This is a genomic window from Burkholderia sp. LA-2-3-30-S1-D2, assembly GCF_001523915.2.
In the GTDB taxonomy this organism is placed as follows: domain Bacteria; phylum Pseudomonadota; class Gammaproteobacteria; order Burkholderiales; family Burkholderiaceae; genus Burkholderia; species Burkholderia diffusa.
This window is the reverse complement of record NZ_CP013383.1, coordinates 1,147,639-1,259,517: the sequence shown is the minus strand read 5'-3', so window position 1 is coordinate 1,259,517 and position 111,879 is coordinate 1,147,639. Positions and strand designations below refer to the sequence as shown.

The window sequence follows — 111,879 nt, the reverse complement described above, 5'->3', positions numbered from 1 at the left end:
CGTTGTCGGTCGCCCGTTCGTCGCGCTGCACGTCGAGCGTGTAGTCGCCCGCGTTCCAGCAGCCTTCCAGATTGCGTGCCAGCGCAACGCGGGTCGCGCCGGGCAGCGCATGCGCGGCGTCGCGTAATGCACGCTCGACCGCGCCGGCATCGTCGGTCGCCGAAACGAATATCTGCGCCGTGTCATGCCGCATGGTCGACCTCCGTCAGTGCAGGCAACGGTGCATCGGCGTCCGTCATCACATGGCGGCGGCGGGCGTCGCACAGCGCATCGATGGCCATCCAGAACGCAACGACGTCACTGTCGGTCAGCGCGCGCATCCGGTAGTACGCCGGCGCATCGGCAACCTGCCACGTCAGCCACAGCGTGCTCGGCTGCCCCGGCACCGCGACGGGCGGCGACACCCAGCGGCCGGCCGCCGTCAGTCCGCGCGCCGCGTGACCCGGCAAATAACGGTCGCGCAGCAGCGCCAGCACGTCGGGAATGCGTTCGGGTGCGAGGGTGATTTCGTCTACGATCTGGATCATTCGCGGGTCGTCTCGGTTCGTTCGTGGCGCAATGCGATGCCGGCCGCCTACGCCGTTCCGGCGAGGCCGGAAGCGGCCGGCGTGGATAACATTCTTGCGTGGCGACGGCCGGCGAACCCCTACCGGCCCGCTCACCCGCCCCTGTCGCAACGCTCAGATCGGCAGAGATATGAAACAACGCGCATTGCCGGCACGCGATCGCATGCTGCCGGGCCTCGGCGACCGCCTGCGGGACGAGTTGACGCGCAGCGGCGCACCGCCAGTGGAACGACCGGCGACATCGGCCGCTGACGTCGCGTCGACGACGCCAGGCGGCTTCGTCGCGCTGTACCGCGACGCCATCGAGCGGCTCGAGGCGCAGGTCGCGCGCGGCAACGGCCACCCGCCGATGCGCAAGCAGGAAGTCGACCTGATGTGCCGCTGCCTGCTCAGTTGCACGACGCTCGCCGACGCGATCCGCTGCGCGGCCGAGTTCTGCGAGATGCTGACGCCGCGCGCCGGTGCGCTGTCGCTCGCGGTGCGTGACGCTCGCGCGACGTTCCGGATGGATTCGCTGCGCCGCACGCGCAGCCCGGCCGCGTGCCTCGTCGACCTGACGGGCCTGTTCTGCTATCTGCAACTGTTCGGCTGGCTCATCGGGCAGCCGCTGCGGCCGGACGAAGTCTGGCTCGGCCATCAGCGCCGCGACGACTCGATGCCGCTGCTCGGGCTGTTCAATGCGCCGGTCGACGTCGGCCGCAAAACCTATGGCTTCGCCTTCGACGCCGCGCGGCTCGATGCCCGCGTGATCCGCCAGCCGGGCGAACTGGCCACGTTCCTCGTCGATTTTCCGTTTCGTCTGATCGATGCGGCGCCGGCCGTCGTGTCATGGGCGCAGCAGGTACGCGGCTTTCTCGACGCGGCGCTCGCGCGCGAGCAGGCGCCACCCACGCTCGCCGAACTGGCGAGATGGCTCGGCGTCAGCGAGGCGACGTTGCGACGGCGGCTGGCTGCCGAAGGCACCGGCTATCACGCGCTGCACGAGCAGTGTCTCGCCGACGTCGCACGGCGCTGCCTGCGCGAGTCGGACTGGCCGGTCGCGCGAGTCGCCGCGCATCTCGGGTTCTGCGGCGAGGAAGCATTCCGGCGGGCGTTCGTGCGATGGACGGGTGTCGCGCCGAGCCGGTTCCGGCGCGATTGCCGCGCGGCCAGCGCCCCATTTCATCAGATGTAAAGTGGCCGGCGTGTCTCGCAAGAATGGATTTGGAAAAAATCCGGCGATCACTGACGTTTTTTCGCATCCCTGCGCGCTTCGCCAATTGACGCGCCGGAGCGCTCGCCATTACGCTTGCGCGCTGATGGTTCCCGGAGACGGGATGAAAAGGGAACGCAGAAGAGGCAGCGCCTCGAATCTGCGGCTGCCCCCGCAACTGTGAGCGGCGAATCCGCACTACCCCACGCCACTGGGAAACCGGGAAGGCCGGTGCGAATAGCGACCCGCGAGCCAGGAGACCTGCCATCGACCCGAGGTCCAAGCAGCCGCGCCGGGCGGGGTGTCCCGGAGCGCCAGGCGCCACCTTTGGCGGTCGCCCCGTTGCATGGACGGCCCGACCTCAGGACCCTTCAGATGTCCAGTCTTTCCGCCTCCGCTTCCTCGCCGGAAGCGTCGTGCCGTCGCGCCAGCCAGCCATGGGCGCGGCGTGTGCGCACGCGTGCGCCGTGCCGTGTCGTCCGAACCTCGCGACGACCGCCCACGCTCCCCGGTCTCGCGATAGACCAACACGAACCCGGGCGGTGCGCACCGCCACCCGCTTACGCTCGCCGTACCTGCAACACGATCACGTTCATTGCCTCATGAATCTTCGCCACCTTCTCGCCACGTCCGCCGCCACGGCGCTGTTCGCCCCGATCGCCCATGCCGCAGGCGACGCGGCGCTCCCGCAGCCGCCCCGACCCGCCGAAGCCGCCGACCTGCCGACGATCAGCGTGACCGACACACGGCACCTGCCCGAATCGTTCGACCAGCGCTATGCGACGACGCAGGTGCTCACGCGCGCCGATCTCGATCGGCTGTCGCCGAGCGACCCGAGCATCACGCAGGCGCTCGCGACGCTGCCGGGCGTGACCGTCTCGCAAAACGGCGGCCCCGGCTCGTCCACGTCCGTGAGCATCCGCGGCTCGTCCGCCAACCAGGTCGCGGTGTTCATCGACGGCATCCGGATCGGCTCGCCGACGACCGGCATCGCGCCGTGGGCCGACCTGCCGACCGACGCGTTCGAACGCGTCGAGGTGATCTCGGGGCCGGCCGCCGCATCGTTCGGCGCGAATGCGATGGGCGGCGTCGTGCAACTGTTCACGCGCCGCGCCGCCGGCCAGCCGAACCAGACGACCGTGTCGTTCGGCGGCGGCTCGAACAAGACCTTCGACACGCAGTTGCGCACGTCGGGCACCGTGCCGTCGACGGGGCCGCTCGCCGCGCTCGGCGGCCTCACCTACACGCTCGGCCTGCACGACTACAACACGGCCGGCATCGACGCGACGCGACCGTTCGCATACGGCCACGAGGCCGGCCGCAATCCGTATCATGCGCAGGACCTCGATGCGCGACTCGGCTACGCGCGCGACAACTGGTCGATCTCGACCTTCGCGCTGTATCACCGCTCCGACCTGTCCTATGACAACGCCGGCTTTGCGAATCGCGAGCTCGATCATCAGCTGACGACCGGCATCGCGTTCCATCTCGACATCACACCCGACACCCAGTTCGACCAGTCGTTCGGTTATGCGAACGACCGCCAGTTCCTGTATGCGAGCGACCCGACGATCCCGACCGACCAGATCAACTCGCAGCGCATCAGTTCGTCGACGTCGCTGACCCACCAGGAGCATGGCTTCCGACTGTTCGGCCTGCCGCTGTCGGGCGAGACGAAGGTCGCGTACGACTTCACGCGCGAACAGGCATTCCTGCCGGTCGACGTGCCCGACGGCGTGCCCACGCGCAACGACTCCGCGTTCTCGCTGCATCAGTCGGCGACGCTCGGCAGCGTGACGATGTTCGTCGCGGGGCGACACGAGATCATCGCCGGGAAGGCCGTCAACACCGGCAATGCCGCGCTGTCGTGGGCCATCACGCCGGTCTATACGGCCCGCGTGTCCTACGGCAACGCGTTCCGCCTTCCCTCGTTCAACGACCTGTACTACCCGGGCTACGGCAATCCGGACCTGAACCCGGAACGCAGCGATTCGGTCGAGGCCGCGCTCGACGCGAACACGGCGTACGGCACGTTCAGCGCCGCGATCTACGACACGCGCATCAACGACCTGATCGCGTACAACCCCGCGACGCGCTCGCCGATGAATATCGGTCGCTCGCATATCCGCGGCATCGACCTGTCGTACAAGGGCACGATCGGCCGCCATACGCCAGTGAGCATCGCGATCGGTTTCCTGAATCCCCAGGACGAAACCAACGACAGCTGGCTCAACCGCCGGCCGCGCCAGACGGTCAGCGTCAACGTCGACCACACGTGGGACGAATTCCACCTGCATGCACTGAGCACGGGCGCGTCGCTGAACTACGGCGGCACGACGTTCGACGACCCGGCCAACACGACGTATCTGCCGTCGTACCTGACCGTAAACCTGCGCGCGTCGTACAGGATCAATTCGCACCTGACGGTGTCGGCGACGCTGTCGAACCTGTTCGACCGTCAGTACATGACCGCGTACGGCTACAACACGCTCGGCCGCACCGCGTTCGGCAAGGTCAGCTACACGTTCTGACCGCGCGCGCGGTGTGTCGATGCCGCGATTCGCGTCATGACCAGACGACGCCGTGCATGCCCGCGATCAACTGGATCGCGCCGAACACCGCGATCACGGCTGCGGATACGCGCGACAGCCCGCGCATGAACGTCAGCGGCATCTTCGTGCGCAACGCGGCGGTCGCGCTGCTCAGGCACAGCCACCACGTCGCGGATCCGAGGAACACGCCCGCGACCATCAAGGTCACGGGCGGCCCCATCGCGCCTTCTTGCGTGCCCGCCAGCGGGCCGAGCGCCGCGACGATCCCGACGAACGACAGGATCGTCATCGGGTTCGACAGCGTGAGGCCGAAGGTCGTCAGGAAATCGCGAAGCAAGGTCGCGCGCGGCACGTCGCGCACCGCAGACGCGGCCGGCGCCTGCCGCGCGATGGACCAGGCCAGCCACACGAGGAACGCGCCGCCGACGATTTTCAGCGTGACGGTCAGCATCGGAAACGCAGTGACGATGCCGGCGACGCCCAGCGCCCCGAGCAGCCCGTAGATCGCGTCGGCGCACGCGGCGCCAATGCCCGTCGCGAACCCCGCGTGAAAGCCGCGGCTCAGACTGCGCTGAATGCAGAGCATGCCGATCGGGCCGACCGGCACCGCGATCGACAACCCCATCACGACGGACTTGATGAACAGCATGGCCGGCTCCTCGCGACATGCAATGATATGAACCGCATCGTAGGGAAAGTCCGGTCGCCGCTGAAGGCGGTTTTTAAGGAAAAATGAGCCTTTCACCTTAAAAACTCCGCCGCGATGGATGAACTCGACTGGAAGATACTCGCGCTGCTGCAGGCCAACGGCCGCATCAGCTACACGGAACTGGCGCGCCAGGTTCACCTGTCGGTGCCGGCGGTCACCGAACGCGTGAAGCGCCTCGAGTCGGCGGGCGTGATCGACGGCTACACGGCGCGGGTCACTCCGGCCGCGGCCGGCTACCCGGTGAGCGCGCTGATCGGCATCACGGTGCAGCAGCCGGCGAAGGCGAAATTCCTGAAGCTGCTGGAGACGATTCCCGAAGTGGTCGAGTGCCATCACGTGACCGGCGCGGATTCCTACGTGATGCGCTTCGTCGCCGTCAGCATGGCGCATCTCGAGCAACTGATCGAGCGCATCAACCTCTACGGCGAAACGCGCACGTCGATCGTGATGTCGACGCCACTGCCGGCGCGCGGGCTCGCGCGCCCGGCAGCGGCGGTCAAAGGCATTCGGGGGTGACACGACACCCCGCGTTGCGCGATGCTGTGCGGTGCGCACCTTGCTCGAACCGGACAACCTGCCATGTCAGTCATCGGACTCAATCATTACAACCTGCGCGCGGATCGTGCCACGCTCGATACGCTGCGCGATTTCTATGTGAACGTCGTGGGCCTCCAGCCAGGCTACCGACCGCCGTTCCAGAGCAACGGCCACTGGCTCTACGCGGGGACGCAGGCGATCCTCCACCTGTCGGAAGCGCGGCCCGGCGAGGTCCGGCCGCCGCACGTCGTCAACACGTTCGACCATATGGCGTTTTCATGCGAGAACGCCGCCGACATGGAACGGCGCCTGGCCGACGCGCAGGTCAGGTACTCACGCACGTACGTGCCGCTCACGCGCCAGCTGCAGTTGTTTTTCACCGACCCGGCCGGCAATGGCATCGAGTTGAATTTTGCCGAAGCCGGCGGCGATTCCGGTGACGGACCGGGTTAGCGCCGGCGACCGGCCCGTGACGGTCGCCAGGCAAGCGGTCGCTTGCGCGACCGTTACTGCCGTTGCACGAGCTTCACGATCGTCAGCGTGCCCCCCACGCGCTCGACCCGGACCTTGATCTTGTCGCCCACGTGCAGCGACTCGATCATCGCCGGGTCGCCGGCCTTGAACGCCATCGTCATCGGCGCCATCCCGACGTTCTCGAGGGCGCCGTGCTTCAGTGTCACCATGCCGTGCGCGGCATCGATCCGTTTCACTTCGGCATCGGTCAACGCCGAATCCGGCGCCGACATCTTCATGTCGCCCATGTTCATGTCGGGCATGCTCCCGCCCGCGCGCACCGGCGTCGCAACGACGGCCATCGCGCCGAGGACGGCGATGGCGAGGTATCGGATTTTCATCGGGACACTCCGTTGTTCCGCCATGACGAACGCGCCCGCTACACCAGCAACGTCGCAACCGCCCACGCGATCAGCACGACGCCCAGTGCGCGGCCAACGCGCTCGCCACCCGGCAGCACCTTTTCGACGAGCACGAACAGCGACAATGCGACGATCCACACGACGTTCATCACGCCGCCGACGAACAGCAGCGCCATCAGCAGCCAGCAGCAGCCCACGCAATACGCGCCGTGCCGCACGCCGAGCAGGAAGCTGCCCGTGAGTCCCGGGCGCCCGTACGTCGTGAGAAACCGGACCGGCGACCGACATTGCCGCAGGCACGCCTGTTTCAGCGGCGAGAATTGATAGGCGCCGGCCAGCGCGAGGACGATCGCGGACAATACGGCGCTCTTCGACCACAGCATCATTCCGGAGATCAGGCCGGCGGGCTGCAGCAGCGTCTGCAGCACGGCCGCGGCGACCGAAAACGCGAACCACGCGGCCAGATAGCCCGCCAGCAGGAACGCCGACGTCAAAGCCGCCCCGGCTCCTTGCGCACCGTGATGCCGCAGCACCCGCCGGTACAACAGTACGAGCGGCGCCGCGCTGGGCGTCATCATCGCGATCATCATCACCCACCACATCAGGACCACGGTCGCAAGCGACGGATCCATGGTCCCCATATCGTCGGCCAGCCGATGCGGGAACAACGCCACCGCCGTCATGTCCAGCGCCGACATGCCGGTACCCGCGCCCGTCCACAGGTAGACCCAGCACGCGCCGACGAGCGCGGTCATGCCGAGCAGCGTGACGACGCGCTCGCGCCCGAGAAAATCGCCGACGGGGATCATGCCGCGACGCGATGCCGGATCAGCCCGTGGTTGTTCAGGTGCAGCCGCGCGAACTGCGCGTAGCTCCGCTCGAGATTCAGCTCGATGTGGCCATGCGACCGGCCGGTGCCCGAACCGATCTCGGCCAGCTCGTATTCGAAGCCGTGCGGCAGGTCGATCCGCGCGCGATGCTCCGCGCCCGTCACCGGATTGCGGATCGGTTCGCCGACGATGTCGAACACGCCCTCGACACCGATCCGGCCGCGCCGCGCATCGACATCGACGTCGAAATCGATCTTCGCGAAGATCGGATCGTATGCGTGCTCGAGCGTCGACGCGAACACGGAGAACATCGTCGCGAACGGATCGGTATCCTGACCGGTCATGATCTTCAGCACGGCCTCGCGCTGCGCGGGACTCGCGCTCTCGTCGACGATCGGCTGGCACCGTCCGCGGCCTTCGTGAATCGGCCCCGGCCACTGGAACACGACCGCGATCCGGACGCCATCGAGCACGACGTCGCCGTAGTGGCCGCTGTCGATCGAAATCGCACCCATCGCTTCACAGTTGCCGTGCGTCGGCAACGAATTGAACTGGCAGGGGCAACCGTATGAACAATTGCAGTTCATCAGTTCGGTTCCCTGAATTTCCCATGGCGTCATGGCTTCACCTCGCGCGTTCGATGGCAAGTAATGCTTCGAATCTAGTGCAGCGCACAGGGGAAAGCAAAGGCCGCGCGAGACGCGAAAACGAGCGAAGAAAACACCGTGAGCGGAGGCGTGCAACGACGCTGATCCGACGAATTCAGCGTCATCGTGCGGCCCCTGCGACGCGGGCCGCACCGCACGAAACGGCACGTCCGGCGCACCATGTTCAAGCCATGTCCGGCATAACCGACGGCACGATCACGTCATCGCAAATGCGGGCATCCCGCATCGGTCCTGGTCCATACTGTCTCGCAATCGACGATTTCCTGACCGTCTCTGCCGCCCCGGATGGCTGTCATGCGCGTTCAAACTGCGTTGCTATTTCTCGTCGGCACCCTGCTCACCGCGGGCGGTTACGGCGCAACCTTCCTGCTATCGATGCGCTTTCGCGCGATTGGCGGCAGCGATCTCGATACCGGAGCCGCACTGGCCGCCGCGACCGTCGGCACCTTCGCCGGTCTGGCGGTGGTCGGCTGGTTCTCGCGGCAGATCGGCGCCGCGCGAATCGCCGCGCTGTCGTCGCTGTGCATCGGCGCCGGCATCGTCGGCTTCGCACTCGTCGGGCGCGCGCCGGCGGCCGATTTGCCGTCCGGCTTCCTGGTCGGCTTCGGCTGGGGCGCGTTTCATCTGGCCGCGCCGATGTCGCTTGCCGAGCGCACGAGCGGCGCCACCCGAAACGTGTGGTTCTTCCGTTCGGCGACCTTCCAGATGACGGGGATCGGCATGTCCCCCGCGTTCTCGGCGTATGCGATGCGCCTGCTCCACTGGTCGATCGACGACACGCTTTATGCGGTCGGCGCGCTGTGCGCGATCGCGTCGCTGATGTTCGAGGCGTTCGGTCGCCTGTGTCCGCACCCGCCCGCCGCTGCGTCCGGGGGCCGCTGGGTGCGCGAACTCCGGGCCATCTCGCGCACGCGCGCGGCCGCGCCGATCGCGATGATCGCACTCGGCACCTGCGTGTTTTCCGGCCTGATGACGTTCCAGATGACGCTCACGCAAGGCACGCAGGCGCGTGCCGGCACATTCTTCAGCCTTTACACGATGACGGTGCTGAGTGCGCGCTGGCTGCTCGGGAAATGGGTTAGGATGGCGCGCCCCGAAACCGCGACCAAGGGGTTGCTCATGATGATGATGCTCGGTGCGCTCGCCATGTTCGGCGCCGCCGAGCATGCATCGCTACAGTCCGTCGTGGCCGTGCTGCTCGGCGCCGGCTACGGGCTCATGTATCCGGTCATCCAGGCGCAGGCGCTCCACGATTGCGCGGATACGCAACGGCACGGCGTGCTGACGTGGTTCGTCGCGTCGTATTTCATCGGCACGTTCGGCTTTCCGTCGGTCGGCGGCTGGGTGATGGTGCACGCCGGCAAGGGCGCGTTGCTGATGCTCATCGCGAGCTGCGGTCTCGCGGCGCTGTCGCTCGCGTTCCTGCACGACCGGCCCGCGCCGGTGCGCACTCGATAGGCGGCTGCGGGACGCCCGCTCGGTCAGCCAGGCTTCCTCGGCGCACGTGCGATGGCGAACCACCCCATCATCGCGCCCGCGACCCACGCGCAGGTCAGCAGCAGGTCGAGGTCCATCATTCCTTCGAAATTGGCACTGTTCTCGAAGCTGCAATGCCGGCTGCCGAGGAACGCGATGCAACCGCTCGCGACCCACTGGACGTGCATGAATACGTGATAGACGGCGAAAGCCGAAGCGATGATGGCGACGCGCAGGCGTAAGGTCGTTTTCATTCGGCGCCGGAGGCGGTGGGATGGTCTGACGCCGATCTTAAGACAACGACGCCGCATCAGGCAATCGATCCCGCGCGAACGTCACGACCGGCATGCACGACGGCCAATCGCCATCCGCACAAACCCCGAGAAAATCGATGGCACCATGCTGTCGGCACGGCGGCGTTCGGTGCTCGACGCACGCGGGTTTGCAGCATTCACGCCGCCCGACGACGGCTTTCTCGCCGGCAATCATCGCCGCCGGATCGATGACGCGCATCGCTTACGCGCCGTCGACCTGCCTGAGCGTCGCCAGGCAATCCACCGCGAGCCGCTGATAGACACGCGTGCCATTCGCCTTCGCGTCGATCTCCGCGGCGCTCAGCCGCCGCACCACGCGCCCCGGCACGCCAGCGAGCAGCACGCCGCGCGGCACGTCGTAGCCGGCCTTCACGAACGCGCAGGCCGCAACGATCGTCGTCGCGCCGATCGTCGCGCCGTCCATCACGACCGCGTTCATCCCGACCATCGTGTCCGGTTCGAGCGTCGCGCCGTGCACGATCGCGCCATGCCCGATGTGGCTGTTCACGCCGAGCCGGCACGTCTCGCCGATGCCGACGTGCAGCACGCAGCCGTCCTGCACGTTGCTGCCTGCCTCGACGACGATCGCGCCGAAGTCGCCGCGCAGGCTCGCATGCGGGCCGATATAGCAGCCCGCGCCGATCGTCACGTCGCCGATCACGACCGCGCTCGGATGAACGTACGCAGTCGGATCGACGCGGGGCCGCATGCCGTTGAATTCGAACAGCGGCATCGCTCAGAGCACCGCGGCCGCTTCGGGAACGAGCGTGAACAGGTCGCCGACGAGGCCGTAATCGGCCACGCTGAAGATCGGCGCTTCCGGATCCTTGTTGATCGCGACGATCACCTTCGAATCCTTCATGCCGGCCAGGTGCTGGATCGCACCCGAGATGCCGACCGCGATGTACAGTTGCGGCGCGACGATCTTGCCGGTCTGGCCGACCTGGTAGTCGTTCGGCACGTAGCCGGCGTCGACTGCCGCGCGCGATGCGCCGAGTGCGGCGTTCAGCTTGTCGGCCAGCGGCTCCAGCACCGTGGTGTAGTTTTCACCGCTGCCCAGACCACGGCCGCCCGACACGATGATGCTCGCCGACGTCAGCTCCGGACGATCCAGCTTCGTCACTTCACGCCTCACGAACTGCGATTTGCCTGCATCGGCCGCCGCTTCGATCTTCTCGATCGCTGCGCTGCCGCCAACGGCTGCAACCGGATCGAAACCCGTCGCACGCACCGTGACCACCGTGATCGGATCGCTCGACTGCACCGTCGCGATCGCGTTGCCTGCGTAGATCGGACGCTCGAACGTGTCGGCCGAAACGACCGCCGTGATGTCCGAGATCTGCGCGACGTCCAGCTTCGCGGCGATGCGCGGTGCGACGTTCTTGCCGTAGGCGGTTGCCGGCGCGAGGATGTGCGAGTAGTGCTCCGCGATGGTCAGCACGGTCGCTTCGATGTTCTCTGCGAGCCCGTCCGCAAGCTGCGGCGCGTCGGCCAGCAACACCTTCGACACGCCTGCGATCTTCGCCGCCGCGTCTGCCGCTGCTTGCGCGGCGTGTCCCGCGACCAGCACGTGAACGTCGCCGCCGACGAATTTGCCAACCTCGGCAGCCGCCGCCACCGCATTCAACGTCGCGGCCTTGATCGGCGAAGCCCCGCCTGGCGATACCGCGTCGTGCTCGGCAATTACCAGAATCGTCATGTTCGTCCGCTCCCTCTTACAGCACCTTGGCTTCGGTCTTCAGCTTCTCGACCAGCGTCTTCACGTCCGGCACCTTCACGCCGGCCGCGCGCTTCGGCGGCTCGACCACCTTCAGCGTCTTCAGACGCGGCGTGACGTCCACGCCCAGGTCTTCCGGCTTCACCGTTTCCAGCGGCTTCTTCTTCGCCTTCATGATGTTCGGCAGCGTCACGTAGCGCGGCTCGTTCAGGCGCAGGTCGGTCGTGATGACTGCCGGCAGTTGAAGCGACAGCGTTTCCGCGCCGCCGTCGACTTCGCGCGCAACCGTGGCGCGGCCATCGGCGATCGTCACCTTCGACGCGAACGTCGCTTGCGGCAGGCCCGCCAGCGCGGCCAGCATCTGACCCGTCTGGTTCGAATCGTCGTCGATCGCCTGTTTGCCGAGGATCACGAGTTGCGGCTGTTCCTTGTCGACCAGCGCCTTCAGGATCTTCGCCACCGCCAGCGGCTCGACGCCGTCGTTCGACTCGACGAGGATCGCGCGATCCGCGCCGATCGCCAGCGCCGTGCGCAGCGTTTCCTGTGCCTGGGCGACACCGACCGACACCGCCAGCACCTCCGTCACGACGCCGGCCTCCTTCAATCGCACGGCCTCTTCCACCGCGATTTCGTCGAACGGGTTCATCGACATCTTCACGTTCGCGATGTCGACGCCGGTGCGGTCGGACTTCACGCCGACCTTCACGTTCGCGTCGACCACGCGCTTCACTGCCACGAGCGCTTTCAACTGCCTGTCTCCTGTTTCGTTTCGACCGCCGCGACGCGTCAGCGCGCGGTGTATCCGCCGTCGATCACCAGCTCCGCACCCGTCACGTAGCGGCCCGCCGGCGACACGAGATACAGGATGCCGGCCGCGATGTCGCGCGGGCTGCCGATCTTCGCCATCGGCACGTGCGTCTGCAGATAACCAAACACGTCGTCGGGGTTCTGCCCCATCTGGCGGAACGCCTCCTCGAGCATCGGCGTGCGGATATAGCCGGGGTGCACCGAGTTCGCGCGGATGTTCTTCGCCGCATACAGCATCGCATCGACCTTCGCCATCATCCGCACCGCCGCCTTCGACGCGTGATACGCCGGCACGTCGGGGCCGCCGACGATCCCGTACATCGACGACAGGTTCACGATCGAGCCGCCGCCGGCCGCCTCGATGTGCGGAATCGCGGCACGCGTGCACAGGAACACGCCGTTGACGTTCACGTCCAGCACGCGCTGCCATTGTGCGAGCGTGAGCTCGTGCGTCGGCACGTTGTGCCCTTCGATGCCCGCGTTGTTCACGAGCACGTCGAGGCGCCCGAAGCGCGCGACGATCTCGCCGAACACGCGCGCCACGTCGGCCTCGTGCGTCACGTCGAGCGACCAGAACGCGGCCTGGCCACCCTGCGCGCGGATCTCCTCGACCAGCGCTTCCGCCGGTTGCGACAGCACGTCGAGGATCGCGACGCTCGCACCGGCCGCGGCCAGCGTGCGTGCCGTTTCCGCGCCGATGCCGCGCGCGCCGCCGGTGATCGCGGCCACCTTGCCGCGCAGGTCGAACAGGTCTTCGATGAGTTTCATTGTGTCTCCGTGTAGTCAGGCGAACCGGCCTCGAACGAGCCGGTCATCAAGGGCATCCGGCATTATCGCGCCGCGGCCGCGCCAGGCGCCGCCAGGAAATCGAGGCATTCGCGGTTGAAATACGCCGCGTGCTCGACCATGACCCAGTGGCCGCAGCGGTTCATCAGCACGAAGCGCGCGTCGCGGCAGCGTTCGAGGAACGTCAGCGCGCCGCCGACCGGATTGAAGCGATCGTCCGTGCCCCAGAAGCCGAGCACCGGGCAGCGCAGGTCGCCGAGCGCACCCGTCAGGTTCGGCACGCTCATCGTCGACAGCACTTCGGTCGGCTGTTCGACGCACACCTTCATCCGCTCGGCGACGAGCCCGTCGGTGACGATCGCCGGGTCGTGCACCAGCAGCGTCAGCAGCTCGCGCATGGTGTCGTCATTCATCTGGCGATTGGTGAACAGCTTCACCATCCGCTGGATTCCTTCCATCCGGAAATAGGTGTCGCGATCCTCGACGCCGCCCGGTGCCATCATGATCAGCCCGTCGACTTCGTCGGGATAATCGAGCGCGTATTTCAGCGCGATCGCACCGCCCAGCGAGTTACCGAGCAGCACGGCCGGCCCGATGCCGAGCGCGGACAGCTGCGCCTGCAGCGCACCGACGAAGAAATCGAGCGTGTAGGCGACGTCGGACGGCTTCGACGACTGCCCGTAGCCCGGCAAGTCGACGACGATCGCGCGATGGCCGGCATCCGCGAACGCGGGGTAGTTGTGCTTGAAGTTGCTGAAACCGCTGGCGCCCGGGCCGCTGCCGTGGATGAACACCACCGGGCGGCCTTCGCCCGCCTCGAAATGATGCAGGCGCAGGCCGCCCGGTACGTCGGTGAAGATGCCGGTCGGCGGCGTCGTGGGGGTCGTCATCGCGGGTTGTCTCCTTCGTCGATCGATGGATGCCTGCCACGATGATTGCGCCGCCGGCGCCGGCCGGCATCATCCTTTCAGACTACGAAACCGCGCGCGCTTGTTCCTATCATCGGGCCACCGAAACGGAGGCAGACGATGAACGGATTCGACTACAGCGGCAAGACGGTGCTCGTGACGGGCGGCACCAAAGGCATCGGGCGGCGCATCGCCGAGCGGTTTCTCGCGGCGGACGCGCGCGTGTTCGTATGCGGGCGCAGCGCACCCGACACGCCGCCTTCGTCCGGCGGCCGCACGGCCACGTTCGTCGCGGCGGACCTGCGCGACCTCGAGCAGGTCGACGCGCTGCTCGCGACGATCCGCGACGCCACCGGCTGCCTCGACGTGCTGGTCAACAACGCGGGCGGCTCGCCGTTCGTGCTCGCGGCCGATGCATCGCCGCGCTTCACCGAATCGATCGTGCGGCTGAACCTGATCGCGCCGCTGCAGCTCGCGCAACGCGTGAACGCAATCATGCAGCCGCAGCCGCACGGCGGCGTGATGCTGTTCATCGCGAGCGTCAGCGCATCGCGGCCCTCGCCCGGCACCGCCGCCTACGGTGCCGCGAAGGCGGGCCTCGTCAACGCGGTCACGTCGCTCGCGGTCGAATGGGCGCCGCGCGTGCGCGTGTGCGCGATCAGCCCGAGCCTCGTGCAGACGGAATCCGCGACCGAAGGCCATTACGGCGACGATTCCGCGCTCGACGCGATCCGCGCGACGATTCCCGCCGGACGGCTCGCGACGCCCGACGACGTCGCGTCGGCGTGCCTGTTCCTCGCGTCGCCCGATGCGTCGTACACGTCCGGCACGAACCTGCGGCTCGACGGCGGCGGCGAACGGCCCGCGTTCCTGGCGGCGGCACAAACGGAACCACGCTGACACGCGCGACGCGACCGGCGCGCCCCGATCGTTTCCAGTCCTAGGGAAGTCATCTAGTTCATTTCGACGATTCCCTGCTACCGCGATCTCCCTACTCTGCCTCTCACGACAACCACAGTCGACCGTCGTCGATACCCCAGAGGAGACACCATGCATCAACGGATTTCGCGCCGTACCGACAAGCGGGCCACCGCCACGCTGTCGACGCTGGCCGCCGCGCTGCTCACGTGCGCCGTTCCCAACGCGCACGCAGGCAGCACGATCGACCTTGGCGCCGACACGACGCTGGACTACACGTTCACGCTGAGTTACGGCCTCGGCATGCGCACGCGTGCGCCGAGCGGCAATCTGCTGACGCCCGCGAACATCAATGGCGACGACGGCGATCGCAACTTCGCGAAGAACAAGCTGATCGAGAATCAGGTCAGCCTGCTCGGCGAAGTGAACCTGAAGCACGACGACTGGGGTGTGTTCGTCCGCGCGAGTACGTTCTACGATCAGGCCTATCACCGCCCGAACTACAACGACGCTCCGGGTACCGTGAACCAGTCGGGCCAGTACAACAACTTCACGAGCGATGCCCGCTACTGGTCGGGCGGCCACACGACACTGCTCGCCGCCTACGCGTACAACACCTTCAAGATCGGCACGACGAGCCTGAACGTCAAGGTCGGCGACCAGGTGGTCGCCTGGGGCGAAAGCCTGTTCTTCCCGAACATCGCAGGCGCGCAAGGCCCGGCCGACGCCACCAGGTCCTATGTCGCCGGCGCTCAGGTGAAGGACATCCTGCTGCCCGTGCCGCAGATCTCGACGCAGTGGCAGATCACGCCGAACTTCAGCCTGCTCGGCTACTACCAGTTCTCGTTCCAGCAGAACCGCCTGACCGCGCCCGGCACCTACTGGAGCTATTCCGACGTGGTCGGCCCGGGCGCGCAGTTCATCATCGGCCCGGGCGGGATGATCATTCCGCGCGGGGCCGACGAAAAACCGAGCGCCCGCAACCAGTGGGGTATCGGCGCACGCTTGCGCGTGTTCGGCGATACCGAGCTCGGCGTGTATCACCTGCATTACAACGACATGAACCCGAGCGTCGTCACGTCGTTCTACCCCGTGCTTCAGTACCGGCAGACCTATTTCAACAACATCAAGCTGACCGGCGCGAGCTTCTCGACGCAGGTCGGTCCGGTCAACGTCGCGGGCGAAGCGTCATACCGCCAGGGCGCGGCCGTGCTCGTCAACACGCCGACCGGCGCGCAGGCGACGCGCGCGAACGTCACGCAGCTCAACCTGTCCGGCATCTACTCGATCGGGCCGAGCTTCCTCGCGAATTCGCAGTCGCTGGTCGGTGAAATCACATACGTGCACGCCGGCGGCATCTCGGCCGTCGACGGCTCGACGACCCTCGCGAACTCGCGCAACGCGCTCGCCCTCGAGCTGGCCTGGACGCTCAGCTACAAGAACGTGTTCAACGGCTGGGATCTCGACGTGCCGCTCACGTACACGCATGACCTGGCGGGTACCTCGCCGCTGGCCGGCGCGCTCGGCTCGCTGACGGGCCAGGGCGACCACCGCGTGACCGCCGGCGTCACGTTCACGCGCCTGAGCAACCTGTCGCTTGCGCTCGTCTACGCGAAGTTCCTCGGTTCGCCGAACCCCGTCACGCGTCCGCTTGCCGATCGGGACTACGTGCTGGCCACGGCGACCTACCACTTCTGAGCGGCCCGGCCGCTCGTCACTCAGCAAGAAGAGGATTTGTCATGAAACGAACTCGTCTCCCCCTCCTGCGCGCGTCGGTGATGGCCGCGTGCGCGTTCGTCGCGACGGCGTCGTTCCCGAAGGTCACGCCGGACGACCTGAAGGCGCTCGACGGCCCACTCACGCCGATGGGCGCGGTGCGCGCCGCGAGCAAGGACAGCAGCGTGCCGGAGTGGTCGGGCAAGTGGCTCGGCACGCCGCCCGACGTGCAGTACAAGCGCGGCAGCCGCTACCCCGATCCGTTCGCGAGCGAGAAGCCGGTCGCGACGATCACCGCGGAGAACATGGCGCAGTACGCGGAGCACCTGACCGACGGCCAGAAGGCGATGTTCAAGCGCTACCCGGCCACGTTCAAGATCAACGTGTACCCGAGCCATCGCGACTTCCGCTACGCGGATTCCGTCTACAAGGACATCCGCACGTACGCGCCGGATTCGACGATGACATCCGACGCAAACGGCCTCACGAACGCGCCGCCGACGGTGCCCTACCCGATCCCGAAGACGGCCGCCGAGCTGCTGTGGAACCAGCGCTTCTCGTCGGCGATCGGCGCCGAGCAAGCGACCTACGACCAGGCGGTCGTGTACTCGGACGGCAACATCGCGTGGGGCAAGGTGCGCTACGACATCTACTCGCCGCGCAACTCCGGCAAGTTCGACGTGAAGAGCGACCTGAACAACCGCACGTACTACCGCAATGCGACGGAGCTGCCGTTGTCCGACCGCGGCTCGCTGATCGTCGGCTTCACGAACTGGGACAAGGCCGGCGCCGACAACTCGTCGCGCACGTGGATGTACAACCCCGGCACGCGCCGCGTGCGCCAGGCGCCCGAATACGGCTATGACCAGCCGCAGGGCCCGGGCGGCTTCCGCACCGTCGACGACGACCGCCTGTACAACGGCCCCGGCGACCGCTACGACTGGAAGATCGTCGGCAAGCGCGAGATCTACGTGCCGTACGACAACTACAAGGCGATGGACAGCTCGGTGAAGTATGCAGACCTGCTGACCAAGGGCCACGAGAATCCGGCCTACATCCGCTACGAGCTGCATCGCGTGTGGGTGCTGCAGGCGACGCTGAAGAGCAACTACCGTCACCAGTATGCGAAGCGCGTGCTGTACATCGACGAGGACTCGTGGATGACGCTGCTCGCCGACAACTACGACGCGCGCGGCCAGCTGTGGCGCACCAACGTCGCGACGACGCTGTATGCGTATGACGCGAAGGTGTTCTACCCGGGCGTCGTGTTCTACCACGACCTGATCTCCGGCGCGTACATGGCCGACCGCCTGACGAACGAAGGCCCGATGCCGAAGCTCGACAACAGCCCGCAGTTCAACGAGGCGTATTTCTCGCCGGACGCGATCCGCAGTTCGGGTAACTAAGCAACCTGCTGACGCGGCACGCCCGCGACCCACGCGCCGGAGCCCCGCTCCGGCGCCCGACGCCGCCCGCGACGGCGGCCTTTTTCCATTCGAGATTCGAGGGCCCTTTCATGTCTTCCCGCCTGCATACGACGCTCGGCGACGAGCTGTACGCCGCGTGGCACGCACGCGCACCGGTCGCGCCGCTGTCGAGCCGCCCGCGCCGGCTGTCGCTCGACGACGCCTACCGCATCCAGCAGCGCTTCATCGAACGCCGCGTCGAGCGCGGCGAAGCGGTGGTCGGCAAGAAGATCGGCGTGACGAGCCAGGCCGTGCAGGACATGCTGAACGTGCGCCAGCCCGATTTCGGCATCCTGCTGTCCGGCATGCACTACGCGGCCGGCGAGGCGATTGCCACCGAATCGCTGATCGCGCCGCGCGCCGAAGGCGAGATCGCGTTCATCCTCGCGCGTGACCTGCGCGGCCCCGGCATCGACCGCACCGACGTGATCGCCGCGACCGCCGCCGTCGCGCCGTGCTTCGAGATCGTCGATTCGCGCATCCGCGACTGGGCAATCCGCATCGAGGACACCGTCGCCGACAACGCGTCGTGCGGCGTGTACGTGCTCGGCGAAGCACGCGTCGACCCACGCACGCTCGACCTCGCCGCGTGCGACATGACGATCGAGAAGAACGGCGAGCGCGTCGCGCAAGGCCGCGGCGACGCGGCGCTCGGCCATCCCGCCGACGCCGTCGCGTGGCTCGCGAACACCCTCGCCGAATACGACGTGCCGCTGCTTGCCGGCGAGATCGTGCTGTCCGGCTCGCTCGCGAAACTGATTCCGGTCACAGCCGGCGACGCGCTGTCGATGCACATTTCCGGCATCGGCAGCTGCGACGTCCGCTTTATCTAAAGGAACGAACCTGATGAAGAAAATCAAATGCGCACTGATCGGGCCCGGCAACATCGGCACCGACCTGCTGTACAAGCTGCGCCGCTCGACCGTGCTCGAACCCGTGTGGATGGTCGGCGTCGACCCGGCATCCGACGGCCTCGCGCGCGCCCGCGAATTCGGCCTGAAGACCACCGACCAGGGCGTCGACGGGCTGCTGCCGCACGTCGCCGCCGACGACATCCGCATCGCGTTCGACGCGACCTCCGCCTACGTGCACCGCGACAACTCCGACAAGCTCACCGCACTCGGCGTGAAGATGATCGACCTGACGCCCGCCGCGATCGGGCCGTATTGCGTGCCGCCGGTGAACCTCGACGCGCACCTCGACAGCGCGCAGATGAACGTGAACATGGTGACCTGCGGCGGCCAGGCGACGATCCCGATGGTGTACGCGGTGTCGCGCGTGCAGCCGGTCGCGTACGGCGAGATCGTCGCCACGGTATCGTCGCGCTCGGTCGGCCCCGGCACGCGCAAGAACATCGACGAATTCACGCGCACGACGTCCGGTGCGATCGAACAGGTCGGCGGCGCGCGCAAGGGCAAGGCGATCATCGTGATCAACCCGGCCGAGCCGCCGCTGATCATGCGCGACACGATCCACTGCCTGACCGACGGGCCGCCCGACGTCGACGCGATCACAGCCTCCGTGCATGCGATGGTCAAGGAAGTGCAGCGCTACGTGCCCGGCTACACGCTGAAGAACGGCCCGGTGTTCGACGGCAATCGCGTGTCGGTCTTCATGGAAGTCGAGGGGCTCGGCGACTACCTGCCGAAATACGCGGGCAACCTCGACATCATGACCGCCGCCGCGGTCGCCACGGCCGAGCGTTTCGCCGAACAGATGCTGGCCGCTGCGGCCGCCACCGCTTGAGTCGAGGAGTCACACGATGTCACTTGCAGGAAAGAAGATCACCGTCCACGACATGTCGCTGCGCGACGGGATGCACCCGAAGCGCCACCAGATCACGCTCGACCAGATGCGCAACATCGCGCGCGGGCTCGATGCGGCCGGCGTGCCGCTGATCGAGGTCACGCACGGCGACGGGCTCGGCGGCGCGTCGGTCAATTACGGTTTCCCCGCGCATACCGACGAGGCATACCTGAGCGCCGTCATTCCGGAGTTGAAACAGGCGAAGGTATCGGCGTTGCTGCTGCCCGGCATCGGCACCGTCGAGCATCTGCGCATGGCGCACGAACTCGGCGTCGGCACGATCCGCGTCGCGACGCACTGCACCGAGGCGGACGTGTCGGAGCAGCACATCGGCCTCGCGCGCACACTCGGGCTCGATACGGTCGGCTTTCTGATGATGGCGCACATGTCGTCGCCGGAGCAGCTCGTCGTGCAGGCGAAGCTGATGGAGTCGTATGGCGCGAACTGCATCTACATCACCGATTCGGCCGGCCACATGCTGCCCGACGACGTGACCGCGCGGATCGGCCAGGTGCGCGATGCGCTGAAGCCGGACACGGAACTCGGCTTCCACGGCCATCACAACCTCGCGATGGGCGTCGCGAACTCGGTCGCGGCCGTTGCCGCGGGCGCAAACCGGATCGATGCGGCCGCAGCTGGCCTCGGCGCCGGCGCGGGCAACACGCCGATGGAAGTGTTCGTCGCGGTGTGCGACCGGATGGGGATCGAGACGGGTGTCGACGTGTTCGCGATTTCCGACGTGGCCGAGGATCTCGTCGTGCCGATCATGGACGCACCGATCCGCCTCGACCGCGATGCGCTGACGCTCGGCTATGCGGGCGTCTACTCGTCGTTCCTGCTGTTCGCGAAGCGTGCGGAAGCGAAATACGGGATTCCGGCGCGCGACATTCTCGTCGAACTGGGCCGCCAGCGGCTCGTCGGCGGGCAGGAGGACATGATCGAGGATGCGGCGCTGACGATGGTGCGGGCGCGGGAAGTCGCGGCCTGAGCGAACGTTGTAGCTATTCGTCCGGAAGCAACGGGAAACGGGGCGCAAGCCCCGTTTTCATTTCGGGTGTCGGGATCGATCCGCCCCGGCCACGCATCGTCAACGATGCTTCCCGCCGTGCCGCTTGCGCCGATGCGCCGCGCGCGCCTGCAGCAGCGTCGGCATCAGCTCCTCGATGTACTGCCGCGCCTGCCCGCGCGTGACGATCTCGCTGAAGCGCCGATGGGCCTTGTCATGGCCGACCAGCGCCGCATGCGCTTTCTTCAGGATGTGCAGATACGCGACCAGGCTCGTGCCGTCGCGCACGGGCAGCGCATCGCGCGGGTCGGGGGCCGGTGTCGTACTCATGATCCGATCCTTTGCGGGCAGTCGGTGCGGCAGGTCGTGGTGACGAGCGCCAGCAGGTCGTTCGCGAGACGGTCGCGGTCCGTCAGCGGCGCGAGGCCGAACAGCCGCTCGAGCGTCGCGGCGACCGACGCATGGTCGTACGGCGTATGGTCGACCTGCCCGGCCGCGACCCACGGCGAAATCACGATCGCCGGCACCCGCACGCCGTACACGTCGAACCCGAAGCCGCTCGCGTTCAACGTCGCCGCCGCGCCATCGTTCGGCGGCGGCGCGGCGCCCGGCCTGACCGAATCGTAGAAGCCGCCATGCTCGTCGTAGCAGATCACGAGCAGGCTGCTCTCCCACACCGGCGAATTGCGGATCGCGTCGTACACGCGCGCGGCGAGCTGGTCGCCACCGGCCAGGCCATCCATCGGGTGCTGCGAACTGCCGTTCCGGTAGGTGCCGTGCACGATGTCGCCGTAGCCGGGCTCGATGAACGTATAGCGCGCCGTATAGCCGGCCGCGAGATCGGCTTCGAAATGCGCGAGGTCGTCGATGTCGAAGAAGCTCACGCCCTTCAGCGATGCCACCTGCGGCACGTGGCCGAGCGGGTCGCCCGACTGGTCCTGGTAGATGCGCCAGTTGTCGTCGCCGAGCGCGGCGAAGATCGAACCTTTCGGATAGGGGAAGCCGTCGAACGCGTCCCATCCGGCCATTTCCTCCCTGGTCGGCGAATGGTCGAGGCCGGCCGACGACGCGCCGTGCAGGAAGAAGCGGTTCGGCCAGGTCGGCCCCGGCATCGACGCGTGCCACGCGTCGCACAGCACGAATGCGTTCGCCAGCGCGTAAAGCGACGGCGCCTGCGTCGCGATATTGACGCCCTGCATGATCTTGCCCGCATTGGCTGGCTGCGGCGGCGTGCCTTCGGAATGCGACGTCGCGTAGTTCGACACGAATCCCGAATTGTTGATGCTCGGATAAGGTCGCCCTTTGACGAACGGCACGCCCGCGCCGCACAACTGTTCGAGCACGTCGGTGAATTCGTGGCACGGATCGGTCGGCATCCGGTCGGGTGCGCCGCCGCCGAACGGGTAGACCGCATCGCCATACGCGTTGCTGTTACCCGGTGACGCGGCAACGATGTCGGGATAGCCCGACAGCGCGAACAGATGGTCGAACGAGCGGTTCTCGAGCATCAGCACGAACACGTGCCGGATGCGGTCCTGAACCGACGGAACTGCGGGACCTGAAGGAGCTGCGGGGGCTGCGTCTGCACTCATGGCGCCTCCTGGCGTCGCGCGACGAAAGTCCTGCTGGCACGATCGCGGCGGCACTGAAAGCAACTGAAAGGAAAGGCGCTGCAGCGTGCGCGGGCCGCGAATTGCCGACGAGTGTACGGCTACGCCGGCCTGCGCGTAAAGCCGGGCACGGCGCGCGGCAAGACACGGGCATTCAGCCGACGACCGGCGTGGGTGGGGAAAGCGATGCACGGCGAATCGACGCGTGCGGGGAAAACGAGCCGAATCGGGCGATTCGACCGGAGAGAATGCGGCCTCGGGCGCCGCGGTACTGCCCCGCCGGCGGGGACCGCCGAACGGCGCGAACCGCGCCGTCCATCCGGTGTGCCCGGCCACATGAACGGGCCGGACGGGTTTCGATCGGTGCGGCGTTGCGCTGGCCGATCGCTACTGCTTTAGCGACGCGGTTGCCCGGGGCGCTGCGGACGAGTCGAATTCGCGTCCTTGTGGCGGAAGTTGATGCGGCCCTTGGTCAGGTCGTACATCGACAGTTCCAGCGTCACGCGATCGCCCGCGAGAATGCGAATGTGGTTCTTGCGCATGCGGCCCGACGCATACGCGCCGACCACGACGCCGTTTTCCAGCGTGACACGGTATTTGCTGTCCGGCAGCACTTCGTCGACGATTCCGTCCAGTTCCAGCAGTTCTTCTTTTGCCAAACCAATTCCTCCAGACAAGGTGATGACCGCGGCCGCGGCGAGCTCACCGGCGCCGTGCCCCGCAACGGGACGGCGGCCGGCGGGATGCCGGGGATCAATTCGTTCAGACGGACGACGCGCCCGTCTTGCAATCGGAGCCCGGCGCAATGCGGCGGTCGGGCGGTCGGTGGCGGCGGTGCAATCGGCACCGCGCAAAGTCGGGACCGCGCCGTGTGCGGCATGGCGACGGTCTACTCGGGTTGCAGCATGGGCCGCTGGCGACGCGGCGAGCGCTTCGCGAGGGCGTTGGATCGCACGTCGTACGGACCTGCGATGGATGAGAGAAGCACACGACCGATGCATCGTGAATTCCGCGATGCATCGGTCGTGTGCGTCGAAACGCGCAGGACGCCGGCTCGGGCCGGCATCCGCGCGAAATTCGTCCGGCAGCGGCCGCCATTCGACGGCCGGTGCCGACGCGGCTTACTGCGGCGTGATGTTCGACGCTTGCAGACCCTTCGGGCCACGCTTCACTTCGAAGCTGACCTTCTGGCCTTCGGCCAGGGTCTTGAAGCCCGTGCCGCGAATTTCCGAGAAATGGGCGAACAGATCGTCGCCGCCGTTGTCCGGGGAGATGAAACCAAAGCCCTTGGTTTCGTTGAACCACTTGACGGTACCGGTATCCACAAATACTTCCTTAATACGATTGATACGAACGATGAACATGCGCCCGTGACAGGCACAGAAAGAATCAAAAGAGGGAGAGACCAACGACTGCCGCACCGCGTGCGGCCAATGATGAGCAATCGAACTTCTTGAAGACTTCGGTCTCGGACACTACGCGGTGCGGACCGATCCGTCAAGCTCTTTCGATACGATGCAGGCGCGCGGCAGCGCGCGCGCCTTGCCTGGCGGGGGTGCGCGGCGATCTGGAGGCGAAGCGATGCAACCCCTATTTTCGCCGCGTTCGCCCCCCGTTCACCCCGTTACTGCCCGTCACCGCGGTTCGAACACGTGATGCAGCGCCGGCGGCGTCGCACCGTCGCGGATGTTCATCTCGAACGTCTTGCGCGCGACGCTCGACGGCCGCACGTCGGCCGCGTCCAGGTAGAACTGCGAATACCAGTCGCGCATCTGGTACAGCGGCCCGTCGCCTTCGCACAGCAGCGGGTTGTCGATGCGCGTCTTGCTGTGCCAGATGTCGACGTCCTCGTAGAACGCGCGCTGCGCTTCCTTCACGTATGCGTTCGCGATCTCCATGTTCTGCGCGTCGCTCAGGCCGGCCACCTTCTTCACGATCACGCCGTAGCGCAGCTCGAAGCTGTTCATGTCGATCGGCACGTGGCAGTTCAGCAGCACCGAATGGATCGGCTGCCCGGCGCTTTGCCCCGTCATCTGCGTGATGTGCACGGCCGGCCCGAAATACGTCGACAACGCCGTCAGGCTGTCGCCGCCGAGCTTCTCGCTGCGGCCGACCATCAGCTGCGTCGCCTTGTGATCCTCGAACAGGTTCGCGAAATAGTCGATCGGTGCGCGGTGCACGGTCGCGAAGTGCGCGACGTCCGAGATGTTGTCGACCAGTTCGCGGCAATTCGCCTGGATCACCATCTTGTCGACGACCCAGTCCGACCATTCGTCGGAGAAGCACACGTCGAGGCGCGGAATCGCGACTTCCGGCGGCGGCGCGTTGCCTTCCGGGTCGTTCCACACGAACAGCAGGTTGTTTTCCTCGCAGGTCGGCCACGCGCCGATGCGCGCCTTCGGCGGAATCCGCTTGCAGTACGGGATCGACGCGCACTGCCCTTCGCCGTTCCAGGCCCAGCCGTGGAACGGGCACACGAGGTTGTCGCCTTCGACCTTGCCGAGGCTCAGGTCGGCGCCCATGTGCGGGCAATACGCGTCGACGACGTTGATCTTGCCGGTCGAATCGGCGAACGCGGCGAGCTTGCGGCCGAAGACGTTCAGCGTGTGCGGCTTGCCGTCCTTGTAGTCGCGGGCGAGCCCGAGGCAGTGCCAGCCGCGCGCATAGCGCTGCGCGAGCGGCTGGGCTTCGATCTTGTAAGGGCGTGCGGACATGTGGGTTGACTCCTCTTGGTGGGACGCGCGGCGGCCCGCCGCGCACCGGGTAACGGGGGGTGCGTCGCTCAGCGCACCGGATTGCCGGGTTCGAGCGTGCGTGTCGGCTTGAGCGCGGGTGTCGGCGCGGCCTGCGGCGATGCCGGCTGCGGCTCGTGCGACACGCGGCGCTCGGCGCGCTCGACGCCGAGCCATGCGGCCAGCGCGGGCAGCAGGAACACCGCGCCGAACAGGTTCACGAGGAACATGAACGCGAGCAGCACGCCCATGTCGACCTGGAATTTCAGCGCGGAGAATGCCCAGGTGCCGACGCCGATGAACATCGTGACGGCCGTGAACAGCGCCGCGGTGCCGCGCTGGCGCATCGCGTCGGCGAATGCGTCCGGCAGCGTCGCGCCGTGGCGGAGGTCGTGCTGCAGGCGTTCGTACAGGTAGATCCCGTAGTCGACGCCGACCCCGACGCCGAGCGTGATCACCGGCAGCGTCGCGACCTTCAGCCCGATGCCGAGCCGCGCCATCACCGCGTTGCACAGGATCGACACCAGCGTGAGCGGCACGATGATGCACAGCACCGCGCGCCACGAGCGGAACGTGACGGCGCACAGCAGCGCGATCGCGCCGAAGATCGACAGCAGCATCGCGATCTCCGCGTCGCCGACCGCCTCGTTGGTCGCCGCCATCACGCCGACGTTGCCGCCCGCGAGCCGGAACGCGACGTTCGGCGTGGGGTTCTCGGCCGCGAAGCGCTTGATCTCGTCGACGATGTGCGCGATGGTCGTGCCTTCGTGGTTCTGCGTGTAGATCAGCACCTGGATCGCCTTGCAGTTCGCGGTGTTCATCCCGTTGTCGGGATCGAACGCATTGGCGCCCTGCGTGAGCCCGTCGCTGGAGCGCGGCAGCGCGGCCCAGCGCGGGTTGCCTTCGTTGAACGCGGCGATGAACACCTTGCCCTGCGACGACACGCTCGTGACCGACTGCACGCCGGCCACACCGCGCATGTTCATCTCGAACTTCTCGATCGCGCTCATCACCGGGTAGTGCAGGCACGCGTCGTCGAAACCGGTCGTCTCGACGATCACCGACAGCACGTCGACACCGATGTTGTACTGGTGCGTGATGGCGGCGTTGTCGATGTTGTAGCGCGAGTTCGCGCGCAGCTCCGGCGCACCGGTGCCGATGTCGCCGATCTCCAGCTTGCGCGACTCGAGCGTGCCGTATGCGAGCAGCGCGAGCGCCACGGCGAACACGCCGAGCGCCGGCGCCGGCCGCGCGAACACCGCGAAGCGCGACCACTTCCCGCTGCCGCCCGCGGCGGCCGTGCGCTGGGCGCGCGCGAGCGTGCCGCGCTCGAGGCGCGTGTACGACAGCAGGATCGGCAGGAACACCTTGTTGGTGACGATCATGAGCAGCACGCCGAGGCACGCGGTGATGCCGAGCTCGCGCACGATGTCGATCCGGATCCGCATGATCACCATGAAGCCGAGCGCGTTGGTCAGCAGCGCGACCGTGCCCGGCACGAACAGCTTGCGGAACGCGTCGCGCGCGGCTTCGACCGACGACGCGCCGCGCACCAGCGCCTGCTTCCACGCGTTGGTCATCTGCACCGCGTGCGACACGCCGATCGAGAAGATCAGGAACGGCACGAGGATCGACATCGGATCGATGCCGAGGCCGAGCAGCGGCAGCGCGCCGAGCAGCCAGACGACCGGCAGCAGCGCGACGACGAGCGCGAGCACGGTGGTCTTCAGCGAGCGCGTATAGGCGAACAGCAGCGCGGCCGTCACGAGGAACGCCAGCGCGAAGAACGCCATCACGCCGGCGATCCCGGCCTCGACGTCGCCCACCAGCTTCGCGAAGCCGATGATGTTGACGTCGATGCCCTGCTTCGCGTAGCGCGCACGGATTTCCTCGAGCTGGCGCGCGACCGCGCTGTAGTCGAGCCGCTTGCCGGTGGCCGGATCGGTCTCGCGCAGCTCCGCGCGGATCAGCGCCGACTTCAGGTCGTTGCCGACCAGCCGGCCGATCTGCCCGGAGCGCGCGACGTTGCGGCGCACCTTCGCGAGATCGTCCGGGTTCGCACTCGAGAACTGGCCGGGCACGACCACGTCGCCGCGAAAGCCGGCTTCGGTCACTTCCGTGTAGTGGACGTTCGGCGTGAACAGCGAGAACACGCGCGAGCGGTTCACGCCGGGGATGAAGAACACGTCGTCGGTCGCGTGGCGCAGCGCGTCCATGAACGTCTGGTTGTAGATGTCGCCGTCGCCCTTCCAGCGCAGGCTGACGAGGATCGTGTTCGCGCCGGGGAACGCGCCCGCGTAGCGCTCGAACACCTGCATGTACGGGTGCTGCATCGGGATCATCTTGTTGAAGCCCGGATCGAGCTTCAGGCGCGTCGCGGACAAGCCGAGCGCGAGCGTCACCGCGACGCACAGCAGCATCAGCAACCGGCGCTGCCGGATGATCGTGTCGGCGCAGCGCTCGACGAACGCGGCGAGGCGCGATGCGGGAACGGCTTCGGTGGGGCGTGACAGGTCGTTCATGGATTTCTCGGGTCGGAACGGACGGGACGGACGATGCGGGCGAAACGGGTCGGCTCGGCGAGGCGAACGGATGCGGGCGACGGCAAGCGCCGCCGCGCATCAGGACGGCGACGCGGCGAGCGGCGCGACGCCGGCCTCGCCGCCGAGCAGCAGCGCGCCGGAGCCCATGTCGAGCACGGCCGCGAGGCTCTGCACGCCGCCGAGCTTGCGCACGTCGAAGGTCAGGCCGCCGTCGCGCGACGCGACGATCGCGCCGCCCTGGCCGACCAGCACGAGTTCGCCGTCGGCAAGCTGGGTCGCGCCGAAGTACGACACCGGCACGCGGCTGTCGACGTGCGTCCAGGTCGCGCCGCGATCGGTGCTGCGCAGCACGTTGCCGCGCATGCCGTACGCGACCCAGTCGCCGTTCGCGAGCATCAGCGCGCCGAACAGCGAGCCTGCGTACGGCGACGGGAGTGTGTCCCAGGTTGCGCCGTTGTCGGTCGAGCGCAGCAGCGTGCCGCTCTCGCCCGCGATCAGCAGGTTGCCGTGGCTGTCGCCGACGATCGCGTTCAGGTGGCGGTCGCCCGCCGGCGTCTTCAGCGGCTGCCACGTGAGTCCGGCATCGTCCGAGCGCAGCAGCTGGCCGAAACTGCCGGCCGCGAACAGCGGGCCGTTCGCGCTACCCCAGACGGACAACAGCGGATCGGAACGCGCGTGATCGCTGTGGACCTCGCGCCAGTGCACGCCCGCGTCGTCGCTGCGCACGATCCGGCCGTCGTGGCCGACCGCGATGCCGAGCGTCGGCGTAATGAAGCTCACCTGCGTGAGCGTCGAGCCCTGATCGGGCGTGACCGAGGCCGGCCGCCAGCGACGGCCCGCATCGTCGCTCAGCAGAATCACGCCGCGCTCGCCGACCGCGACGATGCGTGTGCCGGCGCGGGCGAGCCCGTTGATCTGCAGGCGGTCCGCATGGATCGCGGTGACCGGGAACGCCGGCAGCGGTCGCGGCGAGAACGCGAACAGCGCGGCGCCGAGCACGAGCGCCGACATCGTGAGTCCTGGCAAGGTACGTTTCATCGGTTGTCTCCTGTCCTGGCAAGCGGCCCGGGCCCGCGCCGACGCGCTCGGCCTGCCGCTGCAAGTCTCCGGGCCGTCGGTCGTTGCCGCGGCCTCGCATGGTTCCGAATGGATGGCAGCCGTTCCGGGTTGCCGGTCCGGCAGCCGGTGCGGCTGCGTCGAATGCCGTTACGCGCCGACCTCGAACAGCGCGGCGGCACCCATCCCGCCGCCGATGCACATCGTCACGACCGCATGCCGCACGCCGCGGCGCGCGCCTTCGAGCAGCGCGTGCATCGTCATCCGCGTGCCCGACATCCCGAACGGGTGGCCGAGCGCGATCGCGCCGCCGTCGACGTTCAGCCGCTCGTCGGGAATGCCGAGCGTGTCGCGGCAATACAGCGCCTGGCACGCGAACGCCTCGTTCAGCTCCCACAGCCCGACGTCGCGCACGGTCATCCCGAAGCGCGCCAGCAGCTTCGGGATCGCGAACACCGGGCCGATGCCCATCTCGTCCGGCTCGCAGCCGGCCACGGCCAGCCCGCGGAAGGTGCCGAGCGGCGCGAGCCCGCGACGCGCGGCTTCGGCGCGCGACATCACGACCACCGCCGCCGCGCCGTCCGACAGCTGCGACGCGTTGCCGGCCGTCACGAACTCGCCCTGCTCGACGACCTTGCCGCCGCTCCACGACGGCTTGAGCCCCGCGAGCCGCTCGGCCGTCGTATCGGCGCGCACGCCTTCGTCGCGCGCCGCGCGCACGGCCTCGTGACCGGTCAGGTTGCCTTCCTTGTCGAACTGCGCGCGCGTCACGTCGAGCGGCGCGATTTCCGCGTCGAAGCGGCCGGCCGCCTGCGCGTCAGCGGTGCGCTGATGGCTCTGCAGGGCGAATTCGTCCTGCGCCGCACGCGAGATCCCGTAGCGGCGCGACACGATCTCGGCGGTTTCCATCATCGCCATGTACGCGGCCGGCTGGTGGTCGAGCACGGCCTGCGAACGCGCGCGGTAGCCGTTCTTGTGCTTGTTCTGCGTGAGCGAGATCGATTCGACGCCGCCTGCGACGACGATCCGCGCGTCGCCCGCGCCGATGCTGCGCGCGGCGCTCGCGATCGACATCAGGCCCGACGAACACATCCGGTCGATCGCCATGCCGGGCACCGACGCCGGCAGCCCCGCCGCCGCGGCCGACAGGCGGCCGATGTTGTAGCCCTGCGTACCCTGCTGCGCGGCGCAGCCGATCAGCACGTCGTCGACGTCGGCCGGCGCGACGCCCGCGCGTTCGAGCGCGGTGCGCACGACGTGGCCGCCCAGCGCGGGCGCCTCGGTGTCGTTGAACATGCCGCGAAACGCCTTGCCGATCGGCGTGCGTGCGACGGAAACGATGACTGCGTCTTCCATGAGCTGGCTCTCTGAATCTGGAACTAGAAGGTGTAACGGCTGATCGTGTCGGCAACGCAGCCGGGCTTGCCTTCGCCTTCGATCTCGACGGTCACGCGGATCCACGCCTGCACGCCGCCGTCGAGCGGCTCGACGCGCAGCAGCTCGCCGACGCCCCGCACGCGCGCGCCGACCTTCACCGGCGCCGGGAAACGGATCCTGTCGCAGCCGTAGTTGACGCCGAGCCGCGCGCCGTCGATGCGCACGATCTGCGGCAGGAAATGGTTGACGAGCGACAGCGTCAGGTAGCCGTGCGCGATGCACGCGCCGAACGGGCCGTCCTTCGCACGCACCGGGTCGACGTGCACCCACTGGTGGTCGCCCGTCGCGTCGGCGAAGCCGTCGATGCGGATCTGGTCGATCGCGAGCCACGCGCTCGCGCCGAGCGTGCAGCCGACGGCCGCCGCGAGTTCATCGGGATGCGCGAACACGCGGGGCGTCGCGCGCACGGGATCGAGGGTCGTCTCCATCATGCGTGCTGGCTGCTGACCGACAGCACTTCGCCCGTCATGTACGACGCGTAATCGCTTGCAAGGAATACCATCACGTTCGCGACCTCCCAGACTTCGGCGGCGCGCCCGAAGGCTTCGCGCGACGCCAGTTGATTCAGCAAGTCGGCCGGGGCCGACTTCTTCAGAAAATCGTGCATCGCGATGCTCGGCGCGACCGCGTTGATTCGCACCCCGTAAGGCGACGCCTCGAGCGCCGCGCAGCGCGTGAGCGCCATCACGCCCGCCTTCGCCGCCGCGTAGTGCGCCTGTTCCGCCTGCGCACGCCAGCCGAGCACCGATGCGTTGTTGACGATCGCGCCGCGGCCGCGGGCCTGCATGTGCGGCAGCATCGCGCGCGTCATCCGGAACGTCCCGGTAAGGCTAATGTCGATCACCCGCGACCATTCGGCATCGTCCATTTCGACGATGCGTTTGGCGCCGCCGAGCCCGGCGTTGTTGATCAGTACGTCGACGCCGTCGAGCTTGTCCTGTGCATCCGCCACGAGGGCCTGCACGTCGTCCTCGACCGCGACGTTGCACAGACGGCCGTAGACCTGCCGCAGCCCCGTTTCGGCGCGCAGCGTCTCCACTGCCTGTTCGAGGCGCTTCTCGTGGATGTCGGAGATGAACAGCGCGCGGCAGCCTTCCTCCGCGCAGCGGCGCGCGGCCGCGAAGCCGATGCCGGCACCGGCGGCGGCCGTGATCAGCACCGATTTGCCGGCGAGCAGCTGGTGGCCCGGCACGTAGGCCGGCGCTTTCTGGATCTGGGGTTCGGTCATGCTGTGCCTCGTGGTTCTCTGGGCATGCCGAGCCCGCGCTCGGCCATGATGTTGAGCTGGATTTCGTTGGTGCCGGCGTAGATCGTGTCCGCACGGGAGAACAGGAACACGCGCTGCAGATGGGTGAGCTTCTCGTCGGCCGGATCGATCACGTTCGCGCGCGGCCCGAGCGCGTCCATCGCGAGCTGGCCGAGGTCGCGGTGCCAGTTCGACCAGAAGTACTTGTAGATCAGCGCCTCGCGGCGCAGCGGTGCGGTGGCGCCGCCGTTCGCGTCGTCCGCGCCGGACAGCATCCGCAGCGCGTTGTAGCGCATCACGCGCAGCCCGGCCCACGCGCGGCCGATCCGCTGGCGCAGCACCGGGTCGCGATCGGCGCCCGATTCCCGCGCGGCGTCGATCACCCATGCGAGCTCGCGGACGAACTGCATCTGCTGGCCGAGCGTCGACATCCCGCGCTCGAAGCCGAGCAGCGTCATGGCGATCCGCCAGCCGTCGCCCGGCGCGCCGACCAGGTCGCGTGCTTGCGCGCGCGCACCGTCGAAAAACACTTCGTTGAATTCGGCGCCGCCGTTGAGCTGCCTGATCGGTCGGATCTCGATACCCGGCTGGTCGAGCGGCATCAGCAGGAACGACAGCCCCCTGTTGCCCTTCGATGCCGGATCGGTGCGCGCGAGCACGAAGATCCAGTCGGAATCGTGCGCGAGCGACGTCCACACCTTCTGGCCGTACACGCGCCAGGTGCCGTCGGTGTCCTGCTCGGCACGCGTGCGCACATTCGCGAGATCGGAGCCCGCGCCCGGCTCCGAGTAGCCTTGGCACCAGAACTGCGTGCCGGCGAGAATGCCGGGCAGAAAGCGCGCGCGCTGGTCGTCGGTGCCGCACGCGACGAGCGTCGGCCCGAGCAGCCCTTCGCCGATATGGCCCATCCGGCCCGGGCCGCCGGCGCGCGCATATTCCTCGTGGAAGATCACCTGCTCGGCGACCGTGAAGCCACGGCCGCCCGCATCGGTCGGCCAGCCGAGGCCGGTCCAGCCACCGTGCGCCAGTTCCCGTTCCCACGCCTTGCGCAGCGCCGGAAACGCTTCCTCGTCGCCGGGGCCGCCGCGAAATTTCAGGCACGCGAATTCGCCGGTCAGGTGCGACTGCACCCAGTCGGCGACTTCGTGCCGCAATTGCTGTTCGCGCGTTTCGCTGTTCATTGGAGTGCTCCCGTGCGCGCGGCGGACGCACGCGTGACCATCGACGCCTGTGCCGATGTCGGTGCCGCCTCGCGCCGCGACGTGTCGCCGTCGATCGCGTGGCGTGCGAGCCATTCGAGCAGTTGCGGCGTGCTGCCGAACTGCGCGAGCGACGCCTGCGCGCGCTTGAAGTAGAGATGCGGGTCGTATTCCCACGTGAAGCCGACACCGCCGTGCAACTGGATCGCTTCCTGCGCGCAGAACGCATACGCGTCGTTCGCGGCGGCTTTCGCGGCCGCGACGTCGCCGCGCAACGTCGCGCCCGGCACCGCCCCGCCCGCTTCCGCATCCCATGCGTGCGCCGCGCCGAGCACGGCCGAGCGTGCGGATTCAATCAGCACCATCATCTGCGCGCAGCGATGCTTGACGGCCTGGAACGACGCGATCGCGCGGCCGAACTGCACGCGCTGGCCCGTGTAGTCGAGCGTCAGGTCGAGGCATTGCTGTGCGCCGCCGAGCTGCTCGGCGGCCAGCGCGAGCGCCGCGAACCAACCTGCGCGCTCGAGCACCTGCGAGGCAACGGCGCCGCCGGCGAACAACGCGTCGCGGTTCACACGGATTTCGTCGAGGACGATGCGCGCGATCGGCCGCGTCGCGTCGAGCGTGTCGAGCGGCGTGATGCGCAGGCCGGGCGCCGTCGCGACGTCGATCGCGAACAGGCCGATCGACTGCCCTTCGTTCGCGATCCGCGCGGGAATCAGCAGCAGATCGGCGCGCGCGCCGTCGATCACCTGTTCGATCGTGCCGGACAGCGCATAGCCGCCCGCTGCTTCTTCCGCGACGACCGGCAACTGCCCGGCACCGGCCGGAAGCTCGAACGGCAATGCCAGCGTCGCGCTGCATTCACCTTCGGCGATCTTCGCGAGCCAGCCGGTCGCGTGCGGCGAGTCGGGGCAGCTCGCCAGCGCGGTCGCAGCCAGGCACGCGGTCGAAAAATACGGCACGCACGCGACGCGCCGGCCGAGCTGTTCCATCAACAGGGTCTGTTCGACCGCGCCGAGCCCCATCCCGCCTGCCGCCTCCGGCAGCGACAGCGCGTTCCAGCCGAGCTCGCCTGCGAGCGCGGCCCACAGCGTGTCGTCGCGGCCGGCCGATTGCTCGAGCGCGCGGCGCACGTCGGCTGACGCGCTGCGTTCGGCGAGCACGTCGGCCGCCGCGTCGCGGATCATCGCCTGTTCGTCGGTGAGCGCCAGATCCATGCCTCAGCTCCCGTACACACGCTGCGCGGGACGCGCGTCGGCGAGCAGCCGCGCGACCGCCGGGCCGACCTCGGCCGGCGCCCAGCGCGCGCCACGGTCGACGCTCGGGCCGGTGCGCCAGCCTTCGGCGACCGCGATCATCCCGCCTGCGACCTCGAACACCTGGCCCGTCACGTCGGCCGACAGCGGGCTGCCGAGCCACACGACGAGCGGCGCGACGTTGGCCGGATCGAAGTAGTCGAAGCCGCCGTCCTCGGGCTTCTTCATCATGTCGGCGAACACGCCTTCGGTCATCGACGTGCGCGCGGCCGGCGCGAGCGCGTTCACGCGCACGCCGTACCGCTGCAGCTCGGCCGCCTGCATCAGCGTGAGCGCCGCGATGCCGGCCTTCGCCGCGCCATAGTTCGACTGACCGATCGACCCTTGCAGCCCGGCGCCGGAACTCGTGTTGACGATGCGCGCGTCGACCTGATTGCCGGCCTTCGCGGCGTCGCGCCACACGCGCGCCAGCACGCTCGACAGGCAGAAGTGGCCGCGCAGATGCACGCGCATCACGTCATCCCAGTCGGTTTCGGTCATGCTGGTGAACATCTTGTCGCGGCAGATGCCCGCGTTGTTGACCAGCACGTGCACGTCGCCGAACGCTTCGCGCGCGGCATCGACGATCTGCTGCGCGGTATCCATCCTGGTGATGTCGTCGGCATTCGCGAGCGCGCGGCCGCCGCGTCGTGCGATCTCGTCGCACACGGCTTGCGCGGCCTCGTGGCGGATGTCGTTGACGACGACCGCCGCGCCTTCGGCCGCGAACGCGAGCGCGTATTCGCGCCCGAGCCCGCCGCCGGCGCCGGTGATGACGGCGGTGCGTCCGTTACAGATTCCCATGCTTGTGCCTCCTGGATCGAGAGATCGTGAAAGTGCCGCGCTCACAGGCGCTCGATGATCGTGACGTTCGCGAGGCCACCGCCTTCGCACATCGTCTGCAATCCGTAACGGCCGCCGACACGTTCCAGTTCGTGCAGCAGTGTCGTCATCAGCCGTGCGCCGGTCGCGCCGAGCGGGTGACCGAGCGCGATGCCGCCGCCGTTCGGGTTGGTCTTCTCGTGCGGGAAGCGCGTGTCGGCGAGCCACGCCTGCGCGACCGACGCGAACGCCTCGTTCATTTCGACAACGTCGATCCGCGACCAGTCGAGCCCGCTCTTCTTCAACGCGGCCTTGGTCGCCGGAATCGGTGCGGTGAGCATCCACAGCGGATCGTCGCCGAGCACGCTCAGGTGGTGAATGCGCGCGCGCGGCGTGAGCCCGTAGCGCTTCAGCGCGTCCTCCGACACGATCAGCAACGCGGCGGCCGCATCGCAGGTCTGGCTCGCGACGGCGGCCGTCAGCGAGCCGCCCGGCATCAGCGGTTCGAGCGTCGCCATCTTTTCCAGCGACGTGTCGGGTCGCGGCGTTTCGTCGTGCATCACGCCTTCGAGCGGCACGATTTCCCGCTTGAAATGGCCGGCCTCGATGGCCGCCACCGCGCGGCGGTGGCTTTCCAGCGCGTAACGCTCCATCGCGTCGCGCGACAAGTTCCAGTGATCGGCGATCCGCTGTGCCGCGACGAACTGCGACACCGGCGCGTCGCCGAAGCGCGCGCGCCAGCCGGTGCTGCCCGAGAACGGGTCGTTGAAGCCGAGTGGCGCCGCGCTCGTCATCGCGGACGAGATCGGGATCTGCGTCATCGTCTGCACGCCGCCCGCGACCACCACGTCCTGCACGCCGCTCATCACGGCCTGCGCGGCAAAATGAACGGCCTGTTGCGACGAGCCGCACTGGCGGTCGACCGTCACGCCCGGCACCTGCAGCGGCAGCCCGGCCGCGAGCCAGCAGGTGCGCGCGATGTTGCCGGCGAGCGGGCCGATCGTGTCGACGCAGCCGAATACCACGTCGTCGTATTCGTCGGCCGGAATCGCGTTGCGTTCGACGAGCGTCTTCAGCACGAAGCCGCCGAGGTCCGCCGCATGCACGTGCGCGAGCCCGCCCTTGCGGCGGCCGGTCGGCGTGCGCAGCGCGTCGACGATATAGGCTTGTTTCATCAGTGGGTTTCCTCGAAGTCGAAGGTCTGCGCGGGGCCGATCGGCAATGCGCGGCCGACGATCGCGTCGGCCACGCGGGCCTTGTGGAATGCGTTGTCGCCCCAGCTGCCGGAGAGCGCCCAGATCCGCTTCATGAAGATCTGCAGGTCGAGCTCCCACGTGTAGCCGATCGCGCCGTGCACCTGCATCGTGTGGCGCGCGGCCAGTTGCGCGGCGGCGGTCGCCGCGAGCTTCGCGTGCGACACCAGCACCGCGCGCTGCGGATGATCGTCGGCGATCGCCTGGGCCGCCCGCGCCACCACCGGCCGCGCGAACTCATAGCGAATCGCGACGTCGGCGAGCAGATGCTTGAGCGCCTGGTACGAGCCGATCGCCTTGCCGAACTGCTTGCGCTGCGCGCTGTAGTCGATCGCGACGTCGAGCACGCGCTGCGTGAGGCCGAGCAGCTGCGCCGCGACCGCGAACGCGCCGTGGTCGAGCGCGCGATCGAGCAGCGGCGCGGCTTCGTCGGCGCTCGCGATGCGCGTGGCCGCCGACGGCTCCCAGTCGAGCGTGAACAGGCGCCGCGACGGGTCGACGCTGTCGACCGGGCGCCACGCGCACTGCGCGGGATCCACGCGGTGCAGCTCGCCGCGGTGCTCGCACAGCAGCGCTTGCGCGACGTGCACGTCGGCCGCATACGGGTTCACCGGATGCACGAGCGCGACACGCGCGCGCCCTTCGGCGATGTCGCGCAGCAGCGCGTCGCGCCAGTCCGCGGCGGGCAGTCGCGCGAGCACGCCGGCCGACACGAGCGCCGTGTCGAGCAGCGGCTCCGGGCTGCCGAAATAACCGTAGGCCTGCGCGAGCAGCGCCCATTCCACTTCGGTCAGGCCGAGGCCGCCGTGCGCCTCGGGCACCGACACGGCGGTCAGCCCCTGCGACGCGAACAGCGACCACAGCGCGTCGGAGCGGCCCGTCGGCGTGGCCCACAGCTCGCGGATCAGCTCCGGGGTCATCTCGGTCATCAGCAGGCGCTTCACGCTGTCCGCGAGCGCTTCCTGGTCTTCATCGAATACGAAATCCATACGATGTCCGTTCAGTGAGGGTGGCGCCTGCGCGCTTACGCGCGCGGCATGCCGAGCATCCGTTCGGCGACGATGTTGCGCTGGATCTCGTTGGTGCCCGCATAGATCGGGCCGGCCTGCGCGAACAGGAAGCCGTCGAGCCAGTGACCGAGCGTCGCGTGCTGCGCGGCCGACTGCGGGACGACCTCGCCGTGCGCGCCGAGGATGTCGAGCGCGGTCTGGTGCATCCGCAGGTCGAGCTCCGACCAGAAAACCTTGTTGGTGCTCGACTCCGCGCCGATATGGCCGCCCTTCAGCAGCCGGCTCGCGGTCGCGTAGGTCGACAGCGCGTACGCCTGCGCATCCATCCACGCGCACACCACGCGTTCGCGCAGCGTCGGGTCGCGATCCGCGCCGTCGCGGTGCGCGAGATACAGGTCGCGCAGCGCCTGCGCGGTGCGCTGGAAACGGGCGGGCGAACGCAGCATCAACCCGCGTTCGAAGCCGGCCGTCGCCATCGCGACCTGCCAGCCCGCGCCTTCGGCCGCGAGGCGGTTCTCGACCGGCACGCGCACGTCGTCGAAGAAGATTTCCGCGAAGCCCGTCTGCCCGTTCAACTGGCGGATCGGCCGCACCGTGATGCCCGGCGTCGACAGCGGCACCATCAGGAACGTGAGCCCGTGGTGACGCGACGATTCGGGATCACTGCGGAACAGCCCGAACAGCCAGTCGGCCCACACCGCGCGTGTCGACCAGATCTTCTGGCCGTTGAGCACGTATTCGTCGCCGATGCGGATCGCCGTCGTGCGGATCGCGGCCATGTCCGAGCCCGCGTTCGGCTCCGACCAGCCCTGCGCCCACACGTGCTCGCCCGCCGCCATCGCCGGCAGGAAGCGCGCCTTCTGCGCCGCCGTGCCGAAATCCATCAGCGTCGGGCCGAGCAGGAAGATGCCGTTCTGGTTCACACGCATCGGCGCGTCGGCGCGCCAGTACTCTTCCTCGAAGATCAGCCACTCGATCAGGTCGCAACCGCGCCCGCCCAGCTCGCGCGGCCACGTGACCATGCTCCAGCGCCCCGAATGCAGCGTGCGTTCCCATTCGCGGTGCGCGATGAAGCCTTCCTCGGTGTCGAAGCTCGGCAGCCGCTCGCGCGGCACGTGCGCGGCGAGCCATTCGCGGATTTCCGCGCGGAACGCCTGCTGTTGCGGCGTATAGGTCAGGTTCATGCGCGTGCCTCCTCGGCTTGCGCGTCGAACCGCGCGTCGCGCTTCTCGACGAACGCGGCACGCGCCTCCGTCGAGTCGTTGGTCATGTACGCCTGCAGCGTGAAGCCCTGCTCCCAGCGGTACTTGTCCTCGAGATCGCCGTCCTCGACGCCGTTCAGCGCCTCCTTCGCGAGCCGCACCATCGCCGGGCTCTTGTCCGCGATCTTGCGGGCGATCGAGCGCGCCGCGTCGCGCAGCGCATCGCGCGCGACGACCTGCTCGACCGCGCCGAGCCGATATGCTTCGGCCGCGTCGATCATCTCGCCGGTGAAGTACATCGTGCGGACCTTCTGCACGCCGAACAGTCGTTGCAGATGCGCGCCGCCGCCCATCGCGCCACGGTCGATCTCCGGCACGCCGAAGCGCGCGCAATCGGCCGCGACGACGATATCCGCCGCGCCGCAGATGCCGATCCCGCCCCCGAGCACGAAGCCGTGAACAGCCGCGATCACCGGCTTCGGGTTGCGGTGCACCGCGCGGAACGTCTCGTAGTTGCCCGCGTTGACCGACACGATCCGTTCCGGATGCGCGGCCAGCTCCTTGATGTCGACGCCCGCGCAGAAGCCGCGGCCTTCGCCGCGCACGACGATCACGCGCACGTCGTCGTCCTCGCCGAGCGCATCGAGCGCCCGCGCGAGCGCATGCCAGCCCTGCGCATCGAGCGCGTTCACGGGCGGATGGGCGATCACCAGTTCGGCGATGCCGTCGGCGCGCTCGATCCGGAACGGCATCGCGCCGCCCGGTTGTTTGGATGTAGTCATCTCCTCTGCCTCCCTGTGATGTCTTTCAAGCCGCGTGGGTCGCGGTCGCGCCGCGCAACGCGGCCAGCGCGTCGAGCCGCTCGCCGGCTTCCGCGACGATCCGCGCGATCAGCGCGTCGCACGATTCGATCGCGCCGATCATCGCGGCCGCCTGGCCGCTCGGCAGCACGCCCTCGTCCGGCCGCCCCTCGACGATCGCGCGCTGAATCAGGAACGGCGCGTTCGCGGCCATCAGCGTCTGGCTCGCCGTGTAGTCGTGCGAGCGCAGCGCCTTGATCGCGAGGCCCAGCATGTCGGTCGTGCGCAGCCCGTTCTGACGGCGCCAGGCTTCGGCCGTCTTCAGCGCGAACAGCGTGCGGCGCAGCGGGCCGAAGCGCTCGAGCTTCAGCAGATACGGGTTGTCGATCATGCGTTGCGGCAGCCCGTCGAGCGCGTCCGACACGCGGATCCGCGCCGGGTCGCCGACCGCGACGTACCGGTCGAGCGTCGCGCGCGGCACCGGCGATTCGGCGCTCATCAGGAAGCGCGTGCCCATCGCGATGCCGGCCGCGCCGTACGCGAGCGCGGCAGCCAGCCCGCGCCCGTCGAAGAACCCGCCGGCCGCGACCACCGGCACGCGCACCGCGTCGAGCACCTTCGGCAGCAGCAGCGTGGTCGGCACCGAGCCCGTGTGGCCGCCGCCTTCCGCACCCTGCACGGTGACGACGTCCGCGCCGAGCTCGACCGCCTTCGCCGCGTGCTTCGGCGCGCCGACGGTCGGCATGCAGACGATGCCGGCGTCCTTGAAGCGGCGGATCGTCTTCGCGTCCGGCCCGCGGCCGTAGCTGATCGCGCGCAGCCGATGCTTGATCGCGAGATCGACCACCTGCGCAGCGTTCTTCTGGAACATGTGGAAGTTGATGCCGAACGGCTTGTCGGTCAGTGACTTCACCTTCAGGATCTCGGCCTCGACCTGCTCCGGTTCCAGCGTCGCGCCGGCCAGGAAGCCGAAGCCGCCGGCGTTGGCGGTCGCCGCGACGAGCCGTGCATCTGCCACCCAGCCCATCGCGGTCTGCACGATCGGGTAGCGGCAGCCGAGCAGGTCGCACAACGGGGTATGCAGCGTCGTGCTCATGCCGCGGCTCCGTTGACGGCGGCCGGTGCCGCATCGGTGCGTCCTTCGCCGTCCGTCTCCGCCGGCCTGCGCTGCGAGCTGGCCATCTTGCGCGCGTCGTAGCCGCCGAGGCGGTCGCCGCTGACGAGCTCGTTGTGCGCATGCGCGAAGTGATGCCATGCGAAGGCCGCATCCATCGCCGCGCGCTTGCCCTGCAATTCCTCGACGTGGTTCAGCGCCTGCTTGGTCAGCGCGAGGCCGAGCCGCGGCATCGTCGCGATCTTCGCGGCGATCGCGTAGGTCGCGTCGCGCAGCCGCTCGCGCGGCACCACGCGGTTGACCATGCCCATCTGGTACGCACGCTCGGCCGGCATCCGCTCGCCGAGGAACAGGAATTCCTTCGCGATGCGCGGGTTCAGTTCGTACGCGTGTGCGAAATACTCGACGCCCGGAATGCCCATCCGCACGACCGGATCCGCGAAGAACGCGTCCTCCGACGCGACGATCAGGTCGCATACCCACGCGAGCATCAGCCCGCCCGCGATGCACGCGCCGTGCACCATCGCAATGGTCGGCTTCGGCAGGTCGCGCCAGCGCCGGCACATCCCGAGGTACACCTCCTGTTCGCGCGCATAGAGGAATTCGCCGCCCTCCTTGTCGACGTGGTCGTACCACAGCGACGCGCGGTCGAACGACTCGTGAATGTCGCGGCCCGGCGTGCCGATGTCGTGGCCCGCCGAGAAATGCTTTCCGGCGCCCGCGAGCACGATCGCCTTCACGGCGTCGTCATGCGACGCGCGCCGGAACGCCGCGTCGAGCGCATACGTCATCTTCGAGTTCTGCGCGTTGTGATACTCGGGACGGTTCATCGTGATCGTCGCGATGCCGTCCTCGACCGCATAGTTGACGACACCTTCGCCGAACGTCATCTGGGTCGCTTCCATGTGGGACCTCATCCGCGGCGCGGCGCCGGATTGTTGCGCACGATCGTCGCGCGCAGGTTGTGAGGGTCGAGCGCACGCACGATGCGCAGGTCTTCCGCGCTCGGCGCGGCCGTCGTGCCGAGTTCCGGTGCGGCGACCAGCGGGAAACCGGTCGCATCCTGCACCTCGTCGAAACTCACGCCCGGATGCAGCGAACGCACGCGGATCGCGTGATCGGGGCCGCCGAAATCCATCACGCACAGGTCGGTGACGATGCTGCGCAGGTCGACGAAGGTCTTCATGCCGGGCAGCCGGCGCGCCGGGTTGTAGCCGACCGTGCAGACCATGTCGACTTCGCCTTCGACGAACGTGCGCTTGCCGTGGCCGCTGACGAAGAATGAATTCGCGTGATTCGTCGAGTTGCCGGGGAAGCCGCGCGCGCCGAGCAGCTGCGTCTTCGGACGCGCGTAGTCGTCGCCGAGCCACGAGATGTTCGCCTGGCCGAAGCGGTCGATCTGCGTCGGCATCACCAGCGCGTGGCGGCGGCCGTGCCACAGGCAGTCGAATACGCGTTCGTAGGTCATCCAGCCGCTCGCCTTCACGCGATGGCCGTCGGGGCGCGGGCCGAGCGGGACCGGCTCCTCGACGAGATACGCCTCGCCGTCGGTCAGCATCAGACCGTTGTTGTAGGCGAGCCGCGCGAGGCCGGCCGCGAGCCGCGGACCCGTACCGATGCCGGTCGCCAGCACTTCGCCGTCGTCGCGCCAGAGTCGCGCGGACGCGACGATCATCAGTTCCGCGAGGGAATGGTCGAGAGATTCGCTCACAGGCGCTCCTTTACAGAATCGGCAACGGCAGCGTCGTCACATGCGGCAGGCCGCCGACGCCTTCGAGATACTGGCGCTCGTCCTGGCCGACCACGTCGCGCAGGTACGCCGCCGCCTTCGCATCGTCTTCCGCGCTCGCGCAGTACGCGCGCAGGTGCGGCAGGTCCCAGCCGTAGGCCGGCCCGCACGACGTCGGGTGCGCGCCGCCCGGCGCATGCACGACGCCGGTGACGAGCGAGCGCTCGAACGGGTTGCGTTTCGCGGCATCGAGGTCTTCGGTCGCGAGCGACGCGTCGACCGTTTCCGCCGACACGTAGCAGCGCTGCGCGGCGCGCGCCATCCACGCGTCGAAGAACGGATCGGGGCCGTCGATGCGCGTGTTGCCCATCCGGTCGGCCGCGTTCACGTGCAGCAGCGCGACGTCGAGTTCGAGTGCCGGCATCGCGAGCAGCGTCTCGCCGTCGTCGTACGGCGACTTGACCGTGCGCAGTTGCGGCGCGTGATCGAGCAGCGCGGTGCCGAGCCCGGCGCGGGTCGGCAGGAACGGCAGGCGCGCCGCTGCCGCGCGCAGGCCGAGCTGCAGCATCCCTTCGTCGAGTTCGAGCACGTCGATACGGCCGTGTTCGCGGGCACGGCGAAAATGCGGTTCGAGCGGGATCACGTCGAGCGACACGAAGCCGAACACCACCTTGCGCACCTTGCCCGCCGCGCACAGCAGCCCGACGTCGGCGCCGCCGTAGGCGACGACCGTCAGGTCCTTCAGGTTCGAGCGCGCGATCTCGCGCACCAGCGCCATCGGCTTGCGCCGCGGCCCCCATCCGCCGATGCCGATGGTCATGCCGTCGGCGAGTTGCGCGACCACGTCGCGCGCGGACATCGTCTTGTCGAGAGGTTTCATCGTCATCGTGCTGGCTTACCGGTATCCGATGCTGAAATCGTGGCCCCACTGGCTCACCTTGGTGGCCTCGAACACCGCGTGCTTCGACCAGTCGACCGTGAGGCCGCCGAAGCCGTATTCGAGATCGAAGCCGCCGGGGGTCTTCATGTAGAACGAGATCATCTGGTCGTTGCAGTGCCGGCCGAGCGTCGCCGACATCTTCACGTCGTGCGCGGCGACCCGATCGAGCGCGCGGCCGACTTCGTCCATCGAGTCGACTTCGGCCATCACGTGCACGCAGCCCGACGGCACCGCCATCTCGAACAGCGCGAGGCTGTGATGGCGCGCGTTGCGGCAGTGCATGAAGTGAATGCGCTTCTCGGGTTCGGCGGGGTCCGGCGTGAACTTCACGCGGTAGATGTCGGACAGCTCGAAGCCAAGCACGCCGCGCACGAATGCGTCGGTCGCGTCGAACTGCGGCGCGGGCAGTACCGCGTGGCCGAGCCCCATGTCGCCGGTGACGAAGCGGGCGACGCCGAGCGGCGACACGAAGCGGCGGAAGTCGCAGCGCGCGCCCCAGTACAGCTCGTGGCGGTTGCCGGACGGGTCGGTGCACCACGCCATGGCCTGCACTCGGCGCAGCGCGGCCTCGTCGCGCGTGGCGCGCACGGCTTCGACGCCCGCGCGCTGCAACGCAGCGAGCGCGGTGTCGAACGCGACGCCGTCGGCCAGCTCCCAGCCCGACGCGAAATAGCGGTCGGTTGTGCCGGGGACGATCACGTAGCGGAAATCGCGCTCGTCCATCTTCAGGTACAGCGCGCCGTCGGGCGCGTCGAGCGCCTGCATGCCCAGCACGTCTTCCGCGTAGCGGCGCCACGCATCGACGCGGGTCGCCTCGACCACGACGTAGCCGAGCGCACGGACATCGATCATGTCGGCCTCCTCCAGGTTCAGATTCCGTTGTTCGTGAATGGATTCTGGCCGGTCGGGGATGGCGTCACATCGTCTGTTGGGACGAGAGCCTGCGGGGAGAGAGAGCGTGGCGCGGCGGGTGCGCGCAGCGAAACGATGCCGCGTTGCCGCGGCGCCGCAAACGACATTGCAGTCATGACGCCCGCTTCGTCAGGTGACGCAACGGGTGTCCAGCTCGCCAATCCGGGCATCTACAACGGCGGAACACCGATCACGTTCGGCGGGCAGGCGGTCGCGCTGAATGGCGCATGGAACGGCACGCCGCAGCAGACGCTTGCCGTCGCGAAACAGCAGGTGACCGTGAGGGTCGCGCCGGTGAGCGCCGCGCTGATTCGCATCCGGTAGCATGTCCGGCTCAGAATCGGTACGAGATCCCGATCTGCAGGACCGGATACCACCGATACCGCGACATCGTCCGGTTCAGTTCGTCGAGGCCGCTGGAGGTCAGGATCTGGCTCTTCTGCGGTCCGGCCGCGGCGGCGAGTTCCGGCGACAGCGTGTACGAGCAGCGCGGGATCCCGTATGCGACACCCAGATCGGCGACGAAGCCGAGCCCTTTCGACGCCGGCCGATGCCCGTAGCCGATCCCGACATACGGCATCACGGTCGGATAGCGCGCCTCCGCGACCGCATACATCCCGGGCAGCGCCGGGTAGCGCTTGCCGGCGAAGACGTAGGTGCCGTTGGTGGGCACCGACACGCCGCGGATTTCGTCGTCGGTGAAGCGCAATCCGATCGTCGCGCGAAAGCCGCTGCCGCGCCATGGAAAGATGTCCGCATACAGGCCGCCTTGCCGCAGCTTGATGTCGTCCTGATAGCGATTGCCGGCCACGGTGAAGTCGTGCGTCAGATTGATCGCATTGAAATCCGCGTGTGCGCCCAGCACGGAGTTGAAGCTCACGGCCGCGCCGATGCCGACGCCTTGCGTGCCGCCCTGCAGGTAGATTTCCTGCGCGTGCGCGCTAGCCGTGAACACCATCGCCAGCGCAGCCCATTGGTTCATTGTCATTTTCACGGGCGTCTCCCCGACATGTGCCGGGCGCGCCGACCCGCCGCGTGCAGCGCATGCCGCCACGCGCAGCGGGCCCCCCGGCACGACATCTCGCAAGCAAGCTTGCTATTTGACGGATCACGCGTGCGGTGTCCGTTCGTGTCGCCGATACACGCATTGCGCGTCCGACACGACCGGCCACCATCCTGCGGCGCGATCCGATCCCCGATATTTCGATGTCATTGCGTGCCGCTCCCGCGATTCGTCGTTGCCATCGGTCGCGGTTGTGTCGAGCGGCCCCGGCCTAACCGCAAGGCGTGTGCCATGCGGCGCGGACCGGCGCGGGACAAGCGTCGCGGCCTGACGTCCGGGGTTGCGCGGGAGGGAATCGACGAAAATGTTTCAGAAGCGCATCTGTTTTCGGCGCGTCAGCGCCGTGCCCGATGCCGGGAAGCAGCGAATCGGGCGTCGCGACGCACGCCGGGAAAGCGTGCGCGGCCGTCGGCGCACGCGAAGTCGCAACGGCCGGCAAGCGCGTGTGACGCCACGCACGGAAGAAAATGTTTCATCAACGTGACCTCGCGCGAACCGCTCGTGGTCCGAGAGGCGAGATCGCGCGATACGGGTCAGGGTGAATACCGAGGACGATGCGTGCGCAACCAGTCGCTGGTGGGATGGCCGTTCATACGCATCGATGCATGCAATGTGGGCCGACGATCCCGTTCGCCGGCGGTATGCAGATCCGGCGCCGGGAGCAACTGACGCGTTCGTCTGCCGAGCCGCTCGTCCGAGCGGGCCCAGCGCATCCGCTACAGCCCGTACCCGCCTGACACGTTCAACTGCTGCCCCGTGATGTAGTTCGCACGGTCCGACGCGAGAAACACCGCCGCGCGCCCGATATCGTGCGCCTTGCCCCAGCGCTTGAGCGCGAGCATTTTCTGCGTCTCGTCGATCCATGCCTGGTCGAACTGCCCTTGTTCGAGCAGCACCGGAAACATCCCCGCCTCGATCACGCCGACCAGGATCGAATTCGCGCGAATCTCGTGACGGCCCTCCTCGCGCGCGAGCCCTCTCACGAGCGCCTCGTTCGCCGCCTTCGGCGCGACCGACAATCCATCGCGATCCGGCCAGCGCAGATGCCCGGCCGAGCCGAGCGTCACGAACGACCCGCCGCCCGACGCGCGGAAATGCGGCAACACGGCCTTCGCCGCGTTGAAGAAGCCGACGGTCTCGACCTCGATCGCGCGCCGCCAGTCGTCGTGCGTCATGTCGCCGATTCGGCGCTGGTTCACGAACGGGCCGGCCGCCCACACGATCGTGTGCACGCGGCCGTGCGCGTCGATCGCTGCCGCGAGCGCCGCATCGATCTGCGCGGGATCGGTCACGTCCACGCAATGCGTGGTGGCCGCGACACCCGTGCCGCGCAGGTCGCGCGCGACCCGCTCTGCCACGTCGGCCTTGCTGCGATAACCGAGCGCGATCGGCACGCCGGCGCGCGCGAATTCGAGCGCGACGCCCTGCCCGATCCCGCCGCTGCCGCCGAACATGAGCACCGCGCCCTGTGGAAATCCCGTTTCGTTCATGCGTTCATCCCGTTGGTGACATATCGCGCGCCGGCAGTCAGGCCGCCGCTTCGGTGCCCGCGCGCAGCCGGTACTTCAGCACCTTGCCGGCCGCGCTCGTCGGTAGCTGCTCGACGAATGTGAAGTGCCGCGGCACCTTGTAGTTCGCCATGTTGCTGCGCGCCCAGTCGTTCAGCGCGGCGGCGTCTGTGTGCGCGCCGGGGCGCAGCACGACGTACGCATGCCCGACTTCGCCGAGCCGCGTATCGGGCACGCCGACCAGCGCAACCTGCGCGATCGCCGGGTGCGCGGCCAGCAGCCGCTCGATCTCGGCCGGATAGCAGTTGAAGCCGCCGACGATGAACATGTCCTTGATCCGGTCGGTGATCTTCAGGTTGCCGTTCGCGTCGACGCAGCCGAGGTCGCCGGTATGCAGCCAGCCGTCCGCGTCGACGGTTTCGCGCGTCGCGTCCGGCTGGTTGAAGTAGCCGCGCATCACGTTGTAGCCGCGCACCCAGATCTCGCCGGTCTCGTCTGGCCCGAGCGCCGCGCCGTCCTGCCCCGCGATACGCAACTCGACGCCCGGCATCGGTCGGCCCGACGTGCAGGCGACCGTCTGCGCGTCGTCGCCATGACGGCACAGCGTCGCGAACCCGCACGATTCGGTCAGCCCGTAGCCGGTCAGCACGGTCTCGAAGCCGAGCTCCGCGCGCATCCGCTCGATCAGGCTCGGCGCGATCGCGGCCGCGCCCGTCACCGCGATCCGCAGCGACGACAGGTCGCGCGTCGCGCGATCGGGCGCATCGAGCAGCGCGTAGTACAGCGTCGGCGGGCCGGGCAGCACCGACACGCGTTCGTCGGCGATGCGCCGCAAGACGTCGGCGGGCTGGAACACGAGATGCGGCAGCACGGTCGCACCGCTCGACAGCGCGGCGAGCCAGCCCGCCTTGTAGCCGAACGTATGGAAAAACGGATTGACGATCAGGTAGCGGTCGTCCTGGCGCACGCCGGCAATCGTGGCCCACGCCTGCGCGGCCCGCAGGTTCTGTCCGTGCGCCGTCATCACACCCTTCGGGCGGCCCGTCGTGCCGGACGTGAACATCAGGTCCATCACGGTATCCGGTGTCACCTGCGCCTCGCGCTCGCGCACGGCGGCGAGCGGTACCGCCGCGCCGCGCGCGAGGAACGCGTTCCAGGTTTCGTCGCGCGAGCCGGACGGCGGGTCGCCGTCGAACACGACGACGCGTTCGAGCGTCGCGGGCCGGTGCGGCGCGAGCATCGCCGGATAGGATTCGCCGAGGAAGGTGCCGCAGCAGAACAGCAGCCGCGCGCCGCCGTCGTGCAGGATGCCGCCCACCTCCATGCCCTTCATCCGCGTGTTGACCGGCACGAGAATCGCGCCGACGGTGTGGATCGCCAGCGCCGCGACGATCCATTGCGGCAGGTTCGGCGCCCATACGGCGATCCGGTCGCCTGCGTCGATGCCGCTCGCGAGCAGCGCGCGCGCCGCTTCGAGACGCGCCGCATCGAGTTCCGCATAGGTCAGCCGGCCGTGTTCCGACTCGATCGCCGGATGCGCGCCGTGGCGCGCGGCAGCCCGCGCGATCAGCGCGGGCGTGGTGAGGATTTCGTTGTCCATCGTCATAGGCATCGCAACAGGGTTGCCGCGCGCGCCGCCGGCGCGCCACGGCTCAATCGGGGAACACCACGCGCAGCGCGTCGCTCGCGGGCCGCGCGCGGCAGGCGAGCGTCCAGCCGGCCGCGATCTCGTCGTCGTCGAGCACGTGGTTGCCGTCAAGCGCCACCTCCCCGCGTTCGACCCGGCACATGCATGCGCCGCACTGCCCCATCCGGCAGGAATTCGGCGCGGGCAGCCCGGCGCGCAGCATTGCGTCAAGCAGTGTTTCGCCGGGCGCGCTGTCGAACGCGAACGCCTCGCCGTCGAGCACGGTCTCGATCGCCGCGCCATCGCCGGAGTCGGCCGCGGAGGTCGCTGCGGACGATGCCGCCGGATCGGCCTGCGCCGGCGCATCGGGCAGCGACGCGAAGCGCTCGACATGCACGCGCGCACGCGGCAGCCCGAGGCCGAGCATCGCGGAGAGCGCATTCTCCATGAACATCGCCGGCCCGCAGATGAACGTTTCCTGCTGGCTGAACGGCCGCGCGAGTTCCTCGAGATGCCGCTGCTGCGGCACGCCCTGCACGCTGTCGAGCCAGTGGATCACGCGCAGGCGCCCCGGATGGCGGTGCGCGAGCTGCTGCAGTTCGTCGCGGAAGATCACCGAGCGCTCGTCGCGGTTCGCATAGATCAGCGTCAGCGTCCCGCGGCCGTGCACGAGCGCCGATTTCAGGATCGACAGCACCGGCGTGATGCCGCTGCCACCGGCGAACAGCAGCAGGTCGCCGTCGAGCGTGCGCGGCGTGAAGACGCCGGCCGGCGGCAGCACGTCGAGCGCATCACCCGCACGGATGTGGTCGCACAGCCAGTTCGACGCGCGACCGTCGCGCACGCGCTTGACGGTGATCTTCGGTGCCGCATCGATGCCCGGCGCGCTCGACAGCGAATAGCAGCGTGCGACGGTCGCGTCGGCACACGGCACGTGCAGCGTCAGGAACTGGCCGGGCCGGTATGCGAACGCATCGCGCAACGCGGCGGGCACGTCGAACACGAACGAGCATGCGTCGTCGCTTTCGGCAATGACGTCGGCAACGGTCAGCCGGTGAAAACGGGAATCGCTCATCGCCGGCTCCTCATGCCGCACCGGCCTCATGCCGGCCGGTTTCGCGTGTGCGGCCCCGCGCCGGGTTCGACGCGAGCGCCGGTGCGATGCATGCGAACGCATTGAGCACCTGCGTTGCCGCAGCACCGATCAACAGCACAAGCGCTCGCATGATCGTTGTGTCCGCACCGTTCGCGATATTGCGGTTCAGTCTGCGTGTCATGAGTCGTCTCTTTCCGATACGGTCAGGCGTGCGGCCGTCACGCGGCCGCGCGGTTCGCGGGCGCGCCGGGCGTCGTATACGCCCCGTCGAGATAGACGAGCGGATCGACGTCGCCGCTCATCAGCACTTCGCGGATTCGCCCGATGAACACCGTATGCGTGCCGTATTCGAAACGCCCGTCCTGCTCGCACACGAGGCTCGCCTGCGAATCGTGCAGATACGGGACGCCGAGCGGCGACGTGCGCCACTCGCCCGTCGTGAAGCGCGCCTCGCCCTTCAGGCGGCCGCTGCAGTCGATCGCGATGCCTTCGTGGCGTGCCGACAGCACGTTCACGCAGAACGGCGCGCCCGCGTCGAGCGGCGGATACAGCGACGCATTGCGGTTGATGCAGATCAGCAGCGACGGCGGATCGGTCGACAGCGAATCGACCGCCGTCGCGGACATCGAGTAGCGCCGGCCGTCGTGCGCACTGCTGATGACCGTGACGGAGCGCGCGAGGCGGCGCATCGCCAGCAGCATGTCGGTGCGCAGCGGATGGGTAGTGAGATCGCTCATCATTGGACTCCGTCAAGTTCAGTCGTGGACGGCCGATCTGACCGTCCGCCGGCGTCGGCCGCCTGCGCGGCCAGGTGGTCGGCGGCGATGAACCCGAAGGTCATCGCCGGACCGAGCGTCGAGCCCGCGCCGGGGTAGCTCGCGCCCATTACCGATGCACTGGTGTTGCCGATCGCGTACAGGCCGTCGACCGGCGCGCCGTCGGCGCGCAGCACGCGCGCGTGCCCGTCGGTGACGAGCCCGCCCTTCGTGCCGATGTCGCCCGCGTCGATCCGCACCGCATAGAACGGCGCCTCGTCGACCGGGCCGAGACACGGATTCGGCTGGTTCCTCGGATCGCCGTAGTACGTGTCGAACAGGTTGTCGCCCTTGCCGAACGCTTCGTCGATACCGGTTGCCGCGTAACGCGCCATGTCGCGCAGCGTGTCGCTCAGCCCGGCCGCATCGACGCCGATCCGCTCGGCGAGCGCATCGATCGTGTCGGCCTTCACGAGCACGTCGCGAAACGCGTCCGGAATACGCGAATCGGGCATCATCGGGGCCGGCATGATCGGACCGCACGGATACTTGCGGCGAAAGCGCGCGTCGAACACCATCCACGCCGGCACGCACGCGCCGGTGCGCGCATGGTCGCGATACATCGCCGGCACGAATTCGGAATACGGCGCGGCCTCGTTGACGAAGCGCTTGCCGAGGCCGTTGACGATCACGCAGCCCGGCAGGTTGCGTTCGACGAACAGCGCACGCTGCTTCTCCTCGCCCGCGACGCCGACCGTCGGCGCGCCCCATACGTGTTCCATCAGCGCGAGTGCGCCGCCGAGCCGGTGGCCTTCGGCGATCGCGTCGCCGGTGTTGGCCGGCGGCGTCGCGCTCCATTGCATCTGCGTCGGTTGCGGCAGGTAGCGTTCGCGCATCGGCTGGTTGCGCTCGAAACCGCCCGCGCCGAGGATCACGCCGCGCCGCGCGACGATCGTTACGGGCTGCCCGAAGCGCTGCACGCGCACGCCCGTCACGCGGCCGTCGACGTCGAGCAGGTCGCGCATCGGCGAGTCGAGCCACACGGGCACGTTGCGGTCGAGCAGCGCGCGGCGCAGCCCGCCGATCAATGCATTGCCCAGTGTCAGGCGCCGGTCGCGCCGCGTCCGGCGGCGCACGCCGAAATCGAGCCAGTACCGGCCGAATTGCGCGATCGCGAGCTTCATGAAGCCCGGCCCGCGCGAGAACAGCGTGTGCGCCTCCTTCGACGTCACGGCCACGCGGCCGCCGATCAGCGTGCCGGGTGAAGGCGGACGCAGCCGGTCGAGTTCGTCGCCGAGCAGCGCGCCGTCGAACGGCAGCGGATCGAGCGCGCGATAGCCCGGCATCGCGCCCGGCAGCCTCTGGAAATAGTCCGCGTACTTCGGCAGCGCCTGGTAGCGCACCGGCGTCTTGGTTTCGAGGTAACGCAACATCTCGGGCGCCTGGTCGAGATACGCGTCGAGCCGCTCGCGCGACGACGCGCCGGCCGTGCACGCATCGAGATAGCGGCGCGCGGCCTCGCGCGTATCGGTCGCGCCGAGTTCCGCGATATGGTGGTTGCACGGGATCCAGATGCCGCCGCCGGAGATCGCCGACGTGCCGCCGTACAGCGCCGTCTTCTCGATCACGACGGCGGACAGGCCGCGGTCGGCCGCGCGGCATGCCGCGAGCAGCGCGCCCGCGCCGGAGCCGACGACCACGACGTCGAACACGTATTGCTGCGCTTGCGTGTCGTTCATCGCGACCTCGTCAGATGAAGTAGTCCGTGTTCTCGCGGCCGAGCATCACGGCGCCGAGGTTCTGGCCGAAGCGGTCCACGTTGTTCGCGTAGTGCGCGCGGGCCGCGTGCAGGTCGAGGAAGCGGCGCACCAGCGGATTGCGGTGATAGATGCCGTTGCCGCCCGCATAGCGCAGCAGCGCGTTCGCGGCCTGCGCGCAGCGCTCGGCGACCTGCGCGGACTGGTAGCGGAAATGCACGCGACGCTCGATCGACACGGCCGGGCCGCCCGTCACCGATGCCATCAGTTCTGCGAAATTTCTCTTGAGCAGCACCTTCATCTCGTCGATCGCGACGGCCGCGTTCGCGCACGCGTTCTGCGCACCCGGATCGTCGGTCGTCTTCGCGCCGCTGTTGGCCGACACGCGCGTGGCCGCATAGCCGGTGAAATCGTCGAGCGCGCCCTGCAGCGCGCCGATGCACGACGTGCATACCGCACGCACGAATATCTGCGCGAACGGCAGCTTGAACAACGGCGCGTCGTTGACGGCCAGGCCCGGGCTCGTGCCCATCATCCCGTCGAGCGCCTTGTGCGTGCGGTAAGCGGGCACGAACGCGTCGTCGACGACGATGTCATGGCTGCCGGTCGCGCGCAGGCCGAGCACGTCCCAGTCCTGCTGGATCCGGTAATCGGATTTCGGCAGCAGGAACGTGCGGTATTCCGGCGGCTGGCCGGCTTCGGCCGGCGGCACCAGCGCGCCGAGGAACACCCATTCGCACAGTTCGCTGCCGCTCGAGAACTTCCAGTGGCCGGACAGTCGGAAGCCGCCTTCGACCGGCGTCACGCGGCCGACCGGCATGTAGGTCGACGCGATCAGCGTCGCGGGATCCTTGCCCCACACGTCCTGCTGCGCGCGTTCGTCGAACAGCGCGAGCTGCCAGTTGTGCACGCCGACGACGCCGTATACCCATGCCGTCGACATGCACCCGCGCGCGAGCGCCATCTGGATGTCGAAGAAGGCTTGCGGATCGAGCTCGTAGCCGCCGTAGCGCTTCGGCTGCAGCACCTTGAAGAAGCCGGCGGCCTGCATGTCGGCGATCGTCTCGGCCGGGATGCGGCCCTGCGCTTCCGCCTGCGCGGCGCGGCCGGCCAGCGTCGGCGCCAGGGCCTCGGCCCGGGCGATCAGCGTGGTGGCCAGTGCGTTCGAATCGTTGTCGCGGTGCACGAATGTCTCCTGTGATACGGGGCGCGCGCGGCGGCGCTCATCCCGGTCTCTCTCTAAGTGGTTCGTCGCGGCCGGCGCCGCGAGCCAGGGCTCCTGCCGACGATGGTCGGGCTCGCGCGGCCGCGCCGCATCGTCCGAAGGGACGACGGGCGCGGCCCGCCCCGCCTTACGCGCAGGCGCGCTCCTTCTCCTTGTTGAAGAACGGGATCACGTGCTCGCCGATGTTGCGGATCGTCTCCATCTGCGCTTCGTGCGGCACCGTGCCCATCTGGCACAGGAACAGCACCTCGTCGACGCCGGCTTCCTGCAGGCGGCCGACGTAGCCGATGCAGTCGTCCACCGTGCCGTATGCGTGGTTCGGGTTCATCATCGCGAGCGCCGGGTCGGCGAAGTTCACGACGACTTCCTCCGACGCGAAGCGCGAGCGGATCACCATCTCCCCGGTGTCGGCCTGCACGAGGTCGTCGCCCCACTTCGCCGGGTCCGGACGCTCGCCGCCCGTGTACCAGTACGCGAGCGACTCCATGAAGTAACGCTGGCCGCGGATGCCGATCTTGCGGGCGGCCTGGCCATCGGCCATCACGACCGTCGGGCACAGCGCCGCGAGGTGCTGGGTCGGGCGGAAGCCGACCTGGTCTTCCGGCTTGCGGTTCGCCCACGCTTCGCGGTACACCGCGTTCTTCTTCGCGACTTCGTCGGGGCCGCCGAACCCGAGCACCAGCGCGCCCATCCCGCGCTGGCCGGCGCGCAGCAGCGCGTCGGTATTCGTGCACGCGAGGTACATCGGCGGGTGCGGATCCTGGAACGGCTTCGGGTGGATCGGGCGCTTCGGGATCTTGATGTACGTGCCGTCGTGCTCGATCTCGTCCTGCACGAACATCTTCGGCACCAGGTACATCGACTCGTCGATCATCGGCTGCAGTTCGTTGAGGTCGTAGCCGAACGCACCGGCTTCCTGCTGGCTGCCGCCCTTGCCGACGCCGAAGTGCACGCGGCCGCCCGACAGGATGTCGAGCAACGCGACGCGCTCCGCGACCTTGATCGGATGGTTCATCGCCGGCGGCAGGCACACGACGCCGTGGCCGAGGCCGATGCGCGTCGTGCGGCCGGCCAGGTACGCAAGGAAGGTTTCCGGCGCGCTCATGTGCGCATAGTTGGTCAGCGACGTGTGCTCCACGCACCAGATCGTGTCGAAGCCGACCTGCTCGGCGAGCAGCGCCTGTTCGACCGTCTCCTTGAATACCCGGTGGTCGCCCTCGCGCGATGCGTCGGTGGTCTGGGCTTCGTAGATGAGGGAAAACTTCATTGCGTGCGTCTCCATGTATGTTGGACGAGTCGGGGTCGTGCGGCCCGCCCGCACGATACGGACGAATAGCGACGGTCCACGGATGGGAGTGTCGGCGCGCGGGCCCGCACGGGCATCGTCTGTTTGGAGTAACGGCATGCATGCGGGGACAGAGGGGTTTCACCGTCATCCGAACAGACTGCGTCGCGGCCGGCACCGCGCGCTAGCATCGAATGACGGCCCGGTGCGGACCGTACACATCAAGACGAGGGAGAGAGGGAATGAAGGTATCGATGCTGCTGTATCCGGTCGACGACATCGACACGGCCTTGCCGCTGTTCGTCGACGGGCTGGGCCTGAACGTGAAGTTTCGAGACGGCGACCGCTATTGCGCACTCGACGGCGGCCCGCTGACGATCGCGCTGGTGGCCGGCGACGAGCAGATCGTCGAACGCGCGGCGCTCACGCTGCGCGTGGACGAGGACGACGACCTTTACGCGGCAATGGCGCGGGTCGTGAAGGCAGGCGCGTCGGTGCGCGTGCCGGTGCAGGCGGGGCCGCACGAATACCGCGCGGTGCTGGAGGACAGGAACGGCGCGCTGCTGGTGATTTCTCAGAAACGCGCCGCGTGAGCGGCCACGTGTGGCGCGCATGCCACGCGATCCGGCCGGCGGAAACCCGGCCGGATGCCGCGGGATCGATCGGTGTCGGGTAATGCGCCGGGCGGGATCGAGCGTCCCGCCTCTTCATCGGCGATGTCGATGACGGTCAGTGCCATAACGCGGCTTCCCGATGGCCACCGGAATCGGTACCATCGGACGTTTGTAGGCCGGCCGTGCGCCGGCGCGAGCCTGCCGGGCCGCGTCGCCCGTCACGTCGCCACCGCGCCGGTCGCCGCACTTCCCGTTTCGTCATGTCCCGCGAACCCTCACACTCCGCGCTGCTGTGGATCGTCGCCGCCGCGTTCTTCATGCAGTCGCTCGACACGACGATCGTCAACACCGCGCTGCCGTCGATCGCGCAAAGCCTGCATGCGTCGCCGCTCGCGATGCAGCCGGTCGTGGTCGTCTACACGCTGACGATGGCGATGCTCACGCCGGCGTCCGGCTGGCTCGCCGACCGGTTCGGCACGCGCCGCGTGTTCTCGCTCGCCATTTTGGTGTTCTCGCTCGCGTCGATCGGCTGCGCGGCGTCGCACACGCTCGGCCAGCTCGTCGTCGCGCGCGCCGTGCAGGGCATCGGCGGCTCGATGCTGCTGCCGATCGGTCGGCTCGCGGTGTTGCGCCGCGTGCCGGGCGAACGGTACGTCGCGGCGATCGCGTTCGTGTCGATCGCCGGACAACTCGGCCCGATCGTCGGGCCGACGCTCGGCGGCTGGCTCACGCAGGCGATTTCCTGGCACTGGGTGTTCATCGTCAACGTGCCGGTCGGCGTGGTGGGCTTCATCGCGGTGCAGCGCTTCCTGCCGCACGATCAGGCGATGCAGCCGCCGCCGTTCGACTTCGTCGGCTGTGCGCTGCTGTCGGTCGCGATGATCGCGCTGTCGCTCGCGATCGATCCGCCAATGCCCGCGCACCGCACCGGCTGGGCGATCGGGCTCGCCGTGCTGGGCATGGCGAGCGCGCTCGCGTACCTGCCCCACGCGCGGCGCCGCGCGCAGCCGCTGTTCCGGCTCGCGTTGTTCCGCGAACCGAACTTCGGCTCGGGGCTGCTCGGCAACCTGCTGTGCCGGATCGGCACGAGCGCCGTGCCGTTCATGCTGCCGCTGCTGATGCAGGTGCAGCTCGGCTATACGCCGCTCCAGTCGGGGATGATGATGCTGCCGGCCGCGATCGCCGGCGTGATCGCGAAGCGCTGGATCGCGCCGCTCGCGACACGCTTCGGCTATGCGACGTTCCTGGTCGTGAACACGGGGATCGTCGGCTGCGCGATCGCGGGGTTCGCGCTGGTCTCGGCACGGCCCGCGCCGGCGCTGGAGATTGCGTTGCTGATCGTGTTCGGCGCCGCGAACTCGATGCAGTTCGCCGCGATGAACGCCGTGACGCTGAAGGGCCTGTCGCATGCCGACGCCGGCAGCGGCAACAGCCTGTTTACGATGATGCAGATGCTGGCGATGGGGCTCGGCGTATCGATCGGCGGCGGGCTCGTGAACCTGTTCGCCGCGCATTGGGGCTCGATGGCGAACGGGTTCATCCTGTCGTTCGTCTGCATGGGCTCGGTCACGCTGCTGTCGTCCGTCGTGTTCCGGCGCATCGATACCGCCGCGCCGCCGAGGCCAGTCGCGCCGCGGCAGTCCGCGTAAGCGGCGCCACGGGCGGGCACGACCGGCCGTCAGTTCACCTGGCGGCGCTCGACGACCCGCTTGAGCACCCAGCGGATCGACGAGCCGTCGGCCGGCGGCTGCGCGACGCGGTATTCGTCGACTTCCAGCACGTATCGATAGCCCGGCTGGTACGCAAAACCCTCGATACCCGCATACCACAGGCTCCACGGCTCCGCCGGGCTGCTGCGCACCTGCAGGCAGTCCATCGGCGCGACGCCCGTGCAGCGCGCCGCCTGCGGCGCGACATAAACGGTCCTGGTCACGGGCCGGCCGTCGGCCGGGCGAGCCGCGCGCGCGTCCGTCGCGGCCGCTCCGGTCTGGCATCCGGCGAGCAGCATGCTGCCGGCGATCACGGCCGCGCCGAGCAGCGTTCTGGTCTTGCGAATCATCGGGTGTTCCTCAGGAAGCATTGGCGGGCCGATTAGACGAACGCTGCTTCGGGAAAGTTCACGAATGGCTTACAACGGCATGCCGCCACCCTCATTCGTGCGATGTCGTGCGTGCGCCGGCGCGCTACCGTATTCCGGTGCAGGCCGCCGCGCGCCGCCGTCGGCGGTCCGGATACGCCCGTGCACGCACCCGCACGCCCGGCGCACCGCGACCCGGCGCTGCAACAGGAGACAACCCCGATGACCACGGCGCCCCCGGCCCTTCCCCCGAGCCTTGCCCGATCGAGCCTGACGCTCGAGCAGTTCGACGCGCTGCTCGCGACAATCTACGAAGGCCCGCTGGAAGACGTGCCATGGGGCGGCGCCCTCGAACGGATCCGCGTGCATCTGGACGCGAACTACGTGACGATGATCCTGCGCTGGCCCGCCGGCGGTCACGCGGGGCTGATGATCAATGCGTCCGGGCACGGCGCGCCGCTGCCGGGCGTCGCGTCGTACAACAACTACTATTACGCGCTCGATCCGTTCGTGAACCTGCCGAGCGATCGTGTCGTCACCGTCGACGAGTTGCCCGGCGTCGGCGTGTGGCGCGGCAGCGCGATGTATCGCGAATTTCTCGAGCCGTTCGACGTCGGCTACCTGATGGGCGCGGACCTGCGCACGCCCGACGGGATCGAATGCCGGTTCCGCGTGTGCCGCTCGCATCACGGCCACGCGTTCTCCGTGACCGACAAGGCCGTCTGCAACGCGTTGCTGCCGCACCTGAAGCGCGCGGTGCGACTGCATGCGAAGTTCGGGATGGTCGAATCGGAGCGCATGCTGTACGCGAGCACGATCGACCGCATGCTCGTCGCGACCGCGATCCTCGACGAGCGCGGCACGATCATGAAGACCAACTCCGTCGCGGACGAGATCTTCGCCGAATGCGACGGCCTGCGCGTGCGCGGCGGCGCGCTCGAGGCCTCGTATCCGCTGGAGGACCGCAAGCTGCAGAAGCTGATCCGGCAGGTGGTCGCGGAGCGCGCGGGCGGCGCGCCGACGGTCGCGCAGGCGATCGCCGTGTCGCGCCCGTCCGGCAAGCCGCCGCTCGGCGTGCTGATCCGCACGGTCCCGCTCAGCGAATGGTCGGAGGACAATCCGCGCCGGCCGGCGTGCGCCATCTTCATCCGCGATGCCGAACGCAAGTCGCAGGCGTCGCACGACATCGTGCGCAAGCTGTTCGACCTCACGCCGGCCGAGACCGCCCTGGCGCTCGCGCTCGTCAACGGGTCGACGCTCGAGGAGGCAGCCGACGAGCTCGACATCAGCAAGAACACCGCGCGCTCGCACCTGCGCGCGATCTTTTCGAAGACGGGCGTCACGCGGCAGGCGACGCTCGTGCGGACGTTGCTGAACAGCGTGTTGTCGCTGGGGTGACGTGGCCGTGCTCGTCCGCCACGCGCTTCGTCACCGGCCGGACACGCGCGATCGACGGCGGCTTCACCGCATGGCGATCGTGTATTACCATCGGCGCTTCCTCGTACGCTTCGTCGCGCCGCGTGCGCCCGCCCGCTCACCGGCGAGCCGCGCCACCTCTTCGCATGACCTCACCCGTTCCGTCCGGCGTCGCGCTGCGGCCGCAGCCGATCGATACGCTGACCGTGCCGGCCGCGCTCGACGGACGCGCGGGCACCAATCGCTCGACCAGCGCGCATCCTCAGATCGCCGCGACGCATGATCTCGACGCCGTGCGCGCGTGGCTCGCACGCTTCGTCGATACGCCCACCACGTTCCAGAACTACCGCAAGGAAGCCGAACGCCTGCTGCTGTGGGCCGTCATCGCGTGCGGCAAGCCGCTGTCGTCGCTCACGCACGAGGATCTCGTCGGCTACCGGCAGTTCCTGCTCGCGCCCGTGCCGGCCGACCTGTGGTGCGCGAACGGCGGCCGCAAGCATCCGCGCGGCGACCCGCGCTGGCGGCCGTTCTACGGGCCGCTGTCGGCGGCCAGCGAGCGGCAGGCGATGGTCATCCTGAACGTGATGTTCTCGTGGCTCGTGCAGGCCGGCTACCTGGCCGGCAATCCGCTCGCGCTGTCCCGGCAGCGGCAACGACGGCCCGCGCCGCGCGTCACGCGCCATCTCGGGCCGCCGCTGTGGCAGGCGGTCAAGGATGCGATCGCCGCGATGCCGCGCGACGACGCGCGCGCCGCCGTCCATGCCGATCGCGCGCGCTGGGTATTCACGCTGCTGTATCTCGGCGGGCTGCGCATCACCGAAGCAGCCGACACCACGATGGGACAATTCTTTGCGCGACGCGATGCGAACGGGCGCGACCGCTGGTGGCTCGACGTGACCGGCAAAGGCGGCCGGCAGCGGCTCGTGCCGGCCACCGCCGAGATGATGGTCGAGCTCGCGCGCTACCGGCGCGCGCATGGCCTGCCCGCGCTGCCGGCCGACGGCGAACCCACGCCGCTCGTGCTGCCGGTCGGTCGCACGCGCAAGCCGCTCACACGCGCGGCGCTGCACCGGATCGTGAAGCAGGTGTTCCGGTTCGCGGCCGAGCGGTTGCGTGCGCAGGGAAATGCAGGCGAAGAACAGGCGCGCGTGCTCGAACAGGCGTCCGCGCACTGGCTGCGCCACAGCGCCGGCTCGCACATGGCCGATGGCCGCGTCGATCTGCGGCTCGTGCGCGACAACCTCGGGCACGTGTCGCTGACGACGACGAGCCAGTATCTGCATGCGGACGACGACTGGCGGCACAGCGAAACCGAGGAGAAGCACCGCATCGGGTGGTGAGCGGCGCGCCGTTCACGGGCTTCAATACACGGCCACCCAATGTCCGGGCACCCACGCCCAGTGATTGCCGGCCCAGCGGTAATGGCCCTTCGCCCAGCGATAACCTGGCGCCGGCGGCGGGGGCGCGACCTCGACGACCGGCGCGGGCTGCGGCGGCCGCGCCGGTTCCACCACGCACGCGGACATCAGCACGGCACTCGTCGTCGCCAACACGGCAAGCGATACGGATCGGATCTTCATCGTCGATTCTCCCTGTTGTGTCATATGTAATCGGCTGGCGGATGCGAGCGCGCGCATGCCGCGCGTCATGCGGTTCCGCGAACGAGGCCCGTCATCGGCCGCGTCGCGCCGCTTTGCGCGAACAGCGCGGCCGCGGTATGGCCGGGATCGAGCCGCAGGCTTTCGGCGGCCGCGCCCGCGATCAGCGCATCGAGCGACGCGGTCGGCTTCAGGTCGCGTCCTTCGTACAGGTCGCCCGGCCGCAAGCCTGGCCACTCGGCGATCACGCGCCCGCCCGCGACCGCCCCGCCCGCCAGCATCGCGACCGACGCCTGCCCGTGATCGGTGCCGCCCGTGCCGTTCGCGGCGGCCGTGCGGCCGAACTCGGTCGCGACGAGCACCGTGGTCTGCTGCCACACCGGCCCGAGTCCGTCGCGCAATGCGGCGAGCATCGTGTCGAGTGCCTTCAACTGATTCGCGAGCCGCGCGTTCTGCGCGCTGTGCGTGTCCCAGCCGCCCGTCTCGATCATCGCGATCCGCGGGCCGTCGCTGCGCGCGAGAAACGTCGCCGCAAGCTTGCCGACGCCCGCCGGATCCTGGCGCGCATGCGCATCGCCGGCGAGGCCCCGCGCGGCCATCGCCGACTGCCACAGCGGCCCGAGCTGCGCGTCGGCCTCGTAAAGCGCCGATACGCGCGCGAGCAGGTCGTCCGGCGCGGCCGGCAGACCGGACGCCGCATACGACGCGGCCTGCACGCTGCCGCGCAACGCGAGCGGCACCGTCGGCGCGAACGCGATCGCGCGGTCGCGCGTCGCCGGCAACACCGCGGCGAGCCGGTTGAGCCAGCCGTCCCTCACCTGGTACGGCGCGCGCCCGCCCGTCTCCAGCACGTTCTGGCCGTCGAAATGCGAGCGGTCGCGATACGGCGACGCAATCGCGTGGACGAACAGCGCCTGCTTGTCCCGAAACATCTGCGCGGTCTGCACGAGCGACGGATGGAGCGCGAACATGCCGTCGATGCGTGTCGCCGCCGCAGCGTCGATCGCCAGCGGGCCGCGCAGCGACGCATACGCCGGTTCCGCATACGGGACGACGATGTTCAGCCCGTCGGCGGCGCCGCGCTGGATCACGAACACGAAGCGCCGGTCGGTTTCGACGTTCGCGAACACGATGCGCGGCGCGACGAGGATCGCGCCCGCGCCGGCCGCGGCGACGCTCAGGAAATGTCGACGAGTCAAGGATCGGGCCATGTTCATCTCCGTTGGAAATCGGGCGACACGAGCAGCAGCGCGAGCGACGTGGTCGCGCTTTCGGCACGCGACAGCGCGGTCGCCGTCGACGCGCTCAGCGAGCCGGCCAGCAGCGTATTGCCGAGCGTGCGCGGGTCGAGCCGGTCGCCCGTGCGTGCAGCCAGCCGCTGCGCGATCTCGACGCGGCGCACCAGCGCGTCGGGCGCGGCCCAGCTCGCGGCGACGTCGTCGTAGCCGGCCGGCGATCCGGGCCGCCATACCGGCTGGCCGAGTTGCGCGAGCAGCGGCGCGACCTTCAGGTCGCCCGCGTCGCGCCAGCCGAGCCCGCGCAGCGACGACACGGCCCACTCCCACGGCGTCTTGAACTTGCGATTGACCGGCGCCCAGGCGTCGGGCGCATCGACCAGCGCGCGATAGACGGTCGGCAAATCGCCGCCGCTCGTCTCGAATGCGCGGGCGAGCCGGTCGGTGAGCGCAGGCGGCGGATTGTCGGCGACGAAATGGCGGGCGAGCTGGAACGCGATATGCCGGCCCGTCGCGGGCGAACGTGCCAGGTCGGCCAGGATCGCGCGTGCCTGCGCTTCGCCCGGCTGGTCGTAGGTGCGTCCCATCACCGTGCGTGCGCCCGGTTCGTGCAGCTTCGGACGGAACACGAACGCACCCGGCGCCGCGCCGCCGGGCTGCGGCCCGCGTCCGCCCGCGATGCTCCAGCCGGTCAGCGCGCGCGCGAATTCCGTCACGTCCGCTTGTGTGTAGCCGGTCCGCACGCCGAGCGTATGCAGTTCCATGATTTCGCGCGCGAGGTTCTCGTTGAGGCCGCGTCGCGCCGCCGGATTGCGGGCTTCGGCGCGCAGCGCGGCCGGGCTGTCGGGGCCGACCGAGCGCGCCTGGTCGAGGAACAGTTGCATTGCGGGATGCCGCTCGACGGCGACGAGCATGTCCTCGAAGCGGCCGAGCACGTGCGGGCGGATCGCATCGCGCTCGAATGCGCCCGCATACGCGGCCACCTGCCCCTTGTCGACCGACACCGCGAAATGGTTCGCCCAGAAATGCACCAGACGCTCGACGAACGGCGCGGGCGTGACGAGCGCGCCGTTCAGTCGTGCGGCGACCGCGCTGCGATATGCGTCGTAGCCGTCGCGGCGGATCGACTGCTCGGTTGCACGTCTGGCCGCCGCGTCGTCGCTCGTCATCGCGTTGCGGGCCGTCGCGAAGCGCGTGGCGAGCGTGATCGCGTCGGGTTCGCCAGCCCATGCGGCCGGCCGTGCGTCGTAACGGTCGAACTGGGCGACCAGCGCGGCCTTCGGATCGACAGGCGGCGCTTCGTCGGGCCGCGCGCCGAGGCCGAAACGGTTCAGCGCGATGGCGGCCGTTGAGATGTCGTTCGGATGGTCCATGACGGGGGCTCTCGCGATGCGTACCCGTGTTGAACGGTGGCTGGCGGGAAATCCGTCGCTGCATGGACGAAATATTTCCGGTTCAGCTCGTAGACGTCGAATCTGCCGCTTCTTGCACGCGGCTTTCAACTGGCGTCGAGCATTTGCTTGCGCCGGCAGGTAGGCAAACGGAGAACCGGCTGAAGAACCTCACGGAACTGGATATCACCGGCGGGTCCGGAAAGTTCCGCGGCATCCACGGCATCGTGCGCGCGGAAACAGTGTCCGACGCCAAGGCGTTCAACCAGAACCACACCGAGTTCGAATACTGGTTCGAGAAGTAGCCAGGAGACGGCGTCACGTCGGCAGACGCATGGGAAAATCCGGCGTCCGTTCCGGGCCGGCCATGCTCGCGACGATCACCCGAGCTCGAAAGACGTCACCCCGAACACGCGGTCGATCGCAATCGCGGGCGCTTCCTTCGTATACATCCGCGCGGTCTCGAACACGCTCGACATGCCGTGACGTTCCGCCAGCGCGACGGCTGCGGGGTTCGTTTCCGGCACGTCGAGCACGATCACCTCGCCGGGCATGCGCGACGCCAGCGCACGAAACAGCCCCGTCGCGACATCGGCGTCATCGGCAAAGAGCGGGCCGATCTTGCAGCCCGCGTGGCAGCGGCGCACGACACCGTATCCGGCAACACGGCCCGCGTCGATGGTCGCGAGCGCCACGGCATCCGGCTGCGCGATCCAGACGGAGACGAAACGCTCGCGCGCCGCCGGAAAACACCGGCGATCGTAGGCGAGCAACTGCTCGAACGGTACGTCGGCCGCTGCCGCAACCTGCGCGCACCCGATGCCGCCCACGCGCCCCTGATAGCGGATGTTGCGATACGCGAGCCGGAACCCCGACTTCCTGTAATTCGCCTGCTGGGCAACGACACCGTCCAGGCCGATGTTTCGTTCTCCAAGGTAACGCATGCCGTGCTGCCAGATGCGCAGGCCGAGGCCTTTGCCGCGAAACGCCGGTTTCACGATGTAGAGACCGATGAAGCCGAAGTGTTCGTCATAAGCCACCGCCGCGAGGCAAGCGGCCGGCTCGCCGCGCCAGATGCCGACGAAGAAACCGGCCGGGTCCGCTTCCCTGAAACAACGCGCGTCGTGCCGGCCAGGGTTCCATCCTTCCGCGGCCGCCCATTCGACCGACATGGCCACTTCACTGGCCGACATGGTGCGCACGATAAAGTCTTCGCTTCGATCCATGGCTCGTCCTTGCCGCGGCTCTCGAGATTGCCGCCACGTGTTGCGGTGCGTTCATCGGGAATGTGCTGCCGATCGGGCCATCATAATCCCGGGACAGGTATCGGCGTGAACGGTCATTCCGTGCCGTCACTGGACGACGTGTGGCTTACTCGTTTCCCGCCGCCCCCTGCTGCTTCTGCAATCTCGCCGGCATCCGCCAGTTCCCGCTACGCCGCAACCCGTCGACGAACTTCGCGCGCTCGTCCGGCGTGAGCGTCGCCGCGAAATCGACGACACTGCGCTCGACTTGCCCTCGCAACGCACTATCGGCCGCTCGCGTCCGGTCGAGCGCCGCATCGATCGCCGGACGATCGAGCTGCGGCGCGGCCAGCAGATCGAGCACCGTGATCCGCCCATCGCGCCCTTCCCGCGCGAAATCCCGAGCGTCCTTGCGCGCCGCCTTCAGCGCCGCCGCGAACGCCTGCTGACGCGCATCGGACAATCCGTCCGCGGCGAACCGCAATGCCGTGCGCTGTCCGGGCATCCCCGTTCCATGCAGGCCACGATGCGTCGAGAACCACTGATACGCGCCGCCGCCAATCGCGCCGAGCATGAACACGTTCAGCACGACCGACCCGACGAGCAACAATTTCCAGCCGCGTTCGCTCATTCGTCGCCTCCGTCGATGCTCGGGCCGCCGAACGTCGTCGTCAGGTAGCCCGGTTCGTGTTGCGCGATCGGCGCGCTGCCGAGCATCAGCATCGACACGGCCACCGCGCCGGCCAACGCCCCGGCCAGCCCGACACCCGCGAACGCCGCGCCCGACCACCACACCCTGCCCCGGCGCCGCGCACGTTGTGGCACCGGCGCCGACGCGACGATGCGTTCGACGAGCGCCGGCGCCGGCGGCGCGACCGTGTCCTGCATGAGCCAGGCATCGAGCTCGGCGGCATCGTCGAGCGCCTCCAGCGCGTCGCGCGGATGCGCTTGCGCCCACGCTTCGGCCGCCGCGCGTTCGTCTTGCGGCCAGCGCCGCGCATCCGAGCCGTACGCGGCGACGATGGTACGGAATCTTTCGGGTGTCATCGCTTGTCCTCGCTAGGTGGGTCGCCGGCCAGTTGCGCGCGCAGGTTGCGCCGTGCGCGCGCGAGCAGGCTTTCCAGCGCATCGACGGTGATGCCCATCAGGTTCGCCGCTTCGACGTTCGACATGTCCTGATAGTACTGGAGCACGAGCGCTTCCCGCTGCCTTGGCGGCAACGCGGCGAGCGCCTCGCGCACGCGCGCGTCGCGCGAGCGCAACTCCGCGTGCGCGGCCGGCTCGGGTTGCGGGTCGGGCATGTCGGGCAATGCGTCGACCGGCTCCTCGCGCCGCCCGCGCAAGCGGTCGTAGCACAGGTTCAGCACGACGCGATGCAGCCACGTGTCGAAGCGCGCTTCGCCATCCCGCCAGCGCGGCGCATGATTCCAGATCCGCAGGAAGGTTTCCTGCGCAACGTCTTCGGCTTCGGTCCGGTCGCCGAGCATGCGTGTCGCGAGCGCGAGCAAGCGCGGCAGTTTGCGTGCGACGAGCGCACGCACGGCCGACGCGTCGCGCGCGCCAACCCGCGCGACGAGTTCCGCGTCCGGATCGGCGTCGCTCAACGCAGGCCGCTCCGCGATGCGCGGTGCGAACGCCGCATGCTGCCGGCGGTTGCGCCCGTTGTCCGGCTGAAGCTCATCGTCGTGCTCTCCTTGCATGCGTCGGACCGGCGCTTCTTCGACACTTGGTGCGCCGCGCCCGGGATCGGCCCGGTCGATTTCGTCGAGATCCGGTTCGAACGGCATATCGATCCTGTCGATCGCCCGCCGGCCGGCGCGATCAATATACGACGACCGGCGCGGGCCGGTAATACACCGGGCGCGCCGGCACCACGACGCAGCCGGCCAGCACGATGGCCGCGGCTGTCAGGATCACGATGGTTCGAAAAGGCATGGCTCGACCGATGAGATTGTGTGGAAGTCCCGCCGCGCGGACGCTGCACGCCGCGCGGCGCCCTGCGCGTCACGCCCAGTGGCCCGGCACCCAGCGCCAGTTCGGGCCGCGCGCGGCCCAGTGTCCCGGCACCCAGTGATAGCCGGCACGTACCACTTGCCAGTGACCTGGAATCCACACGTAGCGGCCGTGGCGCCAATGCCAGTGGCCCTGATCCCATACGTAGCCCGCGCGCGGCGCCGGCATCACTTCGACGCGCGGCGGCGGCGGTGCGACCGGTGCGACGATGACGGCCTGCGCGAATGCGGCGGACGTCGCCAGCGCGGCCACGCATCCCGCGGCAAACCGTAATGAAATGGAAAGTTTCATGCAAGACTCCGAAGCATCGTTTCCCGGCCGGAAGTGGCCGTTCGTTCGTTAAACGACGCATGCGAAAAAATCCGTCGCGACACACGCAAAAAAATTTCCGCCGTGACGGCAACGCCGCGCGCGCCATCGACGCATCGGGCCCGCGCATCGATTACCGTCTGTCACAACCCGGCAAAACTGAACTTCGACAATGCGTGTCACCGGGATCCCGCTCGTTTCCGGCCCACGCCCCCGACGCGCTCGCGCACGGCCGGGCAGTTCCGCATCTCGCGTGTCATCCAACGAAAATACGATCATGTCGAACCAGGAAAACCTCCCCGCCGAGTCGAACGAGCCGGCCGCTTCCGTATCGCGTCGCGGCTTCCTGAAACTGGCCGGCGTCTCCGGCCTCGCCACCGCCGCGGGCGGGCTCGCGGCCGCCCGCGCCGCCGGGTCGAATCCGGACGGCACGCCCGAGCAGGTGCACCTGACATGGGGCAGCGACCCAACATCGGAAGTCGCGATCTCGTGGGCGTCGCTCGCACCGGCCGTCAATCCGCGCGCGCGGATCGTCGCCGACGGCGAACCGGCACGCACCGTGCACGGCGTGCAGCGCATCTACACCGACGGCCTGAACGGCGAAACCGTGTTCACGTACCACGCACGGGTGCACGGCCTGAAGCCGAACACGCGCTACCGCTATGAACTGACGGCCGACAACGACAGCAACGCCGCGCAGCCGTTTGCCGCGACCTTCACGACCGCGCCGCGCGGGCGCGCGCCGTTCCGCTTCACGAGCTACGGCGACCTCGCGACGCCGAATGGCGCGTGGGTGCTGTCGTCGCCGCAAAGCCGCTTCGCGGTGCAGGCCGTCGAGCAGTTCCAGCCGCTGTTCCACCTGCTGAACGGCGACCTCTGCTACGCGAACCTGAACCCCGCGCATCAGCCGGAGGTGTGGCGCGACTTCGGCAACAACAACCAGACGTCCGCTGCGAACCGCCCGTGGATGCCATGCCCGGGCAATCACGAGATCGAATTCAACAACGGCCCGCAGGGGCTCGACTCGTATCTCGCGCGCTACATGCTCCCGGAGAACGGCACGCGCTTTCCGGGCCGCTGGTACAGCTTCCGCGTGAGCTCGGTGCTGTTCATCTCGCTCGACGCCGACGACGTCGTGTACCAGGATGCGGCCGCATTCGTCGGCGGCCCGAATCCGCTCGTGCCGGCCGCGAGCACCGGCCGCGCGCCGATCGACCCGGGCACGTCGTTCTACGTACGCGGCTACAGCAACGGCGAGCAGACGCGCTGGCTCGAGCACACGCTGCGTCACGCGTCCCACGATGACGACATCGACTGGATCGTCGTGCAAATGCACCAGGACGCGCTGAGCTCGTCGAAGACGGGCAACGGCTCCGACAAGGGCATTCGCGAGGCATGGCTGCCGCTGTTCGATCGCTATGGTGTTGACCTCGTGCTGTGCGGTCACGACCACGACTACGAGCGCAGCTACCCGGTGCGAGGCTGCAATCACCGCGCGGGCGTCGATGCCTCGACCGGCGAAGTCGTCGAGACGCTGCAGCCGCGTCCGGTCGGGTCGACCGACCCGAACAGCACGACGTTCGACACGAGCCACGGCACGATTCACCTGATTCTCGGCGGCGGCGGCACCAGTGCGCCGCTCGACGTGTACGGCGAAAACCCGGCGACCGGCTTTGCGCAGGCCAAGGTCTTCACGAAGCCGAACCGGCCGGTGCCGGGCGCCGCACCGAACACGTTCGTGCGCAAGCCGGCCGATGCGCTCGAGGATGCGATCTGGTCCGCGCGCCGCGATACGGGCACGGGCTACGGGATCGCCGTGTTCGACCACGATCCGGGCAAGCCGGGCGGCCACACGACGATCACGATGCGTTATTACCACGCGCCGGGCGCGGATCAGCACCCGACCGCGCAGTACGAGCTGTTCGAGACGATCGAGCTGAGCAAGAAGCGCGGCGAGCGCTGACGCGGCGGCCGCCCGCGGCGCGCGATCGCGCGGCGGGCGGCCGGGGCCGGCTCGTGCGGGACATCGTGCGCAACGCGCACCGTCCACTTACCGGCACGGCGAATGCGCGACGGCCTGCTTCACGCGGATCGGCTGCGCCCGTTCGTCCGCCGAACGTTGCATTCGCATCGGTACGTCGATTGCCTCCGCTAGCCGTTTCACCGGCTAGCTTCGCGATTCCAGCGCGATACGCACGGCCAGTCCGGCCAGCACGGTCCCCATCAACCAGCGCTGCCCCCGTGCCCAGGCCGGCCGACCGGCAAGGAACCCCGCGATCGAGCCGGCCATGCTCGCGATCAGCGCGTTGACGCTGACGCTGACCGCGATCTGCACGCAACCCAGCGCCAGCGATTGCGCGAGCACGCTGCCGTGCCCCGGCGAAATGAACTGCGGCAGCAGCGACAGGTACATCACCGCGATCTTCGGGTTCGCGAGGTTGGTGACGAAGCCCATCGTGAAGAGTCGCACGCCGCTCTCGTGCGGCAGCTGCCGCACCTGAAACGCGGAGCGGCCGCCCGGCTTGAGCGCCTGCCACGCGAGATATGCCAGGTACAGCGCGCCGGCGAAACGCAGCACGTCATACGCGTATGGCACGGTCAGCACCAGCGCGGTAAGGCCGAATGCGGCGCAGAACATGTAGAACACGAACCCCAGCGCGACGCCGCCGAGCGACACCAGCCCAGCGCGGCGGCCCTGGCAGATCGAGCGGGAGATCAGGTAGATCATGTTCGGGCCGGGCGTCAGGACCATGCCGAGCGACACGAGTCCGAAAGCAATCAGGGTGGGCAAGGCCGGCACGGCGGTCTCCTTCGAGGCAGTGAAGTCAGGGCGATGGACCCACAATGTATTGCATGTCGACGGTTATCGACATGAATAAACTGCAAGTCGCCCATGAACGCGCTTCATCCCCTCGTCGCGCTGCCGACGCGTTACTTTCCCTTTCTCGCTCGCACCTGAATCGCCTTTCCCGCCTTCGCGCGCTGGGCGTCCACCAGCTTGACGAATGCGTCTGCGACCGCATTGCCGGTCGCGTTCCACGACAGCCGCACTGAACGGCGCAGCCTGGGCGACAGCTCCAGCACCCGGCCGCCGAACCGGGTGTAGGTGAGCGTGATGCGCGGGACGATCGACACGCCCATTCCCGCCTCCGCCATCGACAGGATGGTCCGCATCTCGACCACGTTGAACGCGGCGCGAAGCGACGCACCGTTGCGCGCGAAGTAATCCGCGATGACCGGCCCGCACCCCGCCTTCGAGAAAACGAACGGCATCGCGGACAACAGCTTCGCGGACACGCTCTTGCGGCCGTCGAACATGCCGTCCGCTGCCACCGCGACGAAATCCTCGTCGAGCAGCGGCAGATTGTTCGCGAAGGTCTTCGTGCCGGCGACCACGCCGACGTCGGCGGTGCCGTCGTCGAGCCATCCTTCGACCTCCGCGTCCGTGCCTTCGAGCAGTACCGCCGTCACGCCGTTGTGCGCCGCCTTCAACGCCTCGAGCGCGGGTACGACGAATGCGAGCGAAACGCTCGGCAGCGACGCGACCACCAGCCGCCCTTCGAGCTTGCCGCGCGACAGGCCGAACTGCTGGCGCAGCGTCTGTGCCTCGCGAACCACGTTCTGCACGTACGGCCACAGGCGTTCGCCGGCAGCAGTCAGGACGACCGGCTGGCGGTCGCGCAACAGCAGCTTGACCTCGGTGATGTCCTCCAGTTCGGTCAACGCATGACTGATCGCGGATTGACTGCGACTGAGCCGCTCGGCCGCGGCCGTCAGCGAGCCGAGTTCGACCACGGCCGCCAGGGCCTGCAACTGCGCAAGCGTCATCTCGCCTCCTTGTTTCTGTCCATGTATTTTCCACATGATAGAGCCACGCATCATGAAGCGTATTGAAGCGCTCCAACGATATGGGCGCGACCCCACGACCGCGCCCGATGCCCCGCGTCGCGCTCGGGTAAGATTCAGCCTCGAACCGTGTCGAACGCCGGCGCCGTGGCACGCGCGGGCTTGCGCCAACGCGCCGAAGCCTCCCTGTCGAATGCCGACGGCGGACGATGCAACGGGCGACCGGTTCGACGCAAAACCAAACAACGGCGTGCGCCATCGCACGCACCCGCAACGGGTGCCGTCGACCGCCCCGCCGCCGCTCATGTCTCGACCTGCTCCCGATGACTCATCTCGATCTGACTGAAGGTGTATTGGTGTCCAGCCTGCACGGGCTCGCGCTGCTCGACCTGATCGGCATCGCCGTCGCACTGCTGCTCGGCGGGATGGTCAAGGGGATCACTGGCATCGGCGTTCCGCTGGTGGCGATGCCGATCCTGAACCAGTTCCTGCCGATCCGGCATGCGGTGCTGCTGCTGTCGATGCCGATCATCCTCGGCAACATCCCGCAGGCGCTGGAAGGCGGCGAGGTCCTGGCGACCGCACGCAAGATCGCCGCACCGATCGCGGGCACCGTGCTCGGCAACGTCGTCGGCGTCGCGATTCTCCTGTCGCTGAACGCGGGCCACGCACAGGCCGCGTCGGGTGCGCTGCTGATCGTCGCCGCGGCGCTGATGCTGAGCGCGCCGAAGCTGAACCTGCCGGAGGCATGGCAAAAGCCGGTCGGGTTCGCGCTCGGGTTCGGCGCGGCGCTGATGGAGAGCATCGCGTCGGTGCCGGGGCCGCTGCTCGCCACCTACCTGATTTCATCCGGCGCGACCGGCCGCGCGTTCACGAAGCAAATCGCGATCATCCTCGTGGTGTCGATCGTCACACTGATCACGACGTTCAGCGGCGCCGCACACGCGAGCGCCGCCGACCTCGCGATTTCGGCCGCGGCCAGCCTGCCCGCCATCGCCGGCATGTGGCTCGTTCGCCCGCTGCGGGACAAAATGTCACCGCGCGTATTCCGGATGGTCGTCCTGCTGTTCGTGCTCGTCGCCGCGTCCCAGATGATCTGGAAGTCGGGCGTCTTCCGGCACGCGGCATCGCCCGTCGCGCAGGTCGACAGCCCGCATGCAAACGCGAAATGACGTCGGCCGCCCGCCGGCCCCGTCACGGTCCGTTCCCCCTTCAGCCCCGATCCCCAGGACGCGTTAGACTGTCTCGATGGAACAATGCCGTTATTGCCAGAGAATCCGCGATGAATGGGATTGCCACGGGGACGAATGCCGCCGGGCAATCGCGAAGGCACTGCGCCGGCAGCGCGCGGGCCTGCCGATGGTGCCCGATCGCATCCGCAACGAGCTGCCGTCCGGCGCGCCCACCCAGCAGGTGATCGCGGTCCTGTCGCGCCAGCGCCTGCGGGCGCGCCGCGGCAACGAAGAACGCCGCGAGCGCAAGGAGATCGACGACGCCGACGGCGTCTGATCCGGCAACGCCCCCGTCCCGTCCCACCTGCCGGCGCCCGCCGCCGGGTGTTCGCCCATGCGCGGCGCCTTGCCGCTCCCGCCCGCCACCGGTCTGCAATTCCCGCGGCACGGAACAGGGACGGATCGGATTTCCGCTGGGATTATTATCCCGTTTGCAACGATCTTTAGTCGGAATTCACGTTTACCCTGAATCGGCCGACGCCTACGATGTAATCAATCGCTTACGACATGGTGTCGCCGGCGAACTCAATAGAACATCGGAGGTCATCATGAAATCGCTCGTTTCCGCAGTCGTTGCCGCTGTTGCCCTGTCCGCTTCGTTCGGCGCCTTCGCCCAAAGCACCGTAACCCGCGCGCAAGTGCGCAACGAACTCGTCCAGCTCGAAAACGCCGGCTACAAGCCGAGCCAGTCGAGCCCGCACTACCCGGCCGACATCCAGGCCGCGCAAGCGCGCGTGCAGGCCGCCGACGCCAGCGGCTACGGCGCGCAACCGGCCCCGGTCGTCCAGGGCGGCGCACCGGCAGTCAAGGTGCACAACGCGCGCGACTCGGTCTACTTCGGCCACTAAGCCCGCCGCCGCGCGCATCGCGCGCAGTCCACCCGGATCCGGCGAGCCCGTCCCGTGACGGGCTCGTCGCATTTGCGCGGCACGCTGGACCGGCCCGCCGTCAGCGGCCGCCGCCCGCCGCTATGCGGGCGCCCGCATCCGCGCCGCCGCCGCCCAGCAGTTCCTGGTAACGCACGCACGCGCACTGCGCGGACGCCTTGGCCGCGTACATCGCCGCGTCGGCCTTGACCAGCAGTTCCTCCGCCGACGCGCCATCGACCGGATATTCGCTGACACCGATGCTCGCGCCCACGGCCAGGTGACGGTCGCCGAACTCCAGCTCCTCGGCCATCACGATCTGGATACGCGACGCGATATCGCCGATCACCGCCGGCGATCGCACCTCCGAAATCAGCACGATGAATTCGTCACCGCCGAGCCGCGCGGCCATGTCACCGCTGCGCAGCACGAGGCTCAGCCGTTTCGCGACCGCGACGAGCGTGCGATCGCCGGCCGCGTGTCCGTGCTGGTCGTTGATCTGCTTGAAGCGGTCGAGATCGACGAACATCACCGCCAACCCCTCGCGCTCCGCGGCCGCATGCCGGATCGCGGCGTCGAGATGCTCCATGAACAGCAGGCGGTTCGGCAGGCCGGTCAGCGGATCGTGACCGGCGAGGTGTGTGAGCTCCAGTTGCTTCGCGCGCAGCATCGCGACCTGCGTGCGGATCTCGACGCGCATGCAGTCGAAACAGCGCGCCAGCACGCCGATTTCGTCGGCCCGCGCAACGGGCAACCGTTCGGCGGCCGGATCGTCGAACACGTGGGTCGCCGCGCGCGCGAGCATCTGCAACGGACGCGTGATCGCACGCGCGAACAGGATCGCGAGAATCACCGCTGCCAGGCTCATCAGGAACACCATCCGGATGATCCGTTCGCCGAGCATCCCGGCCGGCGCCAGCACGTCCGTGAGCGGACGCGCCATGCCGAGCACGACGAAGCGGTTGCCCTCGTTCTTGCCGAACGGCGTGCGCACGAACGCGAGCATCTCGCCCGGTACTTCGTCGGGCTGCGCGAGAGCGTTGAGCGTCACGTTCGTGCGCGTCCCGGCGAACAGCAGCCGCGTGTCGGGAAAGCTGTCCTGCATCAGCACGCGCCGCCCGCGATCGAAGCCGAAGATCTGCGACGGATCGGGGTGCACGAGGAAGTCGCCCCACTCGTTCGCGAGGAACACCACGTAGTCTTGCGGCAGGTCGCGCTCGAGCCGATCGAACATGCGCGACAACTCGACGTCGACGACCAGCGCGCCGACGACCACGCCGGCCTGATCGACGACCGGCGTGCCCACGCGCAGGATCGGCAGCCCTTCGGCCGCATGCGAGCCGGTCTCGTGATTGATCACGATCGGCGACAGGTAGATATGACCGGGCGCCGTCGCAAGCGTGTCGAATACGTAGGAAAACTGCCCTTTCTCCTGGAATGCACTCTCCGGCAGCACGACGATGCCGTGCGCGTCGCGATCGACGCGGATGCGCTCGAGCCCGAAATCGCCGCGCGCGATCAGCCTAACCTGCAGGTACTCGGGGTGGTTCTTCATGAAGCTGAAATACACCTGCTCGAGCCGCGAGCGCGGCGCGCGATCGGTGCCGCCGCCGCCCGCGACGAGCGCCGCCGACGGCAATTGCGCGAGCACGAGCGCATCGTCAGCCACGTCGGACAGCGCGGTCGTGAAGCGCTGTCCGAGCAATTGCGTCGACATCAGCAGGCTGTGCTGTGCTTCCTGCACGAGCATCGTCCGGTTCGCGCGGTAGGTGTAGTAGCCGGTCGTGCCGGACGCGATCACGCCGATGCATGCGAACAGCACCGACAGCTTCGACGTCAGCCCGAGCCTGATCATTTGTCGAACCGCTCCGGCCGATCGCCCGATACGATGCGGCTCCACAGCGACTCGCGCCGCGCGATGTCCTCGACCGGCTGGATCCAAACGAGGTGCTGGTGGCCGGCCTCGAGACCGGGTGGCGGCTCGAGCGTATTCGCGAGCCCCTGGCGTTCGGTCAGCAGCGCGCCGATCGCCGGTTCGAGCATGTAGTTGATCCATGCGAACGCGAGCTCGCGATGCTCCGCGCCACGCGTGACGCCCCAGCAGTCGAGCCACGCGAGCGCGCCTTCGTTCGGAATCACGTAGCCGACATCCGCACCGGCGCGACGCAGTTGTTCGACCTGCTGCGTGCCGTAGTTGCCGAACATCAGCGCTGCGCGATGCTGGACGAACAGCGCGGTCGCCTCTTCCGGAAACGTGTAATACGTGAGCAGGTTGCGTCGCAGGTCGACCAGCTTGTGCGCGACGGCAAGAGTTTGCGCGGGCGACAGGTGAAACGGGTCGGGATAGCCGAGCGCAAGCGCGGTGAACGAAAAATTATGCTGCGCGCTGTTGAAGTCGAGCACCTTGCCACGGTAACGCGGATTCCAGAGTTCCAGCATCGAACGTGGCGCGACCGGCACCTGCTTGCGATCGTAGATCAGTCCCATCGACGAATACGTGAATGGAATCGCATAGGTCGCGCCGTTGTGCACGAGCCCGCCGATCGTCGCGAGCTGCCGGAAATTCGGCAGTTGCCGTCGACGGTTGGGGATCTGGGACAGATCGATGGGTGTGAGCAGGTCGCCGCGCGCATAGCGCTGGATCTCGGCCGTGTTGGCCGCGAGCACGTCATACGGCGGTGGCGACGCGCTGTGCATTCGCGTCCACAACGCTTCGTCGGAATCGACGAACGTCACTTCGACGCGCACATGGAATTGCGTCTCAAATGCATTGACGACATCGTTGTCCGCATAGCCGGGCCATGCAAGGACGCGCAGTACGTTGTCGTTGACGGTCTCGGGAGAAGCGGCGAACGCGTGCACGCATGACACGCCCAACGCCAACAGGACGAACAATCGACGGACGGCACGAAGCCCACGCTCGCGCGCGCCTATTCCCCTGATCAAAGGGACCCCGTATGAATGGCCCGACTGCATCCGCCGTCCTTTTTCGAGTCGACGCGTGATCGTGCAACAAGACCATAAAAAATATCGCGGCGCAATTGGAGCAAGCCGCACGCGAATCGTGTCCGCCTCATGCGGAGGACGACATGCGTGCACCCGTTCGATCGCGTGTCGTCGCGCGCAGACGAATGCGTATGCGAGAACAACGAATGATCAGGAGAAAGTCGTTACGCGTCGTTGGCGCTGGACGCTTCCAGGCGAAAGGGACGGTGCTAACGGCCGCAACGCGGAGCAGAACGCGGCCTGATGCGGTGCAAGCATCGGCACTGGCATCGCCCCGAAAGCGCGGCCGGCCGCCGCGGCCGTCGCGCTTTCCTTTTCGGGCCGCTCGTCAGACAATAACCCGCCCCGCCGGCGTGGCGCCGCACCGGCCCGCGCGTGGCGCAAGCATGCACCACCCGCACCGATGAAACGCTACGAAACCCTCGCCCACACGATCGCCGACGAAATCCGCCACGGCAACCTCGCGGTCGGCACGCGCCTGCCGTCGCTGCGGCAGATCATCGCGCAACATGGCGTGAGCCAGTCGACGGTGTTCCGCGCGTATTACCTGCTCGAACAGTGGGGGCTGATCCGCGCACGCGAACGCTCCGGCTATTACGTCGCGCCGGGTGCGGTCCCGGCGGCGAACCCGCCCGCGAAACGCCGCGCGAGCCGCGCCGGCGCGACGCGCAAGGTCGACATCAGCAATCTCGTGTTCTCGGTGCTCGACGCCGCGACGCAACCCGGCATCGTGCCGCTCGGTTCCGCCTTCCCGTCGCCGCAACTGTTTCCGCTGCCGCGCCTCGCGAAGTCGCTCGCGCAGGCGACGCGGCTCGTCAGCCCGTGGAGCACGGTCGTCGATCTGCCGCCCGGCAACGAGGCGCTGCGCCAGCAGATCGCGCGCCGCTATCTGGCGACCGGCGTCGCACAGCCCGTCGACGAGATCGTCGTCACGAACGGCGCGCTCGAAGCGCTGAATCTGTGCCTGATGGCAGTCACGCGGCCCGGCGACGTCGTCGCGGTCGAATCGCCCGGCTTCTATGCGGCGCTGCAGGCGATCGAGCGACTCGACCTGCGCGCGGTCGAGATTCCCGTCGATCCGCGCACGGGCCTCGATCTCGATGCGCTCGCGAGCGCGCTCGACCGGCACGACATTCGCGCGTGCTGGTTCATGACCAATTTCCAGAATCCGACCGGTGTCACGTTGTCGCTCGACAAGAAGCGCGCGCTCGTCGAGATGCTTGCCGCGCGCGACGTGCCGCTGATCGAGGACGACGTGTACGGCGAGCTGCACTTCGGCCCCGACTACCCGCTGCCCGCGCGCGCTTTCGACCGGCACGGCCTCGTGATGCATTGCAGTTCGTTCTCGAAGACGCTCGCGCCCGGCTACCGGATCGGCTGGGCCGCCGCCGGCCGTTTCGCGGAAAAGGTGCAGCGGCTCAAGCTGATGACCACGCTGTCGGCGAGCATTCCCGCGCAGGCCGGCATCGCGAACTATCTGGAGCACGGCGGCTACGATCGTCACCTGCGAAAGCTGCGCGGCGCACTGCAGGCGCAGCTCGCCCGCATGGACGACGCGCTGCGGCGCTGGCTGCCGGACGGCGTCGAGTGGGTGCGGCCGGACGGCGGGTATTTCCTGTGGCTGTCGTTTCCCGATGCGATCGATGCGATGGAACTGCACCGCCAGGCGATCGCGCGCGGCATCAGCTTCGCGCCGGGGCCGCTGTTCTCGGCCGCGCACGGCTTCGAGCGCTGCGTGCGCGTGAACTTCGGCCATCCGTGGAACCGTGACATCGAACGCGCGATCCGCGTGCTCGGCGAACTGGTCGCCGAGCCGGCCGTACGCAAGGCCGGTTGAGCCCGCACGCAGGCCGCCGCCGCCGTGCAGCCGACGCACGCACGGGTTACAGTGCACCTCTTTTCGCCCCCTCGCCCCATCCCATGAGCGCATTGCCGTACCTCGATCACGCCGCGCTGCTGAGGCTCGCCGCCGAAGCCGCTGGCGTCACGCAGCCGTGCACCTGCACGAAGACCCCGCTTGCCGGCTGGACGAGCCTGCCGCTGTCGCTACGGGATACGCAGCTCGTCGAAGTGGCGACGCTCATGCCGCCCGACGACCCCGAGCCGACCTACGACGAATACCATCCGGACCGCACGCGTTACGGGTCCGACGACGCACCGATCGCGCCACGCCACTTTCCGTACAACCGCTGCAACGTCAGCCGCTGCGTGTCGTGCGGCCGGCTGTATCTGCGCTACCAGGAAGGCGGCGGCTACTTCATCGACCAGCGCATCCGCGCGCTCGATCCGGCGTTGATCGTCGACGCGCAGGCGTGAACCCGGCGCGGGCATGCACAACGCATGCCCGGCGCCCCGCGAATCTGCTGTGCCCTTTTCGTCCCGATCTGCTTCTTTTCCCGCCGCCCCACGTTCCCTACGCTGTCTCCGGTTGCCCGACACCCGTCGCAACGTCCCCTCCCGAGCGGCGCGCGCCCCTGCGCCGCCGCTCCTCTCGCGTATCACGTCATGTACCGATATACCGATTTCGACCGGGCGCTCGTGCTGAGCCGCGCCGCCCAGTTCCGCGACCAGCTCGAACGCTGGCAGCACGGCACGCTGAGCGAGGACGCGTTCCGGCCGTTGCGCCTGCAGAACGGCTGGTACGTGCAGCGCCACGCGCCGATGCTGCGCGTGGCCGTGCCGTACGGCGAACTGTCGAGCGCGCAGCTTCGCGTGCTCGCCCGGATCGCACGCGACTACGACGTGCCCGACGACGCCACCTATCGCGCCGCCTGCGACGCGCAGGCGCTGCTCGGCACGCTGCGCCTGCCGACCCGCAACGCGCACTTCACGACCCGCACCAACGTGCAGTTCAACTGGATTCCGCTCGCGAAGGCGGCCGACGTGATGGACCTGCTCGCGACCGTCGACATGCACGGGATCCAGACGAGCGGTAATTGCATCCGCAACATTTCGTGCGACGAGCGCGCGGGCGTCGCGCCCGACGAGATCGCCGATCCGCGGCCGTTCGCGGAGGTGATGCGCCAGTGGACGACGCTGCATCCGGAATTCGCGTTCCTGCCGCGCAAGTTCAAGATCGCGATCACCGGCGCGGCCGAGGACCGCGCAGCGACCGACTGGCACGACGTCGGGCTGAAGCTCGTGCGCAACGACGCGGGCGAGCTCGGTTTTCGCGTGAGCGCCGGCGGCGGCATGGGCCGCACACCGCTGATCGCGACACTGCTGCGCGCGTTCCTGCCGTGGCAGCACGTGATGAACTACATCGAGGCGATCGTCCGCGTCTACAACCGCCACGGACGCCGCGACAACAAGTACAAGGCACGCATCAAGATTCTCGTGAAGAGCGAGGGGCAGCGTTACATCGACGACGTCGAGGAAGAGTTCCGCCAGATCGTCGAGCACGACGGCGGCCCGCACACGATCCCGCAGACCGAGTTCGACCGCATCGCCGCATCGTTCGTGCCGCCGCGGCTGAAGCCGCGCACGCTCGACCTCGACGCTGCCGAAGCACGCATGGCCGCCCACGCCAATCGCCATCCGGCCTTCGCGCGCTGGCTCGCGCGCAACGTCGCCGCACACCGCGACCCGGCGCTGCGCATCGTCACGCTGTCGTTCAAGCGCCGCCTGCAGGCGCCCGGCGACGCGTCGCCCGAGCAGCTCGACGCGCTGGCCGAACTCGCCGAGCGCTTCTCGGCCGGCGAGGCGCGCGTGACGCACACGCAGAACGTGGTGCTGCCGTGGGTGCATGTCGACGACCTGTTCCTGCTGTGGGAGCACGCTCGCGCGATCGGTCTTGCCAGTGCGAACGTCGGACTCCTGACCGACATGATCGCGTGCCCCGGCGGCGACTTCTGCGCGCTCGCGAACGCGCGCTCGATCCCGATCGCCGACGCGATCGCCGAGCGGTTCCAGGATCTCGACATGCAGCACGACGTTGGCGACATCGACCTGCACATCAGCGGCTGCATCAACTCGTGCGGCCACCATCACAGCGGGCACATCGGCATCCTCGGCGTCGACAAGGACGGCGCGGAGTGGTACCAGGTGACGATCGGCGGCTCGGACGGTTCGAGCGCGAGCGGCCCCGCGCGGCCGGGCAAGGTGATCGGCCCGTCGTTCTCGGCGGACGAGATCGTCGATGTCGTGGACGCGCTCGTCGACGTGTATCTCGACGCGCGTCTCGATGCCGACGGCCGCAGCGAACGATTCATCGACACGGTGCGCCGCATCGGCACCGAGCCTTTCAAGGCCGCGGCGAACGACGCACGTCACCACGCGGAGCACGCATGAACCCGATCGACGAAACAGTGAACGCGAGCGCGAACGCACGCATCCGGCTGCTGACGCCGGCCGAACACGCCGACGATACGAACGCGCCCGACACGGCGACGCACACGACCCTGACGATCGGCAACGACGAGGAACTGCCGCCGCTCGCTGAACGAATCGCGCAGGCCGCGCGCATCGACCTGCATTTCCCGTCCTTCACCGACGGCCGCGCGTACAGCCAGGCCTATCTGCTGCGCAAACGCTTCGGCTTCGCCGGCGACTTGCGTGCGACGGGCGACGTGCTGATCGACCAGTTGCTGCTGATGGAGCGCACCGGGTTTTCGAGCGCGGTGCTCGGCGTCGATGCCGATCTGGCCGCCGCGCGCCGGCAGCTCGACCGGTTCCCGGGCTTCTATCAGCGCGATGCGAGAACGGCAGCGCCGCAGCAGGACGCGGCGACGCAGACGGAGCAATGAAAACGGGCGGCCCGCAGGCCGCCCGTCCGATGAACCGCAAGCGCCGCACCCGCCGCGAAGCGGGCGCCGGCGTTCAGCGCGCCGCCACCGGCTTGCCGAACGCGCCGAGGATCTTCCTCTCGAGCGCGATGTAGTCGTGGCCGAAGTGGTGGTCGCCCCCCGTCTTGATCACGTCGGCGCCGGTATTCGCGAGCGCCGGACACATCGTGTCCTTCTCTTCCGCGCCGTAGAAGCACTGCACGAGCTGCGGCGGCACCTTCGCGATTTCCGGCGCGACCTTCATCGCCTTGTCGCTCGCCGGCATGCCGAGCCAGCCCGTCACGCGGATCTGGAAATCCGCCGCCGGCGCGAAGCCGAGCAGCGACATCACCGCGACCTTGTCGCGCAGGTCGCCCGGCAGCCGGTTGTACGCGAACGGCATCACGTCCGCGCCGAACGAGTAGCCAACCAGCGCCACACGGTTCGCATGCCAGCGCGCCATGTACGTACGCATCACGCGCGCGAGGTCGCGGCTCACCTGTGCGGGCGGCTTCTCGCTCCAGAAGTAGCGCAGGCTGTCGATGCCGACCACGGACACGCCGTCGCGCTGCAGCGCCTCGGCGATCGTCTTGTCGAGATCGCGCCAACCGCCGTCGCCCGAGATCACGATCGCGAGGCGGTCGCTGCCGCCCTTGGCCGGCAGCTCGACAAGCGGCAGGTCCGACACGTCGAGCTCGTCGCTGCTGCTGGTGTCGTGCAGGTGCGACGTGACGAGCGACACGAGCTTCGTGGTGTCGCCGGCCGCGGCCGTTTCGACGAAGCCCGGCATCGCGCGGCGCACGATCGTCGGATCGGGCGGGCACGGCTTGAAGCGCGCATCGAGCTTCGCCGCCGGCGCGACCGACACGACGCCGGCGATGGTGTTCTCCGGCGCCATCGACAGGATCTGCTTCGCGATCGCGCCGCCCTGGCCCACGCCCGCGACGATCGGCGTGTAGTAACGCGCCGATTGCGCGAGGCGTTCGAGCTGGTGGCTGACCGCCTCGGCGTCGCCGTCGAGGTGGTGACAGGTTTCCTGCTTCGCGGCAAGGTTCGCCGCGTAGCGCTCCGAATCCACGCCGACCGTCATCGCCCCCGCTTTCGCGAGTGCGTCGGCTGCTTGCTGATCGGCGGCGCCCCAGCCGCGCGCACGCGAGAACAGCACGACGAAGCCGCGCAGCGGGCCGCTCGGCTTCGTCACGGTCACGGGGCCGTAACGGCCGCCCGACACGGTTTCCGGTTTCGTCGCAGCCGGTTGCGCCGCGAGCGCGGCGCCGGCCAGCATCATTCCCGCACAGGCGCCTGCCGCCCGCGCGATACCCTTCTTGAACATCATGAACGCCGACCTCCAGCCAGCAGGGACAGATCCGCGAGCGTGACGAACACGCCGACCGAGCCCGAGGCCGCGAGATAGCGCGGCTCCCAGTGCGGCTCGAACTTGCTCTTGAATGCACGCAAGCCACGGAAGTTGTAGAAGCGGCCGCCGAAGCGCCAGACCATCAGCCCGAACCGGTGCCACGGCGACGGCATCTTCGCCGCCCCCATCCCCGAGAACGGCGCGATGCCCAGGCTCAGCTTGCGGAACCCCGCTTCCTTCAGGTGCAGCGCGAGCTGCGTAAACAGATACTCCATCGCATACGGCGACGCTTCCGGCAGATGACGCATCACGCCGACCGTCGCCTCGGTGTTGAGGTCGGTCGTCATGAACGTGACGAACGCGATCGGCTTGTCGGCCTGGCGCACGAGCATCACCGACTGCGTCGCGAGATAGCCGTCGTGGAACGCCGCCACCGAGAAGCTCTTCTCGCGCGCGTCGCGGCTGTCGAGCCAGCCGTCGGAGATGTCGCGCAGCGCCGGCAGCGCGGCCGGCACGTCGCCCGCCGCGATCACCTCGACCGTCAGCGCGTCCTTGTCGCCGCGACGCAGCGCGTAGCGCAGGTGCGACCGGTTCGAACCTTTCAGGTCGAACCGGTCGAGCGCGATGTGCGCTTCCTCGCCGAGCTTCATCAGCGTGAGCCCCGCGTCGAGATACAGCGGCAACGCGTTCGCGCGCACCTGGTAGAACGCCGCACGGCCGCTGTGGGCGTGTGCGAGCGCAATGAACTTGCTGATCAGCGCCGGCCATTCCTCGCGCGGCCCGACCGGGTCGTGGAGCGCGGCCCACGTGCGGCCGTTCTTCGCATACATCAGGAACGCCTGGCGCGACTCCGAGAACAGGAACGACTTGTCGCCCATCAGCGCGAGGCCCGCGTCGCTGCACTCCTGCGCGCGGATGATCCGTTCGGCATCCGACAGGTCCTGCTCCGCGGGCTTCACGAAACGGCCCGGCGCCGGGCGCAGCAATTGCCACAGCGCGAACAGCGCGACGAACACGCCGGCCGCGAGCGTCGCGCGCAGCGCACGCGGCGCACGCGCGTCGAACGAGAAATGCGACCACAGCTCGCGTGTGTACGGCACGTCGCGGAACGCGAAGAACAGCACCCACACGGCCAGCATCAGCACCATCGCCACCGACACGAACCAGCTCACCGTGAAGCGCTCGGCGAGCAGCGACGAATGCCGGTTGAAACGGCGGCGGCTGACGAGCAGCAGCACCAGCAGAATGCCGAGCACGCCGGCCTCGACGAACGCGAGGCCCTTCGCCAGCGACAGCGCGAGGCTCGCGAGCGTCAGCGCGAACGTCATCCACCATGCGCCGTCGAGGCGGCGCAGCAGCCCGCGCGCGACGAACAGCAGCGCGACGCCCAGCACGCTGCAGATCACCTGCGAGCCTTCGAGCACCCACAGCGGCACGAGGTGGCGCAGGATCGCGATCCGGTGCCAGAACGCGGGCGTCGCGCTCGAGATCACCAGCATCCCGCCGACCGCGAACGTCACGAGGCTCAGGAACAGCGGCGCCAGTTGCGACACGCGCGCGGCCTGCCTCGACACGAGCCGGCGCCGCAGCGCGCGGCCTTCGAAACCGGCCAGCAGGCCGGCCGACAGCACGAGCGGCACGCCGAAATAGATCGCGCGATACGCGATCAGCGCAGCGACCATCGCGTGCGGCGGCACTTCGCGACCGAGCGTGAAGACCATCGCGGCTTCGAACACGCCGATCCCGCCCGGCGTATGACCGATCATCCCGAGCAGCAACGCCGCGGCATAAACAGTAATGAAGGTCGGGAAACCGACCGGCGCGGCCGGCAGCAGCACCCAAAGCGTCAGGCCGGCCGCGACGACGTCGAGCACCGCATAGACGACCTGCGCGACGAGATCGCGCCGCGCCGGCACGTCGAACGACAGCCACTTGAAACGCGTGACGACCGGGCGCGCGGTGTTGCCGCACATCATGACCATCGCGGCCAGCACCACGAGCAGCGCCGCGCCGGTCCACGTCAGCACGCCGGCCGCGACGTGCAGCATCGCGGCAAGCGCCTCCGGCACGCAAACCATGCCGATCGCCGTCATCCACACCATCGCGAGCGCCAGCGTGCCGCTCGTGAACACCGTCATCCGGCCGATCTGCGCGGGCGTGACGCCCGACACGCCGTACACGCGCGCGCGGACCGCGCCGCCCGTCAGCGCGCCGAAGCCGGTCGCGTTGCCCAGCGCGGCGCCGGCGATCGCGCCGATCCACAGCGCGGCGCGCGGCACCTTCGCGGCGACGTAGCGCAGGCCGACCGCGTCGCGGGCGACGAGCGCGAGATAGCTGAGCGCCGTCGCGGCCAGCGACGCGCCCCACTCGCCGGCGGACATGTGACGCAGCTGGCGGATCACCGACCGGTAGTCGACGGATTCCGACAAGTGCTGGAAGACCACGATCAGCAGCAGGCCGATGCCGAGCGCGAGCAGCGGCGACAGCACGCGCTCGTTGCGGATCAACGCCCGGGCACGGGCGATCACCGCCGCGGCGCGGCCGGGCGAACCAGAGTGGCGGGAAGACATAGGTTGTTCAGTGGTGGTGCATAGCGTGTCGCGGCGCAAGACGGCCAGGCGGCGACGTATCTGGTTGTTCTGCGTGGGCGGTCGGCCGACGGAAATCGCGGGCGGCGCCTGGATCAGAACTTACGAGTATACGGAATTTATATTACAGATTCTTTCAGGTTCGGATTGTGCGGTTTTGTGGCGTCTCGCACATCAAAATCGCATCAAAAATATCGCGTCCGACAAACGCAAGGTGCGCATCATACCGGGAACCGGCGGGGTTTTTTCATCGCATGAATGACTTGTGATGCATTTGGGAAAAAACTGCCGGGCGGCGCCCTTCGAGCGAGGATAAAACCATGAGGCTGGCGGGCTATTCGAGAATGGGGACAGGTCGGCTGCGCGGCTTGTTGCCCCGACTTGGGCAGCACGACCGATGTCCGGTTTGTGCCGCTCCGTCTCGCAATCGGTGATGACGCGCTGCTCCGGCGCGGCCGTCGTCGCTAAAACTGCGCCGTCAGTTGGAAACCAAATGTGACGCTCGCGGTCGGGAAACCCGACGGCTTGTAGACCGGCGTTCCCATTGGCCGTGCAGATGCGCCGTTGGACTTTACTGTGTCGGGTAGTGAAACGGGGACGTCGAGCGTGAAGTTGTCGATGCGGAAGCACGGGTTTCGCCGGCAGGGTCGGGAAAGCGGCGCTTTCCGTCACGGACGGACGCACTGCCGGCGCGGACACGGTTCGCTCGCGTTCACGCGCGTGGCTCCTGCTCCCGGGCATGTTGATCGTTGCTGGTCGGCACGGCACCCGACGGGATCGACTGCGCGGATACGCCAGCCGTTGTGAGCATCAAGGAGACTGCAACAAGGTTGGTTCCCCGGATTTTCTTCTTCACGTACTCGGCTTTGTCGATTATGCGTACCGCGTGACGATCCAGACGCCGATCAGGATGACAACTGCGCCGACCACTTGCATCGGCTTCAAGAAGTGCTCGTGCAGCGCCGTGAACGTCAACACCACGAGCATGGAGATCGCCACCATGGTTGGATACGCCGTGCCGAGCGTGGTCTTGCGCAGTGCGGCCGCGTAAAGCACGAAGCCAACCCCGTAAGCGGCAACGGCGGCGCCGCGCACAATCCATGGCAGCACGTTCGATTCGCCGAGAACGATCCCCTTGAGCGCGGCAACTCTCAGCAATACGCCGGCGAGGCCGCCAAACACGCCACTCGCGGCAACAAACACCCAGTTCATCGAGCGGCTTCAATCGTCACGACGCCGTCAGGCCGACGATCGGACAGGCCCCGGCTGTCATCGGATGGATCCGGACTGGCAACGAAGATCGCGTTGAAGCGGTTCGCGCCATGCAGCGCAATCAGCACGATCGCGGGAAATACGATCGAGAAGTTTCGCGCTTCGTCCCGGTAGCCGAAAAAGACGAACAGCACCAGCACTGGCAGGAATGCTGCGAAGAAGTAGCGCCGGTAGCGCGCTGGCGTCGCACGCCAGGCGGCCCGAAAGAACACCGCAAGCGGCACGAGCATCAGCGGATTCTCCAGGCTCGGCGTAAAGATGCCTTTGCCGATGAGGTTGTAGAACGACAGATAGGATTTGGGATTCAGCCAGAACTTCAGGTTGTCCCACACGTGATACTCGACGAATCCACCGGCATTCTCGCTGTACCCGCTCATGATGAATTGCCGGGTCGCAACGCAGATTCCGAGTTGCAGTACAAGCCAGCCGATCCGCTTCGACACTGCCACATCCCGCTCGTGCAGAAGAAACAGCGCGAGCGGAACGAGAAAGAACGTTTCCTTGTTCAGCGAGAAAACGGCGGTCATCAGCGTGCAAGCCAGCATGCGCTTCGTCAGCAGGAAATAGCAGGCGCCAAGTACGCCGAGCAGTTCGAAGAAATCGTAGTAGTAGCCGCCCTGCTGAAACGTCAGCGGATAGACGAAACTGAAAGCAGCCAGAAAGCCGACCGAATGCCCGAAACTCAGACCGTGAAGCCTCGCCAGCTTGTAGATCAGCAACAGCGCAAACAAGGTCGACAACACGATCGCGATGTACGTCATGTGGTAGACGAGCGCCGCGACAGGCGTCCAGTATTCATCCGGCACGCTCGTGAAATAGGCGTTGCGCAGAGAGTCGTGTCGTTTGATCGATTTGAACAACTTGTCCTGTTTCGCAGGGTCGAGTTGCTCGGCGATCCATTTCGCTGCACCAGGAAACGATGAGCGATAGACGTACGGTTTCGGTGCATCGCCGTTCATCATGCCGACCAGGCTGTAGCTGGTTGCGAAGTTGCCTTTCTGGTCGTCGCGGAAACCCCATTTCAGCAGCACGCTGTTGGTGATGTTGCCCGCGCATACGAACAGCAGCACGTACACGATAGCGAAGCGGCAGAATGCTCGCACCCGGTTCTGGTTCTTTTCCGTCATGTCGATTGCGCCACTCATGGAACGGGGAGGAAGTGAGCGGCCAGGACGATCGCCACCATGATGCAAAGCATGCTGAAGGTGCCGCGGTTTTCGAGGATGTGAACGATGGGATCGTCGTGCATGGCGCCGCGCACCGTCGTGATCCAGAGCCGTCCGAACAGATAGATCATGCCGATCTGCACGAACCAGAGCAGATGCGGAACCGCATAGCGTGCGGCGGTTTCGGGCGCGTTGATGAAAAGGCCGAACACGACCACTGCGGCAAGCGACGCGCCGATACCGAACGGCCAGAGCACTTCGAGATCGCCCACGCGGTAATCGCGGCCAACCGATGTTCGCTTGTCGCTTTGACGTAGAAGCACCAGTTCGGAGCAGCGCTTCACGAGCGCGAGGCTCAGGAAGGCAAATACTGAGAACGCGAGCAGCCAGCGGCTGACCGTGATTTCCGCGGCGATCGCTCCGGCGACGATCCGGTAGGTGTACAGCAACGAAAGTACGAGGACATCGAGCAGCACGATCGATTTCAGACGCAAGCTATATGCCGTCGTGAGCACCAGATAGAGCGCGAACATGCCGGCGAATGCGGGCGATACTGCGAATGCCAGTGCAAATGCCAGGAGCAGCAGCACGGATGCGCAGCCAAGACCGCTTGCAATCGACAACGTACCGCTCGCGAACGCGCGGTCGCGCTTGCGGGGGTGTCGACGATCGTTGTCGAGATCCCAGAGATCGTTCCCGATATAGGTGGCGGATGCGCCGAGCGACATCGACAGAAATGCAAGCACCAGCGTGGCAACCTTGTCGGTGTCGAGAAAGGCGAATGCCGTCAGCAGCGGAACGAACAGGAGCAGGTTTTTGAGCCACTGGTGAACGCGCAGTGCCTTGCACCATGTGGAGAAGGTGGCGCGTACATTCGAAAATTCTCGCTCGACCGGCTTGCTGCTTCGGACCGCCGCGGCAATGCCAGGCTCGACGCCGGCAAGAACGACTGCGTTTGCGCCGGCCCAGACCGGCAGGTCGGCTCTGCTGTTGCCCGCATAGACGAAATCGTCGCCGATCCTTTGGCGAATGCCGGCGAGCTTGGCGTCGCTCTTCAGGTTTGTGTCGTGACTGGACGCAATGACGAGATCGAACAGGCCGAGATGTGCATCCACACGTTCGGCAATAGAACGATGCGCGGCAGTCGCGAGCACGATCGTGCGACCGCAGTTGCGTTCATTGACGAGATAGTCGACCAATGCTTCGCGATAAGGAAGCAACTCCGCGCGAAAATCGGCATGTTCCGCAACCTTGAATTTGAACGCAGCGCGACCACCAGCGATCCAGAAAGGCAAGCGCAACAGGTTTGATGGCTTACGCCTGACGACACGGATTACGGACTCCATCAACGTGTCCGATAGCGTCAGCGTGCCGTCGAGGTCGACGACAAGTGGAAGTTTTCGTGTTTCTCGCATCTTCTCTGATTTTTCGGCGTCGGCGTCGATTATGAGTGAGATTATATATGGCAGATATTTTCAGGAAACAAAAAATCCCTCAAAAATCATGCCCAATACACATTCCCATCCTGCCCCACCCAATCAATTCAGCAGGACATGCCTCATGAAAAAACACCCTCCATCAAGCGCACGCCGGCCTGCATGGCGCTCGCCGGAAACTGATTCGCCCGAGGCAGTTGCCGTCTCTTCGACAGCCAACACCATTCCCCGGAACCTGGAGTACACCAGACGGCAGGTCTTGTAGTTCATCGTTCTTTATTGGACTTCTTTTGAGATCGATGAACGTTAGCAAAGCAATCGCCAGGAAACCATAGGAAGACCGTCAACGATTGCCAAGCGTCGTAAATATGTGAATAAATCGTCTTTTAGGACTATTCCTATTGCAATTTCAATCTTCGATTAATTGAACATCATTTAACCGGAACCAACCGAAATTTTCCCGCATTACTTCCCCTACCATTTCCCCAAAAATCTGAATCCGATGGTTAAAACACTGCATTTCGATCATCTGCAAACATTCAAATAGTGTTGCAGTCGATTGACTTCCCTTCGACCCACTCCCAGTCTGTTTGCACGCTGACGAAACCGAACCCACCAGCGCCCACCTCACTCCGTCCGCTCATGCTCCCCCAACCCGATCGCCTTGTAGTCGTAAGTCGGGTAGAACTCCGTCCGGTACGCGCCCCACGCCGTATCCTCGAGCACGCGATTGACCTCCCGCAGCCGCGACGCCGGCAACCTCAGCACGACGATCTGCCCGATCCCCATCGTCACGGTCCAGCTCACCACCTCCACGCCCGGCGGCGGAAACGCCTTGTAGAACCCCTGCTTCGCGAGTTGCGCATTCAGCTCGGCGAGCGGGCGCGACTGGTCGTGCTTGAGGAACACGGTCAGCAGCACCGCATTGTCGGGCGTCGCGGCGGCCGTGCCCGTGGGCGCCGTCGAGCCCTGTGCCGCGGCGGGCAGGCTCCATGCCGCGGCGGCCGCCAGGATGCCCACCATGCAAACGGTCGCGGCCCGGTTCGCCGCGCTGACAAATCCCTTCTTCATGCTTGCTCCGGTCGATCGTGAAGGAACGATGCGCACTGGCCGCGTAACGAACCGGCCGGCGCCTGCGTCTGTGCTACGCTGCGACGATCGATTCCCGCCCGCGTCCGCAACGCCGCCGGCCGAACGCAAACGGCATGCCCGCCGCCGCGAAGGAACCCATCGAAATGAAAATGACTTCGCTGAAGAATATGCCGATTTTCGGCGGCGATACGCCGGAAACCGTGCGGGTGGCCGTTACGCTGCTGACGGGCGCGTGGTGCATCTTCACGTACCGGGTCGCCGTTTTCGAGTCGGCGGTCGTTCCGGCGCTGCTCGACCGCTTCCCGAGCGGCTCGCTTCACGCCGGGATGGTCCGGATGCTCGCGGCGACCTTCGTCGCGATCGCCGTCGCCCTCGCGCTGCTCGTCGTGCAGATCGCGCGCCGGAAGAACTGGGCGCGCATCACGATGATCGGGCTGGTCATCGCCACGCTCGCGTTGATGGCCTTCACCGTCGCGCACCGGCCGGCCGATTTCCTGAGCACGGTCTACTGCCTTTTCACGCTGGCGACCTTGCTGTTGCTGTCACGCTCGAGCCGGCAGTGGTTCGACCAACCGCGACCGCAACCGGACGAACAGCCGTAACCCTCCCGGCCCGCGTCGCCAGCGTTCAGTACACGTCCCGCATGTAGCGGCGCGCCTTCGAAAGCCGCGCGACGTAGTCGTTCGCGGCTTCGTCCGACATCCCGCCGTGCTCGGCGACCACCGCCTTCAGCGCGGCATCGACGTCCTTCGCCATCCGCGCCGCATCGCCGCACACGTAGAAGTGCGCGCCTTCCTCCAGCCACGCGAACAGCTCGGCGCCCTGCTCGCGCATCCGGTCCTGCACGTAGATCTTGTCGGCCTGGTCGCGCGAGAACGCGAGATCGAGCCGCGTCAGGAAGCCGCTTTCGTGCATCGCGCCCAGTTCGTCGCCGTAGTAGAAGTCGGTCTGCGCGTGCTGCTCGCCGAAGAACAGCCAGTTTCGCCCGCGTGCGCCACGTGCTTGCCGCTCGTGCAGGAAGCCGCGGAACGGCGCGACGCCGGTGCCGGGGCCGACCATCACGATCGGCACGTCGCCGTTCACCGGCGGCCGGAAATGCGCGGACTTCTGCACGAACACGGGCACGCGGCCGTCGTCCGCGCGATCGGCGAGGAACGTCGACGCAACGCCTTTGCGCGCACGCCGCCCGTTGTGATAGCGCACGGCCGACACGGTCAGGTGGATCTCGCCCTGGTGCGCGCTCGGGCTCGATGCGATCGAATAGAGGCGCGGCTGCATGCGCTTGAGCATCCCGACCAGCTCCGTGCCCGACAGATCGACCGGGAACTCGTGCAGCACGTCCGCGAGCTGTTGCCCCCACAACCATTGCTTCAGGTCGGCCTTGCGATCGTCGCCGAGCAGCGCCTTCAGTGCGCCGTTCGCGCTGCGCGACGCGATGAACGCGAGCGTGTCGGGATGCGGGCGCGTGATGTCGAAGTGGCGCGCCAGCGCGTCGCCAAGGCGCACGTCGCCGACACCCGCGACGGACACCGGAGCGTCAGCCTTCAGCGCGGTGACGGACAGCAGTTCGTCGACCAGCTCCGGGCAGTTGGTCGGCCACACGCCGAGCGCGTCGCCGGTTTCGTATTCGAGGTTCGCGCCCTCGGTCGACAGCGACACGTAGCGCGTGTCCTTCGCCGCGCCCGGCCGGTTGAGCCGCAGGTTCGCGACGAGCTTCGACGGCGCCGGATGCGCCTTGGTCGGCAGCAGCCCCGACGGGCTCAAGCCGGCGGACGGCACCGCGTGCAGCGCGGCATCGGCTTCCTTGATCCGCGCGACGACGCGTTCGAGCCACTGGTCGGCGTCGCGCTGGAACTCGACGTCGCAATCGACGCGCGCGCAAAGACGCGCCGCGCCGAGTTCCGCGAGCCGCGCGTCGAGCCGGCGGCCATGGCCGCAGAACTGGTCGTAGTTGCGATCGCCGAACGCGAGCACCGCGAAGTGCACGCCGTCGAGGCGCGCGGCGCTGCCGGCCTGCAGCGCTTCCCAGAATTCGCTGCCGTTGTCGGGCGCGTCACCGTCGCCGAACGTGCTCGTCATCAGCAGCACGTATTGCGCACCGGCAAGCGACGCCACCGGATAGTCGGACATGCACGCGGTGCGGATCTCGAAGCCGGCGTTCATCAGCTGCGTCGCGTAATCCTCGGTCAACGATTCGATGTTGCCGGTCTGCGATGCCCACAGCAGCACGACCTTCGGCCGCGTGCGCACGATCCGCACACCGCCGGTCGCGCTGGCATCGCCCGGCAGCGCGGGCGCCGCGGCACCCGGCAAGCTCGCCGGCAGCGAGCGGCTGAACAGCCCCGCCAGCATCCCGTCGAGCCAGAACCGCACCGGCGGCGTGAGCGGCGCGCTGGCCGGCAGCACGGGCACGCTGCCCTCGCGCCGGCCGGCGCTCGCCTTCAGCCCGCTGACAAGGCCGGCCACGTACAGCCGTTCGGTGTCCGTCAATGGCGGCGGAGCGAGGTCGGCCACGCCGAGCGCGGCCGCGAAAGTGTCGATGTCTGCCATGTCGGATTCCTGTGAAGCAGTAGCCTGCACCAGCGCCGGCGCGGGCCGCGCGTCATCGGCGCCTGCGTCGGGTTGCGCCGTCTCGTCGTCGGCGGCCGCGAACGCATCGGTCTCGACGCGCCGCAACGCGACCGCGCAGTATTTCAGTTCGGGTTGCTGCGATTCGGGATCGATCGCGTCGTTCGTCACCGCGTTGATGCACAGGTCGTCGCCGTACACGTCGTTCCAGTGCATCGGCGCGAAGCAGTTGCCGCGCCGCACGCGCTCGGTCACGACGGCCGGCAGCACCGCGCGGCCGCGCGCCGAACGAATCTCGACGCTGTCCTTCGCGGCAATGCCGAGCGCGCTCGCATCGTCCGGGTGCAGTTCGACGAACGGGCGCGGGTTGAGCTTGTTCAGCATCGCGACCTTGCCCGTCTTCGTCATCGTGTGCCATTGATGCTGCAGCCGCCCAGTGTTCAGCACGATCGGGAACGTGTCGTCGGGCAGCTCGGCCGGATCGACGTGCGGCCGCGCGAAGAAGCGCGCCTTGCCCGACGGCGTCGGGAACGCGAGGCGCGGCGCGTCGTGCCCGTCGGCCGCCGGACGCGGCGTCTGGCTCACGCCGTCGTTCAGGTAGCGGATCGGGTGCCGCTCGCGCGCGGTGCCCGGCGCGACCGGCCATTGCACCGGGCCCTCGCGCAGCGCCGCATGGCTCGCGCCGCGCAGGTCGTAGCCGGTCGCCGGATTCGAGAAGCGCACGATCTCGTCGAACACGTCGGCCGCCGACGCATAGTCGAACGCATCGCCGAAGCCCATCGCGCGCGCGACTTCCGCGACGATGCGCCAGTCCGGCAGCGCGTCGCCGGGCGGCGCGACCGCCGCGCGCATCAGCGTCATGTTGCGCTCGGAGTTGACCATCACGCCGTCGCCCTCGGCCCACAGCGCGCCGGGCAGCAGGATGTCCGCGTAGCGGTTGGTCTCGGTGTCGAGAAAGGCATCCTGAGCGATCACGAGCTCGGCGGCCTGCAACCCGGCGATCACGTTCTGCCGGTTCGGCACGGTCGCGACCGGGTTCGTGCAGATGATCCAGCATGCCTTGATGTCGCCGGCCGCCATCCGCGAGAACAGGTCGACCGTGCCCTGCCCCGTCTCCTTGCGCAGCGTGCCGGCCGGCACGCGCCACAGGTTCTCGACGAACCGGCGATCGTCGTCGGACGTCACCGAGCGCTGGCCCGGCAGCCCGGGGCCCATGTAGCCCATCTCGCGCCCGCCCATCGCGTTCGGCTGGCCGGTCAGCGAGAACGGCCCGCTGCCGGTGCGGCAGATCTTGCCCGTCGCGAGATGCAGGTTGCAGATCGCGTTGGTGTTCCACACGCCGTGCGTGCTCTGGTTGAGCCCCATCGTCCAGCAGCTCATCCATTCCTGCGCGTCGCCGATCCATTGCGCGGCCGTGCGGAGGTCGGCTTCCGCGAGACCGGTGATTTCCGCGACACGCTCGGGCGTGTAGTCCGCGAGGAACGCGGGCATCGCGTCCCAGCCTTCGGTGTACGCATCGATGAACGCGGCGTCGGTGCGGCCGTTCGCGTGGAGCAGGTGCAGCAATCCGTTGGTGAGCGCGAGATCGGTGCCCGGCCGGATCTGCAGGAACAGGTCGGCCTTGTCGGCCGTGCCGGTGCGGCGCGGATCGACGACGATCAGCTTCGCGCCGGCCTTCACGCGATCCATCATCCGCAGGAACAGGATCGGATGGCAGTCGGCCATGTTCGCGCCGATCACGAAGAACAGGTTCGCGCGATCGAAATCCTGGTACGACCCGGGCGGGCCGTCCGCGCCGAGCGACTGCTTGTAGCCGGTGCTCGCGCTCGCCATGCAGAGGCGCGAGTTCGACTCGATGTTGTTGGTGCCGACGAAGCCCTTCGCGAGCTTGTTGACGAGGTATTGCGCCTCGATCGACATCTGCCCCGACACGTAGAACGACAGCGCATCGGGCCCGTGCGTGTCGAGCACCGCGCGCAGCCGCCGCGCGGTCTCGGCGATCGCGTCGCGTGCCGGCAGCGGCACGAGGTCGTCCTCGCGCGCGCGCCGCACGAACGCGCGGTCGAGCCGCCCGGAACGGCGCAACGCGACGTGCGCCGACGAGCCCTTCGTGCACAGCCGCCCGAAGTTGGTCGGATGGTCGGCGTCGCCGGACACCTTGACGACTTCGCCTTCCTCGACGTGCAGCACCATCCCGCAGCCGACGCCGCAGTACGGGCACACGCTCTTGACGGGGGTGGCGGTCATGCGCGCTCCGGGGCGATCAGGCTGCGATCCACACGAAACCGTCCTCGACCCGCGACGGATACGCGCTCACCGACTGCTCGGGCGCCTCGAGGCATTCGCCGGTGCGCAGGTCGAAATGCTGCTTGTACAGCGGCGACGCGACGACGACGCGCTCGCCGAGGCTGCCGATCAGCCCGCGCGACATCACGGCCGCCTGCGACACCGGATCGACGTTGTCGATCGCGAACACGCCGCCTTCTTCGGCATGCGCGACGTGAAAGACCGCGACCTGCTCGCCGTTGACGAGTGCACACACGCCGGTGTTCGGCACGATGTCGTCGAGCGGGCACACGCGGGTCCAGGACAGCGGAAGACGATCGTTCATGATGGGCTCCTTGGAAAAGACGCTGGTGTCGGTCAGGGTCAAACGGTTGCGGGTTCGGTGGCGGCTTGCGTCGCGCCAACGGCCACCACGGGAATCGACACGGGCTTGCCGCCCGTACGTTCGCCGGGCGTCGCGGGCCGGATCTGGCCGCGCGTCTCGACGAATTCGATGGTCGTGTCCGGCGCGTCGCTGTTCACGAAGTGGCGGAAGCGCTTGCGCGTGTCGGGATCGGTGACGGCCTTCTTCCATTCGCACTCGTAGGTGTCCACCACGTGCTGCATGTCGGCTTCGAGTTCGGCGCCGATCCCGAGCCGGTCGTGCACGACGACGTCGATCAGGTAGTCGAGCCCGCCTTCGAGGTTGTCGCGCCACACGCTGGTGCGCTGCAGCCGGTCGGCCGTGCGCACGTAGAACATCAGGAAACGATCGATGTAGCGGACCAGCGTGGCACGGTCGAGATCGGACGCGAGCAGTTCCGCGTGGCGCGGCTTCATCCCGCCGTTGCCGCACACGTACAGGTTCCAGCCCTTCTCGGTCGCGATGATGCCGACGTCCTTGCCCTGCGCCTCCGCACACTCGCGCGTGCAGCCGGACACGCCGAACTTGATCTTGTGCGGCGCGCGCAGCCCCTTGTAGCGGTTCTCCAGGTCGATCGCGAGGCCGACCGAATCGTCGACGCCGTAGCGGCACCACGTCGACCCGACACACGACTTCACGGTGCGCAGGGCCTTGCCGTATGCGTGGCCCGATTCGAAACCGGCCGCGATCAGCTCCTCCCAGATCGACGGCAGCTGCTCGACGCGTGCGCCGAACAGGTCGACACGCTGGCCGCCGGTGATCTTCGTGTAGAGCCCGTACTTCTGTGCAACCTGGCCCACCGCGATCAGCCCTTCCGGCGTGACTTCGCCGCCCGGCATGCGCGGCACGACCGAATACGTGCCGTCGCGCTGGATGTTCGCGAGGTAGTAGTCGTTCGAATCCTGCAGCCCCGCATGCTCCTTCTTCAGCACGAATTCGTTGAAGCACGACGCGAGAATGCCCGCCACCGCCGGCTTGCACACGTCGCAGCCGAGGCCGTGGCCATGCTTCGCGAGCAGTTCGTCGAAGGTCGTGATGCGCTCGACGCGGATCAGGTGGAACAGCTCCTGGCGCGAATGCGGGAAATGTTCGCACAGATGGTTGTTGACCGCGAGACCCTGCTTCTTCATCTCGGCCTTCATGATCTGCGTGACGAGCGGCACGCAGCCGCCGCACGACGTGCCTGCGCCCGTGCACGACTTCAGTGCGCCGAGGCTCGTCGCGCCGTCGGCCACCGCCGCGCAGATCTGCGACTTCGACACGTTGTTGCACGAGCAGATCTGCGCGCCTTCCGGCAGCGCGTCGACGCCGATCGCGGGCTTCGCCACACCGTCCGACGACGGCAGGATCAGGAATTCCGGCGACTCGGGCAGCTCGATGCGGTTCAGCATCATCTGCAGCAGCGTGCCGTATTCGGCCGCGTCGCCGACCATCACCGCGCCGTGCAGGAACTTGCCGCAGTCCGACACCACCAGCTTCTTGTAGACTTGGCGGCGCTCGTCCGCGTACTGGTAGGTGCGGCTGCCGGCCGTCGCGCCATGCGCGTCGCCGATGCTCGCGACGTCCACGCCCATCAGCTTCAGCTTGGTGCTCATGTCGGCACCGGCGAACGCGGCGTCGGCCGCATCGGCCGCATCGGTGACACCGCCGCCGAGCTGCTTCGCGACCACGCGCGCCATGTCGTAGCCCGGCGCGACGAGGCCGTACACCATGCCGTTCCAGGCCGCGCATTCGCCGATCGCGTAGATATCCGAATCGCTCGTGCGGCACGCGTCGTCGATCGCGACACCGCCGCGCGGGCCGATGTCGAGGCCGCACGCACGCGCCAGCTCGTCGCGTGCGCGGATACCGGCCGAGAACACGATCATGTCGGTGTCGAGATGCGAGCCGTCGGCGAACGCCATCCGGTGCGTGCCTTCCTCGCCATCGACGATCTCGAGCGTGTTCTTGCCCGTATGCACGGTCACGCCGAGCGCCTCGATCTTCGCGCGCAGCATCCTGCCGCCGCCGTCGTCGACCTGCACCGCCATCAGCCGCGGCGCGAATTCGACGACGTGCGTGTCGAGCCCCATGTCGCGCAGCGCCTTCGCGCATTCGAGGCCGAGCAGCCCGCCGCCGATCACGACACCGCGCTTCGCGTGCGTGCCGCACGCCTGCATCGCCTCGAGATCCTCGATCGTCCGGTACACGAAGCAGCCCGCGCGATCGCGGCCCGGCACCGGCGGCACGAACGGACGCGAGCCCGTCGCGAGCACCAGCTTGTCGTACGCGAGCGTTTCGCCGGACGCGAGCGTGACCGTGTGCGCGGCACGGTCGATCGACGCGACCTGGGCGTTCAGGCGCAGGTCGAACTGCGGATGACGCTCGAAGAAGCCGGGTTCGACGAGCGACAGATCGTCCGCCGACTTGCCCGCGAAGAATTCCGACAGGTGCACGCGGTCGTACGCCGGGCGCGGTTCCTCGCCGAGCACCGTGACCTGCAGCGCGCCCGCCGCGCCGGCTTGCGCGGCGACGCATTCGAGGAGCTTGTGGCCGACCATCCCGTGGCCGATGACGATGAGTTTCATGATGACGTTTCCTTCGGTCGATCAGTTCATGGCGTTCGCGGCGGCCAGCGCGCGGTCGCGCAGTTCGGCCTCGCGTGCCTTGTGTTCTTCGCTGAAGCGCACGGCCATCGCGCACAATGCGGTCGCGGTGACGGCGAGCCCGAGCAGGCTCAGCGTGTGCTGCACGTCGCCGACGCCCTTCAGCAGGAAGGCTGCGGCCACCGCGCCGACGTTGCCGCCCGCGCCGACGATCCCCGCGACGCCGCCGAGCGCCTTGCGGTCGATGAACGGCACGAGCGCATAGGTCGCGCCGCAGGCCATGTGCGTGAAGAGGCCGAAGGTCAGCATCGCGACGAGCGCCATGCCGATGCCTTGCGCATGCGAGAACCAGATCAGCCCGAGCCCTTCGCCGACGATCAGCGCGCACAGCAGCGTCGCGCGCACGTCGAGGCTGCGGCGCGCGGCGATCTTGTCCGACAGCCAGCCGCCGAGCGCGCGGGCAAACAGCGCGAGCAGCCCGAACAGACCCACCGCGAAACCGGCATCCTTCAGCGACAACTGGAAGTGATCGACGTAGTACAGCGCGGCGATGTTGTGGATGAACACCTCGACGCCGAAGCACGCGCCGTACGTGACGAACAGCATCCACACGCGATAGTTGCCGCACGCGGCGAAGAAGCTCGCCCAGCCGCCCTTCTTGCCGCTGTCGACCGTCACGCCCTGCTTGCGCAGCGCGACGAAGTCGCCTTGCGGGCAGTCTTGCGTGAAGCGCCAGTACGCCCAGGCCATCGCGAGCATCGCGACGCCCGGCACGACGAGCGCGATGCGCCACGACGCGTCGTCGCCGAAGCCGAGCATCAGGCCGGCGGCGACCAGGAGCGGCATCATCGCCTGCGTCGCGCCCGCGCCCGCGTTGCCCCAGCCGGCCGTCGTCGCGTTCGCGGTGCCGACCACGTTCGGCGCGAACATCACCGACGTGTGGTACTGCGTGATCACGAAGCCCGCGCCGATCGCGCCGATGCCGAGCCGGCAGATCAGGAACGACAGGTAGTCGTGCGTGAACGACACCGCGAACACGGGAATCGCGCCGAGCAAGAGCAGCCCGGCATACACACGGCGCGGGCCGAAGCGGTCGCACATCGGGCCGACCAGCAGCCGCACGGCGATCGTCGCGGCCACCGCGGCGATGTTGATGTTCGCCACCTGTGCCGCGGTGAGGTGGAATTCGCGCGCGATCAGCGGCATCAGCGGCGCGCACGCGAACCACGCGAAGAAGCACACGAAAAACGCCATCCACGTCATGTGGAACGCGCGCATCGGCGCGGTGCGGAAGCTGAAGAGATCGATACGGGTAGCTTTGTCGGTCATGTCATCCGCCAAACGAAAAACGGCGTCCTGCACACCCGGTCTCGTCGAGACCCGATGTGTAGGACGCCGTTGCCCATGAAGCCCGTTGCCGGGCGCGTCTGTAATCGGTACTGCGGACGAATCGCCGTTGATTCGCCCGAACCAGCTTACGCAAACGCCGTGCCATGTCGGCCCGAATCGCGCGCGCGGCCCCGCCGCACAAGGCTCGCCGGCCATCGCACGCATCGCTGCGGTGCGCCGTGCACGACGCGTCGGGATGCAGCGAGGCACAGATGTGGTGCGCTGCAGCACTGTCGCCGTGCGACATCGCGGTGCGTGCTGACGGGGCGCGATGCACGCCGATATGGCATCGCGTGCGCCGCTGTCCCCCGGCCGTATGCGGGTCGGCATCCATCGTGGCGCGCCATGCAGCGCATATCGCCGTGCATATCGCCCCGCTCGCCGCCAGGCTCGCTCAGGTTGGCCCGGATATTGCTGAATCCTGTCTACACCGGCAACGGCGCCGGTGGGCAGTCCCCGCAAGTCAGGCCCGCCGTCGCAGGCGGGCGCAGCAGACCAGGACAACGACGTCCCCCCGTGTTCGGCACGGCCGGATGCCATGGTCGCTTCGACCGCCCGCCGCCGCCGCAAGCAACAACGCGTTATCGATCGCCGCACGCACGCGGCACTGGAATACGACATGACGACTGGTAAAGCCACGCTGCTGGGCGCCGGCCCCGGCGATCCCGATCTCCTTACGCTGAAGGCCGTGAAGGCGCTGGCGGCCGCCGACGTGCTGCTGCTCGACGATCTCGTCGCGCCCGGCATCGTCGAACTCGCGCCGCACGCGCGCGTGATCCGCGTCGGCAAGCGCGGCGGCTGCCGCTCCACGCCGCAGGCATTCATCGAGAAACTGATGCGCCGCCATGCGCTGCGCGGCGCGCACGTCGTGCGCGTCAAGGGCGGCGACGCGCTACTGTTCGGCCGCGCCGGCGAAGAGCTCGCGACGCTGCGCGCCGCCGGGATTCCGGTCGACATCGTCAACGGCATCTCGTCGGGATTCGCGGCCGCCGCGAGCCTCGGCATCTCGCTCACGCACCGCGAGCACTGCCAGGGCGTCACGTTCGTCACCGCGCACCGCCAGGACCACGGCGAGCCCGACTGGGTGGCACTTGCGGCAACCGGCACCACGCTCGCGATCTACATGGGCATGAGCCGCGTCGACAGCATCGCGGCGGGCCTGCTCGCCGCATTGCCGGCGTCGACGCCGGCGGCGGCCGTGCAATGGGCCGGCACGCCCGACGAACGCCGCTGGACCGGCACGCTCGGCAATCTCGCGCGCGGTATCGAGGCAGCGCGGCTCGGCAGCCCGGCCGTGATCCTCGTCGGCGGCGCGATCGGGGAAGCGGCCGTGCACGATGTGCCACACGCAGGTGCCGCGATCGAAACGACCTTGTCCCGGGCCGCGTAGCATGCGTGACACCACGCGGCACCGGCCGCCCATCTATCATGAAAGCAGCGGCGCGGCTCGCACCGGTCGCCTGAGCGCCGCACGCGGTGCCGACACGATGTCCGCACGGGGCCACTGCGCCCGATCCGCGTATCGTCGCGCCGCGATTTTGCCGCCGCCGTTTGCCTCATGAGTACGCCTGCTCCACCCTTGCGCCTGCGCGTGCTGCTCGTCACCGACACCGACAAACCGATCGGCGAACTCGGCGACGCGCTCGCGCGCCTCGGCTACGAGATGCTCAACGACGTCGCGACGCCCGCGCGCCTGCCCGCCGCCGTCGAGGAGCAGCGCCCCGACGTCGTGATCATCGATACCGATTCGCCGTCGCGCGACACGCTCGAGCAACTGGCCGTGATGCACGCGACCGCGCCGCGCCCCGTGCTGATGTTCAGCCACGATGCCGACCAGGCGCTGATTCACGCGGCGGTCGGCGCCGGCGTCAGCGCGTATCTCGTCGAAGGCCTGTCGGCCGAGCGCCTCGCGCCGATCCTCGAAGTCGCGCTCGCGCGCTTCTCGCACGACGATGCATTGCGCCGCCGGCTCGCCGATGTCGAGCGCGAGCTCGCCGAACGCAAGCTGATCGATCGCGCGAAGCGCCTGCTGATGGATCAGCGCAGGCTGTCCGAGCACGATGCGTATGCGTTGCTGCGCAAGCGCGCGATGGATCAGGGCCAGCGCATCGTCGACATTGCGCGGCAACTGCTCGATGCGACCCACCCGTCATGAATGCCATGAAAACTTTGCCTCCCGCCGCGCCGGAACGCGCGCATCTTCGCCTCGGGTTCGTCGCGCTCAGCGATGCCGCCCCGCTGATCGTCGCGCAGCACCTGAATCTCGGCGCACGCCACGGCCTGACGCTGGAGCTGTGCCGCCAGCCATCCTGGGCCGCCGTGCGCGACAAGCTGCTGACCGGCGAACTCGACGCCGCGCACGCGCTGTACGGGCTCGTGTGCGGGCTGCAGGTCGGCATCGGCGGCCCGCAGACCGACATGGCCGCGCTGATGGTGCTGAACCGCAACGGACAGGCGATCACGTTCGCCCGCGGCCTTGCCGACGCGTACCGCGCAAGCGGCGACGTCCGCGCGGCGCTCGCGACACTGGGCCGCAAGCCGCTGCTCGCGCAGACCTTCCCGACCGGCACGCATGCGATGTGGCTGAACCACTGGCTCGCGTCGCACGGCGTCGATCCGCTGCGCGACGTGCGCAGCGTCGTGATTCCGCCGCCCGAGATGGTCGCGGCGCTCGCGAGCGGCGAGCTCGACGGCTTCTGCGCGGGTGAGCCGTGGCACGCGGTGGCCGAAGCCTGCGGCGCGGGCCGGACCGTCGCCGTCACCAGCGAGGTCTGGCCCGATCATCCGGAGAAGGTGCTCGCGACCCGGCGCGATTTCGTCGCGCTGTATCCCGCCACCGCGCGCGCACTGATCCGCACGCTCGTCGATGCGTGCGCGTGGCTCGACGATGCCGCGCACCGCCGCGACGCGGCCGACTGGCTCGCGTCGCCCGACGCGCTCGGCGTGCCGGCCCGGCTGATCGCGCCGCGCCTGCTCGGCGACTACGGCGCGGGGCCATTCGCGCAGCCGCCGCTGCCGATCCGTTTCCACGACGGCGGCGCCGTGAACCGGCCGGATCCGCAGGAAGGCCGCTGGTTCCTGTTGCAATACCGGCGCTGGGGCATGCTCGACGGCACGCAGGACGACGCGGCAATCGCCGCGGCGATCGCGCAGACGGCGTTGTATGATGCTGCGGTTGCCGAAGGCGATACGGCGGGCGGGTGATCCCGGCACGGGGTGCCGGGGCCGCCGCGCAACGCCATGCCGTGCCCCGCGGAACGCCTGACGCGATGCGCCGGTCCGCGCCGGCGCGCCGCGCGGCATGGACGCACCTGCGTTCGTGCCGCCGATCCGTCCCCGTTCAGAATCGATGCCGAAACGAATGCGCGCGCCGCTCGACGTGCTGCTCACCGAAATCCGCGCGTGCCGCGCCTGCGAAGCCGACCTGCCGCTCGGCCCGCGCCCCGTCGTGCGCGCGCATCGCGACGCCCGCATCCTGATCGTCGGGCAGGCGCCCGGCGCCCGCGTCCATGCGAGCGGCATCCCGTGGGACGATGCGAGCGGCAAGCGGCTGCGTGACTGGCTCGGCGTCGACGCCGACACGTTCTACGACGAGACACGCTTCGCGATCGTGCCGATGGGCTTCTGCTACCCGGGCCGCGGCGCGAGCGGCGACAACCCGCCGCGCCCGGAATGCGCACCGCTGTGGATCGACCGGCTGCTGGCCGAATTGCCGTCGATCCGGCTGACGCTGCTGGTCGGCCAGTACGCGCAGCGGCATTTCCTGCGCGACACGCGCAAGGCGACGCTGACCGACACCGTGCAGGCATGGCGCGACTATGGCCGAGACGTGTTGCCGCTGCCGCATCCGTCGCCGCGCAACCAGGCATGGTTCAAGCACCATCCGTGGTTCGACGCCGAGATCGTGCCCGAACTGCGCCGGCGCGTCGCGCCGCTGATCGCCGGCTGACGAAGCTGGTCGCATCCCACTCCCTATCCGAATGACTCAGAACGACATCGACTTTTCATGCACCGGCTGCGGCCGTTGCTGCCACGACCTGCGCATTCCGCTGACCGTCGCCGAGGCCACCGCATGGCTGCGGCGCGGCGGCCACGTGGAACTGTTGTGCGACGCCATGCCATGGCCCGTCGAACCGGCCCCCGACGACGCGTTCGCCGCATACAAGCGGGCACGTTCGTCGCCCGCGCTCAGCGGCTCGCTGCCGGTACGCGTCACCACCCTGCTCACCGCGTCGCATGCCGGGCCGTGCCCGAATCTGCTCGACGACCTGCGCTGCGGGATCTACGACGAACGGCCGCTGGTGTGCCGGATCTACCCGGCCGAGGTCAATCCGTTCGTACCGCTGATGCCGGACGGCAAGCAGTGCCCGCCCGACGCATGGCAGCAGGCGGCGCTCACCCGCGGCGGCACGATCGTCGATGCGCACACGCGCGAAAACATCGCGCGCGCGCGGGCCGCGAGCGAGGCAGAGACGCCGTTGCGCGCGCGACTGTGCGCGGCGCTCGGCATCGATACGGCAGCCGTCGCGAACGAAGGCTTCGCGATTCATGCGCCGCCCGCCGACAGCCTGCTGGCCGCGCTGAGCACGCTCGACGATGCGCGCGCGACGGCCGCCGCCGAGGCCGCCCCGACGGCATGGACGCTGCTCACGAATCGCAGCGCGACCGCCGACACGCTCCGATCGGTCGGCGCATCCAGCCGGCTCGCGACCGACGAGGCCGGCACGCGCTGCCGCTACCTGGGCTTTCATCCGGCCGCCTGATTGCCGTGTCGCCGGGCGGGCGCACACCGCCCGGCCGGCCTGCGCGGCTCGCGCCCACGGATTCCGGCCGCGCCCGGTTCGCTGTACCATCGCGGCTCAACCGCGTCACGAACAGCAGAATCCTTCATGCCATCCACCGCCCCGCCGCGCCTGTACGGGATGCCCGAACGCAGCGACCGGCTCGATTTCTACATCCGCGACCAGGCGTCGCGCCAGGCGATCACCGAGCCGCACCGGCACGCGTATTTCCAGATCCAGTTCAATCTCGGCGGCGACACCGAACAGCGGATCGGCGGCGTCACGCGACCGTTTCCGCGCGGCGCGCTCGCATTCGTGCTGCCGCACCGCGAGCACCTGATTCCGCATCCGGAAGGCGCGCACTTCATCGTGATCAACTTCAGCCAGGCGTTCCTGCGCGCCGATCTCGACGTCGATCCGCTCGATCTCGAGGATGTCCCCGCGCACCGCTTTCCCGAGCTGACGCCGTTCCGCTTCCAGGAACATCTCGACTTCATCCTGACCGGCGACGCCTTCGACGAGGCGCGCCGCCTCGCGCTGTGCATGCTCGATGCCGACCGCGTGCGCACCTTCGGCTCGAGCACGTTGCTGCGCGGCTATCTGCTGCAGCTGATCGGGCTCGTCTGCACGCAATACGCGGGCGCGCTCGACAAGCTCGCGCAGCGCGGCGCCCAGCGCGCGGGTCGGCGCGACGCGCTCGCGCGCGTGATGCGCCACGTGCGCGCGAACCTGACCCGCGAGGACCTGACGCTCGCGGCCACCGCCGAGGCCGCCTTCCTGTCGCCGAACTACCTCGCACACCTCGTGCGCAAGGAAACCGGCAGCACCTTCACCGATCTCGTGACCGAGCGCCGGATCGCGCTCGCGCAATCGCTGCTCGCGCATACGAGCCGGCGCATCGCCGACATCGCGCGCACCGTCGGCTTTCGCGACGAAGGGTATTTCGCGCGGCGCTTCCGCGCGCGTGTCGGCGTGTCGCCGAAGGCTTACCGGGACGCGAACGCCGCGCTGCCGGTCGGCGACGACGCGCCGGCGGGCGGCGACGCGTAGATTTGTCCGGTTAAAACGCAGTTGCGTCGCATCCGGGCGCGCATGCGTCGGGTATCGTTCCATGCATGCCGGCCCGTGGTGCATTGCGCGGGCGACGGCATCCGTCTTTTCATCGAACGAGGCCATCCGATGTCCGCATACGTCATCGACGCTTCCGAGCGTCCTTCCGTCGAAGTCGAACAGTCGTCCGCGCGCTTTCCGGTGCGCCGCGTCTTCTGCGTCGGCCGCAACTACGCCGACCACGCGCGCGAAATGGGCGCCGATCCCGACCGCGAACCGCCGTTCTTCTTCACGAAGCCGGCCGACGCGATCGTCCCGGCCGCCGGCACCGTCCCCTATCCGCCGCTGACCGGCAACCTCCATCACGAAATCGAGCTGGTCGTCGCGATCGGCAAGGACGGCCGGTCGATCGACCCGGCCGACGCGCTGTCGCACGTGTGGGGTTACGGCGTCGGCGTCGACCTCACGCGCCGCGACCTGCAGGCCGAGGCGAAGAAGCTGAGCCGGCCGTGGGACTGGGCAAAGGGCTTCGATGCGTCGGGTCCCGTGACCGCGTTGCGCGCGGCGACTGCGACCGGCCACCCGGCAAGCGGCCGGATCTGGCTCGCGGTCAACGGCGAAACGCGCCAGCAAGGCGATCTCGCGGACATGATCTGGGCCGTGCCGGACGTGATCGCGTACGTGTCGCGCTCGGTCGAGCTGAAGGCCGGCGACCTGATCTTCACCGGCACGCCGGCCGGTGTCGGCGCGCTGCAGCCGGGCGACCGCGTGACGGGTGGCGTCGACGGCGTGGCGACGTTCGAGTTCGTGATGGGGGCCAAGCCGTAAGGCATCGTGCGGGCGCACGTGACGCGCCGTGACGCGCCGTCCGTCCGACGGCCGTCGCGTCGCATCGTGCCGCTCCTGGCCGATCCGGCTCGCGTGCTGGCGAAAGCCGATGGTCGCAACGTGAACCGAACGTTCACCGCATGGTCAGCCAGGGATGAACATTGCCACGGCCGCCGCCCCCATGATCGCGGTCGCAATCCAGCCAAGGACAATCAGCGGCCGACTCGCCGTGAAAGCGCCCATGACCGATTTCTTCGAGACAAGGATGATGATGACGACCATCAGCGGTACGGCGACCACTCCGTTGATCACCGCGCTCCAGAATAAGGCCTTCATCGGACTGATTGGCGAATACTGGATTCCGAGTCCGGCAAGCACGCTGACGGCGATGATCCCGTAGAACCCGCGCGCATCGCCCACCTTGCGTTCGAGCCCCTCCTTCCAGTCCATCACCTCGGACAGGGCGTACGCGCCGGAACCCGCCAGCACCGGCACACCGATCAGCCCCACGCCGAGAATACCGAGCGCGAAAAGCATGTACGCAAAGTCGCCGGCGAGCGGCCGCAGTGCGCTAGCTGCCTGCGCCGCCGTGTTGATGTCGGTGACGCCAGCCACATGGAGGGTGACGGCGGTCGCAAGAATGATGAAGTAGGCGGCGACGTCGGAGTACAGCATGCCGCTCCACGTATCCCACCGGATACGTCGAAGTTCCGCGTCGGCGACACGCGCGTCGCTTACCAGCGGCGCACTGCCGCGGTTCGCCTGCATGTCCTCGACTTCTTCGGAGGCCTGCCAGAAAAACAGGTATGGGCTGATGGTCGTGCCAAAGACACCGACCACCACGGCGGCGGCGCTGGCATTGGGTGTGAACCTGGGCCAGACGGTGCGCAGTGCAACCTGCCCCCACGGAACATGAACCGTAAAGAGAACCGCCGCGTAAGCGAGCAGGGAGACGGTGAGCCACTTCAGGAAGAAGACGTAGCGATGGTAGGGAACGAACATCTGCAGCAGAAGCGTCCCGAACACGAAGAACGCCGTCATGAGGTGACGATCGACACCGGAGACGAGCTCCGCAACCTCGCCCATGGCAGCAACGTCGGCAGCAATGTTGAGCGTGTTGGCAACCAGCAGCAGCAGCACGACGCTCCTCAGCACGCTCGGCGGGAAGGCGGTCTTGATGTTGGCCGCGAGCCCTTTTCCAGTGACCCTGCCAAGGTTCGCGCACATCGATTGAACCGCCGCCATCAACGGGTACGCCAGCGGCATCGTCCAAAGCATGTTCAGCCCGAATTGGGCACCCGCCTGGGAATAGGTGGCGATCCCGCTGGGGTCATCGTCGGCGACGCCGGTGATCAGCCCCGGCCCGACCCGGGCTAGCGGGTGCTCCTTCAGACGCCCCCAAAGGCCCCGAAAAACGCCCGTGCACTGCAATCCTTTGGCGTCCATCCACTCACCTCGTCAATGGGAAACCAGCACGGGTATCTTCGCCGACAGGAGAATGGACTGAGTGACGCCGCCGAGGATGAACTCCATCCACATGGGATGAGAGTAAGCGCCCATCACCAGCCAGTCGTATGGCCCGTTCTCAATGTGTTCACGCAGTGAACCATGCTCTTCCGTGGAACCGATCCGGAGTACGGCTGAATCGACAGCGACGGCATGTCGGGTCAGGTGGTCCAGGAGACTTTCCGCGTCGTCCTCGCTGCCCTCCGCGGTCGGAGAAACGAACGCGATGATCCGCACCGACCGCGACAGCCGCAGCAGCGGCAAGGCATCGTGGACGGCCCTCACGGATTCACGGCTGCCATCCCAGGCAACGGCGGCCCTGACCAGTGACGGTGTTGCCGCGGCAGGCACAACCAGGACCGGGCGACCGCATCGGACGGCAACCGAGTGGGCGATCGGCAAGGGATGCGTTTCGGGCGAGCCTTGCCATTCGTCCTGGCCAATGATGACGAGGTCCGCGTAGCGGGCTCGGTCGCTGATGCCTTTGGCTACGTCGCCTTTCGCTTCGAACCAGCATGCATCAGCAAGGCGCGCCACGGCTTCTTCCCTGAAGGCCACCGTTGCCGCGGTGCTGTCCTGTGCCAGCTTCGCGGAGAGATATGCAGTGACTTCCGCCACGCGGGTCGGTTTGTACAGAGGCGGGACCTCCACCGGCGGGGTCACGTGTATTCCGCTCAGTCGCGCACCGACGCTTATTGCCAAGTCGACGGCGAATTGCACCCTGCGCCGCCCCGACTCGCTCCCGTCTACGTGCACCAGCACATCGCGCAGCATGTCCAGTCTCCCGATTGCTACCCGGCCCAAGCCGAGGCGGCGGCGCGCCGCTGCGCGGGCAGACGCCAGCGTCGGTCACGGCGCATGGCAGCCTCAAAAACGAGCGATTCCGCTTCGCACATTAAACGTGGCACATCGCATGCGAGCTTTGATGCAGATCACGTTACGTCCCGCATCGAGTCAGGCACTGCGGAACAGTCGCTGTCTTGGCGAATACCGTTGATTGCCGGGCGGTACAAATGGCTTCGCGTCACCGGCACACCGACGTTCCCGGCGCGGCCCGCGATCATCGCACCTGGGACGCGAAGCTGACGCCCGCCAATTTCGTCGGACCGGCTCGAGCTGGCCGCACGCTGACGCTGGGGCATGTCACAGACGCGAACTCCCGTTGTCCTTACGCAGTCTCCCGATCATGAAGCGTAGCCACACCGGGAAGCCTTTTGCCGTTCGGCCGGGAGGGCTCAGAAAGTCACCGGATACGCTATCCGAACACTCGAGCCCACACCGCCCGAAGGCGTCGCGCGCGGTCTTCGAAGAGATATGAGGCCGCCAGTGTCAAGAGACCTGAAATTGCCCCCGTCACGATGTGCTCGACATAGGGGATACGGTAGTGACTCGTGTGCGAGTAGGCGTCGCCTAGCGTTGTCAGCAAGCCAACGATCAGCGCATTGCCGTATCGATGCGCGTAGAGTTTTGACGCAGGCGTGAAAGTCAAAAGTACGGCCAGAAGCCCGGTAAGCAGACCTGTATGCAATGCAATCGTCCAGTGGGCAACGCTCGTAATACTGCCCCAGCTCCCCGGCATGCAGGTCATGCACGCACTGGTCGGCTGCCAGAAACGCTGGATAAATAGCCTTGCACGGTGCTTCCATTCGATTGACATGATGCATTCCCATCAATGCCGTCGTCGCGGCCGACGCCATCGCACGCATCGTTGAAGGAGTTTCCAAACCCTTTGATGAGCTTGCCACCCTCGTCACGGATGGTTGACGGCGCGCCGCAGAGGCCGAGCAATAACCTGGACATGGGGGAATACTACTCCACGATCAGACGGCCGCTGTTTCGACCGGGGCCGGCATTCAACGCTTGCGCTTATCGGTGTGATCCCGTCCATGACGGGCATCGAGCGATGCGCTTTCGCGCGAAGTCGGCGTCCGGCATCGACCCACAGCCGCCGGTCACGCTGTCATGGATTCAATGCCAGGTAACCGAGCGTACCGGACATCCAAGTCCGGTTTCTCGGGGGGAGCTGAAGTTCGGCCATTGCTGACGTTGGCCGATGGCTAGCTCAGCCGTCGTTGTTAACGCCTGGCTGACGAAGAACCAAAGCGGGCGGACTTGGTGACCGGCTACTCTATCGCTTCCGATCGGGCGCATTCGAGCATCGAAACGGCCAGCAGTGAAGACTGGAAAGAAGCACTGAGGGGCGATGATGCATAGACCATCGCCTCCAGTCGAGCTTGCCGCACAGTTCGAATAATGGCGCAAAAATCGCCGGCCGCGCCGCCCCTATCACCCCCTATGCGGCCATGTCAAGTAATCCTGCTTGGATTGCATCTTGAAGGACGGCGGATGGGCTTGCACCCGTTGAAAGGGGGATGACAAGCCGAAACCGCGCCCGTGTGATGGTGAGGTAGAGTTCGCGAAGTGTCTGCTGTTCAATCGCAGTAGCAAGTGCATCATTGTTGGATACACGAGGCGGCACCACACCTTGCTCCAGACCGACGGCTACAACGGCGTCGAACTCTTGCCCGCCCACGTAGGCAGGCCTCGTCAATACCACCAGCGGCTGAGTCAATGGCAACCGCACCCCGCGCTCCTCAAGCACCTGCAGGGGCAAGTCCGTCCCGCGCAATGCATTCAGAATTTCGTCCCAGTACTGATCGGCGTGGCAGATTACGCCGATCTGCCGAATATTGGCTTTCCGAAGATCGCGGATCCGCCGCAAAACAAATTTCCCGAGCTTGCTTTCTGCGCCTCCGATCTCGACTTTAGGTCGTGCGACGAGAGGATGTTTCTCATCCTCCATTTTTTCCGCGATTCCGGTGAAGTCAGGGAAATCCGTTCCGAAAAGATCCGTGCTTCGTTGAATAATAAAAAAAGCCAATCTAACGATATCTCGAGTCGACCGGTGAACCGACGACAAATTTTCGCTAGTCATGCCTGCAATTCCTAAAGCGGCAAAACCAGCACTAGATTGACCGTAAATATCTTGAGCCTCATCGAGAGCCAGCACTATCGGAACATGCTGAGCTCTGCCGTTTGTTAAGAACGGAAAAACTCTTCGCTCGTTTTCGTTGAATAATTGCGCCTCATCAACAAAAACATAGTCATACCCCAAATCCTTTCGCTTCAACTCCCAGATCGGAGTGCGCAGCCTTCCCAAGAGCGACAGAGCGATGTCATCCGTGTCAAGCACTTGGAGGCCTTCGAATACGGTAGAACGGTAACGCTCAAACACGTAGAACATGAAGAGTCGTTCGCTTGCGTCGAGCAATCCATGCAGACGGCTCAACTGCTGCTCGGACTCTACGTATCGACGCTTGTCATTCTCAAGCCCGTGTCCCTTGATTGCACTTGAGATTTCGGCCATTGCGAGCTTCGCAAAGGGACGAATTAAATCTGGCTCGCGTTTAATTTCGGATAAAAGCGTACTATCCCGCACGACGCCTTCCATATCAAGAAACGCCTGCTCAATCGCGACATTCAACTCCTTGAACTGAAACTCCTTCGCGACCTCTGCGTCCGGATCAATGATCGACGTGAACTCCAGTCCTAGCTGCTGAAGGCCATAATCCGTGAGCGTCATGACATCGATTATTCTATTTTCAGCTCTCATGTCGGAGCCGTTTTCGAGGACGTCAAATCTTTCTTTGACCTTCGCGGCCATGGCGGAGTTATGCGCAATGTAAAGAACACGTACAGAAGCGTTCTTTTTTCTAGCTATATCAAGGCGCTTCAGCGCGAGCAACTGCATAAGCAACGTTTTGCCTGACCCACCCGGACCCACGATTCTCAAGGGATGCAGATCGATTGCAGTTGAATTCAGGATTCGACGCTGATTACTCGAAAGTGGACTTCCGGCGTCGAGCCATTGCTCATAATTCAATCCAATTGACTTAACCAAATCGATGCCGGAAAAAGATCGATCCGACGCATTGACTTCAACGTCGGCATATTCGTTCCAGTGACTTCCCTCCATCCAAGTGAACGTCGACAGCGCGTCAATTACACCTTTCAGCTCATTCAGATCAGTTACGGGGACGCGACGGGACGCGACTAAGATGTCGGACACGTCCCGGTAGAGATCGTTGATCCGGGTGAACTCCTGTTCTGCCGACTCCGATAGTCTGTTGAAGTCATGCATGGGACCAACGCAAGCGAATGCCCTGTTGCCAGTGCTCGCTGCATCAATGTTCCGCTCGACGAAGCCCACGCTATATTGACGCGCGGTAGACCCACGTCCAGCTAAGCAAGTGTGTGTGCCATTGGCGTAGGACCGATGGATGAAAGCTCCGTCGATCCGATAACCGCGCAGACGCTGGTTCAGCACGTACAAGCAGCGCTCAAAGACTTCCCGCGATATTTCAGGTCGACTGCCCAGTCCGACAGTTGAATCCAACCTCACAAAGCCCCAAGCCTCAGCGCCAGTGCCGCCAAGATAGTCGACATTCCAGAACGCTATTACTTCACCGTTTGCCGTACCCGCCAAACGGACAGGGCCGTGTGAAAATTCTCGACCTACCAAATGCTTGCAAGCCGTTGGATTTAGTACGAACTGCACGAGTTCATCGACCACCGTCGGCTTGCTCAACAACCAATCTGCCGTTGGTTGGGTGATTGCGAGATATTTCATTTTTGGAATCCCAGGTCAGTGATGTAGTTTCCGACTGTGGTCTGCGTAAAGTCAGGCGATCCGACTCTCACGTGCATGGCAGCGTACCTAGTAAGGAGATCGGCAAAGAAACCGCTTTTCAGTAATGCACGTTTCATGGGACGTGTCTCGGCGAATGCCGCTGCCGCTGGAACCTTTTTAGCAACTCTTGCTACTGCGGAATGCCAATCGCGAGTTCCGACCTCCTGAGCCTCATCGAAAAGCTCTACGGGAGCTGTAATTGGATATCGGAAAAGAACCAGCGAATGATGCTCAATGGCAGACCATTCGGTTGGTTGGCCGTCTTTTGGGAGAAAATGTAGATCTATTGCGTGGGAATTCTTTATTAGATTTTCGCAAAGAATTTTTGCAGACTTTGGCCCAAGAGCGTCGCATACCGTTTGGGCCCCGCACTCGGACAACTCTCCATCGTGGATCTTCTTCAGTATCTCAAGACACGCAGTCGCCTTGCACGCTGAGGCCTTCTCTTTTGCACCCGTTTTCTGCCCTGATTTAATCTCGTGAAGCCTCATTTCCACTCGAATCATCGCTTCCATTGACGGAAGTGAGAAGCGACCGTTCGAGATAGGCAACTCATCGATCTGCAAAGAAGAAAGTTGCCCACGCAACTCTCGCATAACTATCGGCAAGAAAGCACTCGTGGAAAAATAACTACCCAAACTAACGATTGGCAAATATGTAATTGTTTCGACCTTGCCCTGTGCAAGGTCACAGGGAGGCGTAATTACAATCCCTGCGCGACGGCGCATCCCAAGTAGCCCATAGGTCGGTAGGTTGACCCAAATGTCCCTGAACCGCACCGGATTTTGTGGAGGCTCGTATTCTTGAGAGAATCGAGTCATGAACAAGAAGGCAAGCAAATTTTCCCCGGAAGTGCGGGAGCGCGCAGTGCGTCTGGTACGCGAACAGCGTAGCGAACACCCGTCGATGTGGGCAGCGGTCGAATCGATTGCGCCGATGATCGGCTGTACGCCGCAGACGCTGCTGGATTGGGTCAAACGCGACGAGGTCGACCGCGGGGAGCGCGATGGCGTGAGCACGGCCGAGCGTGAACGCATCAAGGCCCTGGAACGCGAGGTCAAGGAACTGCGCCGGACCAACGAGATTCTCAAGCTGGCGAGCGCGTTTTTCGCCCAGGCGGAGCTCGACCGCCGTTTCAAGTCCTGAAGGCCTTCATTGATCAGCATCGCGACACCTTCGGGGTCGAGCCGATCTGCAAGGTCTT

107 protein-coding genes, 1 pseudogene, 1 riboswitch and 1 other annotated feature (3 of these 110 running past the window's edge) are annotated in these 111,879 nt (G+C 67.6%); of the genes and pseudogenes, 34 read left to right on the top strand and 74 right to left on the bottom strand.

The features are described from left to right. Positions 1–193: the start of a Dabb family protein gene (locus WS66_RS05895; RefSeq protein WP_059600502.1), read on the bottom strand. It extends 440 nt beyond the left edge of the window; the window shows 193 of its 633 coding nt (coding positions 1–193); its start codon is at positions 191–193; its stop codon lies beyond the left edge, outside the window. Further along, entirely contained in the window at positions 183–527 is a 345-nt protein-coding gene (locus WS66_RS05890; protein ID WP_059600503.1) for a hypothetical protein, read from the bottom strand. Before WS66_RS05890 ends, WS66_RS05895 begins: the two co-directional genes overlap by 11 nt. Positions 528–696: 169 nt before the next feature. Here WS66_RS05890 and WS66_RS05885 point away from each other — a divergent pair, with 169 nt between their 5' ends. Together WS66_RS05885 and WS66_RS05880 are read left to right on the top strand one after the other, a co-directional pair. Beyond that, entirely contained in the window at positions 697–1,740 is a 1,044-nt protein-coding gene (locus WS66_RS05885) for a helix-turn-helix domain-containing protein (RefSeq protein ID WP_059600504.1), read from the top strand. 108 nt (positions 1,741–1,848) lie between these two features. Then, positions 1,849–2,041: riboswitch (cobalamin riboswitch) on the top strand. Between the two features lie 319 nt (positions 2,042–2,360). Beyond that, a complete protein-coding gene (locus WS66_RS05880; RefSeq protein ID WP_059600505.1) occupies positions 2,361–4,289 on the top strand; it encodes a TonB-dependent receptor domain-containing protein in 1,929 nt (642 codons plus the stop codon). A 34-nt stretch (positions 4,290–4,323) separates the two neighbouring features. Here the strand turns inward: WS66_RS05880 and WS66_RS05875 are convergent, their stop codons facing one another. Continuing rightward, positions 4,324–4,959, bottom strand: a complete 636-nt coding sequence (locus WS66_RS05875) for a LysE family translocator (RefSeq protein WP_059600506.1) — start codon at positions 4,957–4,959, stop codon at positions 4,324–4,326. A gap of 114 nt (positions 4,960–5,073) precedes the next feature. Here WS66_RS05875 and WS66_RS05870 point away from each other — a divergent pair, with 114 nt between their 5' ends. Both WS66_RS05870 and WS66_RS05865 read left to right on the top strand, forming a co-directional pair. Next, positions 5,074–5,535, top strand: coding sequence for an Lrp/AsnC family transcriptional regulator (locus WS66_RS05870; RefSeq protein ID WP_059600507.1), 462 nt, complete (start codon positions 5,074–5,076; stop codon positions 5,533–5,535). Between the two features lie 63 nt (positions 5,536–5,598). Next, entirely contained in the window at positions 5,599–6,009 is a 411-nt protein-coding gene (locus WS66_RS05865; protein WP_059600508.1) for a VOC family protein, read from the top strand. Positions 6,010–6,062: 53 nt separating this feature from the next. On the opposite strand, the gene WS66_RS05860 is transcribed toward WS66_RS05865, so the two are convergent. Genes WS66_RS05860 through WS66_RS05850 form a run of 3 tightly spaced genes read right to left on the bottom strand, consistent with a single transcriptional unit; the run spans position 6,063 to position 7,881 of the window. Beyond that, a complete protein-coding gene (locus WS66_RS05860) occupies positions 6,063–6,410 on the bottom strand; it encodes a copper-binding protein (protein ID WP_059600509.1) in 348 nt (115 codons plus the stop codon). A 38-nt stretch (positions 6,411–6,448) separates the two neighbouring features. Further along, a complete protein-coding gene (locus WS66_RS05855) occupies positions 6,449–7,240 on the bottom strand; it encodes a DUF2182 domain-containing protein (protein ID WP_059600510.1) in 792 nt (263 codons plus the stop codon). After that, positions 7,237–7,881, bottom strand: a complete 645-nt coding sequence (locus tag WS66_RS05850) for a DUF1326 domain-containing protein (RefSeq protein WP_059600511.1) — start codon at positions 7,879–7,881, stop codon at positions 7,237–7,239. Before WS66_RS05850 ends, WS66_RS05855 begins: the two co-directional genes overlap by 4 nt. A 342-nt stretch (positions 7,882–8,223) precedes the next feature. On the opposite strand from WS66_RS05850, the gene WS66_RS05845 reads away from it, so the two are divergent. Continuing rightward, the gene (locus WS66_RS05845) at positions 8,224–9,387 is read left to right on the top strand and encodes an MFS transporter (protein WP_059600597.1); all 1,164 of its coding nucleotides are present in this window, start codon (positions 8,224–8,226) and stop codon (positions 9,385–9,387) included. Positions 9,388–9,410: 23 nt separating this feature from the next. Here WS66_RS05845 and WS66_RS05840 read toward each other — a convergent pair whose 3' ends face one another. The 7 genes from WS66_RS05840 to WS66_RS05810 form a co-directional block, all read right to left on the bottom strand. Further along, the gene (locus WS66_RS05840; RefSeq protein WP_059600512.1) at positions 9,411–9,659 is read right to left on the bottom strand and encodes a hypothetical protein; all 249 of its coding nucleotides are present in this window, start codon (positions 9,657–9,659) and stop codon (positions 9,411–9,413) included. 37 nt (positions 9,660–9,696) lie between these two features. Next, positions 9,697–9,918 (bottom strand): hypothetical protein, encoded by a 222-nt coding sequence (locus WS66_RS05835; RefSeq protein ID WP_108064625.1) that lies wholly within the window; start codon positions 9,916–9,918, stop codon positions 9,697–9,699. Positions 9,919–9,921: 3 nt separating this feature from the next. Next, the gene (locus WS66_RS05830; protein ID WP_059600513.1) at positions 9,922–10,452 is read right to left on the bottom strand and encodes an acyltransferase; all 531 of its coding nucleotides are present in this window, start codon (positions 10,450–10,452) and stop codon (positions 9,922–9,924) included. Positions 10,453–10,455: 3 nt separating this feature from the next. After that, positions 10,456–11,418, bottom strand: a complete 963-nt coding sequence (locus tag WS66_RS05825; protein ID WP_059600514.1) for an electron transfer flavoprotein subunit alpha/FixB family protein — start codon at positions 11,416–11,418, stop codon at positions 10,456–10,458. A 16-nt stretch (positions 11,419–11,434) separates the two neighbouring features. Continuing rightward, positions 11,435–12,184 carry an electron transfer flavoprotein subunit beta/FixA family protein gene (locus WS66_RS05820; protein ID WP_059600515.1) on the bottom strand — a complete coding sequence of 250 codons (750 nt, stop codon included), beginning with the start codon at positions 12,182–12,184 and terminating at the stop codon, positions 11,435–11,437. Between the two features lie 38 nt (positions 12,185–12,222). After that, a complete protein-coding gene (locus WS66_RS05815) occupies positions 12,223–13,011 on the bottom strand; it encodes an SDR family NAD(P)-dependent oxidoreductase (protein WP_059600516.1) in 789 nt (262 codons plus the stop codon). 62 nt (positions 13,012–13,073) lie between these two features. After that, positions 13,074–13,919 (bottom strand): alpha/beta fold hydrolase, encoded by an 846-nt coding sequence (locus WS66_RS05810; protein ID WP_059600517.1) that lies wholly within the window; start codon positions 13,917–13,919, stop codon positions 13,074–13,076. A 138-nt stretch (positions 13,920–14,057) separates the two neighbouring features. Between WS66_RS05810 and WS66_RS05805 the strand changes: the two genes are divergently transcribed. The 6 genes from WS66_RS05805 to dmpG all read left to right on the top strand — a co-directional run bounded on the left by WS66_RS05805 (position 14,058) and on the right by dmpG (position 20,831). After that, complete coding sequence (locus tag WS66_RS05805) at positions 14,058–14,837, top strand: SDR family oxidoreductase (protein ID WP_059600518.1); 780 nt, start codon at positions 14,058–14,060, stop codon at positions 14,835–14,837. 150 nt (positions 14,838–14,987) lie between these two features. Next, complete coding sequence (locus tag WS66_RS05800; RefSeq protein ID WP_059600519.1) at positions 14,988–16,553, top strand: DUF1302 domain-containing protein; 1,566 nt, start codon at positions 14,988–14,990, stop codon at positions 16,551–16,553. Between the two features lie 41 nt (positions 16,554–16,594). After that, positions 16,595–17,977 (top strand): DUF1329 domain-containing protein, encoded by a 1,383-nt coding sequence (locus tag WS66_RS05795; protein ID WP_059600520.1) that lies wholly within the window; start codon positions 16,595–16,597, stop codon positions 17,975–17,977. 110 nt (positions 17,978–18,087) lie between these two features. After that, positions 18,088–18,870: a 2-oxopent-4-enoate hydratase gene (dmpE, locus tag WS66_RS05790; protein WP_059600521.1), complete on the top strand. Its 783-nt coding sequence runs from the start codon at positions 18,088–18,090 to the stop codon at positions 18,868–18,870. A 13-nt stretch (positions 18,871–18,883) separates the two neighbouring features. Further along, on the top strand, positions 18,884–19,783 hold the full coding sequence (locus WS66_RS05785; protein ID WP_059600522.1) for an acetaldehyde dehydrogenase (acetylating): 900 nt from the start codon (positions 18,884–18,886) through the stop codon (positions 19,781–19,783). Positions 19,784–19,799: 16 nt separating this feature from the next. Further along, positions 19,800–20,831, top strand: coding sequence for a 4-hydroxy-2-oxovalerate aldolase (dmpG, locus tag WS66_RS05780; RefSeq protein WP_059600523.1), 1,032 nt, complete (start codon positions 19,800–19,802; stop codon positions 20,829–20,831). Positions 20,832–20,930: 99 nt separating this feature from the next. On the opposite strand, the gene WS66_RS05775 is transcribed toward dmpG, so the two are convergent. The 22 genes from WS66_RS05775 to WS66_RS05670 form a co-directional block, all read right to left on the bottom strand. After that, complete coding sequence (locus WS66_RS05775; RefSeq protein WP_059600524.1) at positions 20,931–21,179, bottom strand: hypothetical protein; 249 nt, start codon at positions 21,177–21,179, stop codon at positions 20,931–20,933. Beyond that, the gene (locus WS66_RS05770) at positions 21,176–22,441 is read right to left on the bottom strand and encodes an alkaline phosphatase family protein (RefSeq protein WP_059600525.1); all 1,266 of its coding nucleotides are present in this window, start codon (positions 22,439–22,441) and stop codon (positions 21,176–21,178) included. Before WS66_RS05770 ends, WS66_RS05775 begins: the two co-directional genes overlap by 4 nt. 413 nt (positions 22,442–22,854) lie before the next feature. Continuing rightward, on the bottom strand, positions 22,855–23,118 hold the full coding sequence (gene infA / locus WS66_RS05765; RefSeq protein WP_059600526.1) for a translation initiation factor IF-1: 264 nt from the start codon (positions 23,116–23,118) through the stop codon (positions 22,855–22,857). 462 nt (positions 23,119–23,580) lie between these two features. Continuing rightward, positions 23,581–23,784, bottom strand: a complete 204-nt coding sequence (locus WS66_RS05760; RefSeq protein WP_006483056.1) for a cold-shock protein — start codon at positions 23,782–23,784, stop codon at positions 23,581–23,583. 309 nt (positions 23,785–24,093) lie between these two features. Continuing rightward, positions 24,094–25,173 (bottom strand): Rieske 2Fe-2S domain-containing protein, encoded by a 1,080-nt coding sequence (locus tag WS66_RS05755; protein WP_059600527.1) that lies wholly within the window; start codon positions 25,171–25,173, stop codon positions 24,094–24,096. 68 nt (positions 25,174–25,241) lie between these two features. After that, positions 25,242–27,713, bottom strand: coding sequence for an efflux RND transporter permease subunit (locus tag WS66_RS05750; RefSeq protein ID WP_059600528.1), 2,472 nt, complete (start codon positions 27,711–27,713; stop codon positions 25,242–25,244). Positions 27,714–27,812: 99 nt separating this feature from the next. Further along, the gene (locus tag WS66_RS05745) at positions 27,813–28,772 is read right to left on the bottom strand and encodes a WD40/YVTN/BNR-like repeat-containing protein (protein ID WP_059600529.1); all 960 of its coding nucleotides are present in this window, start codon (positions 28,770–28,772) and stop codon (positions 27,813–27,815) included. A gap of 168 nt (positions 28,773–28,940) precedes the next feature. After that, positions 28,941–30,146, bottom strand: a complete 1,206-nt coding sequence (locus WS66_RS05740; RefSeq protein ID WP_059600530.1) for an acetyl-CoA C-acyltransferase — start codon at positions 30,144–30,146, stop codon at positions 28,941–28,943. A 23-nt stretch (positions 30,147–30,169) separates the two neighbouring features. Then, positions 30,170–30,655, bottom strand: a complete 486-nt coding sequence (locus tag WS66_RS05735) for a MaoC family dehydratase (protein ID WP_059600531.1) — start codon at positions 30,653–30,655, stop codon at positions 30,170–30,172. Beyond that, positions 30,655–31,455 (bottom strand): SDR family oxidoreductase, encoded by an 801-nt coding sequence (locus WS66_RS05730; protein ID WP_059600532.1) that lies wholly within the window; start codon positions 31,453–31,455, stop codon positions 30,655–30,657. The genes WS66_RS05735 and WS66_RS05730 overlap by 1 nt, the downstream gene beginning before the upstream one ends. Beyond that, on the bottom strand, positions 31,452–32,654 hold the full coding sequence (locus WS66_RS05725; RefSeq protein WP_059600533.1) for an acyl-CoA dehydrogenase family protein: 1,203 nt from the start codon (positions 32,652–32,654) through the stop codon (positions 31,452–31,454). Before WS66_RS05725 ends, WS66_RS05730 begins: the two co-directional genes overlap by 4 nt. Next, positions 32,651–33,892 (bottom strand): acyl-CoA dehydrogenase family protein, encoded by a 1,242-nt coding sequence (locus tag WS66_RS05720; protein ID WP_059600534.1) that lies wholly within the window; start codon positions 33,890–33,892, stop codon positions 32,651–32,653. Before WS66_RS05720 ends, WS66_RS05725 begins: the two co-directional genes overlap by 4 nt. A gap of 3 nt (positions 33,893–33,895) precedes the next feature. Then, a complete protein-coding gene (locus WS66_RS05715; protein WP_059600535.1) occupies positions 33,896–34,774 on the bottom strand; it encodes an SDR family oxidoreductase in 879 nt (292 codons plus the stop codon). Positions 34,775–34,815: 41 nt separating this feature from the next. Further along, positions 34,816–35,967, bottom strand: a complete 1,152-nt coding sequence (locus WS66_RS05710; protein WP_059600536.1) for an acetyl-CoA C-acetyltransferase — start codon at positions 35,965–35,967, stop codon at positions 34,816–34,818. Then, positions 35,967–37,034, bottom strand: a complete 1,068-nt coding sequence (locus WS66_RS05705; RefSeq protein WP_059600537.1) for an acyl-CoA dehydrogenase family protein — start codon at positions 37,032–37,034, stop codon at positions 35,967–35,969. Before WS66_RS05705 ends, WS66_RS05710 begins: the two co-directional genes overlap by 1 nt. A gap of 35 nt (positions 37,035–37,069) precedes the next feature. Further along, a complete protein-coding gene (locus WS66_RS05700) occupies positions 37,070–38,239 on the bottom strand; it encodes an acyl-CoA dehydrogenase family protein (protein ID WP_059600538.1) in 1,170 nt (389 codons plus the stop codon). Then, positions 38,236–39,039, bottom strand: a complete 804-nt coding sequence (locus WS66_RS05695) for an enoyl-CoA hydratase family protein (protein ID WP_059600539.1) — start codon at positions 39,037–39,039, stop codon at positions 38,236–38,238. The genes WS66_RS05700 and WS66_RS05695 overlap by 4 nt, the downstream gene beginning before the upstream one ends. Before the next feature lie 25 nt (positions 39,040–39,064). Next, positions 39,065–40,153, bottom strand: coding sequence for an NAD(P)H-dependent flavin oxidoreductase (locus WS66_RS05690; protein ID WP_059600540.1), 1,089 nt, complete (start codon positions 40,151–40,153; stop codon positions 39,065–39,067). After that, entirely contained in the window at positions 40,150–41,076 is a 927-nt protein-coding gene (locus WS66_RS05685; RefSeq protein WP_059600541.1) for an enoyl-CoA hydratase, read from the bottom strand. The genes WS66_RS05690 and WS66_RS05685 overlap by 4 nt, the downstream gene beginning before the upstream one ends. Before the next feature lie 8 nt (positions 41,077–41,084). After that, positions 41,085–41,882, bottom strand: a complete 798-nt coding sequence (locus WS66_RS05680; RefSeq protein ID WP_059600542.1) for a CoA-transferase subunit beta — start codon at positions 41,880–41,882, stop codon at positions 41,085–41,087. Positions 41,883–41,892: 10 nt separating this feature from the next. Beyond that, on the bottom strand, positions 41,893–42,786 hold the full coding sequence (locus WS66_RS05675; RefSeq protein ID WP_059600543.1) for a CoA transferase subunit A: 894 nt from the start codon (positions 42,784–42,786) through the stop codon (positions 41,893–41,895). A gap of 9 nt (positions 42,787–42,795) precedes the next feature. Then, entirely contained in the window at positions 42,796–43,692 is an 897-nt protein-coding gene (locus WS66_RS05670) for a VOC family protein (RefSeq protein WP_059600544.1), read from the bottom strand. 174 nt (positions 43,693–43,866) lie between these two features. On the opposite strand from WS66_RS05670, the gene WS66_RS05665 reads away from it, so the two are divergent. Further along, complete coding sequence (locus WS66_RS05665) at positions 43,867–44,076, top strand: hypothetical protein (RefSeq protein ID WP_059600545.1); 210 nt, start codon at positions 43,867–43,869, stop codon at positions 44,074–44,076. A gap of 10 nt (positions 44,077–44,086) precedes the next feature. Here the strand turns inward: WS66_RS05665 and WS66_RS05660 are convergent, their stop codons facing one another. The 9 genes from WS66_RS05660 to WS66_RS05620 form a co-directional block, all read right to left on the bottom strand. Further along, positions 44,087–44,740 carry a hypothetical protein gene (locus WS66_RS05660; protein WP_082728896.1) on the bottom strand — a complete coding sequence of 218 codons (654 nt, stop codon included), beginning with the start codon at positions 44,738–44,740 and terminating at the stop codon, positions 44,087–44,089. A 791-nt stretch (positions 44,741–45,531) separates the two neighbouring features. Further along, entirely contained in the window at positions 45,532–46,305 is a 774-nt protein-coding gene (locus WS66_RS05655) for an SDR family NAD(P)-dependent oxidoreductase (protein WP_059600546.1), read from the bottom strand. A gap of 37 nt (positions 46,306–46,342) precedes the next feature. Continuing rightward, positions 46,343–47,929 (bottom strand): FadD3 family acyl-CoA ligase, encoded by a 1,587-nt coding sequence (locus tag WS66_RS05650; RefSeq protein WP_059600547.1) that lies wholly within the window; start codon positions 47,927–47,929, stop codon positions 46,343–46,345. A 46-nt stretch (positions 47,930–47,975) separates the two neighbouring features. Further along, on the bottom strand, positions 47,976–49,025 hold the full coding sequence (locus tag WS66_RS05645; RefSeq protein ID WP_059600548.1) for a ferredoxin--NADP reductase: 1,050 nt from the start codon (positions 49,023–49,025) through the stop codon (positions 47,976–47,978). Between the two features lie 10 nt (positions 49,026–49,035). Continuing rightward, entirely contained in the window at positions 49,036–49,227 is a 192-nt protein-coding gene (locus WS66_RS05640) for a hypothetical protein (protein ID WP_059600549.1), read from the bottom strand. 37 nt (positions 49,228–49,264) lie between these two features. Then, complete coding sequence (locus WS66_RS05635) at positions 49,265–49,783, bottom strand: flavin reductase family protein (RefSeq protein ID WP_059451250.1); 519 nt, start codon at positions 49,781–49,783, stop codon at positions 49,265–49,267. Then, the gene (locus tag WS66_RS05630) at positions 49,783–51,540 is read right to left on the bottom strand and encodes an FAD-binding protein (RefSeq protein ID WP_059600551.1); all 1,758 of its coding nucleotides are present in this window, start codon (positions 51,538–51,540) and stop codon (positions 49,783–49,785) included. The genes WS66_RS05635 and WS66_RS05630 overlap by 1 nt, the downstream gene beginning before the upstream one ends. A 10-nt stretch (positions 51,541–51,550) precedes the next feature. Then, entirely contained in the window at positions 51,551–52,744 is a 1,194-nt protein-coding gene (locus tag WS66_RS05625) for an acyl-CoA dehydrogenase family protein (protein WP_059600552.1), read from the bottom strand. A 166-nt stretch (positions 52,745–52,910) separates the two neighbouring features. Next, entirely contained in the window at positions 52,911–54,050 is a 1,140-nt protein-coding gene (locus WS66_RS05620) for an LLM class flavin-dependent oxidoreductase (RefSeq protein ID WP_059600601.1), read from the bottom strand. A gap of 260 nt (positions 54,051–54,310) precedes the next feature. Between WS66_RS05620 and WS66_RS05615 the strand changes: the two genes are divergently transcribed. Continuing rightward, a complete protein-coding gene (locus WS66_RS05615; protein ID WP_057925050.1) occupies positions 54,311–54,661 on the top strand; it encodes a VOC family protein in 351 nt (116 codons plus the stop codon). Here the strand turns inward: WS66_RS05615 and WS66_RS33560 are convergent. Further along, positions 54,643–54,807, bottom strand: coding sequence for a hypothetical protein (locus tag WS66_RS33560; protein ID WP_159086520.1), 165 nt, complete (start codon positions 54,805–54,807; stop codon positions 54,643–54,645). The genes WS66_RS05615 and WS66_RS33560 overlap by 19 nt on opposite strands. Positions 54,808–54,942: 135 nt before the next feature. Here WS66_RS33560 and WS66_RS05610 point away from each other — a divergent pair, with 135 nt between their 5' ends. Continuing rightward, positions 54,943–56,331 carry a DHA2 family efflux MFS transporter permease subunit gene (locus tag WS66_RS05610; RefSeq protein WP_059600553.1) on the top strand — a complete coding sequence of 463 codons (1,389 nt, stop codon included), beginning with the start codon at positions 54,943–54,945 and terminating at the stop codon, positions 56,329–56,331. 29 nt (positions 56,332–56,360) lie between these two features. Here the strand turns inward: WS66_RS05610 and WS66_RS05605 are convergent, their stop codons facing one another. Then, on the bottom strand, positions 56,361–56,741 hold the full coding sequence (locus WS66_RS05605) for a DUF4377 domain-containing protein (protein ID WP_059600554.1): 381 nt from the start codon (positions 56,739–56,741) through the stop codon (positions 56,361–56,363). 240 nt (positions 56,742–56,981) lie between these two features. Here WS66_RS05605 and WS66_RS05600 point away from each other — a divergent pair, with 240 nt between their 5' ends. After that, positions 56,982–58,157, top strand: a complete 1,176-nt coding sequence (locus tag WS66_RS05600; RefSeq protein ID WP_059600602.1) for a helix-turn-helix transcriptional regulator — start codon at positions 56,982–56,984, stop codon at positions 58,155–58,157. A 164-nt stretch (positions 58,158–58,321) separates the two neighbouring features. Then, positions 58,322–59,515: a tyrosine-type recombinase/integrase gene (locus WS66_RS05595; protein WP_059600555.1), complete on the top strand. Its 1,194-nt coding sequence runs from the start codon at positions 58,322–58,324 to the stop codon at positions 59,513–59,515. 21 nt (positions 59,516–59,536) lie between these two features. On the opposite strand, the gene WS66_RS05590 is transcribed toward WS66_RS05595, so the two are convergent. From WS66_RS05590 to WS66_RS05580, 3 genes are all read right to left on the bottom strand, one after another. After that, on the bottom strand, positions 59,537–59,755 hold the full coding sequence (locus tag WS66_RS05590) for a YXWGXW repeat-containing protein (RefSeq protein ID WP_059600556.1): 219 nt from the start codon (positions 59,753–59,755) through the stop codon (positions 59,537–59,539). Between the two features lie 65 nt (positions 59,756–59,820). After that, positions 59,821–60,984 carry a DUF1501 domain-containing protein gene (locus WS66_RS05585; RefSeq protein WP_059600557.1) on the bottom strand — a complete coding sequence of 388 codons (1,164 nt, stop codon included), beginning with the start codon at positions 60,982–60,984 and terminating at the stop codon, positions 59,821–59,823. A gap of 2 nt (positions 60,985–60,986) precedes the next feature. Next, positions 60,987–62,381, bottom strand: a complete 1,395-nt coding sequence (locus WS66_RS05580; RefSeq protein WP_059600558.1) for a DUF1800 domain-containing protein — start codon at positions 62,379–62,381, stop codon at positions 60,987–60,989. Positions 62,382–62,443: 62 nt separating this feature from the next. Here WS66_RS05580 and WS66_RS05575 point away from each other — a divergent pair, with 62 nt between their 5' ends. After that, complete coding sequence (locus tag WS66_RS05575; protein WP_159086519.1) at positions 62,444–62,704, top strand: hypothetical protein; 261 nt, start codon at positions 62,444–62,446, stop codon at positions 62,702–62,704. A 75-nt stretch (positions 62,705–62,779) separates the two neighbouring features. Here the strand turns inward: WS66_RS05575 and WS66_RS05570 are convergent, their stop codons facing one another. The 5 genes from WS66_RS05570 to WS66_RS05550 all read right to left on the bottom strand — a co-directional run bounded on the left by WS66_RS05570 (position 62,780) and on the right by WS66_RS05550 (position 65,947). Further along, a complete protein-coding gene (locus tag WS66_RS05570; RefSeq protein WP_059600560.1) occupies positions 62,780–63,625 on the bottom strand; it encodes a GNAT family N-acetyltransferase in 846 nt (281 codons plus the stop codon). A gap of 145 nt (positions 63,626–63,770) precedes the next feature. Then, positions 63,771–64,274 (bottom strand): periplasmic heavy metal sensor, encoded by a 504-nt coding sequence (locus WS66_RS05565; protein WP_059600561.1) that lies wholly within the window; start codon positions 64,272–64,274, stop codon positions 63,771–63,773. Further along, entirely contained in the window at positions 64,271–64,690 is a 420-nt protein-coding gene (locus WS66_RS05560) for a hypothetical protein (RefSeq protein WP_059600562.1), read from the bottom strand. Before WS66_RS05560 ends, WS66_RS05565 begins: the two co-directional genes overlap by 4 nt. After that, on the bottom strand, positions 64,687–65,430 hold the full coding sequence (locus WS66_RS05555) for an RNA polymerase sigma factor (RefSeq protein ID WP_082728897.1): 744 nt from the start codon (positions 65,428–65,430) through the stop codon (positions 64,687–64,689). Before WS66_RS05555 ends, WS66_RS05560 begins: the two co-directional genes overlap by 4 nt. 217 nt (positions 65,431–65,647) lie before the next feature. Next, complete coding sequence (locus WS66_RS05550; RefSeq protein WP_059600563.1) at positions 65,648–65,947, bottom strand: YXWGXW repeat-containing protein; 300 nt, start codon at positions 65,945–65,947, stop codon at positions 65,648–65,650. A 295-nt stretch (positions 65,948–66,242) separates the two neighbouring features. Here WS66_RS05550 and WS66_RS05545 point away from each other — a divergent pair, with 295 nt between their 5' ends. After that, positions 66,243–67,928, top strand: a complete 1,686-nt coding sequence (locus WS66_RS05545; RefSeq protein WP_059600564.1) for a purple acid phosphatase family protein — start codon at positions 66,243–66,245, stop codon at positions 67,926–67,928. A gap of 204 nt (positions 67,929–68,132) precedes the next feature. Here WS66_RS05545 and WS66_RS05540 read toward each other — a convergent pair whose 3' ends face one another. Together WS66_RS05540 and WS66_RS05535 are read right to left on the bottom strand one after the other, a co-directional pair. Continuing rightward, positions 68,133–68,765 carry a LysE family translocator gene (locus WS66_RS05540; protein ID WP_059600565.1) on the bottom strand — a complete coding sequence of 211 codons (633 nt, stop codon included), beginning with the start codon at positions 68,763–68,765 and terminating at the stop codon, positions 68,133–68,135. Between the two features lie 131 nt (positions 68,766–68,896). Further along, complete coding sequence (locus tag WS66_RS05535) at positions 68,897–69,793, bottom strand: LysR family transcriptional regulator (RefSeq protein ID WP_059600566.1); 897 nt, start codon at positions 69,791–69,793, stop codon at positions 68,897–68,899. Positions 69,794–70,134: 341 nt separating this feature from the next. Here WS66_RS05535 and WS66_RS05530 point away from each other — a divergent pair, with 341 nt between their 5' ends. From WS66_RS05530 to WS66_RS05520, 3 genes are all read left to right on the top strand, one after another. Next, on the top strand, positions 70,135–70,983 hold the full coding sequence (locus WS66_RS05530) for a sulfite exporter TauE/SafE family protein (RefSeq protein WP_059600567.1): 849 nt from the start codon (positions 70,135–70,137) through the stop codon (positions 70,981–70,983). A gap of 76 nt (positions 70,984–71,059) precedes the next feature. Continuing rightward, complete coding sequence (locus tag WS66_RS05525) at positions 71,060–71,320, top strand: hypothetical protein (protein WP_006760082.1); 261 nt, start codon at positions 71,060–71,062, stop codon at positions 71,318–71,320. A 271-nt stretch (positions 71,321–71,591) separates the two neighbouring features. Continuing rightward, positions 71,592–71,891 carry a DUF4148 domain-containing protein gene (locus tag WS66_RS05520; RefSeq protein ID WP_059600568.1) on the top strand — a complete coding sequence of 100 codons (300 nt, stop codon included), beginning with the start codon at positions 71,592–71,594 and terminating at the stop codon, positions 71,889–71,891. A 100-nt stretch (positions 71,892–71,991) separates the two neighbouring features. On the opposite strand, the gene WS66_RS05515 is transcribed toward WS66_RS05520, so the two are convergent. Beyond that, positions 71,992–73,764: a diguanylate cyclase domain-containing protein gene (locus WS66_RS05515; RefSeq protein ID WP_059600569.1), complete on the bottom strand. Its 1,773-nt coding sequence runs from the start codon at positions 73,762–73,764 to the stop codon at positions 71,992–71,994. Beyond that, positions 73,761–74,885, bottom strand: a complete 1,125-nt coding sequence (locus WS66_RS05510; protein ID WP_059600570.1) for an extracellular solute-binding protein — start codon at positions 74,883–74,885, stop codon at positions 73,761–73,763. Before WS66_RS05510 ends, WS66_RS05515 begins: the two co-directional genes overlap by 4 nt. Positions 74,886–75,318: 433 nt before the next feature. On the opposite strand from WS66_RS05510, the gene WS66_RS05505 reads away from it, so the two are divergent. The 4 genes from WS66_RS05505 to WS66_RS05490 all read left to right on the top strand — a co-directional run bounded on the left by WS66_RS05505 (position 75,319) and on the right by WS66_RS05490 (position 79,660). Further along, positions 75,319–76,752 (top strand): aminotransferase-like domain-containing protein, encoded by a 1,434-nt coding sequence (locus WS66_RS05505; protein ID WP_059600571.1) that lies wholly within the window; start codon positions 75,319–75,321, stop codon positions 76,750–76,752. 83 nt (positions 76,753–76,835) lie between these two features. Further along, on the top strand, positions 76,836–77,231 hold the full coding sequence (locus tag WS66_RS05500; RefSeq protein WP_059600572.1) for a hypothetical protein: 396 nt from the start codon (positions 76,836–76,838) through the stop codon (positions 77,229–77,231). A gap of 189 nt (positions 77,232–77,420) precedes the next feature. Next, on the top strand, positions 77,421–79,205 hold the full coding sequence (locus tag WS66_RS05495) for a nitrite/sulfite reductase (protein WP_059600573.1): 1,785 nt from the start codon (positions 77,421–77,423) through the stop codon (positions 79,203–79,205). Then, entirely contained in the window at positions 79,202–79,660 is a 459-nt protein-coding gene (locus tag WS66_RS05490; RefSeq protein ID WP_059600574.1) for a DUF934 domain-containing protein, read from the top strand. Before WS66_RS05495 ends, WS66_RS05490 begins: the two co-directional genes overlap by 4 nt. 73 nt (positions 79,661–79,733) lie before the next feature. Here the strand turns inward: WS66_RS05490 and WS66_RS05485 are convergent, their stop codons facing one another. From WS66_RS05485 to WS66_RS05450, 7 genes and pseudogenes are all read right to left on the bottom strand, one after another. Continuing rightward, positions 79,734–81,014, bottom strand: coding sequence for a virulence factor family protein (locus tag WS66_RS05485; protein WP_059600575.1), 1,281 nt, complete (start codon positions 81,012–81,014; stop codon positions 79,734–79,736). Then, positions 81,011–83,605, bottom strand: a complete 2,595-nt coding sequence (mprF, locus tag WS66_RS05480; RefSeq protein WP_059600576.1) for a bifunctional lysylphosphatidylglycerol flippase/synthetase MprF — start codon at positions 83,603–83,605, stop codon at positions 81,011–81,013. The genes WS66_RS05485 and mprF overlap by 4 nt, the downstream gene beginning before the upstream one ends. 482 nt (positions 83,606–84,087) lie before the next feature. Further along, positions 84,088–84,165: pseudogene (locus WS66_RS34850) on the bottom strand (peptide transporter); the annotation flags it as partial. 331 nt (positions 84,166–84,496) lie between these two features. Then, positions 84,497–84,835, bottom strand: coding sequence for a hypothetical protein (locus tag WS66_RS05465; RefSeq protein WP_059600577.1), 339 nt, complete (start codon positions 84,833–84,835; stop codon positions 84,497–84,499). After that, positions 84,832–86,040 carry a hypothetical protein gene (locus WS66_RS05460; RefSeq protein ID WP_059600578.1) on the bottom strand — a complete coding sequence of 403 codons (1,209 nt, stop codon included), beginning with the start codon at positions 86,038–86,040 and terminating at the stop codon, positions 84,832–84,834. The genes WS66_RS05465 and WS66_RS05460 overlap by 4 nt, the downstream gene beginning before the upstream one ends. Beyond that, on the bottom strand, positions 86,037–87,476 hold the full coding sequence (locus tag WS66_RS05455; protein WP_059600579.1) for a UbiA family prenyltransferase: 1,440 nt from the start codon (positions 87,474–87,476) through the stop codon (positions 86,037–86,039). The genes WS66_RS05460 and WS66_RS05455 overlap by 4 nt, the downstream gene beginning before the upstream one ends. 648 nt (positions 87,477–88,124) lie before the next feature. Further along, the gene (locus WS66_RS05450; protein WP_059600606.1) at positions 88,125–88,520 is read right to left on the bottom strand and encodes a hypothetical protein; all 396 of its coding nucleotides are present in this window, start codon (positions 88,518–88,520) and stop codon (positions 88,125–88,127) included. Positions 88,521–88,738: 218 nt separating this feature from the next. Between WS66_RS05450 and WS66_RS05445 the strand changes: the two genes are divergently transcribed. Further along, positions 88,739–89,191 (top strand): hypothetical protein, encoded by a 453-nt coding sequence (locus WS66_RS05445; RefSeq protein ID WP_218928984.1) that lies wholly within the window; start codon positions 88,739–88,741, stop codon positions 89,189–89,191. A 25-nt stretch (positions 89,192–89,216) separates the two neighbouring features. Here the strand turns inward: WS66_RS05445 and WS66_RS05440 are convergent, their stop codons facing one another. Genes WS66_RS05440 through WS66_RS05425 form a run of 4 tightly spaced genes read right to left on the bottom strand, consistent with a single transcriptional unit; the run spans position 89,217 to position 97,760 of the window. Continuing rightward, positions 89,217–93,404 (bottom strand): bifunctional nitrate reductase/sulfite reductase flavoprotein subunit alpha, encoded by a 4,188-nt coding sequence (locus tag WS66_RS05440; protein WP_059600581.1) that lies wholly within the window; start codon positions 93,402–93,404, stop codon positions 89,217–89,219. A 16-nt stretch (positions 93,405–93,420) separates the two neighbouring features. Continuing rightward, positions 93,421–93,768, bottom strand: a complete 348-nt coding sequence (gene nirD / locus WS66_RS05435) for a nitrite reductase small subunit NirD (protein WP_011354949.1) — start codon at positions 93,766–93,768, stop codon at positions 93,421–93,423. Between the two features lie 38 nt (positions 93,769–93,806). Continuing rightward, on the bottom strand, positions 93,807–96,413 hold the full coding sequence (gene nirB, locus WS66_RS05430) for a nitrite reductase large subunit NirB (RefSeq protein WP_059600582.1): 2,607 nt from the start codon (positions 96,411–96,413) through the stop codon (positions 93,807–93,809). Positions 96,414–96,434: 21 nt separating this feature from the next. After that, positions 96,435–97,760: an MFS transporter gene (locus WS66_RS05425; protein WP_059600583.1), complete on the bottom strand. Its 1,326-nt coding sequence runs from the start codon at positions 97,758–97,760 to the stop codon at positions 96,435–96,437. 679 nt (positions 97,761–98,439) lie between these two features. Between WS66_RS05425 and cobA the strand changes: the two genes are divergently transcribed. The 7 genes from cobA (at position 98,440) to WS66_RS05385 (ending at position 104,479) form a co-directional block, all read left to right on the top strand. Then, a complete protein-coding gene (gene cobA / locus WS66_RS05415; RefSeq protein WP_059600609.1) occupies positions 98,440–99,210 on the top strand; it encodes a uroporphyrinogen-III C-methyltransferase in 771 nt (256 codons plus the stop codon). 168 nt (positions 99,211–99,378) lie between these two features. Further along, positions 99,379–99,975, top strand: coding sequence for an ANTAR domain-containing response regulator (locus WS66_RS05410; RefSeq protein ID WP_059600584.1), 597 nt, complete (start codon positions 99,379–99,381; stop codon positions 99,973–99,975). Positions 99,976–99,980: 5 nt separating this feature from the next. Continuing rightward, the gene (locus WS66_RS05405; protein WP_059600610.1) at positions 99,981–101,024 is read left to right on the top strand and encodes a CmpA/NrtA family ABC transporter substrate-binding protein; all 1,044 of its coding nucleotides are present in this window, start codon (positions 99,981–99,983) and stop codon (positions 101,022–101,024) included. A gap of 145 nt (positions 101,025–101,169) precedes the next feature. Next, positions 101,170–101,769: a uracil-DNA glycosylase family protein gene (locus tag WS66_RS05400; RefSeq protein ID WP_059600585.1), complete on the top strand. Its 600-nt coding sequence runs from the start codon at positions 101,170–101,172 to the stop codon at positions 101,767–101,769. A 31-nt stretch (positions 101,770–101,800) separates the two neighbouring features. Continuing rightward, positions 101,801–102,583 carry a YkgJ family cysteine cluster protein gene (locus WS66_RS05395; protein ID WP_059600586.1) on the top strand — a complete coding sequence of 261 codons (783 nt, stop codon included), beginning with the start codon at positions 101,801–101,803 and terminating at the stop codon, positions 102,581–102,583. 126 nt (positions 102,584–102,709) lie between these two features. After that, positions 102,710–103,651, top strand: coding sequence for a helix-turn-helix transcriptional regulator (locus tag WS66_RS05390; RefSeq protein ID WP_059600587.1), 942 nt, complete (start codon positions 102,710–102,712; stop codon positions 103,649–103,651). Positions 103,652–103,780: 129 nt separating this feature from the next. Continuing rightward, positions 103,781–104,479 (top strand): fumarylacetoacetate hydrolase family protein, encoded by a 699-nt coding sequence (locus tag WS66_RS05385; protein WP_059600613.1) that lies wholly within the window; start codon positions 103,781–103,783, stop codon positions 104,477–104,479. 144 nt (positions 104,480–104,623) lie between these two features. Here WS66_RS05385 and WS66_RS05380 read toward each other — a convergent pair whose 3' ends face one another. The 5 genes from WS66_RS05380 to WS66_RS33555 form a co-directional block, all read right to left on the bottom strand. After that, positions 104,624–105,925: an NRAMP family divalent metal transporter gene (locus WS66_RS05380; protein ID WP_059600588.1), complete on the bottom strand. Its 1,302-nt coding sequence runs from the start codon at positions 105,923–105,925 to the stop codon at positions 104,624–104,626. Positions 105,926–105,937: 12 nt separating this feature from the next. Further along, positions 105,938–106,759: a universal stress protein gene (locus WS66_RS05375; RefSeq protein WP_059600589.1), complete on the bottom strand. Its 822-nt coding sequence runs from the start codon at positions 106,757–106,759 to the stop codon at positions 105,938–105,940. Between the two features lie 481 nt (positions 106,760–107,240). Beyond that, complete coding sequence (locus tag WS66_RS05370; RefSeq protein ID WP_059600590.1) at positions 107,241–107,642, bottom strand: hypothetical protein; 402 nt, start codon at positions 107,640–107,642, stop codon at positions 107,241–107,243. 636 nt (positions 107,643–108,278) lie between these two features. Further along, complete coding sequence (locus WS66_RS05365; protein WP_159086518.1) at positions 108,279–110,615, bottom strand: DEAD/DEAH box helicase family protein; 2,337 nt, start codon at positions 110,613–110,615, stop codon at positions 108,279–108,281. Then, positions 110,612–111,502: a hypothetical protein gene (locus WS66_RS33555; protein ID WP_159086517.1), complete on the bottom strand. Its 891-nt coding sequence runs from the start codon at positions 111,500–111,502 to the stop codon at positions 110,612–110,614. Before WS66_RS33555 ends, WS66_RS05365 begins: the two co-directional genes overlap by 4 nt. Between WS66_RS33555 and WS66_RS05360 the strand changes: the two genes are divergently transcribed. Then, positions 111,495–111,879 (top strand): IS3 family transposase gene (locus WS66_RS05360; RefSeq protein WP_108064622.1). Its coding sequence is split into 2 segments (ribosomal slippage): positions 111,495–111,786 and positions 111,786–111,879, totalling 1,239 coding nucleotides; it runs 853 nt beyond the window's last position; the frame shifts between segments, so codons are not numbered across the junction. The genes WS66_RS33555 and WS66_RS05360 overlap by 8 nt on opposite strands. Beyond that, positions 111,776–111,879, top strand: a sequence feature (AL1L pseudoknot); it runs 13 nt beyond the window's last position. Its footprint overlaps the gene before it by 117 nt.

Excerpts from the sequence above, each read along its gene's own strand:
- WS66_RS05890 (WP_059600503.1), bottom strand. The coding sequence starts at position 527 with ATGATCCAGATCGTAGACGAAATCACCCTCGCACCCGAACGCATTCCC.
- WS66_RS05885 (WP_059600504.1), top strand. The coding sequence starts at position 697 with ATGAAACAACGCGCATTGCCGGCACGCGATCGCATGCTGCCGGGCCTC.
- WS66_RS05880 (WP_059600505.1), top strand. The coding sequence starts at position 2,361 with ATGAATCTTCGCCACCTTCTCGCCACGTCCGCCGCCACGGCGCTGTTC.
- WS66_RS05875 (WP_059600506.1), bottom strand. The coding sequence starts at position 4,959 with ATGCTGTTCATCAAGTCCGTCGTGATGGGGTTGTCGATCGCGGTGCCG.
- WS66_RS05870 (WP_059600507.1), top strand. The coding sequence starts at position 5,074 with ATGGATGAACTCGACTGGAAGATACTCGCGCTGCTGCAGGCCAACGGC.
- WS66_RS05865 (WP_059600508.1), top strand. The coding sequence starts at position 5,599 with ATGTCAGTCATCGGACTCAATCATTACAACCTGCGCGCGGATCGTGCC.
- WS66_RS05860 (WP_059600509.1), bottom strand. The coding sequence starts at position 6,410 with ATGAAAATCCGATACCTCGCCATCGCCGTCCTCGGCGCGATGGCCGTC.
- WS66_RS05855 (WP_059600510.1), bottom strand. The coding sequence starts at position 7,240 with ATGATCCCCGTCGGCGATTTTCTCGGGCGCGAGCGCGTCGTCACGCTG.
- WS66_RS05850 (WP_059600511.1), bottom strand. The coding sequence starts at position 7,881 with ATGACGCCATGGGAAATTCAGGGAACCGAACTGATGAACTGCAATTGT.
- WS66_RS05845 (WP_059600597.1), top strand. The coding sequence starts at position 8,224 with ATGCGCGTTCAAACTGCGTTGCTATTTCTCGTCGGCACCCTGCTCACC.
- WS66_RS05840 (WP_059600512.1), bottom strand. The coding sequence starts at position 9,659 with ATGAAAACGACCTTACGCCTGCGCGTCGCCATCATCGCTTCGGCTTTC.
- WS66_RS05835 (WP_108064625.1), bottom strand. The coding sequence starts at position 9,918 with ATGCGCGTCATCGATCCGGCGGCGATGATTGCCGGCGAGAAAGCCGTC.
- WS66_RS05830 (WP_059600513.1), bottom strand. The coding sequence starts at position 10,452 with ATGCCGCTGTTCGAATTCAACGGCATGCGGCCCCGCGTCGATCCGACT.
- WS66_RS05825 (WP_059600514.1), bottom strand. The coding sequence starts at position 11,418 with ATGACGATTCTGGTAATTGCCGAGCACGACGCGGTATCGCCAGGCGGG.
- WS66_RS05815 (WP_059600516.1), bottom strand. The coding sequence starts at position 13,011 with ATGAAACTCATCGAAGACCTGTTCGACCTGCGCGGCAAGGTGGCCGCG.
- WS66_RS05810 (WP_059600517.1), bottom strand. The coding sequence starts at position 13,919 with ATGACGACCCCCACGACGCCGCCGACCGGCATCTTCACCGACGTACCG.
- WS66_RS05805 (WP_059600518.1), top strand. The coding sequence starts at position 14,058 with ATGAACGGATTCGACTACAGCGGCAAGACGGTGCTCGTGACGGGCGGC.
- WS66_RS05800 (WP_059600519.1), top strand. The coding sequence starts at position 14,988 with ATGCATCAACGGATTTCGCGCCGTACCGACAAGCGGGCCACCGCCACG.
- WS66_RS05795 (WP_059600520.1), top strand. The coding sequence starts at position 16,595 with ATGAAACGAACTCGTCTCCCCCTCCTGCGCGCGTCGGTGATGGCCGCG.
- dmpE (WP_059600521.1), top strand. The coding sequence starts at position 18,088 with ATGTCTTCCCGCCTGCATACGACGCTCGGCGACGAGCTGTACGCCGCG.
- WS66_RS05785 (WP_059600522.1), top strand. The coding sequence starts at position 18,884 with ATGAAGAAAATCAAATGCGCACTGATCGGGCCCGGCAACATCGGCACC.
- dmpG (WP_059600523.1), top strand. The coding sequence starts at position 19,800 with ATGTCACTTGCAGGAAAGAAGATCACCGTCCACGACATGTCGCTGCGC.
- WS66_RS05775 (WP_059600524.1), bottom strand. The coding sequence starts at position 21,179 with ATGAGTACGACACCGGCCCCCGACCCGCGCGATGCGCTGCCCGTGCGC.
- WS66_RS05770 (WP_059600525.1), bottom strand. The coding sequence starts at position 22,441 with ATGAGTGCAGACGCAGCCCCCGCAGCTCCTTCAGGTCCCGCAGTTCCG.
- WS66_RS05755 (WP_059600527.1), bottom strand. The coding sequence starts at position 25,173 with ATGTCCGCACGCCCTTACAAGATCGAAGCCCAGCCGCTCGCGCAGCGC.
- WS66_RS05750 (WP_059600528.1), bottom strand. The coding sequence starts at position 27,713 with ATGAACGACCTGTCACGCCCCACCGAAGCCGTTCCCGCATCGCGCCTC.
- WS66_RS05745 (WP_059600529.1), bottom strand. The coding sequence starts at position 28,772 with ATGAAACGTACCTTGCCAGGACTCACGATGTCGGCGCTCGTGCTCGGC.
- WS66_RS05740 (WP_059600530.1), bottom strand. The coding sequence starts at position 30,146 with ATGGAAGACGCAGTCATCGTTTCCGTCGCACGCACGCCGATCGGCAAG.
- WS66_RS05735 (WP_059600531.1), bottom strand. The coding sequence starts at position 30,655 with ATGGAGACGACCCTCGATCCCGTGCGCGCGACGCCCCGCGTGTTCGCG.
- WS66_RS05730 (WP_059600532.1), bottom strand. The coding sequence starts at position 31,455 with ATGACCGAACCCCAGATCCAGAAAGCGCCGGCCTACGTGCCGGGCCAC.
- WS66_RS05725 (WP_059600533.1), bottom strand. The coding sequence starts at position 32,654 with ATGAACAGCGAAACGCGCGAACAGCAATTGCGGCACGAAGTCGCCGAC.
- WS66_RS05720 (WP_059600534.1), bottom strand. The coding sequence starts at position 33,892 with ATGGATCTGGCGCTCACCGACGAACAGGCGATGATCCGCGACGCGGCG.
- WS66_RS05715 (WP_059600535.1), bottom strand. The coding sequence starts at position 34,774 with ATGGGAATCTGTAACGGACGCACCGCCGTCATCACCGGCGCCGGCGGC.
- WS66_RS05710 (WP_059600536.1), bottom strand. The coding sequence starts at position 35,967 with ATGAAACAAGCCTATATCGTCGACGCGCTGCGCACGCCGACCGGCCGC.
- WS66_RS05705 (WP_059600537.1), bottom strand. The coding sequence starts at position 37,034 with ATGGATTTCGTATTCGATGAAGACCAGGAAGCGCTCGCGGACAGCGTG.
- WS66_RS05700 (WP_059600538.1), bottom strand. The coding sequence starts at position 38,239 with ATGAACCTGACCTATACGCCGCAACAGCAGGCGTTCCGCGCGGAAATC.
- WS66_RS05695 (WP_059600539.1), bottom strand. The coding sequence starts at position 39,039 with ATGACTACATCCAAACAACCGGGCGGCGCGATGCCGTTCCGGATCGAG.
- WS66_RS05690 (WP_059600540.1), bottom strand. The coding sequence starts at position 40,153 with ATGAGCACGACGCTGCATACCCCGTTGTGCGACCTGCTCGGCTGCCGC.
- WS66_RS05685 (WP_059600541.1), bottom strand. The coding sequence starts at position 41,076 with ATGGAAGCGACCCAGATGACGTTCGGCGAAGGTGTCGTCAACTATGCG.
- WS66_RS05675 (WP_059600543.1), bottom strand. The coding sequence starts at position 42,786 with ATGACGATGAAACCTCTCGACAAGACGATGTCCGCGCGCGACGTGGTC.
- WS66_RS05670 (WP_059600544.1), bottom strand. The coding sequence starts at position 43,692 with ATGATCGATGTCCGTGCGCTCGGCTACGTCGTGGTCGAGGCGACCCGC.
- WS66_RS05665 (WP_059600545.1), top strand. The coding sequence starts at position 43,867 with ATGACGCCCGCTTCGTCAGGTGACGCAACGGGTGTCCAGCTCGCCAAT.
- WS66_RS05660 (WP_082728896.1), bottom strand. The coding sequence starts at position 44,740 with ATGACAATGAACCAATGGGCTGCGCTGGCGATGGTGTTCACGGCTAGC.
- WS66_RS05655 (WP_059600546.1), bottom strand. The coding sequence starts at position 46,305 with ATGAACGAAACGGGATTTCCACAGGGCGCGGTGCTCATGTTCGGCGGC.
- WS66_RS05650 (WP_059600547.1), bottom strand. The coding sequence starts at position 47,929 with ATGACGATGGACAACGAAATCCTCACCACGCCCGCGCTGATCGCGCGG.
- WS66_RS05645 (WP_059600548.1), bottom strand. The coding sequence starts at position 49,025 with ATGAGCGATTCCCGTTTTCACCGGCTGACCGTTGCCGACGTCATTGCC.
- WS66_RS05640 (WP_059600549.1), bottom strand. The coding sequence starts at position 49,227 with ATGACACGCAGACTGAACCGCAATATCGCGAACGGTGCGGACACAACG.
- WS66_RS05635 (WP_059451250.1), bottom strand. The coding sequence starts at position 49,783 with ATGAGCGATCTCACTACCCATCCGCTGCGCACCGACATGCTGCTGGCG.
- WS66_RS05630 (WP_059600551.1), bottom strand. The coding sequence starts at position 51,540 with ATGAACGACACGCAAGCGCAGCAATACGTGTTCGACGTCGTGGTCGTC.
- WS66_RS05620 (WP_059600601.1), bottom strand. The coding sequence starts at position 54,050 with ATGAAGTTTTCCCTCATCTACGAAGCCCAGACCACCGACGCATCGCGC.
- WS66_RS05615 (WP_057925050.1), top strand. The coding sequence starts at position 54,311 with ATGAAGGTATCGATGCTGCTGTATCCGGTCGACGACATCGACACGGCC.
- WS66_RS33560 (WP_159086520.1), bottom strand. The coding sequence starts at position 54,807 with ATGGCACTGACCGTCATCGACATCGCCGATGAAGAGGCGGGACGCTCG.
- WS66_RS05610 (WP_059600553.1), top strand. The coding sequence starts at position 54,943 with ATGTCCCGCGAACCCTCACACTCCGCGCTGCTGTGGATCGTCGCCGCC.
- WS66_RS05605 (WP_059600554.1), bottom strand. The coding sequence starts at position 56,741 with ATGATTCGCAAGACCAGAACGCTGCTCGGCGCGGCCGTGATCGCCGGC.
- WS66_RS05600 (WP_059600602.1), top strand. The coding sequence starts at position 56,982 with ATGACCACGGCGCCCCCGGCCCTTCCCCCGAGCCTTGCCCGATCGAGC.
- WS66_RS05595 (WP_059600555.1), top strand. The coding sequence starts at position 58,322 with ATGACCTCACCCGTTCCGTCCGGCGTCGCGCTGCGGCCGCAGCCGATC.
- WS66_RS05590 (WP_059600556.1), bottom strand. The coding sequence starts at position 59,755 with ATGAAGATCCGATCCGTATCGCTTGCCGTGTTGGCGACGACGAGTGCC.
- WS66_RS05585 (WP_059600557.1), bottom strand. The coding sequence starts at position 60,984 with ATGGCCCGATCCTTGACTCGTCGACATTTCCTGAGCGTCGCCGCGGCC.
- WS66_RS05580 (WP_059600558.1), bottom strand. The coding sequence starts at position 62,381 with ATGGACCATCCGAACGACATCTCAACGGCCGCCATCGCGCTGAACCGT.
- WS66_RS05575 (WP_159086519.1), top strand. The coding sequence starts at position 62,444 with ATGGACGAAATATTTCCGGTTCAGCTCGTAGACGTCGAATCTGCCGCT.
- WS66_RS05570 (WP_059600560.1), bottom strand. The coding sequence starts at position 63,625 with ATGGATCGAAGCGAAGACTTTATCGTGCGCACCATGTCGGCCAGTGAA.
- WS66_RS05565 (WP_059600561.1), bottom strand. The coding sequence starts at position 64,274 with ATGAGCGAACGCGGCTGGAAATTGTTGCTCGTCGGGTCGGTCGTGCTG.
- WS66_RS05560 (WP_059600562.1), bottom strand. The coding sequence starts at position 64,690 with ATGACACCCGAAAGATTCCGTACCATCGTCGCCGCGTACGGCTCGGAT.
- WS66_RS05555 (WP_082728897.1), bottom strand. The coding sequence starts at position 65,430 with ATGCCGTTCGAACCGGATCTCGACGAAATCGACCGGGCCGATCCCGGG.
- WS66_RS05550 (WP_059600563.1), bottom strand. The coding sequence starts at position 65,947 with ATGAAACTTTCCATTTCATTACGGTTTGCCGCGGGATGCGTGGCCGCG.
- WS66_RS05545 (WP_059600564.1), top strand. The coding sequence starts at position 66,243 with ATGTCGAACCAGGAAAACCTCCCCGCCGAGTCGAACGAGCCGGCCGCT.
- WS66_RS05535 (WP_059600566.1), bottom strand. The coding sequence starts at position 69,793 with ATGACGCTTGCGCAGTTGCAGGCCCTGGCGGCCGTGGTCGAACTCGGC.
- WS66_RS05530 (WP_059600567.1), top strand. The coding sequence starts at position 70,135 with ATGACTCATCTCGATCTGACTGAAGGTGTATTGGTGTCCAGCCTGCAC.
- WS66_RS05525 (WP_006760082.1), top strand. The coding sequence starts at position 71,060 with ATGGAACAATGCCGTTATTGCCAGAGAATCCGCGATGAATGGGATTGC.
- WS66_RS05520 (WP_059600568.1), top strand. The coding sequence starts at position 71,592 with ATGAAATCGCTCGTTTCCGCAGTCGTTGCCGCTGTTGCCCTGTCCGCT.
- WS66_RS05515 (WP_059600569.1), bottom strand. The coding sequence starts at position 73,764 with ATGATCAGGCTCGGGCTGACGTCGAAGCTGTCGGTGCTGTTCGCATGC.
- WS66_RS05510 (WP_059600570.1), bottom strand. The coding sequence starts at position 74,885 with ATGCAGTCGGGCCATTCATACGGGGTCCCTTTGATCAGGGGAATAGGC.
- WS66_RS05505 (WP_059600571.1), top strand. The coding sequence starts at position 75,319 with ATGAAACGCTACGAAACCCTCGCCCACACGATCGCCGACGAAATCCGC.
- WS66_RS05500 (WP_059600572.1), top strand. The coding sequence starts at position 76,836 with ATGAGCGCATTGCCGTACCTCGATCACGCCGCGCTGCTGAGGCTCGCC.
- WS66_RS05495 (WP_059600573.1), top strand. The coding sequence starts at position 77,421 with ATGTACCGATATACCGATTTCGACCGGGCGCTCGTGCTGAGCCGCGCC.
- WS66_RS05490 (WP_059600574.1), top strand. The coding sequence starts at position 79,202 with ATGAACCCGATCGACGAAACAGTGAACGCGAGCGCGAACGCACGCATC.
- WS66_RS05485 (WP_059600575.1), bottom strand. The coding sequence starts at position 81,014 with ATGATGTTCAAGAAGGGTATCGCGCGGGCGGCAGGCGCCTGTGCGGGA.
- mprF (WP_059600576.1), bottom strand. The coding sequence starts at position 83,605 with ATGTCTTCCCGCCACTCTGGTTCGCCCGGCCGCGCCGCGGCGGTGATC.
- WS66_RS05465 (WP_059600577.1), bottom strand. The coding sequence starts at position 84,835 with ATGAACTGGGTGTTTGTTGCCGCGAGTGGCGTGTTTGGCGGCCTCGCC.
- WS66_RS05460 (WP_059600578.1), bottom strand. The coding sequence starts at position 86,040 with ATGAGTGGCGCAATCGACATGACGGAAAAGAACCAGAACCGGGTGCGA.
- WS66_RS05455 (WP_059600579.1), bottom strand. The coding sequence starts at position 87,476 with ATGCGAGAAACACGAAAACTTCCACTTGTCGTCGACCTCGACGGCACG.
- WS66_RS05450 (WP_059600606.1), bottom strand. The coding sequence starts at position 88,520 with ATGGTGGGCATCCTGGCGGCCGCCGCGGCATGGAGCCTGCCCGCCGCG.
- WS66_RS05445 (WP_218928984.1), top strand. The coding sequence starts at position 88,739 with ATGACTTCGCTGAAGAATATGCCGATTTTCGGCGGCGATACGCCGGAA.
- WS66_RS05440 (WP_059600581.1), bottom strand. The coding sequence starts at position 93,404 with ATGACCGCCACCCCCGTCAAGAGCGTGTGCCCGTACTGCGGCGTCGGC.
- nirD (WP_011354949.1), bottom strand. The coding sequence starts at position 93,768 with ATGAACGATCGTCTTCCGCTGTCCTGGACCCGCGTGTGCCCGCTCGAC.
- nirB (WP_059600582.1), bottom strand. The coding sequence starts at position 96,413 with ATGAAACTCATCGTCATCGGCCACGGGATGGTCGGCCACAAGCTCCTC.
- WS66_RS05425 (WP_059600583.1), bottom strand. The coding sequence starts at position 97,760 with ATGACCGACAAAGCTACCCGTATCGATCTCTTCAGCTTCCGCACCGCG.
- cobA (WP_059600609.1), top strand. The coding sequence starts at position 98,440 with ATGACGACTGGTAAAGCCACGCTGCTGGGCGCCGGCCCCGGCGATCCC.
- WS66_RS05410 (WP_059600584.1), top strand. The coding sequence starts at position 99,379 with ATGAGTACGCCTGCTCCACCCTTGCGCCTGCGCGTGCTGCTCGTCACC.
- WS66_RS05405 (WP_059600610.1), top strand. The coding sequence starts at position 99,981 with ATGAAAACTTTGCCTCCCGCCGCGCCGGAACGCGCGCATCTTCGCCTC.
- WS66_RS05400 (WP_059600585.1), top strand. The coding sequence starts at position 101,170 with ATGCCGAAACGAATGCGCGCGCCGCTCGACGTGCTGCTCACCGAAATC.
- WS66_RS05395 (WP_059600586.1), top strand. The coding sequence starts at position 101,801 with ATGACTCAGAACGACATCGACTTTTCATGCACCGGCTGCGGCCGTTGC.
- WS66_RS05390 (WP_059600587.1), top strand. The coding sequence starts at position 102,710 with ATGCCATCCACCGCCCCGCCGCGCCTGTACGGGATGCCCGAACGCAGC.
- WS66_RS05385 (WP_059600613.1), top strand. The coding sequence starts at position 103,781 with ATGTCCGCATACGTCATCGACGCTTCCGAGCGTCCTTCCGTCGAAGTC.
- WS66_RS05380 (WP_059600588.1), bottom strand. The coding sequence starts at position 105,925 with ATGGACGCCAAAGGATTGCAGTGCACGGGCGTTTTTCGGGGCCTTTGG.
- WS66_RS05375 (WP_059600589.1), bottom strand. The coding sequence starts at position 106,759 with ATGCTGCGCGATGTGCTGGTGCACGTAGACGGGAGCGAGTCGGGGCGG.
- WS66_RS05370 (WP_059600590.1), bottom strand. The coding sequence starts at position 107,642 with ATGTCAATCGAATGGAAGCACCGTGCAAGGCTATTTATCCAGCGTTTC.
- WS66_RS05365 (WP_159086518.1), bottom strand. The coding sequence starts at position 110,615 with ATGAAATATCTCGCAATCACCCAACCAACGGCAGATTGGTTGTTGAGC.